Origin of the sequence: Polaribacter gangjinensis (assembly GCF_038024125.1) — a bacterium.
GTDB classification, from domain to species: Bacteria; Bacteroidota; Bacteroidia; order Flavobacteriales; family Flavobacteriaceae; genus Polaribacter; species Polaribacter gangjinensis.
Genome location: NZ_CP150662.1, coordinates 2,652,501 through 2,767,843, shown reverse-complemented (window position 1 = coordinate 2,767,843; position 115,343 = coordinate 2,652,501). Strand labels below are relative to the sequence as shown.

The window sequence follows — 115,343 nt, the reverse complement described above, 5'->3', positions numbered from 1 at the left end:
TTTCCACGAGCAAATCAATACGATATCCGTGATCTAATTTTACTTCTTTATAAATAATTGGCATTGGTTTTTCTTTAATTACTTCCAAACCTTTGTTCTTTAATTCAAAATATAAACATTCTTGATAAGCTGATTCAAGTAAACCAGGACCTAATTGTTTGTGAACTTCAATCGCACAACCTATAATGATATTTGACAACTCATTCTCATTCATACTTAATTATTTTTAGCTATTCCACGAAGTTACACAAAGAAGACTCAAAGTTTCACAAAGAGTTTTTCTTTAAAACCAAAATAACTTTGTGTTTTTTGTGCCTTCTTTGTGTTCTTTGTGTCATAGTTATTTCTAAAGTATTAAAGATCAATGTTGTTTAAAAAATTCAACTTGGTTACTTTTTATTTACAATTACTGATTTTGGAACTAATTTGGTATAATCGCCATTATTTCGAATCACGTCTCTTACAATTGACGAAGAAATATAAGAGGTTCTTGCAGCCGTTAATAAAAATACGGTTTCAATAGATGATAAATGCCTGTTGGTATGTGCAATGGCTTTTTCAAACTCAAAATCTGCAGGATTTCGCAAACCTCTTAAAATGTAATCAACATCATTTTCTTTGCAAAAATCGATAGTCAACCCTGAATACGTCACCACTTTAATTTTAGGATTGTCTTTAAAAGCCTCTTCAATAAACTGCTTGCGTTGTTCCAGTGAAAACATGTATTTTTTATCAGCATTGATTCCAATTGCAATGATGAGTTCATCAAAAAGTTTAGATCCACGTTCAATAATATCAGAGTGACCTAACGTAATTGGATCAAAAGATCCTGGAAAAACAGCTCTATTCATATGTTTAATTTAAAGCCATTTGAATGGCATTATCAAATAATTCTTTCAAGGAAATTCCTGCAGCAGCAGCTTGTTGTGGCAAAATGCTTTCTTCTGTCATTCCAGGAACTGTATTCATTTCTAAGAAAAAAGGCTCGTCATTAACCAAAATATATTCTGAACGCGAAAAACCTTTCATATTCAATACTTTATAGACTTTTTTAGCAACCTCTTCTACTCTTTCTTGAACTTTTGATGAAATTCTGGCAGGTGTAATTTCTTGAGATTTTCCTTCGTATTTTGCTTCGTAATCAAAAAAATCATTTTCGGAAACAATCTCAGTAATTGGTAAAACTTTCAATGCATTTTGATATTGAATTACTCCAACTGAAACTTCTGTTCCGTCTAAAAAAGATTCAATCAAAATTTCAGCATCTTCTTTGTACGCTTTTTCAAGTGCTGCCAACATTGCTGTTTTTTCATACACTTTTGAAATTCCGTAACTTGAACCAGCATTGTTGGGTTTTACAAAACAAGGCAAGCCAACTTTATCAATAATTTCATCAATATTAATGACATCTCCTTTGTTTAAAAAAACTGATTTTGCAGTTTGAATACCATATTGTTTCAAAACACTCAACGTATCTCGTTTGTTAAAAGTCAATGCCATTTGATAAAAAGGTGCTGAAGTGTAACGGATTCCTAACAAATCAAAATAGGCTAATAAAACCCCATTTTCTCCAGGATTTCCATGAATTGCATTGAAAACAACATCGAATTTTATCAATTTTACATCCATCAAAAATGAAAAATCGTTTTTATCAATTGGATATTCGTTGTTTGCATCATCCAAAGCAACCCATTTTTCTTTTAAAATATGTACCCGAAAAGGCATATATTTTTCTCTATCTAAATGTTTGTAAACCACATTTCCACTTTTTAAAGAAATGTTTACTTCGGATGAATAACCACCCATTACAATGGCAATATTTTTTTTCATTTATGTAACGATATATGTAACAAATTTATCAAAATATAAATAGATTTCACGACGTTTAGTTTTTATATCTTTGTAAATTATCAAAAAAGCCAGTTATGAGTATCGTTCAGTTCGTAAAGAGTAAACTTTTTTTCAAACAAATCCTTATTGCTTTTGTTGGATTGATAGTTTTTGTATTTGTAATCAAAGTCGTTTTAAGATTTTCTACAAATCACAATCAAAAAATTGAAGTTCCGAATTTGAGTAAACTTTCCATTGAAGAAGCTGCTTTGAAATTGAATGACTTGGACTTAGATTATATTGTAATTGATAGCGCTAGTTACAATCCTGAGTATCCAAAATTTTCGGTGATTGAGCAAAATCCGGAAGCTGGAGAATTTGTAAAAGAAAAACGAAAAATTTACTTGACATTAAACCCGTCAAGATATAGAGATGTTACGATTCCGAATTTAAACGGACGAACCAAAAGACAAGCAATTTCTGAGTTACGTGCAATTGGATTTAAAGTTAGCCAAGATTTTATTTATATAAATGACATTGGAAAAGATGTAGTAAGAGGAATGCGTCACAATGGAAAAATCTTAAATCCGAATGAAAAATTGCAAAAAAACTCAGAAATAACATTGGTTTTGGGTGATGGTGGTATGGGGCAAAATTCTGCTCAAACAGATAGTATTAATGACGATGTTGATTTTTAATTAGTTAAAAATAGCAACCATATTTTGATAGAAAACGAGAATTTAGAGATTGAAAATGATGATCTGTATGAACATTACAGATTTGTAGCGAGTGTTGGACAAGTGCCTTTGCGAGTGGACAAATTTTTGATGAATTTCATCGAAAACGCTACAAGAAATAAAGTACAACAAGCTGCAAAAGCAGGTAATATTTTAGTAAATGATGTTGTTGTAAAACAAAACTACAAAGTTAAACCTCATGATGTAGTTCGTGTTGTTTTGAGTCATCCTCCTCATGAAAATTTATTGGTTGCAGAAAATATCTCTTTGGATATTGTCTATGAAGATGAAACCGTGATTGTAGTAAACAAACCTGCAGGAATGGTGGTGCATCCAGGACATGGCAATTATTCAGGAACGTTGGTAAATGGTTTGATTCATCATATTGAAAATTTACCTACAAACTCTAATGAAAGGCCAGGTTTGGTGCATAGAATTGATAAAGACACCAGTGGTTTACTGGTGATTGCCAAAACCGAATTTGCAATGGCAAATTTATCCAAACAATTTTTTGACAGAACAACAGAAAGATTTTATTATGCTATAGTTTGGGGAACAATTGATGAAGATGAAGGGACTATTGAAGGCAATATTGGACGTAGTTTTAAAAACAGATTGCAAATGGATGTTTTTCCTGAGGGAGATTTTGGAAAACCAGCTATCACACATTACAAAGTTTTAGAAAGATTAACGTATGTCACTTTGGTGCAATGCAAATTAGAAACTGGAAGAACGCATCAAATTAGAGCACATTTCAAACATATTGGTCATACACTTTTTAATGACGAACGTTATGGAGGTAATGAAATTTTAAAAGGAACAACGTTTACCAAATACAAACAGTTTGTTCAAAATTGTTTCAATGTGTTGCCAAGACAAGCTTTGCATGCTAAAACATTAGGATTTACGCATCCAATTACAGGAAAATTTTTACAATTTGATTCTGAAATTCCTGAAGATATGACAGCTTGCTTGGAAAAATGGCGCACCTATGCTGAGCATTCTAAATACGAAGAGTAATTATTTCTTTTTAGACAAATCAAACAAATATCCTACAGAAAATCCGAAAAAACTCGTGTTTTTCAGGTTAGTTTCATCTGCAACTGCATTTGGTAAATTCAAATAATAACCCAATTCAACATCCCAAGATTTTTTTGAAAACGAAATTGGAAAACCCAATTGTGTGTTTAACAAATCAAACACTTCTGTGCTTGAATATACAAAAACTCTTCTGCCATTTATAATCCGTAACGTATATTTTCCAAACGTCTGATTGGCAACAACAAAACTAAGAGTAGGTCTGAATCTCAAAGCAAAATGAGTAGTTCTGTACAAATTGAAACTTACAAAACTATTAGAAACCAATTGATACGAATTGTCTGTTCCGTAAATATATGAACCTGACAATGTGGTTCCTAAAGTTCGTTTTTTGTTTCTAATTCCCAAACTGATGTCAATAGAATTGGTAAAATCATCAAAATCATCAGCATAGAAATATTTGGTGTATCCTAAATTATAAATGATGTTTCTTGACTTTCCAAGCGAATTGAAATATCCTACTGAAACACTTGTAAAATCCCAACTTGGCGCAAAATTTTGATAATAAATTCCAGAAATACTCGCATTAAATCCTGAAGAATGATAATAAGATATTTGGGGAATTACATTGAATTGATCTATTCCTGAATCTCGTCCTGAGAAAAAAGTGTTGCTGTTATAGGATAAAGATGTGTATAAAAAATTGTACGAAAAGTTGGTTTCTAAGACTTCATCAATAAATTGTTGGTCATTAAAAAATAATTCATCAATCAAAGCATCAATGGTAGCATCATCTTTTTCTTGACTGTAAGCACAAAAAGAGGTTGCTATTGAAAACAATAGCAACCCCAAAAATCTCATTTTCTTATTCATTATTTCGAGAATGTTTCTCATAGAAATTACATGCTAATTCCCTCTATTTCGAATATTTCTTCCATCAGAATTTCTATTTCTTGGCCCGTCTTTAAGTTCTCCTCTATCTCTGGCATTTCTTATCTTATCAATGCGTTCCTTAAGCATTTTTCGTTGTTCATTTGTCAATGATTTTCGAAATGTTTCTCTAGTCATTTGCAAACGCATTTGCTGATTTCGAACCATATTTTTTTGTTCTTTAGAAAACGTTGCCATCAATCGATTTTTGATTTCATCTTTCGATAAATTTTTATCTTCTAAAATCAATAATTGTTCTTTGGTTAAGGACGCTTTGAATGCTTCGCGATTCGCTTTCAAAATTTCTTGTTCTTTTTCAAGCAATTCATTTTGTTCTTTCGTGAGCTCTTTTTTAATCAACTCATAATTAGATTCTTGAGAAAAAACACTGATATTCTGAAACATAATCAAAAATAAGATGGTTTTAAAAAGGATGTTCTTTGAATTCATTTTTGTTGTTTTACTCAGTGAAATAGGGTTACTAAGATATAAATTAATTTCTACAAGCAACTTTTGCTGCAATCAAAGCTGCTTCGTCTGTAATAATTGCTGTTGAAGCATCTTTGTAAATAATAGTTACTGGAAAATTCAAACTCGCTTTTTCTGTAACTGTTGGATTTGCAATATGCCATTGTCTTATCAAACGAAAATCAGCTCTTTCATTAACTGTAATTTCGCTAGCATCAGGCATTGTAAAAGTCACTGGCAATTCAAATTTAAAACATTTTCTTTTATCTCTGTTCATTTTACAAGCATCTTTTACAGCCATCAATTCTGATCTATCCAATAAAGTTTGAATTGTTCCATCTTCTAACTGAATATCTACTGGAAATAGCAATTCAGGACGCACTTTTACACCAGGATTTGCTTGATACCATTCTCTAATCAACACCCAATCAGCTTTGGTTTCAAGTGTAATTGCAGAATCATCAGGCATGATAAAATCAACTGGAAAAACAAATTCAAAACATTTATTTCTTCTAAAACCTCGTTTTTGGTCTTGATCATTCAATTGTTTTCCTGACATTGAAAAAAACACTGTACTGGTAGCTTCTACTCTTGATTCGTTGTCTGTATATAGTGAAACTTTATAGCCTAAACCTTTAGCGAGTTGCACATTTTGAATAAAACTATCAGCCAATTCATCATTAAAAGTTGCTTTGGTGGCTGTTGGTAGAGCAGCTGCATCTACTGTAATTTTTGATGCACTTTCAATTTTTTCGATTAAAACAGCATCTTCAAGGCCTAATTCTTCTATAGTTGCTTGCTCTGAACAAGCTGTAAATGCAACAATAGTTACTAAAATTGTTGCGAAAGATTGGATACGTCTCGTAAAAAATCTTTTTGATGTGATGATTGTTTTCATGATTTTGATTATTTAAAGTTGTTTCTGATTACTTAGAACTGAGTTTTAAAAATTAGTTTGAAATTAATTTCATTTTTTTTATAAAATAATAGATTCTATAAAGTTTTTTTCTGTGTAATTATTTAATAATGAATCTTCTACAAATAATGAATTCAAAAGCATGTCTTCCATTTTTTGTTCAGAAAGTTCCGCTTTTATCACAATTTCATTCATCAAAGTGATGTTTGAATAAGCATCCATTTGATCATCTTCTAACAAAACTGCACTCAATAAAACATCTTCTGAAAATGTTAACAGTTCAAAATCAGAGGTATTATTTTTTGTTGGTTGATGAATGTTTTGAAACCAAACTGATAGTCCAAATAATAAAACTAAAGAAGCTGCAACTGCATATTTAAAGCGAGGTTGTAACCAAAAAACAGTTTTCTTTTTTGATTTTTGAGCCTCATTTTCAAGATTGATTTTCTCTAAAATAGCCATTTTTGAAGCCGCAAAATATCCTTCAGGAATTGTTGTTCCCAAATAGGTTTCATGATTTTTGGAAACATTTTTAGAATACTTGCCTTCTAAAAATGATTTTTGGTTCGGAGTTTTCTTATTGTTTTTCATATCACTACTTTGACCCAAGTTTTTTTATATAGTTTGTTTTATAAAAATATTTTTTCTTCTATAACTTTTACGGCAGTATAATAAGCTGATTTTAAAGTACTTTCAGATACATTAATGATTTCTGAAATCTCTTTAAAACTCAAATCATCAAAATATTTCATTTGAAAAACTCGCTTTTGTTTTTCGGTAAATCCATCAATAATTTGATGCAATTTTTGCTGAATTTCATCGGGATGAAAAAATGCATCTTCAGCAACAGATGATGTGCTCTTAGGAGAAAAATCATCTAAAATTTCATACCCTTTTTTGTTATTTTTCTCTAAAAAACGAAGCGATTCATTATACGCAATTCGAAACATCCACGTATGCAAACTACTTTTTCCTTCAAAATTTTGAATACTTTTATACACTCTGATAAAAGTATTTTGTAACACATCATCTGCATTTTCATGAGTAATCACAATTTTTCTGATATGCCAATACAATCGTTCTTGATAGGTATCAAGCAATTCATTAAAAGCACTGTCTTTCAATGCCGGATTTCGAAGTTTTGCCAATAGCTGCTCTTCTTTACTCAAAGAAAAATAGATTAGTTTGAAGCTTAGACCTTTAAAAAGTGAAAAAGTTTGAAGCCATCAATAAATATAATCAAAAAAGAATTGATCTATCAATTTTATAAATAGAAATATCAAAGATACCTTTCAAAATCCTAACACTTTTTAAAATTTGGTTTGTATTTTTACATTCAGATTTTAAATATTAAACGCATTTTATGAAAATCATTATTTCTCCAGCAAAATCGTTAGATTTTGAAAGTAAGGTTCCAACAAGTTTGCACACAATGCCCCGTTTTTTAGAGCAATCAGCCAAACTGAATCAAAAATTAAAAACACTTTCAAAAAATAAATTAGCAGATTTAATGTCAATTTCTGATGATTTAGCAGCGTTGAATTACGAAAGAAACCAAACTTGGCAACCGCCTTTTTCACCAGAAAACTCCAAACAAGCAATTTATGCATTTACAGGTGAAGTTTTTAGAGGTATAGATGTAAATACTTTACCTATTGAAAAATTGCCCTTATTGCAAGAAAACTTGCGAATTTTATCTGGTTTATACGGAATCTTAAAACCTTTGGATTTAATGCAACCTTATCGTTTAGAAATGGGGACAAAACTAAAAGTAGGCACCAAAGAAAATTTGTACAAATTTTGGGGAGATACAATCGCAAATGCTTTGAACGAAGAATTGTTAGATGATGAATTGCTGATCAACTTAGCAAGTTCAGAATATTTTAAAGTCATCAATCAAAAAGTGTTAAAAGTACCTATGATTACTCCTGTTTTCAAGGATTTTAAAAACGGTCAGTACAAAACCATCATGACTTTTGCCAAAAAAGCACGAGGATTAATGGTGCGTTATATCATTGAAAACAATGTGAAAACTATTGATGAGTTGAAACATTTTGATACTGAAAACTATCGCTTTGACGAAAATATGTCGTCAAAAAACGAATTGGTTTTTACAAGATAAATTAACAATCTGCCAAACGAACAGTAACAGCCAAACCACCTTCAGAGGTTTCTTTGTAATTTTTATTCATGTCTTTGGCAGTTTCCCACATAGTATCAATTACATTATCTAAATGAACTAAAGATTCTTTTGGATTGGTTTCTAAAGCAATCTCTGCAGCATGAATTGCTTTGATAGCTCCCATAGAATTTCGTTCAATACAAGGAACTTGTACCAAACCTCCAATAGGATCGCAGGTCATTCCTAGATGATGTTCCATGGCTATTTCTGCTGCTGACAAACATTGTGCTGGGGTTCCTCCCATCAATTCTGCTAAAGCTGCTGCTGCCATTGCAGATGAAACTCCGATTTCAGCCTGACAACCTCCCATTGCTGCAGAAATGGTAGCATTTTTCTTAAAAATACTTCCAATTTCACCTGCCGTTAATAAAAATCTTTTGATGTGACTAAAATCTGCTTGATGATTTTCAATGACCAAATAATACATCAACACAGCAGGAATTACACCTGCACTTCCATTGGTTGGCGCAGTTACAACACGACCTAAAGCCGCATTTACTTCATTAACAGAAAGCGCCAAACAACTTACCCATTTTAAAATTTCTCTGAATTTTACTTCAGTACTTCTAATGGCAGTTATCCATTCTTTTGGATTGGAATAAATTGCATCTTTGATCAATTTTTGATGGGTTTCAAAAGCACGTCTTTTTACATTGAGTCCACCTGGAAGTTTTCCTTCTGTATGACAACCTAAATACATAGATTCGAGCATGGTATCCCAAATTCGATGCAATTCAAAATCGATCTCTTCTGAAGTTCGTAAAACCAATTCGTTTTGTAAAACAACTTCCGAAATCAATAAATGATGACTTTCACAATACGTTTCCAATTGAATAGCTCTATTTATAGGAAAGGGAAAGTTTTTTTTATTTATTTCAATTTCTTCTTCCAGAGAATCATGTTCTTGCACAATAAATCCTCCTCCAATTGAAAAATAAGTTTCAGTTGAAATTTCCTTTTCTCCTGAAAAACCTCGAAAAGTAATACCATTCGCATGAAAAGGTAAAAATTCTCTATTAAATTTTATGGCACTTTTGGGAAAAGGAATTGTTTTTCCGCCTTTAAAAATAAGTTCTTCTTGGGTATTGATTCTTTCTACGATGATAAAAATATCTTCAATAGGAATGTATTCAGGGTCAGCTTCGCTCAAGCCCAATAAAATAGCCAAATCAGTAGCATGTCCTTTTCCTGTAAGTGATAAAGAACCGTATAAATCTACTTGAACACGATCTAGTGTGTCAAACAAGTATTGTTCTTTTAATTTTAAAATCCATTGTTGCGCAGCTCTCCAAGGTCCTAGTGTATGAGAACTTGAAGGACCTACTCCTATTTTGAGCATATCAAAAACACTGATAAATTGTGACATTCGTAATATTTAAATTTTAAAATGCCGTAAATGTAAAAAATCCAACTGAATGAGTTGGATTTTTAGGATAAATAAAATAATATTTAAATTACATTCCGTAAACGGATTCTTTGTCAAATTTTTTCACCAGCATATAATACACAACTGCTCTGTATTTTTTTCGTTCAGAGGTTCCTATTCGTTCCATAACTTCTTCAATTTTCTCATCCAATTCAGGTCCATCTGGCAACCCTAATTTTTTAATCAAAAAGTTATTTTTGATAGTTTCTAACTCTTTTGGGTCAGATCCTGCAACAGTTTCTGAATCTGCATTGTAAATAGAAGGTCCCAAACCTTTGGTAACTGCGGCTAATAATTCTGTGTTTGAACGAATATCTCTATCGTCCATAAACTTTTTGTACAAAGCTACTTTTTCGTCAAATTTACTCATGATTTTATAATTTTAGTTAATATTTTATCTTGTAGAAAATTGAATTTTTCAAATATAAGAAAAATTTCTAGCGAAATACTCTCAATTTTTAGATCAATTTTTGACGCTTTTGTGTCAATCTGTCATATTTTCTAATAAATTAAATTCAAAATATGTCATTTTTCAACTAAAAAAACGGTTGGCATACACTTTGACTATTTGGTAAACGTAAAATTGAATTAAAAATTAAATATCAATAAAGTTATGAGTAAAATAATAGGAATCGATTTAGGAACTACAAACTCGTGTGTTTCTGTAATGGAAGGAAATGAGCCTGTTGTAATCCCTAATGCAGAAGGAAAAAGAACAACCCCTTCAATTGTAGCATTTGTAGAAGGTGGTGAGCGCAAAATTGGTGATCCAGCAAAAAGACAAGCTGTTACAAATCCAACTAAAACCGTGTATTCTATCAAACGTTTTATGGGAAATAAATTTTCTGAATCTCACAAAGAAGCAGAAAGAGTTCCTTATAAAGTAGTGAAAGGAGATAATGATACCCCAAGAGTTGAAATCGATGGTCGTTTGTATACACCACAAGAAATTTCAGCTATGGTATTACAAAAAATGAAAAAAACAGCAGAAGATTACTTAGGTCAAGATGTTTCTGAAGCAGTAATTACAGTGCCTGCATATTTTAACGACGCACAAAGACAAGCCACTAAAGAAGCTGGAGAAATTGCGGGTTTAAAAGTTCGTAGAATCATCAACGAACCTACTGCTGCTGCTTTGGCGTATGGTTTAGACAAATCTAATGACGATAAAAAAATTGTGGTTTTTGACTTTGGAGGTGGAACACATGACGTTTCTATCTTAGAATTAGGTGATGGCGTTTTTGAAGTGTTAGCTACTGATGGTGACACTCACTTAGGTGGTGATGACGTAGATCAAAAAATTATTGATTGGTTAGCAAACGAATTCAAAGCGGAAGAAGGTATGGATTTAACCAAAGATCCAATGGCTTTACAACGTTTGAAAGAAGCTGCTGAAAAAGCAAAAATCGAGTTGTCAAGTTCTGCTTCAACAGAAGTTAACTTACCTTACATTACTGCAACTGCTTCTGGTCCAAAACACTTGGTAAGAACGTTGTCAAGATCTAAATTTGAGCAATTGATTGATGATTTGGTAAAAAGAACCATTCAACCTTGTGAAACTGCCCTGAAAAATGCAGGTTTATCAAAATCGGATATTGATGAAATTGTATTGGTAGGTGGTTCTACTAGAATTCCTGCTGTACAAGAAGCGGTTGAAAAATTCTTCGGAAAAGCACCAAGTAAAGGAGTAAATCCTGATGAAGTAGTGGCCTTAGGTGCTGCAATTCAAGGGGGAGTTTTATCTGGTGATGTAAAAGACGTATTGTTATTAGACGTAACGCCATTATCACTCGGAATTGAAACAATGGGGAATGTATTCACCAAATTAATTGAAGCAAACACAACCATTCCAACCAAAAAATCACAAGTGTTTTCAACGGCTGTTGACAATCAACCTTCTGTAGAAATCCATGTGTTGCAAGGAGAAAGAGCCATGGCTGCTGACAATAAAACGATTGGACGTTTCCACTTAGATGGCATTCCACCAGCTGGAAGAGGCGTACCTCAAATTGAAGTAACTTTTGATATCGATGCAAACGGAATCATCAAAGTTTCTGCAACAGACAAAGCAACAAACAAAACACAAGACATTCGTATTGAGGCTTCTTCTGGATTGAGTCAAGAAGAAATTGAAAAAATGCGTAGAGAAGCTGAAGCAAATGCAGATGCTGATAAAAAAGCAAGAGAAACTGCTGAAAAAATCAATGCTGCTGATTCTATGATTTTCCAAACTGAAAAACAGTTGAAAGAATTTGGTGATAAATTGTCTGCAGATAAAAAAGCGCCTATCGAAACTGCTTTAGAAGATTTGAAAAAAGCATATGAATCAAAAGATTTGGCTCAAATTGATACTGCAATGGACAAAATCAATGAGGCTTGGAAAGCTGCTTCTGAAGAAATGTATGCTGCACAACAGGCAAATGCTGGAGGTGCAAATACAAATGCAAACCAAGGTGCTTCAAACGCAAATCAAGGGGATAGCGTAGAAGATGTTGATTTTGAAGAAGTAAAATAAATAAAGAGCCAAAATTTCATTTGAAATTTTACGTGAATTACTAATCTCGTTGAAAACGGGATCTCAAAATAAATAAGTATAAAACGCAGTTAAGAAATTGATTGCGTTTTTTTTTATCAAATGAATTGAAAATTGTTGAAATTCGTGGCGTAAAATCCAAAGTAATAAATAACTTCTTTTTGAAAAACTACAATCACACCAATTTTTTCAAACATACTTTTTGTGAATTTCAAGAAGTTGAAAATTTTGACTTCCCTAAAGATTCTCATTTCAAAAGCAACGCTAACAGTCTTTATTTTTACACTAAAGAAGGGGTTTACAGAAAATCAAATCACTGGGGAAGAGTTGCCAATTGTCATTGGAAAATCATTGGAAAAAAACATACTAAAAACCAGCAAAGGATTACTGGTTTTGCTACCTGGGATGCTTTTTTTCCCATAAATTCCTCAGAAAAAAACTTTGTGATAGTGGTTGATTTTTATCAAAATTCTGCAACTATTCAATCTAAAAAAACCTCAAACAATGCACCCATATTTTCTTTTGTAGAGGCGCAACAAAGACTAAAAAAAATTCGTGAATTGTTACAGAATGATGCTTGGACAAGCTACTTCAGCCAAGATTCAAAAGAAATCAAACAGCTTGTGGTGGATGCTTTTTTAAATTCGTCAAAAAGCCTTCAACAAATAAAACTTGATTTTAAAAAATAATTTCTATAAAATTTAACAATTCTAAATACCAAAAAACAAGTTTCTTCGAGGGAAGTTTGTCTCATTTATCCGTAAATTTGCAACACTAAAAATTTTACCTCATCAGGATGAAAAAATTACTGAATTTTCTTTACTCAACTCGTTTAATGGCTGTGTTATTTGTGGTTTTTGCTGCTGCTATGGGCGTTGCCACTTTTATAGAAAATGATTTCGGAACTCAAACTTCAAAAGCATTGGTTTATAATAGTTGGTGGTTTGAAGCCATCATGGTGTTTTTTGTGATTAATTTTTTCGGAAATATTTTTCGATATCAATTATACAAAAAAGAAAAATGGCCTGTAATGATGTTTCATGTGGCATTTCTTTTCATCATCATTGGTGCCGCTATTACTCGTTATATTGGTTATGAGGGAATCATGCTAATCAATGAAGGAGAAACTACCAATCGTTTTTTGTCGGAAACAACTTATGTGAATTATGTGGTAGATGATGGCGAAGTTCAAAAAAATGAAGTTAACAAACCTATTTTATTAAGCGCTTGGGGAAAAAATTCTTGGTCTCACGAAGACAATTTTAAAGACAAAAATTTTCGTATTGCCTTAGCAGATTATATTCCATGGGCTGAAAAAAAATTAGTAGCAGATGAAAATGGCGAAGAACACATTTTATTCGTAGAATCTTCTAGTGGATCAAGACACGAACATTATATCAAATCTGGTACGATTCAAAATATTCACAATGTTTTAGTCGGATTCAATACCACTAGCAACGAAGCCAATATCAATATTTTCAAACGAAATGATTCATTGAAAATCTTGGCTAAAGAAGCTGGAGTGTTTCAAGTAATGGCAACTCAACAATCAGGAAATCTTGCTAAAGACAGTATTCAAGATTTTAAATTGCGTGCTTTATACAACGTTGCTGGATTGCCTTTTGTAGTACCTCAATATCCTGAAAAAGGAAAAATGCAAACCGTTCGTGGCGCAAAAGATGACAAAAAATTAGATGTGATTGTGCTGGATGTTTCTACGGATGAAAAAACACAAAGAATTGAATTGACTGGTGGAAAATTCAACAGCGATAATTTAGAGCAATTTTCAGTTGGAAATTTAAATTTTAGAATGTGGTATGGCGCAAAAACTTTAGAAACTCCTTTTAGTGTAAAACTGAATGATTTTCAATTGGAAAAATATCCTGGTTCAGAAAGTGCAGCTTCGTATGCAAGTGAAGTAACGGTTATTGCCAAAGACGAAACTTTTGATTACCGCATTTTCATGAATCATATTTTGGATTATGGAGGTTATAAATTCTTTCAATCGAGTTACGATTTGTCGGGTGAATTTGAACAAACACATCTTTCTGTAAATCATGATTTTTGGGGAACGTTCATCACATATTTAGGATATTCATTATTATACACAGGAATGATTAGCCTCTTTTTTGCAAAATATACACGATTTGATAGCTTGAAAAAATCACTTCAAAACATCCGAAAAAAGAAACAAATCTCTGCAGTTATCGCCTTTTTATTGGTGTCAACCATGGGTTTTAGCCAGCAAAATTCTCCTCATGCATTCCGAATTACAGATCAGCAAGTGGATTCTATTTTACAAGCGAATTTAGTTTCTTTAAACCATGCTGAAAGTTTCAACAAATTGGTAATTCAAGATGCTGGAGGACGCATGAAACCTGCACATACTTTTGCCTCTGAATTGGTACGAAAAGTGAGTCAGACTGAGCAATTACGTGGCATGAAACCAAGTCAGGTGTTGTTATCTATTATCGAAAATCCGAGACTTTGGTATGAGGTTCCTGCAATTTATCTAGAAAAGCAAAACCTTGAAATTAGAAAACAATTGGGCATTGCAGATACAACAAGATTTGCACGTTTATCCGACTTTTTTACAGACAGAGGCGATTATAAAATCCGTGAACAAGTTGCTGAGGCTCAGAAAAAGAAAGTTCAAAATAAATTTGAGCAAGACCTCATCAAAATTGACAGAAGAGTTGGATTGTTATACAGCGCTATTGGAGGTGGAATTTTAAAAATTTATCCGATTCCAAATGACGAAAATAACAAATGGGTTTCTCAACCAGAAACCTTTGCTGAAACGGGTTTTAAAGCATCTGACTCAGTTTTTGTTCGTAAATCGTTGCCTTTGTATGTGCAGTTATTGCAATCAGCAAAAAAGACAAATGATTATACTAAAGCCAATCAAATTTTAGACGGAATTAAAAAATATCAACAACAATTTGGAGCTGCCATTTATCCTTCTGACAAGAAAATTGAACTAGAAATTGCCTATAACAAATACAATATTTTCAAAAAATTGGTGCGTTATTACGGATTGGCGAGTTTGTTTTTAATTGTTTTTGTCATCATACAAATTTTCAACGCGAAAAAATGGGTTTCGTATGCGGTAAAGTTTTTCATTGGAGTGGTCTTATTGCTCTTTTTGATGCACACCTTAGGATTGCTCAGCAGATGGTATATCAGTGGAAATGCGCCTTGGAGTAACGCCTACGAATCCATCATTTATGTGGGTTGGGCTACCATGGCTTTCGGACTTTTCTTAGGCAGAAAATCTTCATTAACTATTGCTGCAACAACCTTTGTTACTTCCATCATTTTGTTTACAGCCAGTTTAAATTGGCTAGATCCTGAAATTGCAAACCTACAACCTGTGTTGAATTCTTGGTGGTTGATGGTGCATGTATCAATCATTGTAGCGAGTTATGGACCTTTAACATTGGGAATGATATTGGGAGTTTTTGCATTGTTCTTGATAATTTTTACACGTGAAAAAAACAAGAAAAATATGGAAATTCACATCAAAGAAATTACCATTATCAATGAAATGGCATTGACTGTTGGTGTGGTAATGCTAACGATTGGAAACTTTTTAGGCGGTATGTGGGCAAATGAAAGTTGGGGACGTTACTGGGGTTGGGATCCAAAAGAAACTTGGGCACTAATTTCAATCATGATTTATGCTTTTGTATTGCACATGCGTTTGATTCCTGGTTTACGAGGAAGATATACATTTAATTTATGGTCAATTATTGCATATGCATCCATCATGATGACGTATTTTGGAGTGAATTTTTACCTATCAGGATTGCATTCTTATGCAAGTGGTGATAAAGTAATTACACCAAGTGCGGTGTATTATTCTGTGGGATTTGTAACCATTCTCGGAATCATTGCTTGGTTTCAGTATCAGAAATTTTATGGAAAAAAGAACCTTTAGATATTAGATATTAGATATTAGATATTAGAAAGCTATAAATTTGTAACAATAGAAACTTTTAAACAATAGAAACTTTTAAACGTTTCAATTTCTAAAAATGTACTAACAAATTTTAAGTGTCTTTCAATAAGAAAATGTATTTTTGCGCGGTAAAATTATAATAGACAACAACCATGTTTCATAAAAATATAAAATTAGCTTTAGCCGTTTTAATCACAATTTGGGCAATTTACGAATTCAGTCAAGTGCACATCATGAATGGAATTTCTATCCTATTATTGGCTGGTATTTTTGTGTTATTTTATTTCAAAAATGAATTCATTCTGTTAGCTTTTTTACAGTTGAGAAAACAAAATTTTCCTGGAGCACAAAAATGGTTGGCGTATATCAAAAATCCTGAGGCTGCTTTGACACAAAAGCAACATGGATATTATAATTTTTTACAAGGCTTAATGGTAAGTCAAACCAACATTTCTTTAGCAGAAAAATACTTTAAAACAGCCATCAAACTAGGCTTGTCTATGAATCATGATTTGGCGTTGGCAAAAATGCAATTGGCAGGAATTGCCATGACAAAAAGACGCAAAAGAGAAGCTACCATGTTATTAGCAGAAGCTAAAAAACTAGACAAACAAGGCATGTTCAAAGAACAAATGAATCAGTTGAAGCAACAAATGAAAAAAATATAATTGAATTATCTTTTTCAAAAGAATTCAATTATAGGTGGTTTATCTCAATTTGGTAACGCTTAAATCTTTGTTGATCTGAAGGATAAATACTCCTTCATTTTCAAAAGTTTCGTTGTTTTTATACTCGAATTTGGTATCCACTCTCACTGTAGCTCCTTCTCTAAACGTAGCTTGCAAACGCTTTCCCGAAGACAATCTTACCAAAATATCATAGGTAATATCAAAACCTTTGGTAGCGTAAAATGAAGGTAAGGTATTGTTTTTTTCTTGATATAATTTGGTAAAACTTCGTGACGATTCAGATGTTCCATCAACAAATTCTTCACTCACATACGTAAATCCGATTTTACCCAATTTCAAATTGTCTATTTTATCATACACACTTCCTTTATCGAAACTAAACACGTTTACGTTGGTATCATTTGGCAAACTGATCAAACTATTCACAACATCCGAAATAATGACTTCGTTGTTAGAAGCTATAATAACCCAGTTTTTAGTATTAGGTCTTAAAATTTCCAAAAAGCGCCCTTTCTGAACCATTCCATTTTGTGGAGTTAAAATTCGAAGAGTCCCATTCTTTATATTCAATTCATTTTTAATACTTTGGGTAGCAGTTGGTTCTCCCACCAGAATCAAATTGCCTTGATCAAAAACATCATTGACATAGTCAATCAGTGCTTTTTTGAATATTTTTTTATCAGGAGCTGCTTTGATAATGTTTGCATTTTTAAATTCTGATTGATTGGCTGAATACATTGGAAAAACCACTGGAATGCTCACAGCAGAGGCCACCATTTGCGCCTCTTCTGAATAAAAAGGACCGATAATTACATCATTCGAATTCAAATTCTGATTGGATATTATAGACGAAATGCGGTTGCTTTTTCTAGCTCCTGTATCCATCACACTCAAATCGATGTCAACACCACTTTTACGAAGAGAATCAACAGCGATTTCTGCTCCTAGATAAAAATCAGTTGCGATATTTACAAGACTTCCGTTTTTATAAAATATTTCTCTCGGCGAAATAGAGTCATACCCAAATGCATCACTTCGTAAAGGCAATAGCAAAGCTACTTTTACGGCTGAATTGGTTCGGATTTCATCTCTAAAAGTCGATTTCTTGATGGCTGATTCTTTAATAATCTCTTTGATTTTTAGAATGCTATTTTCTTTCAAACCTTCTTTCAATTCTGGGTTCAACAACAGCAATTCACCTCTTGTAACATTGAATTTTTTCTCTAAACTGTAAAAAGTATCGCCTTTTTTTACTTCATAAATTAGATAACTTTCTTTTAAAGTCGCTATCAACTTTTCTCTATCTGATAGGGGTTTGTTGATAGAATTGGTATCAACCTCTTCTATAACTACGCCATTTTTGACTTGCTGATTTCTAAAAAGTTCGTACTTGTTTTCTGGAACAATGATGAACGAATTGGGTTTGGGTGTCTCCGTAAAATCCGGATTCAAACGCAACAAGTCTTTCGTTTTCATATTCAACTTTTCGGCGATTGTACTCATGGTTTCACCAGCTTTTACTTTATACTGAATGAACCTGTTTTGCTGACCACAAGAAACTGAAAAAGACAATAAGCCAAGAACCAACCAAATTTTTAAATATTTCATAGTAACATCTTTTTTGGGGTTACCTCTCAAACTATAGAGAGTAATGTTAAAATCATTTTACTGAACAAGGGTTGTAAACACAAACCTCTTTGCAAATTAATACTGCAATACTTATTCCCATTCTATAGTGGCTGGTGGTTTTGAGCTGATGTCATACACTACTCTATTCACACCTTTCACTTGATTGATAATGGTATTCGATGTTTTCTGCAAAAATTGATACGGCAAATCTACCCAATCTGCAGTCATTCCATCCGTACTTTCTACCGCTCTTAAAGCAACTACTTTTTCGTAGGTACGCTCATCACCCATCACTCCTACTGAATTGACAGGCAACAAAATAGCGCCTGCTTGCCACACTTTGTCGTACAATCCATCTGCTTTTAACCCGTTGATAAAAATAGCATCTACTTCTTGCAAAATACGTACTTTTTCAGCAGTGATGTCTCCCAAAATTCGGATTGCCAACCCTGGTCCCGGAAATGGATGACGTCCTAACAATTCTGGATCAATGCCCAAAGTTGCGCCTACTCTTCGTACTTCGTCTTTAAAAATCATTCGCAAAGGTTCTACAATTTTCAACTTCATAAAATCGGGCAATCCACCCACATTATGATGACTTTTGATGGTTGCAGAAGGACCTCCATTTACAGAAACTGATTCAATGACATCTGGATAAATCGTTCCTTGTGCCAACCATTTTACATCGGTAATTTGATGAGCCTCATCATCAAAAACATCGATAAACGTGTTTCCAATGGCTTTTCTTTTGGCTTCAGGATCTGACAATCCCGCTAACTTCTCTAAAAATCGTTGCGAAGCATCTACTCCTTTAACGTTCAATCCCATGCCTTCGTATTGCGCCAATACACTTTCAAACTCATTTTTACGCAACAAACCATTGTTTACAAAAATACAATAGAGATTTTTTCCAATGGCTTTGTGCAACAAAACTGCGGCAACAGTTGAATCTACGCCTCCTGAAAGTCCTAAAACGACTTTGTCATTTCCTACTTTTTCTTGAAGTGCAGCAACTGTACTTTCCACAAACGAATCTGGTGTCCAGGTTTGTGCAACTTGGGCAATTCTTACCAAAAAGTTTGCCAACAATTGTTTTCCATCCGTAGAATGGTATACTTCTGGATGAAATTGAATGGCATATGTTTGCTCCCCTTCAATTTTATAGGCTGCATTTTCAACATCTTTGGTACTTGCCAACAATACAGCATTGGTAGGTAAATCAGTAATGGTATCAGAATGACTCATCCAAACTTGACTCCCTTCATGGATATTTTCAAAGAATTCCTCATCTTTTTTAACGAATGATAAATTGGCTCTTCCATATTCTCGGGTATTGGAAGGTGCTACTTTTCCTCCTGAAAAATGGGCTAAGTATTGGGCTCCATAACAAACTGCCAACAATGGTTTTTTACCTCTAATGGCTGATAAATCAGGATGTAAAACGGTAGTTCCTCTTACGGAATTTGGACTTCCAGAAAGGATGACTGCTTTGAAATTTTCAATATTGTTTGGTAAGTGATTGAACGGGTGGATTTCACAATAGATGTTCAATTCTCTTACTCTTCTCGCAATTAACTGAGTGTATTGCGATCCGAAATCTAAAATAAGTACGTTGTCTTGTTGCATGTGCAAAAATACTATTTCAGATGAAATTTCAATAGTGATTTTGATTTTTTTAAGACAGGAATGTCAAGAATTAATTCGTTTTTTAAAAATCAGAATAGTATTGTGGTGGAATAGGTATGAAACGGCGCTTTTAATATTTCAAACGCAAAGAACGCAGAGGCATTTCACAAAGGTCGCAATGTTTCTGTAAGATTTATTTTGCGCGCTTAGCGTATTACTTTGTGTCTTTGCGGTTAATTTTAATAACTAAAGGATAAAATGATTTAAAAAAATCTTTGTGAAACTCTGTGTCAACTTTGTGAAACTTTTTTTTAAAAACACAAATTGAACCTATTTCCACGAATCTTGAGAGTTTTTAGAATTCAATCAAAATTAAGTCAAGTTCGTGAATTTTAGAAAAAGCTTTATCAGCAGTAACAAGGGGAATTTCATAGATCAAAGAAGTTGATGCTATAATGGCATCTGGCAATTTAACAGTATATTTCTTTCTTAATTCAATTGTTTTTTCTTTGATTTTTGAGTTCCATTCAACACTAAAGCAATCATCAAGTAAGTTTCTTAATTTTACTTCTTCTTGGGTAGAAATTCCTTTAAAACCCGGCAATTCAACCTCAGAAATAAACGAAACCCCAAAGTTATAATTCAAAAAAGGAAGCACCTTTTTATCTCCTTCATGAACATATATTAAAAAATTAGTATCAGCTAAAAAATCAATCTTCATTTTTTCTTACTTCAATTTGATAATTCAACCCATCAATATTTCTTTTGAGCTTACCAAAATGTTTTGATATATTTCCTTTTTTGGGTTTTCTCTTCAGTTTTTCTTTTAAAAGTTGAGATATATTTTCAGGATTTGAAGAATCAATAACTAAAGTCATTTTTTTTAAGATTTTAAATTAAACAAATTTACATAATTATTTATCAAGATATGTATGAAACGGTGCTTTTAATATTTCAAACTCTAAGAACGCAGAGACATTTCGCAAAGGTCGCAATGTTTTCTGTAAGATTTTTTTTTGCATGCTTAGCGTATTACTTTGTGTCTTTGTGGTTAATTTTAATGACTAAATGACAAAATGATTTAAAAAAATCTTTGTGAAACTCTGTGTCAACTTTGTGAAACTCTGTGAAACAAGAATCAATACTTATACACAATCGCATTGATGTTCATTCCCGCACCTACAGAAGCCAATATAAAAACATCTCCCTTAACAATGTGTTGATTGGGAATCTGACCTTTGATCACTAAATCTAATAAAGTGGGTACTGTAGCTACAGAACTATTGCCCAACTCATGAATACTCATGGGCATGATTCCTTCTGGAACTCTTTTTTTGTACAATCTGTAAAAACGCTGAATGATCGCTTCATCCATTTTTTCATTGGCTTGATGTATGAAGATTTTCTTCACATCATCTATAGCAACTCCACTTTTATCCAAAGCGGCTTGCATCGCTAAAGGAACATTAGACAACGCAAATTCGTAAATTTTACGTCCCAACATTTTGATATAACGGGTATTACCCTCGCTATTTTTATTGTACGATTCTCCAAAAAACAAATAATAGGCTTCTTCTTTGGCGAAGGTTTGATCGGCAAAACTGAGTATTCCCGAAGTTTGTTCATCAGTAGCTTCTACGATACAGGCTCCTGCTCCATCACTGTAAATCATAGAATCTCTATCAAATTTATCAACCACTCTCGACAAAGTTTCAGCGCCAATCACCAAACATTTTTTGGCAATTCCTGCTTTGATAAATGCTTGTGCTTGAATCACTCCTTGAATCCAACCTGGGCAACCAAAAAGGATATCGTATGCAACACAATTGGCGTTTTCTATTCCCAATTTGAATTTTACTCTGGTTGCCAAACTTGGCAGTAGATCACTTTGGACACTGTCTTTTGCAACGTCTCCAAAATTGTGCGCAAAAATGATATAATCCAATTCCTCTGGATTGATTTGGGCATCTTCAATGGCTTTTAAAGAGGCAAGGTAAGCCAAATCAGAAGTATTGAAATCGTCTTTGGCATACCTGCGTTCTTCTATTCCTGTAATGGCTTTGAATTTTTCGATAATATCAGCATTATCAGATGCAAAATCTGAACCATCTGCATTTAAAAAAGCTGCATTGATAAAGTCGGCATTTTTCTTTTTCAAGGAAGGAATAAACTTACCTGTACCCGAAATTTTTGAATGTATCATTTTCTAAAAAAGTTGATAGGTAAAGTTACTTTAAAATTTAGAAAAAGAAAATTCGTTAAAAAATGCTCCCGATATTCAACGGATAGTTTTTTGTATACTTTTGGTATTGTGCAAGATTAATGATGCATCTTCAATTGCATCACAGTGGCAATTGACAAAGCTCTTTGTTTCATTTTAGTTGCTTGTTCACCTTCAAACAAAGCATCAATAGTGGTTGTAAAATACGATGTCCAACGTTCAAAATGAACTTTTTCAAAGGGATGTAAGGCGTTTTGTTGAAGGTGTTTTTGCATCACATTTTCATGATACAAATGGGTATCAAACAAGATATCATGCCAAAAATGAGTGATGATGTCTATGTGATGTTCCAGGTGGTTTTGCTGCACAATCGCTTCGAAAAAAGGACGCATTGCAGCATCATTCAATAATTTTTCGTAAAACTGAGTGATGATTGTATGTATGTCTTGCACATTGGCAATGTCTGAGGCCATTTATAAGTAAGAATTATCAAACGAAAACGGAAGTAATGATTTTACAGAAGGCACTTTTACGACTTCACCTAACTCACCCATAAACAAAATTTCAAAAGGCTGCTCTTGTTTGAATTCATATTCAAACAACGATTGTCTGCAAGCACCACAAGGCCCCACTGGCTTGTCAACCAAACTATGGGCAGATTTTGCTGAAATGGCTAGTTTTTGAATTGCTACACCAGGAAATCTTGCTCCTGCACTCCAAATTACTACACGCTCTGCACACATTCCTGAGGGATAGGCTGCATTTTCTTGATTACTTCCAAAAATGATTTCGCCGTTCGCCAACAACAAAGCGGCACCAACACTGAATTTTGAATACGGTGCATAGGCTTTTTCTCTCGCTAAAATGGCTTGTTGCATCAGCATTTGATCTTCAGTTGCCAATTCAGAAATATCTTTGAAAATTATTGCTGAAGTAGTTATTTCGATGTTTTTCATATGTGTAAAATCTAATTTTTAATCGGTCACATATGCGACCGCCTTTTTCTTCATTGGTGTTTGCTTGCGCAAACTCTTAATCAATGGCGGTTTCATAAAATGATGTTGTCAAAAAAAGCAGTCGTAAAGACTGCTTTTATTTTTTAAAGATATGAAAATTTGAACTATTTATTATTGATTATTATTATTTTTTATTGTTTTGTATAACTAACAATAAATCAAATAATGCGTGATTTCTATTATTTTCTTTGTGTTTTTTTTGTGATTTCTTAGTGTATTTTGTGACATAGCTATCTCACAAAGTGATAAAAAAACACGCAAGCTTCACAAAAAAAGTTGCCTAATTAATAATTATCAAAGATTTCACCCAAATCAAAGGACAATGAAAAACGCAACGAGTTTTCTAACGGATTGTTTACATCCGAAGAATTGATTAAATACGATAAATCAATATTCAACGCATTGGTTCTAAATCCAGCTCCTAAAGTAAAATATTGTCTATTTCCTTTGTTTCGACTTTCGTGAAAATACCCTGTGCGAAGAGCAAAGGCATTGTTGTATAAATATTCAGCACCAAAGGCATAAGTAAACTCTTGCAATTCTTCTTTAAATCCTCCTGGAGCATCTCCAAAAGACCCTAAAATTCCTTGAATCCATCCTGTATCTTCTTCAGAACCATCAGGTTGTGGGGTAGGTACTAATAATTTCGTGAATTCAACATTCGTAGAAATGATGTTGTAATCATCCAAAATAAAGTCAAATCCTCCACCCAATTTTAAGTTCGTCGGAATAAAATCTTCTTCTCCAGGCGTGTAAGATACTTTAGGACCTATGTTGGCAATATTGAAACCAAATCTGTAACGACCGTTAAAGCTTCCGTAATTTTCTTCAAAAGATTGATAATATCCAGAGATATCAACTGCGAATGAATTGATAGGTTGCAAGGTGTTTCCTGCAGTATTATTAAAAGCGAGGTTAGATCGAATGTATTTCAAACCAACTCCCATAGAAAAGGTTTCACTCAATTTTAAAGAATACGCTCCTGTTGCTACAAACTCATTAGGATTAATGGTTCCATTCGGATTTCCTTGGTCGTCTGTCAAATCAATCTGACCCAAAGAAAAATACTTGAAATCTGCTCCCCAAGCTGCATTTTCACTGAATCGGTTGATGTAAGCAGCACTTCCTACAAAGATATCATCGGTTAAATTTCGCAACCAAGGCGAATAAGTCAAACCTGTTTTGATCTGTCTGTCACTAAATGACATCTTTGCCGCATTGTGAAACAATGACCAAGCATCCGCAGATGTTGCTACTCCCATATCACCCATTCCTCCTGCTCTGGCATCAGGAACTATTAATAAAAAGGGGGCTGCTGTGGTGATGGCATTTTCTTGTGCACTGATTTTTAAACTTACCAAAGCACAAAGTGCCATACAAATTCCTATTTTTTTCATCGTTGTTTTTTTGTTAGTTGAGCAAATATCTAATTTTTATTGAAGAATTACTAATTTTTCATATTTCTCTGAGGCTAAATTACTCAAAGTGGATCGTACTTTTAATTTGTAAATATACACGCCTTTCCCAATTTTATTCCCAAAATCATCCAATCCATTCCATGCAATACTGCGTGATAAATTTCCTGTGGTTTGTACATTTTGATTGATGGTTTTGATCAATTTTCCTGAAACCGTAAACACTTGTACTTGTACTTCTAAGGGTTCATTAGGTTTGTTGTGGTTGAACCAAAACTCGGTGTAATTTACAAATGGATTGGGATAATTCAATACATTTTCTAAATTTAATATTGCATCACTCACCACCACAAAGTTCAACGTTGCCTCTGAAGAATTATTGTAAGTATCCCACGCTTTTAATTGCAAAGTATGGGGTCCTACTTCTAAATCTCTCAGGGTATAGGTTACTTTTCCTTTGGTAAAATCATTCAATTCCGATTGATAAAAGTCATTCAAAATGATAGGATTGGAGGTGTCTCCATCTAAAATAGCCACAATATCATGGTCAACTGCAGTAATAGAAGTGTTGATACCACTTGCATCCGAAAGTGATACAATAAGGTTTGGTGAGGCGTTGGTATTGCCACCATCAATAAATGATTCATCATTCATAAATAGTTTTATTTCAGGCCCTACCCTATCATCAGGAGCATTTTGATTGATGCCTCCAATGACAATATCGTTGTTAAAACCGCCTTTATCGATAGTGCCATCATCGGCATAAAAACTGAGTTTTCCTTTGCCAAAAGCGACTCTGATGTCTTTGGGTACAATAAAATCAAAGGTAAATCTGCCATTTTCTACAGATGATTTTCCTCTAAATAGTTTGCTTTCTTGAGATTCATAGGTCATTTTTATTCCGAAGCCATCATTGTCTAAGGTCGTCTTTTGCAACGTTTTATCAAAAATGGTAGTTGACAAGGTGCCGTTGAAATTGGTCAATGGCACATTGTTATTGTCTGTAACAATGCCTTCAAATTTTACTTTAGACAGGGCTTTGATGGTATCCAACGATTGTGTGATGTCAATATCATTCATTTTTGTAATGCGGATATTGGGTTTGGGAACTGCTAATTTTTTAGCGGGATCTCCAAAAGAATAGATAAAGAATTTTTGGGTACTGGCAAACTGATTCTTTGCACGCATCAATCCTTGTGCGATGCTCAAATCTTCGTTATTGAATCCCATTAAAATAGGAATCAACAGTTCGTTGAATTGTTGCCCAACAAATATAAATACTTCTCTGGTAGTGGTAATCATATTGGCAGCACCACCTGTCTTGCTTTTAAAGAGCAATTCGCCTGCCGTAATTCTATTCGGATTGTCAAAACGAGAGAAATCGCAGGTAACTGTAATAAACAAAGGCAAAGTATTGAGATTGTTGAAAGATTGTATTTGTGGCACGTCTAATATTCGTTCTGATGCAAAACCATCTTCTCCTCCATGTCCAAAATAATCAAACACCAAGGTTCCTTTTTCCATAGCATTGGTAATGGCTTTGTTTACCTCAGGATAACGCTCTCCTCCCGAGGCATTTTGTTGTACAAACCCATCCAAATAAATCTTATTGATATTGAAAACAGGTTGATTGATTTTGATTTGATTGGCAATTTTATCAACTCCTTGTTGCAACACCTCTTCTCCTGAGGCATCAATATCATCTGCCAATAAGGTAATGGTATTGCGCCAATCCCCCAAAGCGTTTTTACTGTAATACGAAAGTATTTTATCTACTACAGTTGTTGCTTCATCCAAGGTTGAAACGGGAATTCTACTAGAGGCGACATCAATGGTATGTGAAGAAGTCATCGTTCCTTCATTGGCATCTAGCATCACATAAAAATCATCCGTCACATACGAATTTGCCAAATTAAAACTGTCAAAAGCCAATTTTACAGGGATGATGTTATTGTTCATGGAAATTCGGTCTTTGTAATCATACGAAGCGTCTCCGAAAAAGCATACGTATTGCAATTTTTTATCAGGGGCTGAATTGGTATCGTACAATCGTTTGATAAAATCACGAATGCCCGTAATGTCTTTAGCTCCTGATGCAAACTCGTTGTAAATTTCATCAATGAGTACTACTTTTGTCGATAGATTGGAATTTTCTTCGTGATAGACTGCCAATCGTTGTGCTTGTCCTGCCAAGGTTGCGTTGGTAATGATCAAATAATTGATATCGCGCAATCCGTGTAAATTTTGATTCTGGACACGTGAATTTTGCAAACGTATGGGGGTATAAAAATCACGTTCATTTAAAACTACATATTCTTTCAATGCTCCCGCTGCATCTCTAAAAACAAAGTCACTTCCAGAGGTTTCATTGGTAATTTGCTGAGGGGTGATGGGGTTTGACACATCCCAAATTTGAAAAGCACTGGCGCCATTGGCAAGCTGGTATTGCACTGTCCCACTGGCATTGGCTTGCTGAAAGCTTCTAAATCCAAACTGAAAATTCCCAACCGTAAGCTGCTTTTTTCCGATGATTTCTATGTAGTCTAAAAAGGCATTGGCAGACGGATTGCCATTATTGTTATAAGCAATTGAAATGGCTATATTTTGTGGGGTATTGGCGGCCGTTTGCGCACGTTCTATGGCAATCGCTTTGGTTAAGGATTGCGGATTTACTCCCGGTAAATTGATGGTAAATAGCTGTTGATTGTTGAGGGTTACCTCCATTATTGAAGAAACAACGGAATTGGATACAGCTCTTACTTTTACTGTAAGGGGTTCATTGGGCGCAGCATTCGGAAAAGGAATGTTGAATGTTTGGGTATTTCGTATGTTAAAATCCGAAGCAAAAAACCATTGCATTCCGGCTGCAAATAAATTCCGTTCGTCTTTTTCTACGTAGGTAAATTCATCAAAAAGGGTTATGGGTGATGTGGTTGCTCCCGAAATGGGTGTTTTTTGCTGAATTCTTTTGCCATCAGTATCATTGATGGTAATAAAATAATAGGCAAGGTCTGTATACGGATTGTGTCTGTGGGTTGCTACAGCATTGGCGGGGTCTAATTGCCAATCATGAGGTCCTTTGGCATAGAACAAAATATAGTCGCTCGCATCAAATGAGTTGTCGCTTTCTCCTGCTATAAATAGAGCGTTTTCTTGCAAATCATCGTATCTAAAATCGCTGTTTAGTACTGGTAATTGCTGTCCTCCATTGCCATAAATATGAATCTTTTTAGGATTGAGTCCGTTCAACGGCACTCCCAATTGCTGCAAAAAACCACGATCAATTTTAAAAACTCCGGTAGTATCTACGGCAAATTTATACCAAGTACCTGTTGCCAAAACACTGTTTGAGGTTTGTGCAAAAGAAATGCTTGCTACCAAAAGACCGACAAATAAGATGTAATGTTTTCTCATATTTCAGTATCCAAATAACGGAAATAAAAGTTAGATATTTTATAGAAAACAAAGATAATAGATACTAAACACAAAAAGAAAACGTTTTCAAGGCATAGAAAAATATGGATGCGTTAAAATTTTCAAATAACTTGTTAGAAATGGATTTTATTGTAAATTGCATCACGATTACAGAAACCTATAAATTTTATATTTAGGAAATGAAAAACACCTTTAAAACCGGTCTTATCTTAGGCTTTGCGCTGATGATTTTTGGTTGTAATAAATCAACTACCAACAAATCTACGCTTACTGGCTTGTCATTTAACGACCCAAAAAATGGAAATTACGTAAAAGGAAACGCAGGCAATGATCAAAAACCTCCTTTAGGGATGGTTGCTGTAGAAGGAGGCTCTTTTACCATGGGGCAAGTGCAAGACGACGTAATGTTTGATTGGAACACCACTCCAAAAAAATTACACGTTCGTTCGTTCTTTATGGATGAAGCCGAAGTAACGAACTCCGAATACTTTTTGTATGTGCAATACACCAAAGATGTATTTCCTCCATCCGAAGAAAATTACAAACATATTTATCCATCCGTATTGCCTGATACTTTAGTATGGAGAAAAAGTTTGGGAAATACAGATATTTTATCAGAAAACTATTTCCGTCATCCAGCTTATGCAGATTATCCTGTGGTGGGGGTGAGTTGGTTGCAAGCCAATGAATACTGCAAATGGAGAACCAATGTGGTGAACTTAAAAACATTGATTGACAAAGGCTACATCAAAAACATCTTCGAAATAGATTCTATCAGCAACTTTTTTGATACGGACGTTTTCTTAGCCGATGATTCTCGTTTGTTTGAAGGAGATTCTACCGTATATAAAAGAGGAGTACCTACCAGAGTGGTTCGTAAAAGAGGCGAACCTAGACCTGAAAAAGGGGCTTTTCAAGGTAGAAAAATTACCCAAGCAGATGGTGTATTAACCCAACGTTTTCGCTTGCCAACGGAGGCTGAATGGGAGTTTGCTGCGAAAGCGAATGTAGAAAACAGAGAGTACAACAACATCCGTGGTCGTAAAAAATATGCGTGGGACGGAAAATATACCCGTGCTAAAGAAAAGCGTTACAAAGGCGATCAATTGGCGAACTTTAAACAAGGTAATGGAGAGTACAGTGGCTTATCAGGCTGGAGTTCTGACGGTTCTGACATTCCAAACAAAATAAAATCCTATCCTCCAAATGCATTCGGATTGTATGACATGTCTGGAAACGTGGCTGAATGGGTAGCGGATGTATACAGACCAATCATTGATAATGAAGCGAATGATTTCAACTATTTCAGAGGAAACTTATTCACCAAAAAACTCATTGATGCCAACGGAAATCTAGTGTATGCTGCTGGTGGAGATGCTGCCAAAGTTGATTACGATACGTTACCTAACGGTAAAATCATTCCTAAGCAATTGCCTGGTACTATCAAATACATGCCTATCACCAAAGAAGATGCTGTGATGCGTAGAAACTTTTCTATTGCCGACAATTCAAATATTGGGGATGGTGATTTGAATTCTTCTCGTTTTTTCAATGCCAATGAAGATGAATTTACTTCAAAACCAAGCATGTACAATTCCCCAAAAGGGCCTACAAGAATGCGTGATTCCATCACCGGTAAAGATATTTTAATAAACGATAACAAACCAAGAACTACCTTGATTAGCGACAATACCCGCGTTTACAAAGGAGGTTCATGGTCTGATAGAGAATACTGGTTAGACCCGGCTCAAAGAAGGTATTTGCCAGAATATATGGCAACGAATTATATCGGATTCCGATGTGTTTCTGACAAATTAGGGCCAATGTCAACCCAAAAGAAATCGGCTAGAAACCCAAGCAGATAAACATTCATAACGCATAACAACAACCTCATTGTAATTTTTTATAATGAGGTTTTTTTATAGGAATTGTGTTTAACCACATAGTATAAACATAGAAAAAATAAGCAGATACTCAAATTTAGGAATCATATTTTTACAATTTTCTACTCATTAACGAAACAACACTCTGCTATAAAAGACAACTATGATTGATTTGTAGTTTCAAAACCTCAAAATTTAAAGTGAACCCGATGTATGCATCATAGAATATAGTAAAATAGCTTCCTAAAAATTACTTCTTTGTGTTTTTTGTGTCTTCTTTGCGTATTTTGTGCTACACTTGGTTCACAAAGTCCTGAAATCCTAAATACAAAGGTTCACAAAGAAACTCTAAATATTGAATCGTCAATTTATTACATTTACAACTTAAACGAACCCACATTAATTTATGGACATTCCCAAACTTTACGAACTTTACAAAACGCACTATTTAGTTACTACAGATACCAGAGCAATCTCTCAAAACAGTTTGTTTTTTGCATTGAAAGGCGAAAACTTTAATGGCAATAATTTTGCTGAAAAAGCATTGGCTTTGGGCGCTCGTTTTGCCATTATCGACGAGGAAACCTATCAAACAGACGAACGCATGATTTTGGTTACGGACGTATTACAAACCCTACAAAAGCTTGCCAACTATCACCGCAAACAATTACAGCTGCCCATCATTGGTTTGACAGGCAGCAATGGCAAAACTACGAGTAAAGAATTGATTCATGGGGTGCTACAACAAAAATTCAAAACAGTTGCTACCAAAGGAAACCTCAACAATCATATTGGGGTACCTTTAACCCTACTTTCCATGACGCCTGATACGGAATTGGGCATTGTAGAAATGGGTGCCAATCACCAACAAGAAATTGCCTTTTTAAGCAGCATTTGCGAACCTGATTTTGGCTATATCACCAACTTTGGCAAAGCGCATTTAGAGGGCTTTGGAGGTGTTGAAGGGGTCATCAAAGGAAAAAGTGAACTGTATGATTTTATAAGAGCCAACCATAAAATGGTGTTTGTAAATCCTGCAGACCCCATTCAAATGACAAAAACTTCGGATATTTCTCGGGTATTGTTCGACTTGGAAAGAATACAGTATGTGGGGGTAAATCCTTTCATACAGCTTTCCTTAGACGGACAAAACATCCAAACGCAATTGATGGGCAACTATAATTTTCCCAACATAGCCGCTGCCATCACCATGGGCTTGCATTTTGGGGTACCTACAGATGCCATCAGCAAAGCTATTGAGGGCTATGTGCCCCAAAACAATCGTTCGCAAATTGTAAAAACAGCGCACAATACCTTGTTTTTAGATGCGTACAACGCCAACCCAAGCAGCATGAAAGTAGCCTTAGAGAATTTTGCAGCCTTGTCTGCAACTCACAAAACGGTTATTTTAGGAGACATGTTCGAATTGGGGGAAGACAGTGCTCATGAGCACCAAGCCATCGCGGATTTAGCAGCTTCTTTACATTTTGAAACCATCTTCCTAGTAGGGAAAAACTTTCATGGGGTTTCTACAAGCCATCTTAGTTTTGAAGATTTCGAAAGCCTAAAAATCCATCTTTCCAAACATCCATTTCAAAATAAAACCATTTTGATAAAAGGCTCCAGAGGTATGAGATTGGAACGGTTGGTGGAGTTGCTGTAGGTTAATGAATTAATGAGGGAATGAGGTAATGATTTATTAATTTAACAACTAAGACCAAGACGAAGACGAAGGCTAAGACTAAAACGTTTCTGTTGTTTGAACTGGTTAACTGGTTAAACAACGAAGACAAAGACTAAGACGAAGACTAAAACGTTTCTGTTGTTTGAACTGGTTAACTGGTTAAACAACGAAGACAAAGACTAAGACGAAGACTAAAAGGTTGCTGTTGATTGAATTGGTTATCTGCTTATTTGGTTAATTGATTATTTATTTTTTATTGTTATTATTTATTAATCTTATAAGACTAGTAAATTAACCTTTAACTTCTAATATCTTATATCTTATATCTAACTTCTAATCTCTAACCTCTAAACCCTAACCTCTAAACCCTAACCTCTAACCTCTAATATTTAATCGGTTGCTATTGTTTAAATTAATTCAATGTTTCATTAATTAAAATCTTCGTATCTTTGATAGTATCAAATGATAGTATCAATATATATGAAACCTCCTTACGAAATAACACCTACTATCTTACAATTAATTACTGCTATTTCAGAAAAATTAGGTGCAGTAAATGCCAATTTAGTTAGCAGACCTTCTCCGTTATTGAGAAAAGAAAATAGAATAAAAACAATCCATGCTTCTCTAAAGATTGAGGGAAATACGCTTACGGAAGAGCAAATAACAGCACTCCTAGATCACAAAAAAGTAATCGGTCCTAAAAAGGATGTGATGGAAGTTGTAAATGCCATTCATACCTACGAAAACCTACAAAAATACAATCCCACTAATGAAAAGTCTTTTTTAAAAGCACATCAAAACTTACTGAAGGGTCTTTTGGTAAATGCAGGAACCTATAGAAATCAAAATGTTGGGATTGTCAAAGGCTCAAAAGTAGCCCATGTAGCCCCCCCTGCTGCAAACGTACCCTTTTTAATGAAAGAACTTTTTGAGTATTTGAAAAGTTCGAATGAAATTGTATTGATAAAGAGTTGTGTTTTTCATTACGAAATGGAATTTATTCACCCATTTTTAGACGGGAATGGCAGAATGGGAAGGTTATGGCAAACGCTAATTTTAATGGATAAATATCCCGTTTTTGAATTTTTACCTTTAGAAACATTGATTAGCAAAAATCAAGAAGACTATTACAATGCATTAGCAAAAAGTGACCAATTAGGAAAATCAACCGTATTTATCGAATATATGTTGGGAATCATTGATGCTTCATTGCGTCAATTATTGGATTTCAACAACAGAACATTAACCGACAAAGACCGCTTAGACTATTTTGTTTCTTTACATAAGACTGACTTTACGAGAAAAGAATACATGAATATGTTTAAAGATATTTCTTCCGCAACTGCCAGTAGGGATTTAAAAAAAGGAGTTGAATTAGGTTTATTTCAAAAAATAGGAGATAAAAATAAAACGAGCTACCGTGTATTGATTGAATGAATTAATGAGGTAATGATTTATTAATTAAACAACGAAGACGAAGACGTTTCTGTGTTTATTTGGTTAACTGGTTAATTGATTATTTATTTTTTATTGTTATTATTTATTAATCTTATACGACAAATATATTAACTTCTATGTTTTCTATAACAAAGCAAAGCGTCTATCCCCATAAAGGACAACTATGTGAAATACTATGTGGTTTAAATGATGGTTGCTGATTATTTGGTAAAACAACGAAGACAAAGACCAAGACGAAGACGTTTCTGTGTTTATTTGGTTAACTGGTTAATTGATTATTTATTTTTTATTGTTATTATTTATTAATCTTATACGACAAATATATTAACTTCTATGTTTTCTATAACAAAGCAAAGCGTCTATCCCCATAAAGGACAACTATGTGAAATACTATGTGGTTAAAATGATGGTTGCTGATTATTTGGATAAACAACGAAGACAAAGACCAAGACGAAGACGAAGGCTAAGACTAAAACGTTGCTGTTGTTTGAACTGGCTATCTGCTTATTTGAATAACTGGTTAATTGATTATTTATTTTTTATTGTTATTATTTATTAATCTTATACGACAAATATATTAACTTCTATGTTTTCTATAACAAAGCAAAGCGTCTATCCCCATAAAGGACAACTATGTGAAATACTATGTGGTTAAAATGATGGTTGCTGATTATTTGGTAAAACAACGAAGACAAAGACCAAGACGAAGACGAATGCTAAGCCTAAAACGTTTCTGTTGTTTGAACTGGTTATCTGCTTATTTGAATAACTGGTTAATTGATTATTTATTTTTTATTGTTATTATTTATTAATCTTATACGACTAGTAAATTAACTTCTAATATCTAACATCTAAACCCCTAACCTCTAACTTCTAATATCTTATATCTAACTTCTAATATCTTATATCTAACTTCTAACCTCTAAACAGTTAAACTCTAACCTCTAACCTCTAACTTCTAATATTTAATCGGTTGCTATTGTTTGAATTAATTCAATAATTCAATAATTCAATAATTCAATAATTCAATAATTCATTAATTCATTGTTTCATTGTTTCATTAATCAAATATGACTTCGGTGATAAGCCAACAAATTGTCAATAGGTCTTTGGATGACGTCTGTTACTGTTAAATTATTTTTCTGAGCTACTTTTTCTAACAAGTCTCTGAAGTAATAAGCGATAGAACCTATAAAATACAGTGGAGTCTCTCTACCTTTCTCAAAAGGCAATACTCGGTATTTGAAAAACTCTTGAAATCCTTTTTTGATGATGCGCTTGATGTATTTATCCTCTTTAAATGCAAACATAAATTGGGCAAAGGTTGCCAAATACATATTCGGGTTTTGCTCTCTGTATAAATTTTTCTTTACAAAGTCGGCATCTAGATTGAATTCCGCTTCAAATTTTGTGGCAATTCTTTTGGGCATCTTCCCATAAAAATACTCCTTCAATAATATCTTTCCGAAGTGATTTCCACTGGCTTCATCCATCACAATATAGCCTAAAGAAACGGTTTTCATGTGTAGATTTTCCCCATCAAAATAACAGCTATTCGATCCCGTACCTAAAATACAAACAATGGCAGGAGCTTTCCCAGAAGCTGCATAGACTGCCGCCAACATATCTTCAGCAACAAATACCTTGGCATTGGTAAAGATGGATTCCAATACATCTTGCAAGATTTTGATGGCTACAGGAGTGCCACAGCCTGCTCCGTAAAAATAGATTTCTTCAACATCGTCTTTGATATTGATCAGTTGATACATGTGTATGATGCGATCTGTCAATTCTTTGGTAGAATTTACCTCCGGATTCAAGCCCAAAGTTCGTACTCTGAATGCTTCTGTTTTATCTTTATTGATTGCTATCCAATCTGCTTTTGTAGAGCCTCCGTCTGCAATTAAAATCATGGTTGTTAATTTTTTCCAAATATATTATAAGAAAATAGGTTGTGCAATAATTTTTGGTATTTAGTGATTAGACTGTGGTCTGTAGACGTTAGACCGTAGACTTTAGACTGCAGACTGTAAACTGTAGTCGTTAGTGTTGAGTGGTTAGGGGTTAGAGTTTAGTGTTTATTCCCAATCCCAACTTTGAATATTGAACATTGAATATTGAATATTGTACTTTGCCTCTTTGCAAGTTTATTTCTCATTGAGTAATTGCTCAACTTCCAATTGTAAAACAGGTAAATTTTTAACAACAATCCCCCAAATTACAGCATCGGATACCGTATCATACCCATGAATTATTCTATTTCTTACATCAACAATTTTTCTTGCGTTAGATATCTTAATAGGTTGGTTTCGTTTTAGTATTCGATTCATTGCTTCGCCAATAATTTCTATATTTCGTTCAACCGCTCTTTTAGTCCTTAAATCGTTTTGATAAATTTCAAACATTTTAGGCGTTTCTATAAAATAACTCTCGATTTCATTTATAGAACACAATATATCATAAAGCCAAGTTTTCAAATCATTATCCATAAATCATTTTTTTTGATTGATTCAAAGTTTCTAAAAAGTATGGATTTCGTATCGCTTTTTCTTCTAACAAATCAACATTTCTTTTAAACATCTCTTCTAAAGAGAATTTTAAATTATAGTAATTATCACCATAATCAAGAATATCTATTTGTTGAAAATCAACAATTAAGTCAATATCACTTTCAGAGTTGAATTTATCAGTAAGTACTGAACCAAAAGCGTACAAAGATTTTACCTTGTGTGATTTACAAAGTTTATTTATTTCTTTGCTATGTTTTTGGATAAAACTCATTTTAAAGTATTTATAATTTCAAAATTACATAAAATAATGCACATATTTTTAAATTGTGATTTTGAATGGTTTTTTTTATGAATTCAACAAAGTATTATTAGGGTGACAAAGTCAACTTTGTACTTTCTACTTTCTACTTTTAATATTGTACTTTGTACTTTAGACTGTAGACTGTAGACTGTAGACTGTAGTCGTTAGTGTTGAGTGGTTATGTAAGCTTCCCCAAAATTCGGCCATTTAAAAATAGAATTCGACAAGCGACGAAGGAGCGCGTTCAGTAAAAATTATTAAATTTAAAGCCGAAAACTTATGAAGACAACCCAATTTACCGAAAACCAGATTGTTGCCATGTTAAAACAACAAGAGCAAGGAGTTAAAGTTACCGATATTGCCAGAGCCAATGGTATATCCGACAAAACGTTTTATCGTTGGAAAAGCAAATATGGAGGTATGGATGCCACAGAACTAAAACGCATAAAAGAACTAGAAGCAGAGAATTCAAAGCTCAAAAGAATGTATGCCGATTTAGCACTGATGAATCAAGCATTAAAAGATGTGATTGAAAAAAAGCTTTAACGCTTTGCGAGAAAAAAGAACTAGTCACTTACATCACAAGTAATTATGCTATAAGTGAACGTAAAGCGTGTAAAATAGTCACAGTTCCTAGAAGTAGCTTCAGTTACAAGGCGGTTGTTAAGCAAGATGATGTATTTATAAAACAACTTGATTTGCTGGTACAAAAACATGTAACCATTGGTTTTTGGCAAAGTTATCATCGCATACGAAAGTCAGGAACTCTTGTTAATCACAAAAAATTATATCGCATTTATACATCCATGAAATTAAATATAAGAAGACGTTCCAAGAAAAGATTACCTGCAAGAGTCAAACAACAACTATTTCAGCCAACGCAAATGAACGAAGTTTGGAGTATTGATTTTATGAGTGATTCTCTGTGGAATGGTAGAAGAATCCGATTATTAAACGTTATAGATGATTATAATAGAGAAGTATTGATGATTGAAACAGATACCTCATTACCAACACTAAGAGTTATTAGATGCTTAGCCCAAATAGGCGAACGTAGAGGATTACCAAAAATGATTAGGGTTGATAATGGTCCCGAATTTATAAGTGCAAAACTCGATAGTTGGTGCAAAGAAAATGAGATTAAACTCATATTTATCCAACCAGGAGAACCAACACAAAATGCTTTTATTGAAAGATTAAACGGGACTTTTAGAAGAGATATACTCAATGCTTACGTGTTTAAATCTATCCAAGAAGTAAAAGATATAAGCCAAGAGTGGATAAACGATTATAATTACAATAGACCACATAAATCACTTAAAAATAAATCACCAATTGAATACAGATTAAATGAATAAAATTCTATTTTTGAATGGATCGAATTTAAGGGAAGCTTACAACTGTAGACTGTAGTCGTTAGTGTTGAGTGGTTAGGGGTTAGAGTTTAGTGTTTAGAATTATTTTGACCCGTCCTAAAAAAAGTTTACAGATTTAACTTTTATTTATTGATAGTCCTGAGACAAATTTACACTTTAAATTTAGTCCTAAAATAGTATTACATTTTTTTTGATGTACTCGTGAAGCTCGTTCAGAGTAATCTATGTTACAGTTTCGCATTTTGAGTACGTTCGATAGTAGTTTTTCCATAATCGTTTTATTTCCTTATCCGTAAAATTATCGTGTAGTTCAGAGGGAGTTGCATTCCCAATGCTCGAATGAGGACGATCCTCGTTGTATAGCTTGACAACCGATTTCAGTATTTCTTTTGCTTTTGAAAGTGATTTTATTTCGTAATCAAACAAATATTCTCCTTTGATTATTCCGTTAACACGTTCTGCTATAGCATTTTCCAATGGATCTCCATTTTCGGTCATTGATATCTTTATGCCTTTGTTCTTTAATGTTTTCACATACCCGGAGCTGCAATATTGAGAACCTCTGTCTGAATGGTGTATAAGTCCTGTCGCTTCTGGGGTCAGCGTTTTTATAGCCATTTTTAAAGCTGCAATGCTTTCTATAGCCTCCATAGTATCTGCAACATGATAACCAACGATTTTCCTTGAATATGCATCTGTGATAAAGCTTATATAATAATGACCGCCTTTTGTCTTCCAATACGTTATGTCACTTACCCATATATGGTTGGGGCCGAGTGGTTCCAGACCTTTAATCAAATTCGGATACTTCTTCATCCAATGGTTGGAGTTTGTTGTTATATGATATCTTTTACGCTGTTTTATGAGCAAATTATGCTCTCTGAGTAGGTCGAAAAACGCATCCCTACCCATTTTTATATTATGTTCATTCATAAAATCTTCTAGTTTATAAAATAATTTTCGCCCACCTAAACGCTTATGATCTTTACGAATATTACTGATTCTATCAAGCAATATCTCCTGCTCAATTAAGTCCTGTAAAACGCGTTTTTTACTTTGGTAATAAGCCTGTCTTGTTACACCAAACCAAGAGCATAAGTCGGCTAAACCTATGCCCTTGAAGTTTTCCTTCATTGTTTCTATGGCTTGGTATTGTGCTTTTTTCTAATAGGAATATTAAACTCTTTCTCAGCAATATCAACCATTGTCGAAAACGCAATAGCTTTCATCTCTGCTGTTTGAAGTTGTTTTTCTAGTTCAGCTATTCGCTTTTTGAGTTTTAGCATCTCAAAATCATCCGAACTTTCCTCTTGTTGTTTTTTTTTCTTTGACATGCTAACAAAATTAGTGTTTTTCACAAACTTATCTTCAATACCAAACTTGCGCATCCACATCCCTATTTTACCATTTTCTGTTGGATAGCCCGTATAACGCTTATAAATCGATTGTTTAGTCTCATTTCCAGACAAATAATCATCGATTATTAACTTTTTTTCATGATCTGAAAAATACAGCTTGTTGTTGCGCCATTGTCCTAAAATCACTTTGCTTTTTTCTTTCATTTTTACACTTTTTGTGTAAACCTAATTCAGGACAAGTCATTTTGTGTAATTCCCAATGCCAACTTTGTACTTTCTACTTTGTACTTTGTACTTTTAATATTGTACTTTGCACCTTTGCACCTTTGCACCTTTGCCTCTCTGCCACTTTGCACCTTTGCCTCTCTGCCACTTTGCACCTTTGCACCTTTGCACCTTTGCATCTTTGCCACTTTGCCACTTTGCCCCTCTGCCTCTCTAAATATTAATTCCCAATATCTCATTCAAAACACTAAATTTGTAGTAAATTAAATGATATGTTTTTTTTTAAGAAGAAAGAGATTCCCTTGACCGAGTTTTTTCCAAACGGAATGGTGGACATTCATTCGCACTTACTTCCGGGTATTGATGATGGTGCTAAAAGCCTAGAAGATAGTATTGCCCTTATCGAGCGCATGGCCTCTTATGGCATTACTCGTTTTGTAACCACTCCGCATATTTTAGGGGATGTGTACCCCAATACACCTGCAATCATCCAAGAAAAACTGACTTTGGTGCAAGAAGCGTTGACAGCAAAGGGATTGGGTCATATCCACTTCAGTGCTGCAGCGGAATATATGTTGGACGAACAGTTTGCCCTGTTGCTAGAGCAAGGAGATTTATTGACGCTGAAAGACAATTTGGTTTTAGTGGAAATGTCGTATTTCAGTCCGCCTTTGAATGTCTATGAATTGCTTTTTCAATTGCAATTGAAAGGATACAAACCGGTTTTGGCACATCCGGAGCGTTATTTTACCTACCACACTCATTTTAATTCGTATTACAAATTGAAAAAAGCAGGCTGTTTGTTTCAATTGAACTTGCTTTCTTTAACCGAAAACTATGGCAAGCCGGTTCAAAAAACAGCGCAACGCTTGCTAAAAGAAAATCTATATGATTTTGTAGGTACCGACACGCACCATCAGCAGCATTTAGATGCACTGCAAAAAATCAGTACCAAAGAAAACTTGAAATTATTGGAGGGAATTATAGATCGTAATTTGGGGTTTGTGTAGGGGCTGCTGTTGGTTAAATAACGAAGACAAAAGACTAAGACGAAGACGAAAGACTAAATAACTAGCATCCACCGCTTGAACCACATAGCATTTCACATAGTCTTTCTTTATTTTAATAGACGCTTTGCTCAATTAAAGTAACTCATAACTATGTGTAAACCCAAAGCTTGGACTATGTAACCCTTTTCTATTATTTTCTATGTGGTTAAAAGAAAAATGCAGTGAACCAGTTTGCAGTAAGCCTGTTAGAAGAGAGTTTATGATTTAGGATCATTGAAAGTCTACAACTAAGCATCTTTGCCTCTTTGCCTCTTTGAAACTAAAGTATATCCCTAATCCCAACTTTGAATTTTGTACATTGAACATTGAATATGCTACTTTGTACTTTGTACTTTTAATATTGTACTTTGTACTGCAAACTTCCCTCCCCCTTTCCTTGGGAAAGGGGGTCAGGGGGATAGGACCCTTCTACCTCCCCATCAAGCGTGCAAACCACGATTTTTTCTTCACCTCCAGATAGCCAGCTCCATAGCCATAGCCGTAGCCATACCCATAGCCGTAACCGTAGCCATAGCCGCGTTTCATGTCGGTATCGTTTAAAATCATCGCCATATTCGGCAATTTTTTCTCTTTGTAAAGGGTTTCGGGTACTACCAACATACGCTTGTCTAAGTAGTTTGCTCTTGTAACATATAAGAACATGTCTGCCAATTTAGACACTAGCAAGGTATCGGTTACCAAATTCACAGGGGCTGTATCTACAATGACAAAGTCGTAGTCTTTTTTAACGGCCTCAAAGAGTGCTGATACTTTTTTGTGCAACAACAATTCTGCTGGGTTGGGCGGAATCACCCCCGATGCAATAAAATCTACGTTCTTGATCTCCGGAAAGGTAAACTTTAGTTCGTCTATGGTCAATCGGTCGTCTAAGATGTAGTTGGTAACTCCCTTACGGTCTGGGAGGCCCAAGTATTGGGTAATTTTAGGGGCTCTCAAATCCAAGCCCAACAACAATACCTTTTTATCTGCTAAGGCCAACGAAGCCGCTAGGTTCATGGATACGAAAGACTTCCCTTCGCCACTCGTGGTAGAGGTAATAAAAATAACCTTTCCTAACCCTTCGTTGCTTTTGGGCAACATAAACTCTAAATTGGTACGCAATAGCCTAAAGGCTTCCGCACTACTGGTACGGGCATCTTTGGTGATCACAATTTTTTCTTCGGTCTCTGAATGGGGTACATCGCCTAAAAAGGGCACCTTGACCAATTGCTCCAATTCTTTACGAGAATGCACTTTGGTATCCAATAAGTTATTGACATAAATAACGGCAAAGGGCACGATCAATCCCAACAGGAGCGCTGCTAAGTAAATGATGTTACCTTTGGGAGATACGGGTTTATCATTGCTATACGCTTTGTCTATGATTTTGGCATTGGGTACGGTAATCGCCAAAGAAATAGCGGTTTCTTCTTTTTTCTTTAACAAATACGAATACAACTCCGAGTAAATGATTTTTTGGCGTTCAATATCAATGATGCCACGTTCTATCAAAGGCAGCATAGACACCTTTCCTTGCACACGGTTGGCCTCGTTAGCGACCTTGTTCAATTGGATTTCAATAGACTTTTTCAAGTTGGCAAGGTTCGATTGCAAATTTTGTTTCAGGATGGCAATTTCGTTGTTCAGCGCAATGAGGTTGGGGTTGCGTTTCCCGGCAATGGGCTCTAAACGGTATTTTTCCAAGACCAATTCGTTGTATTTGGTGATGGACTCCGAGGTGATGGCATCCGAAAAGCCCAAGTTGGCAGGCAATACCTCCGTTTTGGTAGCTTGTTTGATTTCTTGCTGTACCCACTCCGCCAAACTGAGTTGGGTACGCAGCTCTACCATTTTGGCATTACTTTCTGATACTTCTGTCAATGCCAAAGCCCCCTCTTCTGTAAGTCCCGAGATACCGAATTTGGCTTTGTAATCTTTAAAATTGTCTTGTATCGCTGCCAACTCCAAACCTACGGTTTGCAAGCGGTCTTCGATAAAATCCTTGGTTTTATTCGACACCATATTTTTATCGGCAATGGCATCGCGGTTGTACTGCTGTACCAATTCGTCTAAGATGTCTTCGGCTTTTTGTTTGATGGGGTCGGTCAAACTCAAGGTCAGTACCGATGAGAGTTTATCTACGGGATTGACAGCTATATTTTTTTGATAGGCATCAATCACCCTGCTTTTGGGTCTGATGACAATGGTAACTGTTTCTAAGTCTGTTGCCTCTGCTGAGGGGTGCAAATTACGGATAAGAAAACTTCCCAATTTTTTACTACTCATCACTTGATTAAAATCGCCTTTCAGGATAAAATCATCCTCAGTACTCAGAATTTCAAACTGAGTTGTACTGATTTGACGCACCACAAAAGCCGTATCAATTTTATGGAATAACGAATCGGTCTTTAAAAATTGGATACGAATGGCTTTGTCTTGGTAAGCTTCTGAGGTTTTGATTCTGCCTTCTCTAAAATAAGTGATGTTCAAGTTCAAAGAATCCACTACCCTGCCAATGATTTTACGAGATTTGATGACGTGGATTTCATTGTCGGTATTGTTCGCAGAGCCCGTCCCCACAATCCCCAAATCGGCTACGGCTTTCAACTCATCCGAAATGCCCGACTTTTGGTTGTCTTTGATCATGATGGTAGCGGTGGCGGTATATTGGGGCGTGGCATAGCGCAAATAAAAATAAGCGGTTCCTAGAGCGACCACAGCAGCCAATACAAACCAACGCCAATGCGCTAGGTATTTTTCGAGTTCTTGACGGATGTTGATCGTATCCTGGTTTTCATTGATGTCGTTAAAACTTTCCATACTATCTGCCTAAAATCGAAATTGTGGTTAATAATGAGATCAAAACACTGGTAATGGAGATGAACAATCCAGTATTGGAGTTAGACGAAGCGGATTGAATGCGGGCATAATTGGGCTCTACATACACCACATCGTTTTGCTGCAAATAATAGATAGGGGAGGTAAACAATTGTTTAGACAATACGTCTACTTTGTAGTGCACTTTTTTGCCCCCTTCTTCGCGAATCACCAAAATATTCTGTCTTTCGGCAGAAATGTTCAAGTCGCCTGCCAAGGCAATCGCTTCTAAGATGGTGATGCGTTCGTTGGGAATGGTATAACTCCCTGGCAACCGTACATCGCCCAATACGCTGATCTTAAAATTTGCCAAGCGCACGTTGATATTGGGGTTTTTGATATAATCTGGGTCTAGCCTGTCTTTTAGCATGGCAATAAACTCTTCTCTCGACAAACCCCCAATTTTCAGTTTGCCAATCACCGGGAAATCAATTTCCCCGTTGCTATCCACCAAATAACTCTGTTGCTGTGCCACCCCAATCGCCGAATTGGAAGAGGTGGAATAAGTTACCGCCGCCAAGTTGAACGGGCGAACCGCTTCGGTATCTAAGGCGGTGATGGTGATTTGCAACAAATCATCGGGTTTGATGATGGTTTTGTAGCTATTGGATACCTTAGATTGGTCGATTTCGTCGTTTTGAAAATAGATGATGTCTTTTTTGGAGACACAAGAGGTTGCCAGTACGAAAAGGGTGGTAAATAGGGTTATCTTTTTTATGTTCATTGAATTTTTTTTGGTTAACTGCTTTTTTTGGTTAACTGGTTATTTGCTTATTTGGTTATTTGCTTATTTGGTTATTTGGTTATTTGCTTAACTGCTTAACTGTTTACTAAACTAAAAACTAAAAACTAACCTCTAATATTTAACTTCTAACTTCTAACTTCTACTATTTAATTGTTTTAATAATTACCTACTTTTTTATTCGTTAAATCATTACCTCATTCAATCATTAATTCATTGTAAACTAAAAACTAAAAACTAAAAACTAACCTCTAATATTTAACTTCTAATATTTAACTTCTAACTTCTACTATTTAATTGTTTTAATAATTACCAACTTATTTTATTCATTACCTCATTCAATCATTAATTCATTAATTCATTAATTCATTGGATACTTCATGATCCAATTCCTCAAATTCCGAGTTTTTAGAAATGTACTCAGGGACGATTTCTTTCATCAAGCTCACCAATTTTTTGTTATTGACACTGGGGAGTTCCAAAAGGATGTCTTCAATTTTTCCTTTGGTAACTACAAAGTCAATTTGATTGGTTTTGGCAATGAGTATTTTTTCGTGGTAGGTTTTGGTGGTATTTTCACCATCCGCCAACAATTCTTCGTACAATTTTTCTCCGGGGCGCAATCCGGTGATTTTAATGTCAATATCCCCAGGGTACTTGAGACCCGACAAATAAATCATTCTTTTGGCAATGTCAAAAATCTTTACCGATTTTCCCATGTCAAAAATATAAATTTCGCCTCCTTTTCCCATGGTCCCTGCCTCGAGTACCAAGCTACAGGCTTCGGGAATCGTCATAAAATAGCGGGTTATTTCTTTGTGAGTCACCGTAAGCGGCCCTCCTTTTTCAATTTGTTTTTTAAAGAGCGGAATGACCGAGCCGTTAGAGCCCAACACATTGCCAAAACGCGTGATGGTAAATTTGGTATTGGACTGCGCATGGCTCAAACAACTGATGTACAACTCAGCAATGCGTTTCGTTGCCCCCATCACATTGGTAGGGTTTACGGCCTTGTCGGTAGAGACCATCACAAAGCGCTCTATACCGAACTGTATCGACAAGTCGGCCATGTGTTTGGTACCCATGATGTTGATTTTGATGGCCTCGTAAGGGGTTTTTTCCATCAAGGGAACGTGTTTGTAGGCTGCCGCATGAAACACCTGCTCTGGCTGGTATTTTATAAAAATACGCTCCATTCTTTTAAGGTCTCGCACATCCGAAACCAATGCCACAAAATTAGACAAGCCCAATTGTACAAATTCTTGCTGCAAATCGTACAAGGCCGATTCTGATTGATCTACCAAAATCAGTTTTTTAGGGTTGTAAGCGGTCAATTGCCTCGCTATTTCACTACCAATAGAGCCTGCTGCACCGGTAACAAGCAATACCTTGCCACTGACCTTGCTCATTACGATGGGGTTGACAATTTCTATTTGATCGCGGTCTAACAAATCGTCGATGTTGACGTTTTTAATTTGATTGGCTTGCAAATCGCCCTCAATCCATTTGGTCAAGGTGGGTACTGTTTTTACTTTTACGTTGAGCTCTAAAAACTTATCCGTCAACTCAAGCAACCTCCCAGACCGAAGTCGGGGCATCGAAAAAATCACCTCTTTGATGTCGTGTTTTTCAATGAATTCAGCATCAATCTTATCAGGGTTGTAAATTTTAATCCGGTCTATCTTTTTGTTGACTTTGTTAGGGTTATCGTCTAAAAAACCAATGATTTCGTAGTTATTTTTTCGGTCTCTGTTGATAGCGGCATAGGTTATCATCCCCGAATCCCCTGCCCCGTAAATCAAAATATTGGTGATGGTTTTTACTTGGGTATTGACCAGCTCGAACATGGCTTTGAATATGAAACGGCTGATGATCATCATAAAATTCGCCAATAAAAAATGGATGATGATGATGGAAATGGGAATGCTAAAAGTAGGAAAAATCGCTAACAAACCATTGACTAAGAGGGCAAAGCCTATAAAAATAGTGTGTATAGAAATGCCTAAAAATACATTGAAGGCATCTTTGGTGCCGGTATGTCGAACAATGCCTTTGTAAGAGCCTACCAGCGCAAAGGCAATGCATGCCAACACCAGTACAAAAGGAATTTGGAGGAGCAAATGCTGCAAGTCAAATTCAAAACTAGCATTATAGCGTATAGCGTAAGCAAAGAAAAAAGAAACACACACTAAAAAAAGGTCAATGGCAAGTACCAACCATTTGGAGGCGTACTTATTGACTGTCCTTAGAAAGAGTATTCGTAACATTTTTATTTTCACAGTGTGTGCAAACTTAAGTATTTTTTTTAGTTTTTAGATTGCTGGATTGTGAGATTTTTTAAAATTGTTGGTTTTTGGGAGGGGTACTATCTCGAATGGAGAAAATTTAGAGAGTTCAAAGTCCAAAATCTAAAGGCAACCTAAACCACATCTTAGGTTTCAACCACAGGGGTTCGTGTTTAGTTTTGAGTTGTTTAACCAAAGAAAGGTTTAAAAGTTTAAGAGTTTCTATTGTTTAAGCGTTTAAAGATAAATTGTCTATCCAAACAACTTGAAGAAACCACAAAAACCATAGAAACAACAGAAACTTTTTAGTCTTAGTCTTAGCCTTAGTCTTAGCCTTAGTCTTAGCCTTAGTCTTAGTCTTAGTCTTAGTCTTAGTCTTAGCCTTAGTCTTAGCCTTAGCCTTAGTCTTAGCCTTAGCCTTAGTCTTAGTCTTAGTCTTAGTCTTAGTAGTAGTCTTAGCCTTAGCCTTAGTCTTAGCCTTAGCCTTAGTCTTAGCCTTAGCCTTAGCCTTAGTCTTAGTCTTAGCCTTAGCCTTAGCCTTAGTCTTAGTCTTAGCCTTAGTCTTAGTCTTAGCCTTAGCCTTAGTCATAGTCTTAGCCTTAGTCATAGTCTTAGCCTTAGTCATAGTCTTAGTCTTAGTCTTAGTCTTAGCCTTAGTCATAGTCTTAGTCTTAGTCTTAGTCTTAGCCTTAGTCATAGTCTTAGTCTTAGCCTTAGTCTTAGTCATAGTCTTAGCCTTAGTCTTAGCCTTAGTCTTAGTCATAGTAATAGTCTTACTGATCAAGGTCTTAAAGCTTTTGATCTTGAAGAGTTTGAAAATACAGATTGCTTTCCCGAAGTCCCGAAGACTCGGGAGGGACAAGCTACTCCTACGTCGTTCATCCCGAAGTTTCGGGAACGTGGCAGGCAGCAACAAGTACGTGACAGGCCGTTATGAAGTCTCGGGAACGAGGGATTTTTTAATATACAGATTGCTTCGCTCATTCCTCGCTCGCAATGACAGGGAGTTTAAATTACGGTGCCATCCCGAATGCTCGAGATAAACTAAAACAACTTTAAATCACTTGCCACCATTTCTTTTACCAGTCCTGCTAGATCGTATTGAGGTTGCCAACCCAGTTGTGTTTTGGATTTGGTTGGGTCTCCAATCAATACATCTACTTCTGTAGGACGATAATATTCGGGGTCTACGCGCACCACTACTTTTCCAATAGAAAGGCCTCCCCCAGCCTCTCCAAAGGAGGAGAGTAATACACCTGTTGCAGTTTGGTATTTCCTTTCGTCAATACTTTCGATAATGGCTACTTCATTCTCATTTTCCCCTTCAAATCGCAAAGTAATCCCTACCTCTAAGAAAGACAATCGTACAAAATCACGTATATAGGTGGTAATCCCCGTTGCAATTACATAATCTTCAGCCACTTCTTGCTGTAGTATTCGCCACATTGCCTCTACATAGTCTTTGGCATGTCCCCAATCTCTCTGAGAATTTAGATTGCCCAAATACAAACAATCTTGTTTTCCTTTTGCAATGGCTGCGGTTGCCATGGTAATTTTACGAGTCACAAAAGTTTCACCTCTGCGTGGAGATTCGTGGTTGAATAAAATTCCGTTACACGCAAACATCTTATAAGCCTCGCGATAGTTTTTGGTAATCCAAAACCCATAAATTTTTGCCACACCATAGGGTGAGCGTGGGTAAAAGGGTGATTGTTCGTCATAAAATCCGCGTTCGTTTTTATTTTCAGTCATACCTCCATAGAGCTCTGAAGTGGAGGCTTGATAAATACGTGTTTTCTTTTCCAATCCTAATATTCGAACCGCTTCTAAGATACGTAGGGTTCCCAATCCATCTACATTGGCTACATATTCAGGCGAATCAAAAGACACCTTTACATGACTCATCGCACCCAAATTGTAAATTTCATCGGGTTGCACCTCTTGTATGATTCTGATAATGTTGGTGGAATCTGTTAAATCCCCGTAATGCAATTTAAAATTCACATGGCCTTCATGCTGATCTACATACAGGTGGTCAATGCGCTGGGTATTGAACGAAGATGCACGACGTTTTACGCCATGTACCATATATCCCTTCTCTAATAATAGTTCTGCTAAATAAGATCCATCTTGGCCTGTGATGCCGGTGATGAGGGCTACTTTTTGGTTTGTATTCATATGTTTATTTTACTAAGGCACAAGACTAAAACTAAGGCTTGGGCGTTTTTATAAATTGATATTTATTTTTTGTTCAAAACTTTTTTTCTAAAGGCATGTATCCTTTTTTGGAGACTAATAACCTTTTTAATGATCTCATCTGAATTGTTTTCTGCTATATACTTTCTTTTGCTAGCTATTATTACTTGTGTTTCTAATTCAAATGCTGAACCAAGTGCTATTTCTAAAAACCTTGCAAAATCTTTTTCAGATTCTCTCGACGCTCCCTCCGCTATATTTGACGGAATTGATATAACTGACCTTACTATTTGGGAACTCAAAGAAAACTTTTCATTAGATGGGAAATGATCAACTAATTCGTAAATATCCATCACTAACTGCATTCCATCAATCCAAACATTGTATTCTCTGAAATTTCTCATTCTTTTTTTTTACAAAGGCTGTTGACTAAGACTAAAGCTGTTGACAAAGGCTTTGGTTCGGTTTTTAATTTAATTTAAAATTCATTTATTGAATCAATATTCTCATTAATTTTTCTAGTCTTAGTCTTCGTCTTAGTCATAGCCTTAGTCTTCGTCTTTGTCTTCGTCTTTGTCTTCGTCTAAGTCTTTGTCTTCGTCTTAGTCTTAATCCATCTTCACTTCCTTAATCCGCTCCACATTCTCCAAAAACCACTGATAGGTCTTTGCAATCCCTGCATCCAACTCCGTAGTATAACGCCAACCCACTCCCTTCATCTTAGAAACATCCATCAATTTACGAGGTGTACCATCAGGTTTGGTGGCGTCCCAAACAATGTCTCCCTGATGTCCTACCGCTTTTTGGATGGTTGCTGCCAAGTGTTTGATGGTGACATCTGTTCCTGAACCCACATTGTACAAATGCTCAGGCAAGGTATTTTCTAAGGCATATACCACGGCTTCCGCCATATCATCCACAAATAAAAACTCACGCATGGGCGTTCCTGAACCCCATAAAGTAACAGGAGCATGGTTATTATTTTTCGCTTCGTGAAACTTACGAATCATGGCAGGCAATACATGCGAAGTATTAAAATCGAAATTATCGTAATACCCATACAAATTAGTGGGCATCAAGCTTAAATAGTCTTTGCCAAACTGTTTGCGAATGGCTTGACAGGCTTTTACCCCGGTAATTTTAGCAATCGCATACCATTCATTGGTAGGCTCTAAAGAATCTGTTAATAAGTATTCCTCTTTCAAGGGTTGAGGCGCAAACTTAGGGTAGATACAAGAGCTTCCTAAAAAAATAAACTTGTCGATACCTGCTTTGAAAGCCCCATCAATCAAGTTATTTTGAATCTGCATATTTTCCATTAAAAATTGGTAAGGAAAATCGTTGTTGGCTAAAATTCCACCAACTCTGGCTGCCGCATCAATCACCGCTTCCGGTCGTTCAGTAGCATAAAAATCGGTAACGGCTTGTTGGTTGCGCAAATCCAGCTCTTTACTCGATTTGCCAATCAGGTTGGTATAGCCTTTTTGCGTTAATGCCCTCCATACGGCAGAGCCTACCATTCCTTTATGCCCTGCAATGTAAATCTTAGTGTTTTTGTTCATACTTTTTCTCTTAAAAAAGCAAACTTTGTATGTTTAAAGATTCAAAAATACTATTTTTTCTTAGTAAGTTGCACGGATTCCTTGTGATAATTTTGTGTAGTACATCAATAAGCAATTGAAGTGAGAATTGACATCTTTCGTTTCAACCACATAATATTTCACATAGTTTTACTACCCTGAACTTGACTTGTCACCCTGAACTCGTCTTGCCCCGAATTTATTTCGGGGTCAGGGTCTTTAGGGTCTTTTCAGGGTCGTTTCAAGGATCAGGGTCCATTCAAGGCCTCCGCTCTCAAGGTCTTAGTCATAGTCTTAGTCTTAGCCTTAGTCTTAGTCTTAGCCTTAGTCTTAGTCTTAGCAATAGTCTTAGCAATAGTCTTACCGATCAAGGTCTTAAAGCTTTTGATCTTGGGGAGTTTGAATATACAGATTGCTTCGTGCCTCGCAATGACGTGATAGGTAGCAACAAGTACGGGACAGGCTTTCCCGAAGTGTCGGGAACGGACTGGTTGCAATGAGGTTAAAAAAAACTGCTTTCATATTTTTAAATTTGCTATTTTTGAGAATTGGAAGTTTAATCCGATACACCCAATGACATACAAAGAAACCCTGTTTTTTGTTGGTAAATGCTTAACGATTTCGCATGAAGTGGAAAATCGGAATGCCATTGAAAAAATACTGAAAACTGAGACTGTTGACTGGGACGCTGTGGTAAAAGTAAGCACCGCGCATTATGTATTCCCAGCCTTGTATGTGAATTTGCAACGTGCCCATTTTTTACCCTATGTACCCGAAGATTTAGTGGAGTATATGCAACACATCACCAACTTAAATCGGGAACGTAATGAACAAATCATTACACAAGCTAAAGAGCTCAATACGCTGTTGTTGGCAAATGGGATTACCCCCATCTTTTTAAAAGGGACGGGGAATTTGTTGGAGGGATTGTATGCTGATTTGGGGGAGCGTATGGTGGGGGATATTGATTTTATTGTTGAGAAAGAAGACTATCCAAAAGCGATTGCCCTATTGACCGATTTTGGTTATGAACCTGTAACAAAATATAAATATTATTTTCCTTCTTTCAAACATTATCCGCGAATCCAAAAAGAAGGATGCATTGCTGCCGTTGAAATACATAAAGAATTGTTGATTGAAAAATATGCCATGGAATTCAACTATGAGTTCATTAAAAATAATACCCAACAATTTGGTAATATCACAGTAATGAGTTACGCCCACCAATTGTGTTTGAGTATCATTGCCAAACAAATCAATGACAATGGAAGGTTTTATAATGACATCGCATTGCGCAATGCCTATGATGTTTTTTTATTATCAAAAAAAACAGCAGTTTCCGAAGCGTTTAAGGGACTCCAAAAGTTGAATGAACCGCTGCTGAATTATATAGCTTTGTGTTTTGAGGTTTTTGATAAGCCTGACTCTTTACAATACCAAAAAACAGCAACAACTAAGCAATATGTTGCTGATTTTTATCAATTACTGGAAAATGAAACTTTGAGAGTTGCATTTCATAAAAAGATACAGAGAAAACTTTTCATACAAATGCGTTTACAAATTATCTACAAATCTATTTTTGATGCAGCGCATCGTTCGTGGTTGTTGAAAAGGATTAGTGATGGTAATTGGTATCGGGAGAAGTATCAACAGTTGAAGCTTATCCCTCTCCTGAAGTTTCGAGACCTTTCCAATAAATCCCGAAGTCTCGGGAGGAACTAGATATAAAAGTATTTCAAATTGTTTATTTGAAATTTTTCTTTTTGTACTCGGTCATACTCGAACATTATTTATCATCCCAGCTTATACTGATAATTCGGAGACGCAGGAGGAACCTTTTACTGTGTTAAATGGGAGTTCACTCCTAACTTAGGGAAGAAAAGTTTGGGATGAAATATTCGTTAGATTTATAATTAATTTTACCACTGCCTACTGACAACTGTCTACCGTCAACTGTCTACCGTCAACTGACAACTGTCTAAAGTTCCCTCTCCAACTTTTTAAACAATACTATATATCCAGTAATAAATACTATTATAAAGCCCACTAATACCAATAGTTGAGTTGTCATTGGCAATTGATAGGTAAAAAACAACACTATATTCAATACCAATTGAATGCCTGCATAGATAACAGAAACTGTTAGATGGGGTATTTTTTTGACATGTACCAGTTTTTGATAGATATGATGTCTGTGGGGTGCAAAAATACTTTCGTTGGTAAAAAATTTACGATACAATAGTGTACACCCTGCATCTGCCCCATATACAAATATGGCAAGAAACATGAGGGGTGCTTGTAAACGGACAGCCAAATAAACCCCTACAAAATAAATCAACATCCCAATGCTGATGCTGCCAATATCCCCTGCAAAAAAGAGGGCTTTTTTTCGGAAGTTGTAAAAGCCAAAGACACCAATCGCGATGAAAGTATAGAATATGATTTCGTTGTTAACGATGTTTTCTTGTGCATTGATGGCATAAAACCCCACTAAAGAGGCAAAACTATACATCCCCGTTATACCATTGATGCCATCCATAAAATTGAACATATTGACAACACCAATGCCTAACAATAGGAATGATAGGTAGGGTGCAATAGGCGAAAAAGGTAGTGCTACTTCATGCAACAGCAATGCGACTGCCAATAATTGAAAAGGAAACCGGATTTTGGAACTGAGGGTATAGATGTCGTCTAAAAAACTGATGATTGCCAGGGCAATGGTGCCCGCAATGAAATAAGGATATTGAAAATTGTTGCCCAAAAAGAATAAGCCTAAGGCGAACACAAAGACGATACCCCCTCCACGTATGGTAAAGTTGGTATGAGAACTACGTTCGTTGGGTTTGTCAATAATTTGATACTTTTTAGCGAGTTTTAAATAAATACTTCCTAAAAAAAACAAAAGTATAAAAATAAGAGTGTGCTCATATTGAAACAATTTCATAAATAGCTCTTTTATATTTATCTATAATAATATTTTGATCAAAAACATCAATAGCTCTTTTTCTCGCTTCAATTCCCATTTCTAATCTTTTTTCAACATTCATATTTAATAATAATTTCATCTTTTCAGCTAAACTTTTGCTATCTTTTACTTTACAAAGTAAACCTGTGACTCCATCTACTACAACATCTCTACAACCGGGAACATCTGTTGTTATAATAGGTATTGCAACACTAGAGGCTTCAATTAACACTTTAGAAAGACCTTCTCTATAAGAAGGCAAAACTAAACAATCTGCATCTTGAATGTATGGCAAAACATTTTCAGTCTCCCCTAAATATTTTACAATACCATCATTAATCCATTCATTTAAAACTTTTTCAGATACTGCTGTATGATTTAATTTGTAAATTGGCCCTAAAATTAAACCTTCAAAATTTTTATACTCAAGGTTTAAAATTTTTAATGCCTCTATAAATTCTAATATACCTTTATCAAAGATTAATCTTCCTATAAAAATGAATTTAAATTTTAAATTATTGACTTTTTTCTTAGGTATAAATTTTTTTGTATCGACTCCTGACCCACTTATAACTTCACATTTCTTTTCATTTATTAATTTATTTTTAATAAACTCGTTAAGGTCATCTCTATTTTGAAAAAAAATTTTGTCTGCATTTTTCTGAGAAAATTTATAAAGTAATTTAGCTATTCTAGTTGAAAAACTTTTCTTTATAAATAGGGTACCTAGCCCTGAAATGTTATTCACAACAGGTATATTTAGAAACTTTGCTGCTAAAGTACCGTAGATATTAGGTTTAATTGCATTGTGACAAATTATATCAGGTTTGATTTTTTTATATAAAATATAATATTTATAAATTAGAAAAATATCTTTAATTGGATTTTTACTATTATTATTTATATTAATGTTCTCAAAAATAAAATTCTCATTTTCTAAATTAGAAACATATTTATCATTATTTGCAACGGCATAAATAATATGACCATCATTTTGAAGGGATTTTAAGAGGGGTAGTCTGAAGTTGTAAATACTCCATGCTAAATTCGAAGAAAAAACAATTTTCATAAATAATTTAATTTTGCCAAACTGTTCTCTTAATATAATCCGTATAACTTAATATAATTCTAACCATTTTCTCGGAAACATTTGGCATGGAATAATCGGCTACAGAGCGAAAATTTCTTTCTTTACCAATTTTTTGATATTGCAATTGTGTTAATCCTTGTATAATGCGTTCAGGATTTAAACCAACCATCATAACTGATGCTTCTTCCATTGCCTCTGGACGTTCATGTGCATCTCTAATATTTAAGGCTCTAAAATTTAATATTGAAGATTCTTCAGAAATGGTTCCTGAATCTGATAAAACGGCACAGGAACGCATTTGCAAGGCATTGTAATCATTAAAGCCTAATGGTTTTAAAAATTGTACATTTCTATGCATTTGAATTTTTTTTTTATCAATCATATTGCGTGTTCTTGGATGTGTACTTACAATAATCGGATAATCGTATTTTTCAGCAATCAAGTTCAAACTGTTCATCAAACCGTGAAAGTTTTTTTCGCTATTGATATTTTCTTCTCTATGTGACGAAACCACAAAGAATTTTCCTTCTTCTAATCCTAATCTTGTTAAAACATTTGAAGATTCAATGGATGGCAAATAATGATTCAACACCTCAAACATCGGCGAACCTGTTTTAATAATTCTATCGGCAGGCAAACCTTCACGTAATAAATATTCTCGAGCAATGTCGCTGTAAGTCAAATTAATATCGGATACGTGGTCTACTATTTTACGATTGGTTTCTTCAGGTACTCTTTGGTCAAAACATCGGTTTCCTGCTTCCATGTGAAAAATTGGAATATGACGTTTTTTTGCGGGAATGGCACATAAACAACTGTTAGTATCCCCTAACACTAAGAACGCATCGGGCTGTTGCGATTCTAATAATGGATCGATTTTTATTAAAATTTGGCCTACTGTTTCCGTAGCGGTTTTACCAGCTGCATCAAGAAAAAAGTCTGGTTTGCGAATGCCTAAATCATCAAAAAAGATTTGATTTAATTCGTAATCATAATTTTGTCCTGTATGAACTATTATATGTTCTATTGCTGCTGAATGATCTAAAGCCGCCATTACTCGGGATAATCTGATGATTTCTGGACGAGTGCCTACAACGGTCATTACTTTTAATTGTGCTTTCATATTTTATTATATTAAGAACCAAGGCAAAAGTTTTAAAGAGCCAAGGCTAAAGTAGTCAATGTTCTTAGTTCATTTTGTTTATTATTGCTGCTAATATATTTTTAATTTCTTTACTTTCTTGTGTTAAACGATTCAATTCAGTATTATCTGTTTCTCCAATAGCGATTATGATTCTCAACCAATAATTAGATTCTCGAGCTTCTTTCAATGCAATTCGGACCTTATTTTTAAAATCTGCTTTTGAAGAACCAGCTTGAGATTCTTCATAATTCGCACCAACTGATGTTGCCGATTTTCCCAATTGATGTCTAATAATAGAATATTCAGAGTCCTTCGGCAAAGTTTTTATTAATTTTAAAACATCCACACCAAAGTTGAATGTTCTATCCAATAAATCATTTGACTTCATAATTCTCTTTTTTACTTCCACTTGGTACTTTTGACTTTTGCCTTGGCTCTTCTAACTACACATTTTCAAAATAAGTATCTGGATCATTGGAGTCATAAAACTCATTAATCCAAAAATTGGTATATAAAACTTCTTCGCCAATATTTTTTATATTATGGGTGTACCAAATGGGCATATCTACATAAGCAGGTTCCGCACCGTCCAAATAAAAATCCAAAACTTCATCCGTTCCAATTTTTCGCAACTGGATTAAGGCTTTTCCTTTAATAACTGCAAAGCGTTCTATTTTTCTTGTATGATAATGGTTTCCTCTTGTAATTCCTGGAACTGTGGTTGAAAAAGATACTTGTCCACCAACTCCTAAACGAATTACCTCTACAAACGTACCTCTTGGATCTGTATGTTGTGTAAATTTTACTGGGAAATGATTTTTGATATCCATATAACATCGAAATGTATTGAATAAATTCAGCTCGAAAGTAGATGCTATTGTGGGTATTTGTCCTTGGTCTACATAAGTTGTTTTGTAATCTTGAAGCAAAGCTAATAATTCAGAAACTTTGGCTTCGCTTGTATGATTTATGGTATATTTTGATTCATTAATTTTGTCTTGAATCGCTTTGATGATTTCTGAAACTAATTCTCCTACATAAATGAGCTTTAATTGACCGTCTACTTCAATTTTTGGAGTTTCTCCATTCGCAATTTGGTGCGAAAAAGTAGCCACAACTGAGTTGTAATACGGATGTCCGAAAGGTCCAAAAACATTTGGTATTATCATTCCTGTAAAAATTGCACTAGTTTTTTTAGCCCAATTTGCTAATAACTCACGACCTTCTTTTTTAGATTTTCCATACAAATTGTCTCGCTCTTCTTGTAAAGAAGATGAAATCAATACGTGGGCTTTGCTATTGGTGCGTTCTAAAGAAGCAAGAAGCAGTTTTACTAAATGAAGGTTCGTTTTATAAATAACTTCTTGCTCGTTGTGACGATTTAAGGCAGCCAAATGCACAATTACATCACATTTTGAAACAAATGAATCTAATTTTGCCTCATCATCAAAAAAAGAACGCTCAAAAGAGATTCGTTCAAAAACTTCGGGTTGCAACCCTAGCGTATTAAATAAATGCGTTCCTACAAATCCTTTTTGTCCCGTAATTCCAACTTTTAACATACTCTTTCATTTTATATTTTAAAATAATCCGCATCAAAACGGTACTCGTCTTTAATTTCTCCCAACAAATAATCCGCCATAACTAATAATTTCGATTCTGAATCTAGGGACTGGATACTGCTTATGTATCCTTGTGGTATATGCAAAACATCTAGCTGGGCAGCATTCAATATAAAGGTATGAACAATCAAATCCTTCGATGGGCTTTCCCAATCGTCAACCTCGATCAATTTTATTTCAAATCCTCCTTCTACTGCCGAAAACCATCGTTGTTCAATTCTATGTCCTTGCCAGGCACGAACTGTTTCGGAATCTTTATTTTGAATAAAATAAACTCGTTTTACAGGCGAAGCATCAAACTCGTTATTGTAATAGAGCGAACCTCTGAAATCAGAATAAACATTACCTTTTATAACTGCTGGTTTCATTATACTAATAATTGAGTGACATTTTCACCGAAAATTTCTTTTCTAATTAAAGGAAGTGTTGAAATCAATTTCTTCAAGCCTTCAACATCTTGTTGGTCAGAATTATGTGAATGATAATCTTCAATTTGAGCAATTTCTTCCTCTCCTTCAGAAAAATACGCGGCATAATTCAAGTCTCGATTATCTGCTGGAACTCTATAAAAATTGCCCATATCTTCAGCTTTCAACATTTCTTCACGTGTACATAAGGTTTCGTACAATTTTTCACCATGTCGGGTTCCAATAATTTTTATCGGCACCTCTTTACCAGTCAACTCAATTAAAGCTTGCGCTAAATCACCAATGGTACCCGCTGGTGCTTTGTTGACAAATAAATCACCCGGATTGGCATTTTCAAAAGCAAAAAGTACTAAATCTACCGCATCATCAAGTGACATGAAAAAGCGAGACATTTTTGGGTCTGTAATGGTTATAGGTTCCCCTTTTTGAATTTGATTTAAAAATAAAGGAATTACTGAACCCCGAGATGCCATTACATTTCCATAACGAGTGAGACAAACAACAGTATTTTTTAAATTTCTAGCTTCAGCTACAGCTACTTTTTCCATCATTGCTTTTGAAATTCCCATCGCATTGATTGGATAGGCAGCTTTATCGGTTGATAAACAAATTACTTTTTTAACACCATTACTTGCCGCAGCACGAATGACATTTTGGGTTCCTTCGACATTTGTTTTAACAGCTTGCATTGGGAAAAATTCGCAAGAGGGCACTTGCTTTAAAGCAGCTGCATGAAATACATAATCTACCCCACGGGTTGCTGGTTCTACGGAATCATAATCTCTAACATCGCCAATATAATATTTTATTTTATCGGTTTTATATAAGTTCCGCATATCATCTTGTTTTTTTTCATCACGCGAAAAAATACGTATTTCACTAAAAAGCTGTGAATTTAAAAATCGATGTAATACCGCTGTTCCAAAAGAACCTGTTCCTCCTGTTATTAATAATGTTTTGTTTTTAAACATAATTATTTTTATTTGTGTGTAAATTATTAATTAACGAATTTAATACTGTAGGAAAAATAAAAAAGACAGCAAAACCGATAGAGGGTGTGGCATTATTTACAGTAATAACGGTAAAAAATATTAAAAGAATTGAAAGTGAAAAGCCACTAATTACATATTTTGATTCTTTCAAATATCTCTTAATTGGGTAAAAGTATATATATATTTGAAGTAACCCAATAAATAGACCAAACAAAGCAAAAGTATCTAAAATTTGAGAATGTTGTCCAAATCCAGTTATATTTCCATCTAAATTTTTTGTTAATGGACTAGAAATTTTACCAAAAATTGGGTTTTGATAAAAAACATTTAAGCTTTGTTGAAAGACTTCGGTTCTACCTTCAATTGAAACACCTTCATCTCCTGTTAAAAGAAAGGCTTTAATTTCATTTAAGCGATATGATCCCATACTATCTCCCAACAATTCAATCATAAAATCTAAGAAAAATAAAGAAAATGCATTATAAGTAAACGACAAGATGACAAAAAATCCTAAGTATATCAAAAAATAAGAAGACTTAATTTTTTTCACAAAAAAACCCATAAAAAGGCCTAAAAGTAAAAGTAATAAAGCAGTTGAAAAATTGGATAATACAATATTAAATGAGAATAAAATAATCATTATAATAAAAACAAATCTTGATGTTTTTTTTTTAGTTTTTCCTAATACAAAAATTAAGATTGGAATTAATAATACTAAAAAATAAATAAAATCATAACCTCCAATACCTTTTCTTAAATTTTCGACGCCTAAACCTTGACTTACCTTTAATGATCTTGAAATATAAGGATTTACTCTGTAAGCATTTAATGTAATGATACTTGTTAAAAGCACAAAAGGAATTAATAGTTTAATAATAAATAAATTGTCATTGTTTCTTCCTAATAATTTGTTTTTTTCAAAAGCCATAAAAAAAATTGGTATTTGAGATAATTCAAAAAATCTATTACCAATTGTACCATTACCAGATAAATAAGCAATTATAATTGTATAGAAAATGTAGAAATAAATAGCTAAAATATGTTTCGATGGTAATAATAAATAAGTTGGATTTTCAAGAAAAGTAAAAACAAACCATCCTATTATACATAATGCCCAAATAACATTGAAAAAAGATAATGATTTAATAGGCGAAAAAATAGATGAAAGTGCTAGAATAAAAATCATTAGCAAACCTAAAAAGTAAAATATCGATTTTTTGTTTTTATTTATTAAAACTTTTGGCAATTTTTTGAAATTTTGTGATTATTTTTTTAACAAACTTGTGTAAACCAAATCTAACTTTTGCTCAATTTCCATTGACGAAAATTTTTTACCTACCTTATATTTTGCATTTTCACCAAAATATTTCCTTAATGTTTCGTCCGAATAAAGCTTTTCAATTGCACTAATTAATTCATCAACCGAACCTGGTGCAACTAAAATACCATTATAATTATCTTCAACTATTTCTGGGACACCACCTGTATTAGATGCAATGAGAGCTAAACCAGCTTGTGAAGCCTCTAGTAAAGCAACTGATAAAGTTTCATGTAATGTAGGCAATACAAAAATATCACAAGCACTTAAAATTTTATTAATATCTTTTCTAAAACCTAAAAAAATAACACTTTTTTGCTTAGTTTGGGTATGTAGTTTTTTCTTCATAGTTTCGATATAATCTCCATCACCAACTATTAAAAATTTTAAATTACTATGTTCTTTAAAATGCAAAATGGCTTCATCTAATACATTATAGCCTTTATCTGTAGTTATTCTTGCAACTGAAACTATTAGAATATCATTTTCACTAATCTCTAGTTCATTTCTTACATCATTTTTAATAAAAACTTCAGTTGAATTTGGTGGAAAATTATAAATTTGTATACTTTTATTCTTTGCTAGTAACTTAATAACATTTCTTGAGACAACATATTCACTTACTCCAATAACTTTTTTTGACAAAACTAACGTTATTGGCTCTAATAAGTATTTCAACAAAACTTTTTTAAAAAAATTAAAATTTATTGCATCTCCTGAAAAACCTCTAACTGTAACTACAGTATTTTTTACACCAGCAATTTTACAAGCTACTGCCATATGAAATCCTGATAATTGCAATCCTGTATAATGAACAATATCTGGGTTAATTCTTTTAATTTGAGTAATTAAATCTCTAATCCGTGTGATACTAATACCAGTACCCATTTCCGTTTTATAATTAATAGTTCTAAATTCATATTTATCTACAAGATTTGATTGAATTGTTCTTGTAGTACTAGTATATGGCCCCCCACCAACACCTGTTGTTGACAAATCCATTGAAATTATCGGTTTACTTTTTACCATTATTTTTGTTCAATTGAAATTTGAAATCACTTTTTATAATTGAAATACTTTTTAAGTTCTCTATCTTTAAACTTCCCTTTTAAATGGCCTAAATGAATAGAATTCTTTTGAATTTGTTCAAAATATTCTTCTGTTGTCTTAATTACTTTTGCAGGAACACCTCCTACAATTACCTTTGATGGCACATCTTTTGTTACAATTGAACCTGCAGCTATGATGGAGTTTTCGCCAATAGTTACACCAGGTAAAATAACACTTCTTACTCCGATATAAACATTATCTGAAACCACTATTGGGGCTGTAATTTCAAGATTAGGTACTTTGTCTCTGAACAATAATGTACCTCCATCATGGGTTATGAATAACACATCAGTGGTTATATGAACATTATTACCTAAAGTAATAAGCCAAGGTTCACTACCAAACATTTTGCTTGGATTTCCGTAGATTTGGATTTTTTCACCCATGTTTACACCAATCCATCTAGCATACCCAACATGGCTAATCATTGCGTAGATACCTCCAAATGTTTTCATAAATATCTTAGAACAAATTCTCTCTAAAGTGTAATAAAAATTCATTTTTTAAATTTAAATATTTAATGTAAACTATTTAATAATTTCTGAATCTCAAAAATATAATTTTCGTAATGAAATTTTTTATCATTAAAACACTTTTCTTTCATTTTATTTATTCTTTCAAAAGGAAAAGATAAAACCTCAAATAAAGTTTCTTCAAAATTAATTTGATTATTTAAATTTATTATTCTACCATAATTTTCATTAACAAAGTACTCTGATAAATTACTTGAATCATTCGTTATAACTGGTGTACCGCTAGTTATTGCCTCTACAAACTTTGTAGGAAATCCAGCTTTATTTATTATATTATCTTCCCTTAAAAAAATTGAAAAACAAGCTTTTTGGACTCTACAAACTGCTTCTAAATGGGGTACTCTTCCAAGAAAAATAATATCATCTTTAATATTTTCGGGAATTTTATAAGATTTAAAGTTTGTCTTAAACTGATCATAAGAAATACCAATTATTATTAATTGAAACTTTCTATTCAACCGATTTTTGACAATAGAAAGAACATCAATAATGCTGTCTAATTTATCTTTATTACCATTACCTGGTGATCCTGCATAGACTATTTCTAATTCTTTAGCATTTATTAAATTACCCCATTTTTTATCTTTACAATCCACAAGTGGAGGTAGAAAAATCACATTCTCCATCTTAGAATTATAATAATCAAATAAAAACCTACTAATTGCTATTAAACCATCCAATTTATTATGTATATGTTTCATTCTATAAAAAGTATCAACATATTTTAATATGGATCGAAGTGAAAAATTATTCAAGTCTAATGCCCACTCTGTACAATCACTAACTATATTTATATCTTTACTTTTGGTGTAATTCAATAATCTTTGAAGTGCAAAAGATGGATAATTATAAGCAATTATTGAATGTATATTTTTTGAACCTAATTTTTCAATTAGTTTTTTAACATTCCGGATTGAAGTTAAATGATAAATCCAACTACTTAATCCTTTAGGATAAGTTTCTTCATATATCTTAAAACCTTGAAACTCTTTGGCTTCTTGCTTATCAATTTTTTTAACAGATTCATAAGATTTACCTAAAAAAACAACATCGAAACCAACTTCTCTAATTGCTTTTGCATTAGAAACAACGCGTTGAGCTGCAGCATTTCTATCTGGTAAAATAAACCCACCAACATATAAAATTATTTTTCTATTCAAAATAAAATTATTAGAAAGGATTATATCCATTATCAGTATATTTTATTTTACTCCAAAAACAAAAATGTATTATGGCAAGAGTATGTGCTTTTAATATTGTAAAATTTTCTTTTCTTTTAAAAAAATAAAGAATTCTTTTTATTGTCATCCTTAACAACCATTGCCTAAAGAATTTTTTTGATTCATTTTTAGTAAAATGAAGTTTTGCAATTTTAAGTGTTGCAAAAGTAGTCCAATATATAATTCTTGCAGATTTTTTATTGCCATTAGTTGTTGTGATACCACCTTTATGCCAAATTTTAGCTTTAGGGGAATAGATGAGTCTATATCCTTTTTTCTGAGCTTTAATAGCATAATCTGTTTGCTCTCCATAAAGATAAAAGTAATCAGAATAGTAACCAATATCTTTAAAAATCTTTCTTGGGATAACCCACATAATATCATCTGTCATTGCCATTTCCATTTCTGTATCAAATTGACCTACATCTTTCTCTCTTCGATTCTTTATAGGCGATTTGTAATCTAGAATTCCTTTCCTATCGCTATAAACATTTCCAATATATTGTAAGGTATCTTTTTCATCATAATTATAAACTTTACCAGATACAATAGCATTACCATTATGCTTTTCAGCGGTAATAATTAATTCTTTAATTGCATTTTCATCAATCAAAGTATCATTATTCATAATTAAAAAATATTCAAAATCTTTTTCACTTGCTTTTAAAAGACCATGATTTATACCACCTACATACCCTATATTTTCTTCTAATCGAGAAATAATAAGTCGATTATCATTTGGAAGTTCATTTTCTAATTTTGTAAAATTTTCTTGTGAAGACCCATTATCAACTAATAAAACTTCGAAGTTTAAGTAAGTTGATTTTAAAAGAGAATTAATACAATCTTTAGTGTAATCTTTTTGATTGTAATTCAATGTTATTACACATACTTTGGGAACAGATAAATTTATTTTCATTATTTAGTTTTTATTTTTTTTACACTTAATTTTTTTTTTATAAATAATTGTTCCTCTTTCTTTAAAACGAAGTATGAGCAAATCAATAATAAAGGACCTAAAAGAGTATTAATCTCAAAGTTTTCAAAAGATATATTCATTAACATTATTAGAATTACTGAACTTACTAATGTGAATAACATCAAAATTATATTTTCTCTAGTAATTCTATATTCCATTTTAATATTTGCATAAACAATATAAATCCAAAAGAAAACAAAAGGACTTATTATATGTTTAAGCATCCAGCCATAAAGTCCAAAATTTGTTACAAAATAATAAGTAACTAACATGTCTAAAGAAAAGTATAAAATTTGAAAAAAACCGTGTTGCTTAATTCTCCCTGTTGGAGTCATTGCTTGTGTAAATCCATACCACCAAACATAAAACAAAAGACCCAAAAAATGGTATGGTAAAAATTTAGCAGCTAATACAAACTCTTTAGTGTAAAATATTGAGATTATAAATTCTTTATATGGAATACCAATAAACAATAAAGGAATTATAACCAATGTACCTAACCTAAGTGCATCATTTAAAAGACCTGTTATTTGAGCATTATTCTTTAATTCACAAAATCTTGGGTATAAATAAGTTGATAATGCAGGTAATAAAAATCCTGTAATCATGCTTCCCCACATTATTATGGGTGCGTATAATCCTAATTTATCAATTCCTAACTGAGAAACAACAATAGATCGACAAATAAATTCACTAAAAATAGCATATGTACCAACAATTATTCCAAAACCAGAAAAATAAAATAATTCTTTTACAAAATCAGTTCTAAAGGATGCTTTAAAAATACTATTTAAGTTAATACCCAGTTTATTAAAATATAGTTTGTTAGCAATAAATAAATGTAATATTAAATCAACTATATATGATATTGGTATATAAGCAACAGCACCATCTAATTTGTAAAAATAAATTAATGGAACTGCAATTACTAAATTTGTAAAAACAATAGTTATTCTTATTCTAGAAATTAACTTAATATCACGAAAACCTTTTAATATTGCAAAAGGGATACTTGTAATTATTAAAAATGGAAAGGTAAAAATTGCAATAAAAAAATAAGAGATAAATTCTTTTTCACCAAATACATGAATTGTTAAATCAGATGAAAATATTGACAAAAAAGTAATACTAATTAAAGAAAATGAAGAAACTAATATGATATAAGATTTAAATGCTGATGAAATGATTTCTTTTACATCCTTTTCATACTTATTTTCCGCTATTTGTTTTACAACAGCTTCTACCATGCTTAAAGTTGTAAACTGTGACATTTTTTGGGTTAAAAAAGTTAATTGATTAATAATACCAATTCCTGTAGTACCCAGTAATAACGCACTAATTTTAGTAGTTACCATACCTGCTGAAAATTGTGCAAATCTAGTAACCATCATAAAACTTGTACCTTTTAATAACTCTCTAAATTCCATTTATTTTTTTAATTTCTTTGGCAGGTATTCCACCAACAATTGTAAATGATTTTACATTTTTATTTATTAACGCGTTTGAAGCAATAAAAGCAGAGTCTTCAATTATTACACCCATTAAAATTGTACAATTTGCACCTATATAAACATTATCGTTAATTATAATAGGTAATTTCTTAGCTGGGTAATAATAACTCAAAGATGAATTAGTCATATCAAGATGTGTTATAAATGTATTTTGCATACCAATTACTACATTATTTCCTATTAAAACTTCTTCTCTTAGATCAAAAAAACAATTTTTACCTATATGACAATTATTACCAATTTTTAAATTTGAAAAATTTTTTGCATTATGTAGCGTAATACCTGATTGAATAACACTATTTTTACCTATGGTAGCGCCTTTGATTTTTAAAATAAAAATAATAGATGATTGTGAAATAATCTTCAAATAGTTATTTGAATTTTCAGAACCAAAAAAAAGTTCTCGAAACAAAAAAATAAATAAACAGAAAGAAATATTTATAGGTAGAAATATATACTTTCTTAATCTCCTCCAACCACCAAAAAAAATTCTTTTTAAGAGCATTGTTTATCTTAAGTAGTTTATTATTTTACTTGTGATAAAAAGGATATCTTCTTGCTTGAGATCTGGATGTAATGGCAAAGTAATTAATTCATGTTGAAGTTTTTCAGTTACTTTGAGAGAAATATTATCAATTTTAAATTTTGTCAATAGATGGTTTGGGTAATAATGGAAGCCAGTTGGTATATTTTCTTCTTCTAAAATTTTTTTTAGGTCATTTCTTTTACTTTCAACTACTTGAATTGTAAATATGTGTGGTACAATATCATCATAATTATGATTCAAAATTTTAATATTTGGATTATCTTTAAATTGTTTTTGATATAATTTTGCAATATTTTGTCTTTTTTCTTTAAAATATTGAAACTTTTTAAGCTGTTCCACCCCTATAGCTGCCATAATATTACTCATATGAAATCTCCAACCTTGAAATTCAACATCAAATTCCCAACTTCTTTTTCCAGCAAATCTGTTTTCAGTATCTTTTTTAACACCAAGTAACCTAGCATCTTTAATTTTTTTAATAACATTAATATCATTTGTTAAAATAGCGCCTCCCTCTCCACTTGTAATATTTTTAATACCATCGAAACTAAAGCAACAAATATCACCAAATGAACCTATCAATTTATTTTTGTAAATTGTGCCAAATGCATGAGCCGCATCTTCTATTACCCTAATATTATGAAATTTAGCAAATTCATAAACAGCATTTAAATCCCCTACACCACCTCCATAATGGACTGGTAAAATAGCTTTCGTTTTAGAAGTAATCTTACTTTTTGCATCTTCCAAATCTATGGTAATTGAATTAGGATAAACATCACAAGAAATTGGAATAGCACCAGTAGCTGAAATTGCCTGAAAAGTTGCAACATATGTTAGTGACTGTACTAAAATCTCATCGCCATAACCCACACCAATAGCTTGTAGGGCTAAATGAATTGCAGAGGTACCAGTATTCACACAAATAGCAGGTGTATTAAAATGAGCCGATAATAAATCTTCAAACTCTTTAACATTCTCACCCATTCCTAAATACTCATTTTCTAAAACTTTTGTTACAGCATTAATTTCTTCAATGCCAATGACAGATTTTGATAGTTTTAACATTTTATTTACCAAGATATATTATTAAAAGTATTGATTGGGATATTTTCTTGTTCATTTGGATCGTGTTCTATATCTGAAATATTATTTAATAAATTAACATCTTCAGACAAACCTTTAAACCCATACCAAATTCCTGGCGGTATAGTAATCCTTTTATAATTATTAGAACCCAAAATAATTGTAAATTTTTCTCCCTTTGTTGAAGAATTATCTCTAAAATCAATTAAAATAAACTTTACCATACCAATCGGAACGACAATATTACAAACCATTTTTAGGTGCCTTTTCCAAGCTTTTATTTCATTAAATTTAATGAACGAAAAATAACTTTCTCCAAAGCCTTGAAAACTAAACTCGCTTCTTTTCATGAAATGATAAATATCTCCTTTCTCATGGTAAATTTGCTTTAAATCTGATACAATAACCCCTTGAATATTTGAAATCATATTTTAAAAAAGATTTTTTTTAAATATTTCTTCATATTCTTGAATTTGATTCATAGTAAACTCTAGAATGTCAATATTATTCCTATAAAAGTTAAAATACCATTCACCTGTAAAACGAATGGTTTCCTGATACTGTAAGCTAGACTGCCATTTTAGATAAGCTAATGCTTTATCGCAATTTAGTTTTAGCAGACTTGCTTCATGAAAAGGAATATTTTCAGTAATATTAAAAGTTTCAGTAACCATTGGAGCCCATAACTTACTTAAGTCTTCTATAAGTTCTTGCACAGTTCTATTCTGCTCTGACTTTGGTCCAAAATTAAAACTTTCTCCATTTAAAGTGTCATTCTTATAAAGGGTCATTCCTAATTTCAAATAGCCACTCAATGGTTCTAAGACGTGTTGCCAAGGTCTTGTTGAATTTGGACTTCTAATCTCAACAGACTTTCCTTCACTCCAAGCTAACATGCAATCTACAACAATTCTGTCTTTTGCCCAGTCTCCACCTCCAATGACATTCCCCGCTCTTCCTATCCCTAACTTAACATTACAACTATCCTTATTAAAAAATGAATTAAAATAAGATTTAATTATTAATTCTGCTGCTCCTTTTGATCCACTATAAATATCTTTTCCCCCCATGAAATCGTTTTCCTTATATCCCCAAATTTGCTCTATATTATCATAAGCCTTATCACTAGTAATAATTATAGCTGTACATTTATGATTAGAAATACGTAAAGCTTCAAGTATATTTGCGGTACCCATAACATTAGATGAAATAGTTTCTAATGGATTCAAATATGATAGTGAAACTATCGGTTGAGCAGCAAGGTGAAACACAAAATCAGGACGTTCAGCTTTTATAACCTCTATCAAAGCTGATAAATCTCTTACGTCTTTTAAATAATGAGTGATTTTACTCTGTAAATCTAATTCACGAAACATTGATGGATTCGTAGGTATATCTTTTGAAAAACCTATAACCTCAGCGCCTAGTTTTAAAAGCCAACATACTAACCAACTACCTTTAAAACCTGTATGTCCAGTAACAAGGACTTTTTTTCTATAATATATATTTTCAAACATCTATTCCCAAATTTTCCATGGAGCGCTGTTATTATGCCACATGTCGTTTAACTTTATTTTATCTCTTAATGTATCCATTGGCATCCAAAAACTATTGTGCTTATATGTATACAATTGTCCGCTATTTGCTAAATTTTTTAAAGGAGATTGTTCAAAAATAGTTTCATCTCCTTCATTAATAAAATCAAAAACCTCAGGCTCACACACAAAAAAACCAGCATTAATCCAGCTTCCATCTCCTTTTGGTTTTTCTTTAAAATCAATAATCTTATTATTTTTTGCAATTTCTAAAGCTCCAAATCTTCCATCTGGCTGAGAAGAGGTCATAGTAATTATTTTACCATGTGATTTGTGGAAATTAATTAGTTCATTGATATTAATATTCGATACACCATCTCCGTATGTTAACAAAAAAGGTTCTCCATTTAAAAACCTTTCAACCCTTTTAATTCGCCCACCAGTCATTGTATTTAAACCTGTATCTAATAATGTAACTTTCCACGGTTCACTGGTATTATTTAAAATTTCAATTTTATTATTTTTTAAATCAATAGTAACATCACTTTGATGCATAAAATAATTCGCAAAATATTCTTTTATATAATATCCCTTATAACCAAGCAAAATTACAAAATCATTAAAACCATAGTAGGAATAAATTTTCATAATATGCCATAAGATTGGTTTCCCTCCAATTTCAACCATTGGCTTAGGTTTTAAATCTGTTTCTTCACTTAGTCGGGTTCCATAACCTCCAGCTAAAATTAATACTTTCATATCCAAAAATTTAATTTAAAGTTTACCATCAACATTATTTTTTAACATACCTTTAATATCATAGATTACACTTTTTTGATTTATGAGTGAATCAAATTTAAAGTTAAAAAACTCTTTATGAGCTACACCAATTATTATACTATCAAATTTAATAATTGTGAGAGACTTAGAGTCTAATTTATTATGACATATTAGACCATATTCGTCCATTACTTCCTTGGGATTAGCCCAAGGATCATAAATGGTTACATTAATACCATAATCATCTAAAGCTGATACCACATCCACAATTTTGGTATTGCGTACATCAGGACAATTTTCTTTAAAGGTGATGCCCAACATTAATAAATTGGCACCATTTACTGTAATGCCTTTTTTGATCATCAATTTCACTACTTGCGAGGCTACATATTCTCCCATAGAATCATTCATACGTCTTCCTGCCAAAATAATTTCGGGATGGTAGCCTAATTCTTGAGCTTTTTGTGCCAAATAATAAGGATCAACCCCTATACAATGGCCACCAACCAAGCCTGGTTTAAAGGGTAAAAAATTCCATTTGGTACCAGCAGCTTCCAAGACAGCATGGGTATCAATATCCATCAAATTGAAAATCTTCGCCAATTCGTTTACAAAGGCAATGTTGATGTCGCGTTGTGAATTTTCGATTACTTTTGCCGCTTCTGCCACTTTAATCGTAGGTGCCAAATGCGTTCCTGCTATAATGATACTTTTGTATAAAGTATCTACTTTTTTCCCTATTTCAGTTGTTGAGCCTGCGGTAACTTTGAGTATTTTTTCCACCGTATGCTCTTTGTCGCCTGGGTTGATGCGTTCTGGTGAATACCCCGCAAAAAAATCTACATTGAATTGTAATCCAGAAACTTTTTCTAGTACTGGAATACATTCTTCCTCTGTTGCACCCGGATACACCGTAGATTCATAAATAACAATATCTCCTTTTTTTAAAACTTTCCCAACCGTTTCACTAGCCTTGTACAATGGCGTTAAATCGGGACGGTTGTTTTTATCAACGGGTGTCGGTACAGTTACTATATATATGTTGGCTTCTTGAATGTCTGATAAATCAGAAGAGCAATAGAGACCATTTTGAGATCCTGAAACGAGTTCAGGATGACAAAGAAATGGATTCTCATTTACCAAAACCGCTTGTAAAATATCGTCTGCAACCTCCAATGTAAGGTCTTTACCTTGATTTAGCTCTTCAATTCGTTTTTTGTTGATATCAAAACCAACTACGGGATATTTGGTAGCAAAAAGTCTTGCTAAAGGAAGGCCTACATAGCCGAGACCTATAATGGCAATTTTGTTCATGTTTTTGTTGTTTGTTATTCGTTTTTCGTTTTTCATTGAACGATAAACGGTTTTATTATTTTAAATTCTCCCAATACCAAGAGACAGCTTCTTTGATTCCTTGAGCTATGGAAAATTTTGGATTGTAACCCAAATTCGCTTTGGCTTTTTGAATACTGGCTAAAGAATGAGGGATGTCTCCTGCTCTGTTAGGACCATGTACTACTTTTACCTCAGCAATTTTAGGATCAAAATGTGCTAAATTGTCTTTTAGTAATTGTACTAATTGTTTAAGCGTTGTTCTGTCGCCATAAGCTGTATTATACACTGTATTTACAGCACCTGGATTTCTAGTTGATATAGCCAATTCATTCATTTGAATGACATTGTCTATATAGGTAAAATCTCGGGAGTAATTTCCATCACCATTGATTACAGGTGATTCGTGATTCATGAATTTTTTTACAAATAAAGGAATAACCGCAGCATAGGCTCCGTTAGGGTCTTGTCTTCGTCCAAAGACATTGAAATACCGCAAACCTATTGTTTCTATCCCATAGCTTTTGCTAAAAATATCGGCATACAATTCGTTCACATATTTGGTAATGGCATAAGGCGATAAGGGTTTTCCTATGACTTCTTCTACTTTTGGTAAATTTTCTGAATCCCCATAGGTAGAGGAGCTTGCCGCATAAATGAATCTTTTTACATTAGCATCTTTAGCTGCTACCAACATGTTTAAAAAACCCGATACATTAACTTCATTTGAGGTTATGGGGTCTTTTAAGGAACGTGGTACTGACCCTAAGGCTGCTTGATGCAATACATAGTCAACCCCATTTACTGCAAGCTTACAAGTTTCCAAATTTCTGATATCGCCTTCGATGAATGTAAAATTTGAATTTTCTAAAAATGGGGCGATATTATGTTTATGCCCTGTAGCAAAATTATCTAAACATACTATTTGATGTCCTTTCGCCAAAAAATGCTCACATAAATTGGAGCCTATAAAGCCAGCACCACCTGTTATCAGTATTTTATAGTTGTTATTCATTTTTACAAGTGAATTAAAAAAATAGAATTATTTGTAACTAAAGTTCTTTGTATTAAAAGATTGCTTATATTTTATTATTTTTTCTTTTGATTTTCTATTAAAACACCACTATTTGATAGCCTTTTTATTTGTGTACAACTAATTTAAACCCTAAGCTATCTAATATCAACACAATTTTATTTGCTTGTTGTTCTTGAAAGGTTGCTAGTTGACCTTTAAAAACACCTTGTTCTATAGTTATTTTACTTCCTGGCACCAAACTGCTTACCCTAATTTCTTGGTACTCCTGTTGCAACAATTCTCTGATGGCCGTTATTTCAGCTTCTTTTATAACAGCTGGCTTTCCCAACCAAAATAAGTACCTTACAACTCCGGGAATGGCAAAAACAAGTGGTCTGTCTTTTTCATTTAACTTTACAAAAACATAGGAATTGAAGAGCGGTTGGGTTACTTTTTTTTTACGGTCACTCCATTGCTTAACTACTGTTATGGTGGGGCAGTAGGCTTCTATTCCTATTGCCTGCAGTTTTTGGGCTACTTTTATTTCGTTAAGAGGTTTTGTATATATTGCGAACCAGTTCAATGTTTTATTTTTTTTAACCGCTAATTTTAACGCTTTGCTTACCGCTACGTTTACCGCAGAGGGTTCGCAAAGGGGTCAAAGTTTACTTATTTCTTTGCGTTTCTTGGTGTCTTTGCGGTTTTATTTTTTTACGGCTTCGCCTTGTGAGTCCCATGTTGATGGGTCACAGCGAATACCTCGCGAGAGCTAATCTGTACTATTTTTGAAATACTAACAAACCTTTACCTTCAAATAAAAAGGTTGTATGTATCACTATTTTTTTATTCAATTCAGAAGCAACTTTTCGCTCTAAATTATCGAGATACGCTTCGTTTAAATTGACACCTTCCACAACCACCTCTATGATTCCACTATCTATACCATTGGCATAATCACCAATTAGGTATATTTTGCTTACTGCACCGAGACGTTCAAATACGCGCTCAACAATTACATCTATGCCTACATGCTTTCGAACCATTTGCTGTAGAATATGAAATAACGGGTGGACTGTATTGGCTTTGTATATAATTTTGGATGCTATTTCTTCTTTTTGTAAAAAACCTGCTTCGGTTAAATTATTCAATTCCTTTCTAATCGCATTGGTGTTTTCTTCCATTTCTGCTGCCAAACCTCTCAAATACCCAGTATTGGCTACATTGATAAAAAACTTTATCAACAACCTTAATCGTGTCTTGGATGTAATTATTGTATTTAGCATTTTTTTAATTGAGTAACAAAAGTACTCAATAATTTTATATTAACCCAAAAAATCTTCTTGACTTTTGATTTTATTACCAACACTTACTCTACAGTTACTGATTTCGCCAAATTACGAGGCTGATCTACGTTTTTCCCCAACAATACCGCCATATGATAGGACAGGAGTTGTAAAGGAATGGTGGTTAGTAATGGCGTTAACCATTCCAAGGTTTCAGGAACTTCAATCACATGGTCGGCCATTTCTTTAACCACTACATCTCCTTTGGTAACAATGGCGATGATTTTTCCTTTGCGGGATTTGATTTCTTGGATATTGCTCACAGTCTTCTCATAATGCCCTTTGTTGATGGCAATGACAATAACCGGCATGTTTTCATCGATGAGGGCAATGGGCCCGTGTTTCATTTCTGCAGCGGGATAGCCCTCGGCGTGAATGTACGAAATTTCTTTCAATTTCAGAGCGCCTTCTAGCGCTACTGGGAAATTAACCCCTCGACCCAAAAACAAACAGTTGGTGGCGTGGGCATAGGATTGAGCGATTTCTTTGATAGCATCACTTACTTGTAATACCTCCACAACTTTTTCAGGAATGCGTTCTAATTCGTGCACCAACTCGTTGAATTCTGTCTTCGTCAAACTTCCTTTTTCTTTGGCCAAATGCAAAGCAACTAGCGTAAGAATGGTAATTTGTGTGGTAAATGCTTTGGTAGAGGCCACCCCAATTTCGGGTCCTGCGTGGGTATAGGCTCCCGCATGGGTTTCGCGTGCAATGGAAGAGCCCACCACATTACACACACCATATACCAAAGCGCCTTGTTCTTTTGCCAATTTGATGGCGGCTAAGGTATCGGCCGTTTCGCCGGATTGAGAAATGGCAATTACCACATCTTTGGGGGTGATGATGGGATTGCGGTATTTGAATTCCGAGGCATATTCAACCTCTACAGGAATGCGTGTCAACTCTTCAATGATGTATTCTGCTACTAAGCCCGCATGCCACGAAGTGCCACAAGCTACAATGATGATGCGTTTTGCCTCTAAAAATTGGGATAGGTTGTTTTGCACCCCTTCCATTTTGATCATTTCGAGCGCCGGTAATAAACGGCCACGAAAAGCATTAGTAATGGCGTTCGGCTGCTCAAAAATTTCTTTGAGCATAAAATGTTCATAGCCTCCTTTTTCAATTTGCTCTAAACTTAGTTCCAATTCATGAATGTCGTATTCAGAAACAGCATCGTCCTTGATCCAACGCAACCTTGGTGCTTCTCCTTTGATTAAAATCGCCATTTGATGGTCTTCTAAATAAATGGCTTGGTTGGTATATTCGATAAAGGGAGAGGCATCACTCGCTACAAAAAACTCGTTGTCTCCGATACCAATTGCCAACGGACTCCCCAGCTTGGCAGCAACCAATTCATCTTGGCGTTTTTTATCAATTACGGCAATGGCAAAGGCACCCACAACTTGGGTGAGGGCAATTTGAACGGCTTTACCCAATTTGCATTGCTGAGTTTTTTGTACATCTTCAATCAAGTTGACCAATACTTCGGTATCGGTATCCGATATAAAATGATAGCCTTTGGCAAGCAATACTTTTTTAATAGACTCGTAATTTTCAATGATGCCATTGTGTATCAATGCCAACTCCCCCGAATTGGAATAATGCGGATGGGCATTGGCATCGGAAGGCACTCCATGGGTTGCCCAACGGGTATGGCCTAGCCCTATGGTTTGGGTAGTGGCATCAAAATTAGTTAGCTGTCTAAGGTCGTGTACCTTACCCTGGGTTTTGAACATTTGAAAATGGGCATTGTCATACAATACCAACCCTGCACTGTCATAGCCACGGTATTCTAAGCGTTGCAATCCTTTTAAAATAATGGATGCCGCTTGCTGTGTTCCTAAGTATCCTACGATTCCACACATATTATTTTTCTAGCTTTTTTTGTTTTCGATTTTCGATGTTCGATTTTCGATGTTCGATGTTCGATGGTCGGTTTTCGATTTTAGGTTATTCTTTTCTTGTTTTTAATGATTTTATCAATGTAAACAACATCATTTTTATTCGAGTACAAATCTCATATAATTCATTATAGGAATCATTAGAAATATAATTTAACTCTTTTGCTAAATATAAATGATAGTTAGTCTCTTCTGGTGATCCTTTAGCAACATATAAAAATTGTATATATTCTTTTTCATACTGTCTCCCTTGACCTTCAATAATATTCGTTGGAATACTACTAGCACTCCTTCTTAATTGACTTGTTAATCCATACATCTCAGAAGAAGGAAAATTTTTTGAAATTTTGTACACATTCAATGTTAGTTGATGTGCTAATTTCCAAAATTCTAATTTACATTCCATTTTATATTCGTTTTTCTATAGTCGATTCTCGTGGGTCGATTCTCGATGGTCGATTCTTCAACTTACTTTCCAATCTGATAATACTCAAACCCCTGCTCCTCTAAATTAAAGGCATTGTACTGATTGCGCCCGTCAAAAATAATGGGGTGTACCAATTGCTGTTTGATTTCGTCGAAATCAGGTGATCGGAATTCTTTCCACTCGGTCAATAACAACAAAGCGGCAGCCTCTTTCAATACCTCGTATTTCGAAGTTACATAATGTACATTCTCTAAATCCTTTAAATAAAAACTTTGGGCTTCGTGCATGGCTTTGGGGTCGTATGCTTGTATGGTTGCCCCTCTTTGTACCAATGCCTTGATGGTATAGATAGCAGGTGCCTCGCGCATGTCGTCGGTACCCGGCTTGAATGCCAAGCCCCACAACCCAAAAGTAAGCCCCGTTAAATCTTCGCCAAAACGGGCAATCACTTTTTCGGCAATACGCAATTTTTGGTGGTTGTTTACCTCTTCTACGGCAGCAATCAATTGGGCATGATAGCCATGCGCCTCAGCAATCTTTTTCAAGGCACTCACATCCTTCGGAAAGCAAGAGCCTCCATAGCCCGCACCAGGATAGATAAAACTATAACCAATACGCGTGTCCGAACCAATACCGATACGTACCTTGTTAGCATCAGCCCCTACGCGTTCGCAAATATTGGCAATCTCGTTCATAAACGAAATTTTGGTCGCCAACATGGTATTGGCAGCATATTTGGTCATTTCCGCAGAACGGATGTCCATGGTAATAAAACGATCGTGGGTTCTAAAAAAAGGCGAATACAATTCTTTCATTTTTTGAAAGGCATAGTCGCTATCCGCACCAATCACCACCCGATCGGGTTTCATAAAATCGTCAATAGCTGCCCCTTCTTTTAAAAACTCTGGGTTAGACACCACGTGAAATTCAATATTCTCTCCACGTTGGTCGAGCGCTGCTTGGATGGTTGCTTGTACTTGATCAGCTGTACCAATCGGCACCGTCGATTTGTCTACCACAATCAGTTTGTGTGTCATCGTTTCTCCAATCGCTTTGGCAACTGCCAACACATTGGAGACATCTGCTGCACCATCTTTACCCATTGGTGTGCCCACAGTTATAAAAAGTATTGCTGCATTTTTTATAGCAGCTGCGAGGTCTGTGGTAAAATGTAGGTTTTTTTGTTGCTTGTTTTTAATCACCAACTGCTCTAATCCGGGCTCAAAAATGGGCAACACTCCCTTTGAAAGTTGCTCAATTTTTTGCGTATTGTTTTCTACACAAACAACATGATTGCCCATTTCAGCAAAACAAACGCCTGCTGTCAATCCCACATACCCACAACCTACAATGACGATATTCAACCTACTTATCTTTTGATTTTAAATTTTCTTTTTCTTGCACTTCTTTGCGCAAACCAGTACTTGAAAAACGGTGTTCGCGCTTGTTAAAATAGAGTTCAATACCTTTTTCTTCGCAATATTTACGCCCCGTAAACTGTTTGCTTGCGTACTCTTCGCCAATGATGCGAACATCTATTTTAAAGGCACGCAAAATATCTTCCAAGTCTTGCTCAGTAGCATAGGGTACAATTTCATCCACAAATTTGCAGCCTTTCAGTTGTATATAACGCTCTACCACACTTTGCACCGGGCGGTTTTTTTCAGGACGATCTAAGGTAGGGTCGGTTTGCAATCCACAAATCAAATAATCGCAGTGACGCTTAGCATCTTCCAACATGGTGATGTGCCCTGCATGGAGCAAATCAAACGAACTAAAGGTGATTCCTATTTTCATAATTAGCCTGTAAGCCTATCCCCAACCCTTTCCAAAGGAAAGGGAGCTGGATTCTGATAGTTTTTAATATTTGTTAGTTATAATTAACTTTTTTAACTTTATAATTGTAAGCTTTTTTGATGTAAAAGTTTTCAATTACCTGCTGAACTTCTAATATCTAATATCGTACTTCTAATATCAAACTTTAAACCTTAAACTCATTTCCCCTTCAGCAACCACGACGAAGACTGAATCTTATCTCCCAAACCATCAATCAACTCAATGCCCAATTCGGTGCAAATCGGTGCCTCTGGAATGGAATTGTTATTCTGATCTCCCCCATTGGCAAAACCCAAATCATAAACATCACCGTATGTTTTGTGAATATGCGCAATGCTGGCACACACAGTACGGTCTTGGTCAATAGACAAAAATGCCTTATCAACCGCTTTGATATTTTGTACGATAAACAAACGTTCGTCTTCTTGTTGAAATTCTTTGGAGCCTTTCAAGGCACGTTGGTGGTCACTATTTACGATGACAAATAATTCATCAGCAAGTGCTTTGGCATTGTTAAAGTATTCGATATGCCCTTTGTGAATAGGATTGAAGTATCCCGAGACAATGATTGCCTTTTTCTTCATCTTCTTTTTTTCTTTTGTGCAAATATAGGTTTATTTGTACAAATACAAAATTAAAGACCATTTTAACCCTACTTTTTTACGCGAACGTTTTAGTAGTTTGGTAACCAGTTATGCATTTATGAAGACACTTATGTAGCTAAAATGCATAGTTATTCTTTTAATTACCAGTTTGTTTTGGGTGTTTTTGGTTGGTGGGTTAATTGGTTAAACAACTAAGGCTAAAGACGAAGACTAAAAGGCTCCTGTTGATTGAACTGGTTATCTGGTTAACTGGTTATTTGGTTAAACAACTTAAAACTAAACACTAACCTCTAACCTCTAACTTCTAATATCTAACTTCTAACCTCTAACCTCTAACTTCTAATATCTAACTTCTAACCCCAAAACCCTTAAACAATACAAACTCTTAAACTTTTAAACGTTTCTGTGGTTTCTATGGTTTATGTTGTTTAGTTGGTTAGATGATTATTTATTTTTTATTGTTAATATTTATTGATTCCACTAAGGAGTTAACTGAACTTCTAATATCTAACTTCTAATATCTAACTTCTAATATCTAACTTCTAATATCTAACCTCTAATATCTAACCTCTAACTTCTAACCCCAAAACCCTTAAACAATACAAACTCTTAAACTTTTAAACGTTTCTGTTGTTTCTATGGTTTGTGTTGTTTAGTTGGTTATCTGGTTATTTGGTTAAACAACCTCTAATTTCGTCATTGCGAGGCACAGCTCGTCCCGAACATTCTTAAAATCGTTCCCGAGACTTCGGGATTTCGAGAAAGCAATCTGTAAGTTAAATCGTCATTGCGAGCGAGGCACGAGCGTGGCAATCTCATCATTAAAACTCCCCTCTTTCCCGTTCCCGACACTTCGGGACAGCCAATCCCGTCATTGAGAGGTACAGCCCGTCCCAAACATTCTTAAAATCGTCATTGCGAGCGAGGCACGAGCGCGGCAATCTGCTAATTCAAACTCCCCTCTTTCCCGTTCCCGAGACTTCGGGATTTCGAGAAAGCAATCTGTAAGTTAAATCGTCATTGCGAGCGAGGCACGAGCGTGGCAATCTGCTAATTCAAACTCCCCTCTTTCCCGTTCCCGACACCTCGGGACAGCCAATCCCGTCATTGAGAGGTACAGCCCGTCCCGAACATTCTTAAAATCGTCATTGCGAACGACGAAGGAGTAGCTTGTCCCGACACCTCGGGAAAGCAACCTGTAAGTTAAAACGTCATTGCGAAGGAGGAACGACTGAAGCAATCTGTAAGTTAAAAATTCCCTAATACTCAAAATGCACTAAATTTCAACAAACAGATTGCTTTCCCGCATTCTCGGGACAAGCTGTCCTAGCGTCCTCGCAAAGACGTTGTGAATCCAAACCAAAATCACTACATTTAAAAAATGAAAAAGTCCTACATCTACTTCCTAACCAACAAAAACAAAACGGTAATCTACATCGGAGTAACCAGTAACCTATTAAAAAGAATATACCAACACAAAAGCAAACAATACAAAGGCTTCACAACAAAATACAACTGTGACCAATTGGTATATTATGAAGAATTCGACGATATCACACAAGCAATAGCCAGAGAAAAACAACTAAAGGCAGGAAATAGAAAAAGAAAAGAATCATTAATAAACCTCGAAAACCCAAATTGGAATGACCTCTCAGAGGGCTGGCTTTTCAACATTTAAATTATCCCATCACTAAACCCCGTCCGTCATCGCACCCAGTCCCGAACATTCTTAAAATCGTTCCCGAGACTTCGGGACAGCCTGTCCCGAACTTGTTTCGGGAAGCGACGCAGGAGAAGCTTGTCCCGACACCTCGGGAAAGCAACCTGTAAGTTAAAACGTCATTGCGAAGGAGGAACGACTGAAGCAAACTGTAAGTTAAAAATTCCCTAATACTCAAAATGCACTAAATTTCAACAAACAGATTGCTTCGTCCTAGCGTCCTCGCAAAGACGTTGTGAATCCAAACCAAAATCACTACATTTAAAAAATGAAAAAGTCCTACATCTACTTCCTAACCAACAAAAACAAAACGGTAATCTACATCGGAGTAACCAGTAACCTATTAAAAAGAATATACCAACACAAAAGCAAACAATACAAAGGCTTCACAACAAAATACAACTGTGACCAATTGGTATATTATGAAGAATTCGACGATATCACACAAGCAATAGCCAGAGAAAAACAACTAAAGGCAGGAAATAGAAAAAGAAAAGAATCATTAATAAACCTCGAAAACCCAAATTGGAATGACCTCTCAGAGGGCTGGCTTTTCAACATTTAAATTATCCCATCACTAAACCCCGTCCGTCATCGCACCCAGTCCCGAACATTCTTAAAATCGTTCCCGAGACTTCGGGACAGCCTGTCCCGAACTTGTTTCGGGAAAAGACGCACGAGAAGCTTGTCCCGACACTTCGAGAAAGCAATCTGTAAGTTAAAACGTCATTGCGAAGGAGGAACGACTGAAGCAATCTGTAAGTTAAAAATTCCCTAATACTCAAAATGCACTAAATTTCAACAAACAGATTGCTTCGTCCTAACGTCCTCGCAAAGACGTCGTAAATATAAAATAATTGTAGTTAATATTACCCCCGTTCTAGTCATTACGAAGGAGGAATGACTGAAGTAATCTGTAACTTCAAGCTCCCCAAGTTTCCGATATATCTTAGCAACCTCATCATTAAAACTCCCCCCGTTCCCGAGACTTCGGGACAGCCCATCCCGTCATTGCGAGGCACAGCTCGTCCCGAGAACTCGGGAACATCATAAATACAAACCAATTACAGTTACCCCCCTTTCCCAGATACAAACTCAAACCGTTCCCAAAACAAGGCAACATCCTTTTCAAGAGGGTCATAATAATGTATCAAATCCCGATAAGTCAAAAAACGCACTTTACGTTCATAAAAATCCAAGATAAGCTTATACTCCTTACGTGCTGTCTCATAGCAAACCTCGCGATACAGAGCAATATCGTGAGGAGTAATTTGAGACAACAAGTGAGGTCGCTTTTTCATGGGTGATGCTTATCGTTCAAAAGCGTATAGGTCTTCAACAGACAATTGATAATAATCCGCAACCTCTTGCAAGCTCAACAAAGCCCAAGGTGCTTTGCCATAAAAAGTCAAAATTTGTTGGTAATACTTCTTACCCGTTTTTCGATGACAGTGTAAAAAAAGAGTCAAATCCTTTTCAAAGACAACAGAGCTAGTAAATACATTCATAATCAAGGTGTTTTAGAATACACCACAAAAATAAAACGCATCAAAAAAAAAGGCAGAAGAAGCCGAATGAGTTTTTACGAAAATAAGCGGAGTTTACTCAGGTAATTTTCTAATCGTTAAAAATCAAAGAGTTACACCAAGCAAGGAAGCTACAATAGCCACAAATTGTTCCCGTTCTGAACTCTTAGAATTCGCAAGCGTTTCTGTTGCCGTAGACAAAGTAAGCGGATACGATTGCAGATTATACCATTCTCTAAAGGGAGCATCTTTAACAAGAATCAACCCCTTTTCGTGCAACAAACGGTACACAAAACTCACACTAACTTTTATACGAAGCCCCTGAGCCAAGGTATTAAACAAATGATAGACTTCATAAGTAGCAAAAATATGGGTGGGATAAGACTTTTCGGCAACTACTTTTTTTTCTGCAAAAGAAAAATAATTTGAAAATTTATCTATAAATGGTTGAAAAATAAAATCACCTTTATTATTGATGTTGTAACGTATGTTTTTAAGAATTGAAAACGATTTAAAAAGCTGTAAAATCCAACGCTTTGAATACAAAACCAATTGAGCTTGTTCATTTTCTTCAAGTAAATCAAACTTCATGGCAACATAAATGTCTCTTAAAATAATTTCACTTTCCCAATCCGTAATATCATTTTCATCAAAACTATTGATATAAGATCTGCATAAGTTTTTACAAACAACAACAAAATATTGATCTAATAGACTGGCAATTAGTTCAATATTTATGTGGGGTAAAATTAAACCATAATTATTTAAGTACCCTAAAAAGTCATCCCCTTTTGTAGGTTCAAATTCAAAATCTACCAATGTATCAATACGTCGAAAAACATTGTAGTATTTCCGTATAAATTGAATATAAAGTTCCGATTCTATTGAATTAAATCTCTCAAATATCTGAAATTCATGAACACAAAAATCAATGATTGGTGATGCAAAAGAATTAACATTTAAACCTGTTTTTAAATTCCCTATAAAATATTTTCTTAATAAAATTTGTAGCGAGACATCCTTTAAATTACCGTAATAATCAATAAAATCAGAAGCCTGATGATAAACATTAGTTTGATAATAAACATATGAAATCATATTTTTTAAAAAAACCTCATAGAGTTGCGTTTCCTGAGAATCTGCTGTAATCCCCTGTAATCGAAATGAAGCCTCTTTCTCAAAAGGATTTTTGGTATAAAAATCAATTTCTATTTTCATAGTTTTTTAATAGCATTTTAAAGACCACAATATAAAAAAATACTTGATTGTAAAAACACCTATTTTTTACTAAAATTCCCCTCCATTGGAGGGGTGGACCGAGATATCGGGACGGGGTGGTATGTTGTAAAGCTGTAATTAGGATGTAAATAAACATAACTGACAACCCAAATTTCCAATGCCAATCCCAAACTTTGAACTTTAAACTTTAAACTTTCAACCTCGTACTTCTAATATTGTACTTTCAACCTCGTACTTCTAACATCGTACTTCTAACCTCGTACTTCTAACATCGTACTTCTAACCTCGTACTTCTAATATTGTACTTTCAACCTCGTACTTCTAACCTCATACTTTCAACCTCGTACTTCTAACATCGTACTTCTAACATCGTACTTCTAATATTGTACTTTCAACCTCGTACTTCTAACATCGTACTTCTAACATCGTACTTCTAACCTCGTACTTCTAACCTCGTACTTCTAATATTGTACTTTCAACCTCGTACTTCTAACCTCGTACTTCTAATATTGTACTTTCAACCTCGTACTTCTAACCTCGTACTTCTAATATTGTACTTCTAATATTGTACTTTCAACCTCGTACTTCTAACCTCGTACTTCTAATATTGTACTTCTAATATTGTACTTTCAACCTCGAACTTCTAACCTCATACTTTCAACCTCGTACTTCTAACATCGTACTTCTAACATCGTACTTCTAATATTGTACTTTCAACCTCGTACTTCTAATATTGTACTTTCAACCTCGTACTTCTAACCTCGTACTTCTAATATTGTACTTTCAACCTCGTACTTCTAACCTCGTACTTCTAATATTGTACTTTCAACCTCGTACTTCTAACCTCGTACTTCTAATATTGTACTTCTAATATTGTACTTTCAACCTCGTACTTCTAACCTCGTACTTCTAATATTGTACTTCTAATATTGTACTTTCAACCTCGAACTTCTAACCTCATACTTTCAACCTCGTACTTCTAACATCGTACTTCTAACATCGTACTTCTAATATTGTACTTTCAACCTCGTACTTCTAATATTGTACTTTCAACCTCGTACTTCTAACCTCGTACTTCTAATATTGTACTTTCAACCTCGTACTTCTAACCTCGTACTTCAAACCAAACCCATCCCCGATACAAAGCCAATACAAAGCCAATGCAAAGCCGATACAAAGTCGATATATTCACTATTGATAAATAAGGAAAAAACGGAAAAAACAGCACAAAAAAGAATACATACCAAAAAGAACACAAGGTTCAAACCCAATACCAAAGAATACACGTTCCAAAAAACAAGCAGCAGTAATATTGCTTCATCATTCGGATTCAATCTTTGCATTCACCAATGCCTTGCTGCAGAAAAGCATCAGAATCAAGACCAGCCCAAATGTGTAAATGAATTAATATTTTAAAATTAAAGTAAAATGGCAGTATTAAAATCGCTATTAAAAATTGAAGGAACCCTAGATGGGATGTCCTTCTACAAGAAGGCTGACGGTGAATATCACGTCAGAGCAAAAAAGGGAATTGATAAAGGCAGAATTCAAAAAGACGATGCCTTTCAAAGAACTCGTGAGAACAATCAGGAATTTGCGGATGTATCCAAAAGCGGCAAGTTACTAAGACGCTCCTTGATTGAAATGCTAGCGGATGTGAAAGACAGATCCAAAAGCACACGCATGTCAAGCGTACTATTCAAAGTCAAAAGTTTTGATATGGGCTCAATTAGGGGCGAGCGCAAAGTGAGTATTGGAATCTTAACAGCAGAGGGCAAAACAGCCTTGTCTAACTTCGAATTCAATAAGAATGCTCCTTTAGACGCAGTATTATTAGCAAAGTATGCATTGAATACGACGACAAATGAAATTACGATCACGGGGTTCAATCCCTACAAGATGTTGGCAGCTCCCGAAGGCGCAACGCATGTAAGATTGGTGGCTGCCCATGCAAAACTCGATTTTGCAACGGAAGAGAGTGATTTGGTATTCAGCAATGAAGAAACACTGCCAATCAATCAAACGGTTACAGACGTTACTTTGAGTTTCACGACACCGGCTGCAGGATCGGGCACTGAAATGCATCTGTTAAAAGTAGAGTTTCTACAAGAATTCAATGCATCACTGTATCCATTAAAGAATGGTACATTCAATGCATTAAAATTGATGAGCGTGCAATAACAAAAAGCACCCAATCACGAAAAGGTCCTCAATCGAGGGCCTTTTTTTTATCAATGAGGTACAACAAAAGCCAACAATGCTTTGTAAAAAAATACTCTTATAAATACGAACAGATGAATCATGCTAATGAACGATTCCCTTGGTCTGGTTTATAAAAAGCTAAGCTGAATCAAAAACCTGTCATTAGGGCTTTATTACAGAGAATGAGTGATGTAGTAACAAGAAGCAGGTCAGAGCTCATCATACAAATAAGAATTGACATCAAAATGAGTTACCTCTAAAAATGGCACTTGGTTTTTATCTTTTTGAGAAAGTATCAACTCCGCAGCAGGTAATTTCCAGTCGATTCCTAAAAAAGGATCATCAAAAGCAATACCTGTATCACATTGCGGCTTAAAGTAATTATCTACTTTGTAGGCAAGCGTTGCCGTTTCACTGAGTGCTACAAATCCGTGTGCAAACCCCTTAGGCACAAATAGCTGTCTCCTGTTTTCACTAGAGAGCTCTACCGCTACATGGTGTCCAAAAGTGGGTGACCCCTTTCGTGCATCTACGGCGACATCCAATACTTTTCCTTGCAATACCCGAACCAACTTGGTTTGCGGAAAAGGGATGCTTTGATAATGCAACCCTCTGAGCACTCCGTAATTGGATTTAGATTCGTTATCTTGGCAAAAATTCACTTTAAACCCTAGGAATTTTTCCAATTGATCTTGCCTAAAAGTTTCCGACAAATACCCTCTTTCGTCATAATGTACCGTTGGTTCAATAATAACCAGATCGTGAATGTTAGTACGTATAAAATTCATATCATCGTATTTTTTTAGCAGCTATTTGCAAAAGGTATTGACCATAGGCATTCTTAGCCAAAGGCGCTGCATGCGCTAATAGCTTCTCTTTGGTAATATAGCCCATAGTGTAGGCAATTTCTTCAATACAAGCCACTTTTAACCCTTGTCTATGCTCTATGGTTTGAATAAAATTGGATGCCTCTAATAAGGATTCGTGCGTACCCGTGTCTAACCAGGCATACCCCCTACCCATCAGTGCCACTTGCAAATTGTGTTGAGCTAAATAGGTTTGATTAACGGTGGTTATTTCCAATTCTCCTCTTTGAGAAGGGGTTACATTTTTGGCAATTTGTACTACAGAATTTGGATAAAAATACAATCCTATCACTGCATAGTTACTTTTAGGCACCCTAGGTTTTTCATCAATACTTATGGCGTTTCCTGCTTCATCAAAATCCACTACCCCATACCTTTCTGGGTCTTGTACATAATACCCAAAAACAGTGGCTTTGCCATTTTTCTCAACATTTTTCTTTGCTTCTCGCAACAAATCAACCAATCCATGTCCATAAAAAATATTGTCTCCCAAAACCAAACAAACAGCATCGTCTCCTATAAAATCTTCGCCTAATATAAAAGCTTGTGCCAATCCATCAGGTGAAGGTTGTACCACATATTCAAAACGCATTCCTAAATCCTCACCAGTACCTAATAATTCTTTAAATCGAGGCAAATCAGTAGGTGTTGAAATGATCAATACCTCACGAATTCCCGCCAACATCAATACCGATAAGGGATAATAAATCATAGGTTTGTCATAGATGGGCAATAATTGTTTGGAAGTTGCTTTTGTTAAAGGGTATAAGCGCGTTCCTGAGCCTCCTGCTAAAATGATTCCTTTCATACTTCCTGATTATATTGTTTTTGGTAATAATGTTGATATGCTCCGTTGATGATATTATGTAACCATGCTTGATTTGCCAAATACCAATCAATCGTCTTTGAAAGTCCTTCTTGGAAGGTAACCGAGGGTTTCCATCCCAATTCTTGACTCAATTTGGTGGCGTCTATGGCATAGCGTAAGTCGTGCCCTGGTCGATCTTTTACATAAGTAATCAATTGTTCGCTTGTTCCTTTTCCGCTGCCTAACTTTTCATCCATTTGTTGGCATAATAATTTTATTAAATCGATGTTTTGCCATTCATTGAATCCGCCAATATTGTAGGTTTCTCTGATTTTTCCTTTATGAAAAATAGTATCAATAGCATTGGCATGATCTATCACATACAACCAATCTCGGGTATATTTGCCATCACCATACACAGGCAACGATTTGTTATGGACGATGTTATTGATGAATAATGGAATGAGTTTTTCAGGAAATTGATTAGGTCCGTAATTATTAGAACAGTTACTAATAACATACGGTAAATTGTATGTTTCTCCGTAAGCCCTCACAAAATGATCGGAACTTGCTTTGCTCGCTGAATAAGGAGAATTAGGGGCATAAGGAGTAGTCTCCGTAAACAGCCCAGTTTCACCTAAAGCACCAAACACCTCATCAGTACTGATGTGATAAAAAAGCTTATGTTGCCAATTGTCCTTCCAGATTACTTTGAATGCGTTTAACAAATTCATTGTCCCTAGAATGTTTGTTTTTGCAAATGCTAAGGGATCAGTAATGGAGCGATCTACATGCGATTCTGCTGCCAAATGAATTACTGCATCAAATTGGTATTTTTTAAATAAGTTTACAACAAACACCTCATCTACAATATCTCCTTTGATAAAAGTATAATTGTGGGCACTTTCAATGTCTTTGATGTTTTCTAAATTGCCTGCATAGGTCAATGCATCCAAATTAAAAATTTGATAATTGGGATACTTTTGTACAAACAATCGGACTACATGAGAGCCTATAAATCCTGCGCCTCCTGTAATTAGTATTTTCATCATTTTAATTTATAAACGCTGTTACAAAACGAAAGCATGCAACGCTAATCCAATTCATTTTTGTTCTTAAGATTTTTCAGCGATTAAAGATATAGCTGTTTTTGATATATGCAATATTCGCCATCCATAGATCTTACAAACTTATCAAAATCTTTCTTATTTGCGACTGCTTGGCTATCTTATTTAGTGGCTATTGGTTATTTGGTTAAACAACTAAGGCCAAAGACGAAGACGAAGACTTAAACGTTTCTATGGTTTCTTTTGTTTCTGTTGTTTAGTTGGTTAGATGATTATTTATTTTTTATTGTTAATATTTATTGATTCCACTAAGGAGTTAACTGAACTTCTAATATCTAACTTCTAATATCTAACTTCTAATATCTAACCCCTAAACAGTTAACCTCTTAAACTCTTAAACTTTTAAAAAACTCCTCAAATCAATAACTTCAATGCCTTGGTATGAAGCTCCCTGATACCTATCGAGTGTGATGACTGTTTTTCTGAAATTGTCTTTAATCCTCATGAGATTTCCAAATTCTCTCTCTATTGTTTTGAGATCATTGATAGTAAGTGCTACTTGCAGATACCATTTTTCACCTCCTTTAGAAGCTACAAAATCAACTTCATGAGAACCTATTACACCGACTTGTACTTGATATCCTAAAAATAGGAGTTGATTATAAACAACATTTTCTATGATTTTCCCACGATCTTCTAAACGATACCCCCAAAGGGCATTTCGTATGCCCAAATTTTCAAAATAATATTTTTCACCTACTTCAAATAATCGTTTTCCAACAATGTCGTAACGAGGAACTCTATGCAGTAAAAAAGCATCGGAAAGGTGCTGTACATATAACTGGACTTGATTAGGAGGCATGTTTGTTTTTTGCGATTTTAAAAAATCACTGATTTTTTTTATCGAAAATATACTCCCAATATTACTGCTTAAAAAAAGTACTAACTGCTCTAAAAAGACTGTGTTTCTGATGGCAAATCGATTGATAATATCTCTGTAAACAATGGTACTATAGATATTTTTTAAGTATTCAAAAGCAATTATTTCCTCTAGTGGCAAATGCTTTAAATAAGGTAACCCTCCGAATTTTAGAAATTTTTCTAGGGTTTCTTGTGTATCCTCGAGGGAATGAAACACTAAAAATTCGGTATAAGACAAACTATACACAGTGATCTCTATAAATCGTCCGCTTAAATTTCCGGCAATGTCTTGAGACAACATATTAGCGTTGCTTCCTGTACAATAGATATCTAAAGTTTCATCGAGCAATAACGAACGTAATGCGCTGTTAAAGTCTGCAATATCTTGAATTTCATCTATAAATACATAAGTTTTACCTGTTTTAGATTGATGCTTTTTTACATAATCATTTAAATCATTCGCCGTTTTAATTGCTGAAAATACTAAATCTTCTTTATTGATGTATAGGATGGTCGCATTTTTTTGTTCAGTATTGATTTGTTGTATCAATTGAAATAGCAGGTAACTTTTACCTACTCTACGTTGACCTGTAAATACCTTAATAATGTTTTTTCCTATGAATGGCAATACCTTATTGATGTAATGTTGCCTTGTAATTAGGTATTTGGGGAAGTTAGTTATTTTAATCATACCTTAAACTTTTTACAAATATATAGTTTATTTTAGATATAACTACAATATCTTTATTTGGTAAAATAACTGAGGCTAAGACTAAAGGCGAAGACGAAAACTAAAAAATAAGGATATATTTTTTATTGTTATTATTTATTAATCCTCCTAGGGAAGGATGGCAGTTAACTGAACTTCTAATATCTAACCTCTAACTTCTATGATTTACTAAAACAAAGCAAAGCGTCTTTCCATAGAAAGGAAAACTATGTGAAATACTATGTGGTTTAAATGTTGGAAACTGATTATTTGGTAAAACAATTATGACGAAGACGAAAACCAAAACAATGACAAAGACGAATACTAAAGAGTAAGGACTCTCAATACACTTCAGAATCTAACTCCCTCCCGAGGCTTCGGGACCAAGGAAAGGGCTGGGGATAGGATTAAACGTGCAAAAACCCATGCTTCTCCCCCAACGAAGTGATGGCTTGATTTCGGATGGCATGTACAATGGCAACTGAGCTCTTGGCTTCGTTTAGACCAAAGCCATTGCCTTTTAAGATTTCTTGATAACTTACCGTGTGCAAATCGGTAAAGCCATTGCTAAACTCTATTTCTTCGCCATTAACAGTGATAGAGCGATAGGTACGTTGCTTTTTTTCTTGAATGTGGGTGGGCAAATCGTTTTCATCAATAGACAAAAACCAGCGAACACGTGCTTTTTCAAATTCTAAATACCCAGCTGCTTTGTGAGGGGCTCTAAGGTGTACCTTATTGTCTTGTACTTCCCCAAATATCCAGGTTAGCATGTCGTAGAAATGCACCCCAATATTGGTGGCAATGCCTCCTGATTTGCTTTCATCGCCTTTCCAAGAAATATCGTACCATTTTCCGCGAGAGGTAATGTAGGTTAAATCTACTTCGTATTTGGTTTGAGTGGGGTTGTTTTGTACCCGCTCTTTCAAAGCAATGATGCTAGGATGCAGGCGCAATTGCAGAATGGTATTGATTTTATTTCCAGTTTCGTTTTCGATGTCTTGCAGCGCATCTACATTCCAAGGATTTAGTACCAACGGTTTTTCGCAGATGGCATCAGCACCACTGCGCAACGCCATTCGGATATGGGCATCGTGCAAATAATTGGGTGTACAAATACTTACATAATCAAGTAAAATACCATTTCTTTTGAGCTTTTCGATGTGACGGTCAAAGCGTTCAAACTCGGTAAAGAAATCGGCATTCGGAAAATAGCTGTCCATAATACCCACACTATCAAATTTATCAAGCGCCGCTAATACGGTATTTTGGGTTTCTTTGATGGCCTGTAAATGTCTGGGGGCTATGTATCCTGCAGCACCTATGATTGCGAAGTTTTTCATTTGTTAATTGATTCGATGTTCGTTTTCCGATGGTCGATGTTTGTTTGTGTTTTATTTTGTTTCTGTGGTTTCTGTTGTTGAAATTCTAAAAATTTAAAACTTTTGTCTTTAGACGGTAGACTGTAGACAGTGGACTGTAGACTGTAGACGGTAGACGGTAGACTGTAGACGGTAGACGGTAGACTGTAGACAGTGGACTGTAGACGGTAGACAGTGGACTGTAGACAGTGGACAGTGGACTGTAGACGGTAGACTGTAGACTGTAGACTGTAGACTTTAAACATTGAACTTTAAACTTTAAACCTTAAACTTTTAACCTTGTACTTTTAACCTTGTACTTTTAACCTTGTACTTTTAACCTTGTACTTTTAACCTTGTACTTTTAACCTTGTACTTTTAACCTTGTACTTTTAACCTTGTACTTTTAACCTCGTACTTTTAACCTTGTACTTTTAACCTCGTACTTTTAACTTTGTACTTTTAACCTCGTACTTTAAACTTTGTACTTTCAACTAAAGACTCTTATCCTTTTCATCCAAAAAATCTTTGATATCATACACCACAGCCTTTTTCTTTTTCAACTTATCCAAATCAATAGTTTTGAATTCATCGTGTGACACTGCCAATACAATGGCATCGTATTTATGAGAGTACAATTCTTTGGTTAAGTCCAATCCGTATTCTTGTTTGACCTCTTTTCGTTTTGCCCACGGGTCATATACCGCAGTTTTTGTTCCGAAACTTTGCAATGCCAACACCATATCAATCACTTTGGTATTGCGGATATCCGGACAATTCTCTTTAAAGGTAAACCCTAAAATGAGCACTTTTGCCCCTTTTACTTTGAGCTCTTTGTCGATCATCAATTTAATCACTTCAGATGCCACGTGTGTTCCCATGCTGTCATTGACCCTTCTGCCAGATAAAATAATCTCAGGATAATACCCAAATTGCTGGGCTTTTTGTGCCAAATAAAATGGATCTACCCCAATGCAATGCCCACCTACCAATCCTGGTTTGAACGGTAAGAAATTCCATTTGGTACCTGCCGCTTCCAAAACATCCGAAGTATTGATGTTCATCAAACTGAATATTTTAGCCAACTCATTCACAAAGGCAATGTTGATATCTCGTTGGCAATTTTCAATGATTTTAGCTGCTTCCGCAACTTTGATCGAAGGTGCCAAATGAGTACCTGTGGTGAGGACAGATTTGTATAACTTATCAACTTTCTGAGCAATTTCGGGGGTAGAACCTGAAGTTACTTTCAAGATGTTTTCTACGGTTTTTACCTTATCTCCAGGACTGATGCGTTCTGGGGAATAGCCTACAAAAAAGTCTTTATTGAATGTAAAGCCCGATTCTTTTTCTAAAACGGGAATGCAGTCTTCTTCTGTTGCCCCCGGATACACCGTAGATTCGTAGATGACAATGTCTCCTTTTTTCAGATACTTGGCAATCTTTTTACTTGCCGATATCAAGGGCTCTAAAACAGGTTGGTTGTTTTTATCTACCGAAGTCGGAACGGTTACAATATAATGATTGCACTCTTTCAACGCCTCTTCATCATGAGAAATGTATAAGCCTTTGGCCGCTTTTGGGTCGGATGTCAATACGGCTTGTAATAAATCACTGGCCACTTCAAGGGTAGTATCTTCTCCGTTTTTCAGCTCGTTGATGCGCTTCTTTTTGATGTCATATCCAACAACCGGATATTGGGTTGCAAAGAGTCGTGCTAGTGGCAAACCTACATACCCTAATCCGATGATTGCTATTTTTACAGTACTCATGTATTCCTTCTACTTATGGGTTGCGAATTTACGAAAAAATATTGTTGGAAGTTAGGAGTTGGATATTAGAAGTTAGATATTAGATATTAGAAGTTAGAAGTTTGAGGTTAGGGGTTAGGGGTTTTAACATTTATGAATAAAAAAACCTCAACATTTCTGTTGAGATTTCTTTGGTGGGCAATAGCTTGTTCCGAATGAAATTCGGAAAGGGATTGCCTGTCCCTTATTAAAACCGCTGCTGCAAATACAATCCTCATGAGCTTCGCTCCTGTAGTCTTTTTTGTTTTCAAAAAATCATGAAGCAAGCCTCTAACAATTATAAAAAAGTAATATAAGTGTAGAGGGATTGGATATCCCCTATTGAAACCACTCCTACAAATACAATCCTCATGAGCTTCGCTCCTGTAGTCTTTTTTGTTTTCAAAAAATCATGAAGCAAGCTTCTAACAATTATAAAAAAGTAATATAAGTGTAGAGGGATTGGATATCCCCTATTGAAACCGCTACTGCAAATACAATCCTCATGAGCTTCGCTCCTGTAGTCTTTTTTGTTTTCAAAAAATCATGAAGCAAGCTTCTGGTTTTTTGAAAACAAAAAATCCTGTCGAAATTCGACAGGATTGTGAGTGATGTGGGCAATGAGGGATTCGAACCCCCGACCCTCTCGGTGTAAACGAGATGCTCTGAACCAACTGAGCTAATTGCCCTAAGCGGATGCAAATATAATACAGATTTTAATTCTACCAAAAGAAAAAGTAATTTTATTTTACACTACTTCTGCCACAACAAATGTACTGCCACCCACATAAATGATATCTTGCTGATTTGCAGATTTTAAGGCACTTTTCAATGCCTTCGCTACAGATGTAAAAGTTTTTCCTTGCAAACCAAATTCGGCGGCTTGTTGTTGCAAAATGATTGCAGAAAGTCCTCTTGGGATGTTGGGTTTGCAAAAATAATATTGCGCATTCTTAGGGAAAAAGGGAAATACATCCGCAAGTTTTTTATCAGCAACCACCCCTAATACTATATGCAGTTTTTGATAGTCTTGTCGCATGAGTTGATTCATAGCCAATTGCAATCCTTCTTTGTTGTGCGCAGTATCACAAATTACCGTTGGATGTTGTTGTAAAATTTGCCATCGCCCTTTGAGTTGGGTATTTTGTACCACTTTTTGTAATCCGTCTAGTATATTTTTTTCTGAAATATGAAAACCCTGCAATTTTTTAATGGCAGCCACCGCCGTTTTGGTATTCGATTTTTGATAATCCCCCAACAAATCGGTTGTGTAATTGGTGGTGTCTTCTGATGCGAAATGTATGCTCGTATTTTTTTCAGCAGCTTTTGTATTAAAAACAGACGCAACTTCTGCTTGGTATTCTCCAATAATTACAGGAACACCTTCTTTGATAATCCCTGCTTTTTCTCCTGCAATTTCGGGCAAGGTTTCGCCTAAAAACTGCATGTGATCGTATCCAATATTTGTGATTACGGATACTAAAGGGGTTATGATATTTGTGGAATCTAATCGTCCGCCCAAACCTACTTCTATGACAGCAATATCAACCTTTTCATTGGCAAAATAATCAAATGCCATGCCTACCGTCATTTCAAAAAAAGAGAGCTGTTGCTTTTCTAAAAAATCTTTGTTTTTATTGATGAAAGCAGTTACCTTTCTTTTCGGAATTTCCTTACCATTGATGCGAATGCGTTCTGTAAAATTCTTTAAATGTGGAGAGGTATACAAACCTACCTTGTACCCTGCTTCTTGTAAAATAGATGCCAACATATGACTGGTAGAGCCTTTGCCATTAGTGCCACCTACGTGAATGGATTTGAATTTTTTCTCTGGAAAACCCAATTCTTTTGAAAACGCTAAGGTATTCGTGAGGTCTTTTTTAAAAGCACTCTCTCCCACTCTTTGAAACATGGGCAATTGGGCAAACATCCACTGTAAGGTTTCCTGATAATTCATATAATAATATAAGTTTGAATTAACTTTCGTTGTGTTTAATTGGTAATTTCTATTTTAGAATTTCATTGTGAGGCTCTGCGTATTGTATAACTGCTGATAGGTTTGTATAACTTCTATGTTATGGCTATTACACAAAATACTCAAAGAAGACGCAAAAAACACAAAGTTGTGAATTACATATATCTGTTTTACTGCTATTCAATAATTTTTAGATTGTACTGACATAAATTTGATTGTAAATTTGGGAATTTACCGCAAAGATAAGAGATTATTTAGACAAGGTAAATACGTAAATAATCGTACCTACTTGTTTGATGGGCGCATTGCTGTCTGCATTCCAAGTAGTCTTTAAAGCAGCCTCTTTGGCTGGTTTTAATAAGCAAGGCTTTGTATTGGTAGACCCTTTTACCCCTGGAATCGCATTGATTACTTTTCCGTTTTTATCTACTTCAATTTGCACCACTACAGTTCCTTCTTCCTGACAATCGGGTTTTTCTATGGGTTTTGACAAGGCTTTTCTGCCAGACAAATTATAATTTCCTCCATCAGAATTGTTATTTCCATAATATTTATTGGAATTGGGGTCGCCTTTATCAGTTCCTTTTACTCCGATTTTGGTATCATCTCCTTCACCTTTTTGCTTGCCATCTGTGGTATTGTTGTTCAACAAGCTATTGAGAGCATCTTGTGCTTCTTTGGATGGTTTTTTTGGCTCTTCTTTTTGCACTTCCTTTTTAACTACCTCTTTTACAGGTTCTTTTTTGGTTTCGTTTTTATCAACCACCATCACTTCTTTTGAAGTTTCATCTGAAATGATGTCCTCTTTTACATCCTCTTTAGTTGTTTCTGTAACCTCCTCCTGAACTTTATCAGTGGTTTCATTTGTTGTAGGATTTTGTTCCGCCTCTTCAATAGGCTCTCCAAAACCTACGTTGCTATCGCCAAAATTAATCGCCAACCCATATTCTTGTGGGGGGTCAAAATAACGCATGCCAAAATTAAACACTACAAAAAGCAAGGCGATCACCAAAATTGCGGTGATGACTGCTGATTTTCGTTGATGTTGGGTTGTTAAAAATGCCATTATTGTGCTTTTACTGCTAAAATCATTTTTAGCTTGTTTTTATTGGCGATATCAATGACTTTCATCACATTTTCATAGGCTACCTCTTTGTCACCACGGATGATGATGGTTTTCTTTTTATCTGCCCCTACACTTTTTAGAATTTCGGTTTCTAACTCTGTTTCTAACACATTCGTTTTGTCGATATAAAACAAGGCATCACTTGAAATGGATACAGCCACAGACGCATTGTTTTCAGTTTTTCCACCCGCTTTTGGGAGCAACACATCAATCGCATTTACCGTAACTAGCGTTGATGTTAGCATGAAAAAGATCAACAATAGAAAAACAATATCTGTCATGGACGACATGCTGAAAGAAGGATCTATTTTATTTCTACCTCTTAAGTTCATTTTTTATTATTATTTTATTCTATCCCCCAACCCCTTTCCAAAGGAAAGGGGAGTAAGACGCAGATACTATTTAAAATTTCAATTTTATGTAATTATGAAACTATTTTGTAGTTAAATTTCCACATTGTTTCTATTTTTTCTATTGTTTTGATAATTAAATCATTGATTCATTAAATCATTAACTCATTACATCATTACATCATTCATCAAACTGGTTCATTCAATAAATCTAAAAACTCTACTGATTTTGCTTCCATTTGATACACCACTTTATTGGTTCTTACGACCAGGTGATTGTAGGTCACATAGGCAATAATACCGACTATCAAACCTGCAACTGTGGTAGTCATGGCTGTATACAATCCGTCAGAAAGCATTTTGATGTCTATTTGTCCACCTGCATTGGCAATTTCATGAATGGCAAGAATCATACCAATTACGGTTCCTAAAAATCCGATCATCGGAGCTGCTCCAGAAATGGTGGCCAATACACTTACATTTTTTTCTAATTGGTAAATCTCTAATTTACCAGCTGTTTCAATAGCGGTATTGATATCATCTAGAGGTTTTCCAATTCTCGAAATTCCTTTGTCAATCAAGCGCGCTGTAGGCGTATTTTTGCTTTTGCACAAATCTCTAGCAGCTTCTAATTTTCCTTTTAGAATGGCTTCTTTGATTTGATTCATGAAGTTTTTATCTTCTTTGGATGCTGCTTTGATGGCAAAAAAGCGTTCGAAATAAATGTATAATGCCACTATTAATAAAACGAAAAGAATACCAATAATGATTTGTCCGCCCAAACCGCCACTTACAATAAGCTCGTAGATAGAAAGTGTTTTCTCTTTGGAAATAGGTTCAGTGATTTCTTGTAAGTTATCTTGAAAAAATGAGTTCATGAATTTTTTAATTTATGTATTGTACTAACGATAGGTTATCTTTTAAATTGTGTTAAAAACAGTTTTTAGTTTTGAGTCTTTAGTTTGTAAATTTAGGTATTAAAATGATTTGATTTCCGATTTCCGACCAACGATTATCGATGTACGAATATCATACCTCGCACTTTGTCCTTTGTACCTTGTACTTTATACTTTGCAGCTTTGCCACTTAAAACAATAGTCTCGTAATCATAAAAGAAGCTGACCCTACTACAAATCCGATCATGGCTAACCAGCCTATGTTTTTCAAATACCAGAAAAAGTCTATTTTTTCCATTCCCATAGCAACGACTCCTGCAGCTGAACCAATGATCAACATACTTCCTCCTGTGCCTGCAGCAAAGGCAATGAAATGCCACAATTCATTGTCTAAAGGTTCAGAAAACATTCCTAAACTAGCGGCTACCAAAGGTACGTTATCAATAACTGCTGAACCAACTCCAATCAACATCACCACCAAATCAGAAACTCCAGTACCATGAAATTCAGTGCCCAACATAGGAACTGTTTCTTTGAGACTGCTGGCAAAATGAAATAAAATTCCCAATGATTCTAAAGCGGCAACCGTCATTAAAATCCCTAAGAAAAATAAAATACTGGGCATTTCAATTTTTGATAATGAGTAATGAACAGGACCATGAGATGCATGTTGGTTAGATTCCCCTTTCGTATTATAATCTGTTAACGAAATTTTTCGTCTACTAAAAATTTCAGCAAAGGTCGCTACAACTCCCAAAGACAACATCATTCCCACATACGGAGGTAAATGGGTAATGGTTTTAAAAAAGGGCACAAAAACAATGGCTCCCAAACCTATTGCAAGCATAACGCCACTATAGCTGTTTTTGGGCTTGTCTATATCATTTTTATCAAATTGTATTTCACCTTTAAATGCGGGCATAAAAGAGGCGATAAATACAGGAACAAGAATGCATAATAGAGATGGAATGAATAAATATTGAATCAGTTTTGCTGCACTTACTTTATTGGCAATCCACAACATAGTCGTTGTAACATCGCCAATAGGAGACCAAGCTCCTCCTGCATTTGCGGCAATAATAATGAGTCCTGCAAACCAAATACGTTCCTCCCTGCTTTTTACAATTTTTTGTAAGATAGAAATCAAGACAATGGTGGCAGTTAGGTTATCAATAATTGATGATAATAAGAACGCCAATCCAGCAAACATCCACAGTAATTTCTTTTTACTTTTAAAGCCCACATAATTTTTGATGGTTGAAAATCCATCAAAATAATCGATGATTTCAACAATAGTCATAGCACCCAATAAAAACACTAAAATTTCGGCTGTTTTTCCTAAATGATGCAACAAGGTCTCTTCTACCAAATGCACTTTTTCGTCGTGCAATAATGCTCCAAAACCATCCACAATACGATGATTGTTGGTGTCAAACCACGTAGAAAAAGAGTCAATACCTAGCGAAACTATAGCCCAGCAGATAGCCATCATGATTAATGCCGGAATTAGTTTGTCTAATTTTAAATTGTGCTCGAGCGTAATTGCCAAATAGCCAATTACAAATACTCCAATAATTAGAGACTCCATCGTATTTATACGTAAAATTGAGTCAACTCTTTTGATGCATTTTTATAAGTAGTATTACAAATACAAGCTTTTGAAACGCTTTTTTGATTGGTTTGGGATTGCGAAATCATAGATATTTAATTATGGATTTGAAAACTTGAGTGTTGATTAATGACCAATAAAAAGATTCAATAATTATAGCAATCATTGAATCTTTATTTTTTTTATTTATTAAAATTGATTTTTTAAAACATTGTTCTGGTAATCATAAAGGTAGCAGAACCTACTACAAAGCCGATCAGTGCCAACCAAGCAATATTTTTCAAATACCAGAAAAAGTCTATTTTTTCCATTCCCATAGCAACTACTCCTGCAGCTGAACCAATGATGAGCATACTTCCACCTGTACCTGCTGCAAAGGCGATGAAGTGCCACAATTCATTGTCTAAAGGTTCTGAAAACATCCCTAAACTCGCAGCTACCAAAGGCACATTGTCTATGACAGCAGAGCCAACTCCTAGCAACATCACTACCAAGTCTGAAACTCCTTCACCATGCAATTCTGTTCCTAACATTGGTACAGTTTCTTTCAAGCTATCTGCAAAATTGAATAAAATACCCAATGATTCAAGAGCTGCTACAGCCATTAAAATTCCTAAGAAAAATAAGATACTAGGCATTTCAATTTTTGATAACGAATGATGAACAGGACCGTGAGCTGCATGCTGATTAGATTCTTCCATAGAATTAAAATCAGTCAATGAGAACTTTCTTCTACTAAAAATTTCAGCAAAAGTCGCTACAACTCCCAAAGACAACATCATTCCAACATAGGGAGGTAAATGGGTAATGGTTTTAAAAATTGGGACAAAAACGATTGCTAGCAAACCTATGAGCAACATGATGCCACTGTACTTACTGGTTGGTTTGTCTTCATTGGCATCATCAATTTCAATTTCACCTTTAAAAGCAGGCATAAAAGAAGCTATCAAAGCAGGAACTGCCATACATAACAACGAAGGCAAAAATAAATATTCTACCAATTTTAACGTACTTACTTTATTACCAATCCACAACATGGTGGTAGTTACATCACCTATTGGAGACCAAGCACCTCCTGCATTTGCCGCAATAATGATCAACCCTGCAAACCAAATTCGCTCTTCTCTGGTGCTCACAATTTTTTGTAAAATAGAAATCAATACGATGGTTGCTGTTAAATTATCGATAATAGCAGATAATACAAATGCTAGCCCCGAAAACATCCACAGTAATTTCTTTTTGCTTTTAAAACCCACATAATTTTTGATGGTAGAAAAGCCATCAAAATAATCGATGATTTCTACAATGGTCATGGCACCTAACAAAAACACTAAAATTTCGGCTGTTTTACCCAAATGATGCAACAAGGTCTCTTCTACCAAATGCACTTTTTCATCGTGCATTAAAGCACCAAAACCTTCTACTAGACTATGGTTGCTCGAATCAAACCAGTTTGAAAATGAATCAATTCCGAGTGAAACAACTGCCCAAATAACAGCCATCATCACCAAAGCAGGAATTAATTTGTCTAATTTTAAATTGTGTTCGAGGGTAATTGCTAAATATCCAATTACAAAAACTCCGATAATTAATGATTCCATAGGTACGTATTTATAGTTAAATCAATTCTTTTAATGCGATTTCAAAAGCAGTTTCGCTGATGCTTGTTTTTGATGCGCTTCTTGTAAAGGTTTTTTGCAGCGCTTTTTTTATAGTTTTAGAAGTATCGTCAAAAATAGCTTTGTCGGTCATTTCCACTTTTCGTTCCATAAAATAGGCAAAGACTCTAGCCATGCCACAATTGGAGATAAAATCAGGAATCAAACTCACTTTTTTATCCGTGTCTTCCATGATAGGACCAAAGAAAATTTCTTTGTCTGCAAATGGCACATTTGCCCCACAAGAAACCACTTCTAATCCTGATGCAATCATCTGATTGATTTGTGATTGGGTAATTAATCTTGAGGCGGCACATGGAGCAAAAATCTCGCAAGGAATTTGCCAAATTTTTTCATTGATCTCTTGAAAAGGCATCATATTTTCTGCAACCAAAGTATTTCCTTTTTTAGCTAAAAAGAGGGCTTGAATCTCCTCAAAAGAAAATCCTTCTTCTTTGATCAATCCCCCATCTCTGTCAATAATTCCCACAATTTTAGCACCCATTTGAGACAAATAGAACGCTGCTGCAGAACCAACATTTCCAAATCCTTGCACTACCGCTCTTTTTCCTTGAACAGTTCCTCCATAAATAGCATAGTAATGACGCACAGCCTCAGCAACACCAAAACCAGTTATCATATCAGCAACTGTATATTTTCTGGTAACATTCGGAGACAATTTTGTATCTTCTATCACTTTGATTACCCCATGACGCAACTGACCAATTCTATTGATTTTGTCTGCTTCTGTAGGTTTAAAATGACCGTTGAAAACACCTTCTTGCGGATGCCAAACACCACTTTCTTCGGTAATTGGAATTACTTCGTGAATTTCATCAACATTCAAATCACCTCCAGTACCATAATAACTTTTTAGCAAAGGTGCTACTGCTTTGTACCAACGTTCTAAAACACCTTTTTTTCTTGGATCGTGAGGATTGAAATTGATGCCCGATTTCGCACCCCCTATAGCAGGACCTGAAACCGTAAATTTAACTTCCATAGTTTTGGCTAGTGATAACACTTCGTTCATGTCTAAGCCTTCGCGCATGCGGGTTCCACCACCTGCTGCACCTCCTCTGAGTGAGTTGATGACTGTCCAACCTTCAGCTTCTGTTTCAGGGTCTTTCCAGTGAAAAACGATTTCAGGTTGTTTATTTTCGTATATTTTTAATAAATCTTTCATGTTGCCATTTCTAAAATTCCATTTTGCATTGTTTCTTTTTCTGAATCCATTTATTTATTACTGAAAAAGCTAACGTTGGTTCATCGTCTTTGTTTAAAAAATTTATTAATAATCCACTTTACGTACAAACTTACAGTAAAAAAAATGATTGCTAAAATTTTTTATTTAAGGGTTTGGATAAAATAGTACGCCCGAAGAATGATTTTTTTGAGCCCCTGTAACCGAGCTCAAACAATTAATCTGATTTTCAATACGTAACAATCCTAAGAAAGCAAAAATGAGTGCTTCTTTGAATTCTATCAAATTTTTATCCGGAATGATCAAGTCGCAATTTTTAAAAAAAATTAACTTTTCAAGTAGGTATGTATTGTAGGTTCCCCCTCCTGTACACAAAACTTTTTTTCCTTCGGAAATGGTATTAGCAATTTGGTAAGCAATATGATCTGAAAAGGTCCTTAAAATGGTTTGAGGTGTCGCTTTTGAAGCTTCTAAAATAGGAAAAATCGTTTTTTGTACCCACTCTATTCCTAATGATTTTGGCGGATTTTTCGAATAATAGTCCAAGGTATTTAATTGATGAAACAGCGCCTTATCAAAAGTTGCGGATTTGGCAATATCGCCATTGGCATCGAAGTCAAATCCCAATTTATTGGCGTAAAAATTCAATACTACGTTTACAGGGCAAATATCAAACGCAATTCTTCGTCCATTTTCGTTGGATGAAACATTGGCAAATCCACCCAAATTCATACAATAATCGTATTGCGCAAACAACAACTCATCTCCTATTGGCACCAATGGCGCTCCTTGACCACCCAAAGCCACGTCTTGCGTTCGAAAATCACACACTACTTTTTGTTGTGTTTTGTTCGCTATAGTTTGACCATCACCAATTTGCAATGTAATTCCTTTTTCAGGTTGATGCAAAATAGTATGACCATGAGAGGCCACAAAATCAATTGCCTCAATATCATATTTTTTTATAAAACGATTGATTTCTTCCCCCAAATAATTTGCGTATTCAATAGAAAGCTCCTGCAATTTTTCATGACTTTCATAAAGAGCATTTTGTAAAATTGTTCTCCATTTTTTAGGATAAGGAATCGTCTCTGCATGCAGTATTTGAAAATTTTGATAAGCATCTCGCTGAAAAGTAACATGAGCAAGATCAATTCCGTCTAAAGATGTGCCCGACATCAACCCAAGTATAGAAAACGTGTTTTTATTCATAAATGTAAAAATAACAAAAATTTATTAAAAATATCTTACGAAATCGATATCTTTGAGGACTTAAATTACGAATATAACAACAAATATACAATGGATTTTAGTTTAACAGAAGAACACTTACTAATTCGTGATGCCGCAAGAGAATTTGCACAAACCGAATTATTACCTGGCGTTATTGAAAGAGATAACAAGCAAGAATTTCCACAAGAATTGGTGCGTAAAATGGGCGAATTGGGTTTTATGGGCATTATGGTTGACCCTAAATACGGAGGAAGTGGCATGGACACCATATCCTATGTATTGATTATGGAAGAATTGTCTAAAATTGACGCTTCTGCATCTGTGATGGTTTCTGTAAACAATTCGTTGGTTTGCTATGGATTAGAAGCATATGGCTCAGAAGTGCAAAAGCAAAAATACTTAACCAAACTTGCTACAGGCGAATATTTAGGCGCATTTTGTTTGAGTGAACCAGAAGCAGGCTCTGACGCAACTTCGCAAGCAACAACTGCTATTGACATGGGCGATCATTATATTATCAATGGAACCAAAAATTGGATTACCAATGGTGGACGCTCGGATGTATATTTGGTAATAGCACAAACAGACAGAGCTAAAGGCCACAGAGGTATCAATGCATTTATTGTTGAAAGAGGCATGGAAGGTTTTCATATTGGACCTAAAGAAGACAAATTAGGAATCCGTGGCTCAGATACACATACGTTGCAATTCAACGAAGTGAAAGTTCCGAAAGAAAATAGAATTGGTGAAGACGGATTTGGATTTAAGTTTGCGATGAAAACGCTTTCTGGAGGAAGAATTGGTATTGCAGCACAAGCCCTAGGAATTGCTTCTGGCGCTTATGAATTGGCATTGAAATACTCAAAAGAGCGCAAAGCATTTGGTACTGAAATTTGCAATCATCAAGCAATTGCATTCAAATTGGCAGATATGTATACTGAAATTGAAGCTGCCAGAATGTTGGTAATGAAAGCAGCGTGGCTAAAAGATCAAAAAGAAAATTATGACATGGCTTCTGCAATGGCAAAATTATACGCTTCAAAAGTAGCGATGGAACAAACTGTAGAAGCTGTTCAAATTCACGGCGGCAATGGTTTTGTAAAAGACTACCATGTAGAGCGTTTGATGCGTGATGCAAAAATTACTCAAATTTATGAGGGCACTTCTGAAATTCAAAAAATAGTAATTTCAAGAGGACTAATTAACGGATAAGACTCCGATATTCCTTTTTTTTATAAAAATCCACCTAAAAAGGTGGATTTTTTTTTGTTATCCACTCTTCGCATCATTCTTTATAGGATACATCGCTCGCATTCCCTTTTGCTTCTTGGATTTCAACAAAATCAAAATCAACAAAAACACAAATAAACTCCCATTTTATTGAATTATTCACAAGTAAAAGATTCTAATTATTGCATTATTTTTTAGAAACCCCTCATTTTTATGAATATCTTAAAATAATATACTGATTTTTTACAAACATCCTATTTTTTACCCTTTGGTAATAAAAAAATACATTTATCTTAATTTAACCCCTATTTTTTTGAGGGGTAGTTTTAAATTTACAACGTTTTCGAAAATTACCCCCCTTGTTTTTTAGGATTTACTATATATCTTTGACCCGTTCAAATAATTAAATCAATTAAAAACTAAAAAGAACAATCATTATGAAGAAAATTATTTTTACTTTATTATTAACAGGAAGTTTAATAGTAACTGGACAAGAAAAAGACGACAAAGGAACATTTACATTGAGTGGTAGTGTGGATGTATATCACACAAGTAATTTAAAAAGTGGTTCACCAGGATCTGTAGGAGTACTTTATGGAGGAAGTGGTGCTGCCAACGGATTTGGATTGGGTATGGTGAATACCATTTTTGCTTATGAAAAAGGGAAAGCTGGAGTAGTCGCTGATTTAGCTTACGGACCAAGAGCTGTAGCTGCTAACATGTATGAAGGAGCTATCAACCAATTGTACGCATACTACAAAGCTTCAGACAAAGTAACCTTAACATTGGGTCAGTTCAATACCTTTTTAGGATTTGAAGTAATTTCTCCAACAGGAAATTATCATTATTCGGTATCGTATTTATTCAATGCAGGGCCTTTCTCTCACACAGGTTTAAAAGTAAATTATGCAGCTACTGAAGATTTATCATTCTTATTTGCATTGACAAATCCACATGGATTGACATCAGGTGCTAACCCAGGCAACGACTACCAATTAGGTTTCCAAACTGGTTACAAAGGGCAATACTTTAACTTAGCTTACGGAGCTGACGGATTTGGATTTACAGATGTATTGTATTTAGACTATACAGGAGGATTTGATTTGTCAGAAACTTTCTATGCAGGAATCAATGCAGCCTATTCAAAATCTAAAGATGCTGATGCAGGTTACCAAGGTTTTGCATTGTATTTACAAAACACATTTTCTGATACATTCTCTTTAGGATTTAGACCAGAGTTCTTTACAAGAACTTCAGGAGCTGGCGACACTAACGTATCTGCTTTCACATTGTCTGCAAACCTTTCTTTAACAGAGAGTTTAAAAATCATACCTGAGGTAAGAATTGATTCATCAAAAGACATGATCATTCCAGGTTTCCCAGGTGACAAAACAATGACGGGAGCTACATTGGCTGCAGTGTATTCTTTCTAAAAAATAGTACCAAAAAACAAACACTAACTAAAAATTTACACAATGAGTTTATTATTATCAATGATTCAAGAAACAACTGCAACAGTGGATATTGCTGCTGAGGTTGAGAAAATAAACGGAGACATGGGAATGCTTTGGATGCTTTTAGCAGGTATATTAGTATTCTTTATGCAAGCAGGATTCTTCTTAGTAGAATCTGGAATGACAGATTCGAAAAATGCAGTTAATATTGCTATGAAAAACTTCTTAGACATTGCTGTAGGATCTTTAGCGTTTTGGTTTGTAGGATACTCTTTAATGTACGGTTCTGATGCTTTTATGGGAGTTTTCCATTGGAGTGGATTTACCTTCTCTCAAGGAGCAGCAGATTTATTTTTCCAAACGGTATTTGCTGCAACAGCTGCAACCATCGTTTCTGGTGCCATTGCAGGTAGAACTAAATATACTACCTACGCTATTTTTAGTATTGTAGTAACTGCTATCATTTATCCAATAGCTGGTGGATGGGAATGGAATGGCGGATGGTTAAACAATACTGATGGTATCATGCCAGCAGAATTCATTGACTTCGCAGGATCATCAATTGTTCACTCTGTAGGTGGCTGGGCTGCATTGGTTGCTGCTTGGATGGTAGGTCCAAGAATTGGTAAATACTTAGATGGCAAACCTGTAGAAATGCACGGACACAACCAAATGTATGCAACTTTAGGGGTATTTATCCTTTGGTTAGGATGGTTTGGATTCAATGGTGGATCACAATTAGCTTGGGGTGGTGATGATGCAGTTGCTGCTTCACAAGTAGTATTGGTTACCAATTTAGCTGCATCTGCAGGAGCAATTGCTGCTTTAGTATTTACTTGGATTAAAAATGGAAAGCCAAACTTAGGAATGACCTTAAATGGTGCTTTAGCAGGTTTGGTAAGTATCACTGCAGGTTGTGGAAACATGACAGAAAGTGGATCTGTTTTAGCAGGTTTGATTGGTGGAATCTTGGTTGTATTGTCAATAGGTTTTATTGAAAAAACCTTAAAAATTGATGATGCTGTAGGTGCTATCTCTGTTCATGGAGTTGCAGGTGCTTGGGGTACTTTAGCAATAGGACTTTGGGGAGTTGATGGAGACAAAGGAATTGGAATTTTTAATGGTGGTGGCGCTGCACAATTAGGAGCGCAAGCTATCGGAGTTGTTGCCTATGCTGTTTGGGCGATTGTATTATCATTTGTGTTCTTATACATTATCAAAGTCATTTTTGGCGGATTGAGAGTAACAGAAGAAGAAGAAATACAAGGTTTAGATATTTCAGAACACGGGTCAATTGCGTATCCAGGAAAAAGAGTTAGAGAAATTGAATAGAAATTAGTTTCGTTATTATTTTTATGCAAATCACATGGCTTTCATTGCCATGTGATTTTTGATGAAAAAATAATTTGACAACATCGTTTAAAATTAATTAATAGTAAAAATGAAGAAAATTGAAGCAATTATTAGAAAATCAAAGTATCGTGAGGTAAAAGAAGCATTGCACGAAGTAGGTGTAAATTTTTTCTCTTATTGGGATGTTACTGGTTTGGGCAATGAGAAAGAAGGACACGTTTACAGAGGGGTAAGCTATAGTACGAGCGATATTCAAAGACGTTATTTATCAATTGTTGTAAATGACGATTTTGAAGAAGTTACCATCAAAGCAATCATACAATCTGGAGCAACTGGTGAGGTTGGTGATGGAAAAATTTTTGTGAGCGATATTAAAGAAGCCTATAGAATAAGAACTGGCGAAAAAGGAGGACAAACTTTAAACTAAAAAAATCAATGGAATTACTTACAACAAATAACGTATGGATGATGATCTGTACAGCACTCGTTTTCTTTATGCACCTTGGATTTGCATTTTTAGAAATTGGATTAACAAGACAGAAAAACACCATCAATATTTTATTCAAAAATATTTTTATCATCACAATTGGACTGCTATTGTATTGTATAGTAGGCTTCAATTTAATGTACCCTGGATTCGCAGAGGGTTCTTCAGGAATTTTTGGATTTTCAGGATTTGGTCTTTCAGCACCACTGACAGAAGCTGGAGCGTTAGATTTAACTTACAACAGCGGCTATACTTATTGGACAGATTTCTTATTTCAAGGAATGTTTGCAGCCACTGCTGCAACTATTGTATCTGGTGCTGTAGCTGAAAGAATGAAGATACTTCCTTTTTTAATTTTCACGATCTTTTATGTAGGATTGGTTTACCCAATTGCAGGTTCTTGGAAATGGGGTGGTGGATTTTTACAACAATTAGAAACTCCTTTTTATGACTTTGCAGGCTCTACCTTAGTACATTCTGTTGGTGGTTGGGCTGCTGTAGTTGCGGTTTGTTTATTAGGAGCAAGAATCGGAAAATTCAAAAACGGGAAAATTCAAGCTATTCCTGGTCACAACATTCCATTAGCAACAGCAGGTGTATTGATTTTATGGTTAGGTTGGTTTGGGTTTAATGGTGGATCAGTACTTTCTGCTGACCCAGGGTTAACATCGCTAACTTTAGTAACAACCTGTTTGGCTGCTGCTGCAGGTGGAGTGGTAGCTTCGTTAGTTTCAACCATTTTATATAAAAATTTAGATTTAACTATGTTTTTGAATGGTATTCTTGGAGGATTGGTAGGAATCACAGCTGGTGCAGATCAAATGTCTCCTACAGATGCCATCATTATTGGAGCTATTGCAGGAACCATTATTGTATTTGCTGTTAGTTTGATTGACAAATTGAAACTTGATGACCCTGTTGGTGCCATTGCAGTTCACTTAGTTTGCGGAATTTGGGGAACCTTAGCAGTAGGCCTTTTTGGTAATTTAGCCGGTGTTGATCAGTTCATCAGTCAATTAATTGGGGTTGGATCTTACGCAGTGTTTTGCATAACAACTTCATTTATCATCATATTTACCCTAAAGAAAACAATGGGTATAAGAGTTAGTGAAAAAGAAGAATTAGAAGGGTTAGATGCTCATGAACACGGAATGGATGCGTATCCAGACTTCCGTTTGAACGAACATTAAACCAACATCTTACCATTTTTAAACATCCTTAAAAGTATTTTTTAAGGATGTTTCCTTGTTTTTGTGAATTTGATAATTAAAGGCAATTAAAATATAAATTATACATTTTTAATAGTATAATTTTATTTTCATTGTAAAAGTTATATCAAAGAATCTAAAAGACTACATTTTATTTAATTAAATATATATTTTTGTGCAAATAATTTAATAAATAAATGGAGAAACAAGGCTTATATTCACCTGAATTTGAACACGAAAATTGCGGTGCAGGATTCATTTGTAACCTTAATGGAGATCGAACTAATCAAATCATTCATGATGCTTTAGAAATTCTTGTTAAACTTGAACATAGAGGTGGCGTTAGTGCAGATGGAAAAACAGGAGATGGTGCTGGATTATTAATCGATATTCCGCATGATTATTTTAAACGCGTTTGTAATTTTCCCATTCCAAATCCGAGAGAATATGCAGTAGGAATGGTATTTTTACCTAAAATTCCAAATCAACATAGCTTTTGTAAAAGTGTTTTTGAAAACGAAATCAAAGCACAAGGTCTCACTATTTTAGGTTGGAGAAAAGTTCCAGTTGATTCCTCACAATTAGGTGAAATCGCCTTAGCCTCAGAGCCAATTATAGAACAAATTTTTGTTGCAAAAACTGCTGATATTTCTGAAGCTATTTTCAAAGCAAAATTGTATGCAGCAAGAAAAATTGCTGAACATACCATCATCAATTCTAAAATTTCGGAAAGTCATTATTTTTATATCCCAAGTTTTTCTATTACAACTATCATATATAAAGGGATCATCATGCCCGAAGATATTGGCCCGTATTATTTAGACCTTCAAGAAAAAGATTTGGTAACAAGGCTTGCGTTGGTTCATCAGCGTTTTTCTACCAATACCATGCCTACTTGGGAGTTGGCGCAACCTTTCCGTTTGCTTTGTCAAAACGGAGAAATCAACACCTTAAAAGGAAATGTAAGTAGAATGCGTGTGCGCGAAGAAATCATGAAAAGTGAGGTTTTTGGAGCTCAAATTGAAAAATTATTTCCAATTATTTTACCAGGAAAATCAGATTCAGCTTCTATGGATATGGTGGTTGAATTACTGACTCACACAGGACGTTCTTTACCAGAAATCATGATGATGATGATTCCTGAAGCTTGGGAAAAACATCAAACCATGTCTCCAGAAAAAAAAGCATTTTATGAATACAATGCCTGTATCATGGAACCTTGGGACGGTCCTGCATCAGTACCTTTTACAGACGGAGATTACGTAGGCGCACTATTAGATAGAAATGGTTTACGACCCTCAAGATATACTGTTACTAAAAGTGGAAAACTCATCATGTCCTCAGAAATTGGTGTGGTAGATATTGAACCATCAGACATTTTAAAACATGGGCGTTTAGAGCCAGGAAAAATGTTTTTGGTGGATATGAATGAAGGAAGAATTATTGAAGATGAAGAAATTAAAAACAAAATTGTTACTGAAAGACCTTATAAAGAATGGTTAGATAAAACTCGTTTGCATTTGCGTGATGTACCTTACACCAATGAAACTTGCCCAATAGAAACCATTGATATCAAAACCAGACAACGTTTATTCAATTATACATTTGAAGATATTCAAGAGGTAATTACACCTATGGCTCAAAAAGGAAATGAAGCTTTAGGTTCTATGGGAACAGATACTCCTTTGGCGGTATTGTCTGACAGACCTCAATTGATTTACAATTATTTCAAACAGTTATTTGCACAGGTAACAAATCCTCCTTTGGATGGAATTCGTGAACAAATTGTAACCGATATTAGTTTGAATTTAGGAAAAGATCGTAATATTTTTAGCATTACACAAAGACAATGTAGAAAATTACGCATTCAAAATCCGGTAATTTCCAATGCCGATTTAGAAAAAATACGCACCATTCAAATTGAAAGTTTCAAAGCAGAAACGATTCAAATGTTGTATCCAAAAGCAGAAGGATTGAATGGTTTAGAGGATGCATTAGACAACATCATCACTCAAGTTGAAAAAGCTTTAGAACGAAAAACAAACATCATCATTCTTTCTGATAGAGGAGTTTGCCAAGAATTCGCGCCAATTCCAGCTTTATTAGCGTGTTCTTATGTAAATCATCAACTGAATCGTTTGAGAAAACGTTCGTATTTTGATATCATTATTGAGTCTGCTGAACCACGTGAACCACATCATTTTGCTACCTTATTTGGCTATGGCGCAAGTGCCATCAACCCTTATATGGTGAATGAAATCATCAGAATGCAAGTGACAGAAGGATTTATCACAGGTATTGATGAACAAAAAGCAGTTGATAATTTCAATAAAGCAATTGGAAAAGGAATTCTGAAAATCATGAATAAAATCGGAATTTCAACATTGCATTCTTACAGAGGTTCTCAAATTTTTGAAATTGTAGGATTCAACTCACAATTTGTTGAAAAATACTTTCCTTATACCACATCAAGAATTGAAGGAATTGGCTTGTATGAAATTGAAAAAGAAATTCACGAACGCTACAAACAAGCGTATCCAAACAATACAATTGATAAAAAATTAGGATTAAATATTGGAGGTGATTACAGATGGAGACGAAATGGCGAGCGTCATTTATTCAATCCAACCACCATTTCTAAATTACAACAAGCTGTAAGATTGAGTGATCAAGCAAGTTATGATGTCTATGCGAAAGCCATCAACGAGCAAGCAGAAAACTTAATGACTATAAGAGGTTTATTTGAATTCACCAATTTAGATCCTATTTCAATAGATGAAGTAGAACCTTGGACAGAAATTGTAAAACGTTTCAAAACAGGAGCCATGTCTTATGGATCTATTTCCAAAGAAGCACATGAAAATTTAGCCATTGCCATGAACAGAATTGGTGGAAAATCCAACTCTGGTGAAGGTGGAGAACACAGAGAACGATTTCAAAAAGATGCGAATGGAGATAGTAGAAATTCTGCCATCAAACAAGTAGCTTCTGGGCGTTTTGGTGTGACTTCACATTATTTAGCAAATGCTAGAGAAATTCAGATAAAAATGGCTCAAGGTGCAAAACCTGGTGAAGGAGGACAATTGCCTGGAGAAAAAGTATTACCATGGATTGCAAAAGCACGAAATTCAACTCCTTTTGTAGGATTGATTTCTCCTCCTCCACACCATGATATTTATTCTATTGAAGATTTAGCACAGCTTATTTTCGATTTAAAAAATGCCAATCGTGAAGCAAGAATCAATGTAAAATTGGTTTCTGAAGTTGGGGTTGGAACCATTGCTGCTGGTGTTGCCAAAGCAAAAGCAGATGTCGTTTTGATTTCTGGTTATGATGGTGGTACAGGAGCTTCTCCTCTAACTTCTTTAAAACATGCAGGCTTGCCTTGGGAACTTGGATTGGCAGAAGCACAACAAACTTTAGTGTTGAATAATTTAAGAAGTAGAATTGTTGTAGAATGTGATGGACAATTAAAAACGGGACGTGATGTTGCCATTGCTGCATTATTAGGTGCAGAAGAGTTTGGTTTTGCAACTGCTCCTTTGGTTGCTTCAGGCTGTATCATGATGCGAAAATGTCATCTCAATACTTGTCCAGTTGGAATTGCCACTCAAGATAAAGAATTGCGTAAAAATTTCAAAGGAACTCCAGAGCATGTCATCAATTTCTTCTATTATATTGCTGAAGAATTGCGTGGAATTATGGCGCAATTAGGCTTTAGAACTCTAGAAGAAATGGTGGGACAAACGCATAAAATCAATGCCAATAAAGCCATTAAACACTATAAAGCAAAAGGACTGGATTTGTCGAGTATTTTACACAGGCCTTCTTCATACAGAACAAGAATTGTAAGAAATACAGAACAACAAAACCATAATTTAGACAATGTATTGGATTTTACCATTCTAAAAGATTCTCACAGAGCATTGTATAGAAAAGAAAAAACAGAATTGTCTTACCCAATTAAAAACATCAATCGTGCAGTTGGAGCTATTGTAAGTAATGAAATCTCTAAAATTTACGGTTATCAAGGATTGCCAGAAGACACCTTAAATGTTCATTTTACTGGTTCTGCAGGTCAAAGTTTTGGGGCTTTTAGTGCATTCGGATTGACATTTACTCTTGAAGGAAATACCAATGATTACCTTGGCAAAGGATTATCAGGAGCCAAGTTAATTATTAAAAAACCAGCAACTGCCGATTTTGTTGCAGAAGAAAATATCATCGTCGGAAACGTATGTTTATTTGGAGCAGTAAATGGCCAAGCGTATATTAATGGAATTGCAGGCGAACGTTTTGCAGTTAGAAACTCTGGTGCAATTGCAGTTGTAGAAGGAGTTGGAGATCATTGCTGCGAATACATGACTGGCGGAAAAGTAGTCGTTTTAGGAAAAACAGGCAGAAATTTTGCTGCAGGAATGAGTGGAGGAATTGCCTATGTATTTGATCCTGAAAATAAATTTGTAAACGGACTTTGTAATACAGAAAGTATCGAGTTTGAAACAATTTCAGCAGAAGATGAAAACGATTTAAAAATGTTGATTCACAAACACTATGGATATACCAATAGTCAAAGAGCCAAATATCTTTTGGACAATTGGAACGAAAACATTTCTAAATTCGTAAAAGTAATGCCAACAGAGTATAAAAAAGCTTTGAAACGATTGGAAACAGAAGAAGAACTATTTGAAGAATTAACAATAGCATAATGTCATGGGAAAAGTAACCGGATTTAAGGAATTTGAAAGACAAGATGAAGCCAACTTTCCAGTTGAAGAACGCATCAAACATTATAAAGAATTTACCATACCACTAGCTGAAGAGCAAATAAAAAAGCAAGGCTCTCGTTGTATGGACTGTGGCATCCCGTTTTGTCATAGTGGTTGTCCATTAGGAAATTTAATTCCAGATTTCAATCATATGGTACATCAGGGTGAATGGCAAAAAGCCTCATGGATATTACATTCTACCAATAATTTTCCGGAATTTACAGGAAGATTATGCCCTGCACCTTGCGAAAAATCGTGTGTCTTGGGATTGATTGAAGATCCAGTTTCTATCGAGAATATTGAAAAAAATATCGTAGAGCAAGCTTTTAAAGAAGGATGGATCAAACCACAGCAACCTAAAACTAGAACAGGTAAAACAATTGCAGTTATTGGTTCAGGGCCTGCAGGATTAGCAGCAGCCCAACAATTGAATAGAGCTGGACATTTAGTCACTGTTTTTGAAAGAGATGATGAAGTGGGCGGATTGTTACGCTATGGAATTCCGAATTTTAAAATGGAAAAAGAAATCATTGACAGACGTATTGAAATTTTAAAATTAGAGGGCATTGTTTTTAAAACAAATGTAAATGTAGGTGTAAACTATAATATTAAAGAATTAAAATCCTTTGATGCTATTGTGTTGTGTGGAGGTGCCACTGAAAGACGTAGTTTACCAACACCTGGAATTGATGCGGATGGAGTTGTACAAGCTATGGATTTTTTAACACAACAAACCAAAGTTTTGTTTGGTAAAAAAGTAGAAAATCAAATTTTAGCAACAGATAAACATGTAATTGTAATTGGTGGTGGAGATACAGGATCAGATTGTATTGGAACATCGAATAGACAAGGAGCAAAGTCTGTAGTAAATTTTGAGATTATGCCAAAACCACCTGGACATCGTTCACCAACAACTCCTTGGCCATTTTGGCCATTACAATTAAAAACATCATCATCACACGAAGAAGGTGTTGAACGTAATTGGCTCATCAATACTAAAGAATTTATTAAAGATAAAAACAATAAACTTACCGCATTAAAAACGGTGAATGTAGAGTGGAAAATGGTACCTGGAGAACGTCCACAATTAATAGAGATTGAAGGAACTGAAAAAATATGGCCATGCGATTTAGCTTTATTAGCCTTAGGATTCACAGGACCAGAAAAAACATTGGCTGAAAAATTAGGAATTGAATTCGATAGCAGATCTAATTACAAAGCTGATTATGGTAAATACCAAACCAATATTCCGAATATATTTACAGCAGGTGACATGAGAAGAGGCCAATCATTGATTGTTTGGGCAATCTCAGAAGGAAGAGAAGCTGCAAGACAAGTAGACATTTTTTTAATGGGTAAATCTGAATTACCATCGAAAGATATTGCTGGAGATTTAGTAGCCATGTAGTTTACATTAAAATAAAAAGGCTGTCTAAATTGACAGCCTTTTTTTTTATTAAAAATTATATAAAACCAAAAAACCTCATATCGATTGATATGAGGTTTTAAGATTTAAGAAAGGCAGCGACCTACTCTCCCACAATAATGCAGTACCATCGGCGCAATTGGGCTTAACTTCTCTGTTCGGGATGGGAAGAGGTGAGCCCCAATGCTATAACCACCCTAAGTTGTTAGTTATGAGTTTTGAGTTTTAAATTTTGAGTTGTTTGACAACGTATTTTTTAACACTCATAACTTATAACGCTCCACGTTAGTGGAGTAATAAGTTAACATATGGTAAAACAATACAATAAGAATTCTAGATAGCTACTCAAACAAGTTGAGCATTTAAAAAAAAGAGTTTCTCCCGAGCCGAAGCTCGGGAAGCGTACATAAGTCTATGGGTTATTAGTACTACTTGGCTATGACATTACTGCCTTTACACCTATAGCCTATCAACGTGGTCATCTCCCACGACCCTTTAAAGAAATCTCATCTTGTGGTGGGTTTCGCGCTTATATGCTTTCAGCGCTTATCCCTTCCCGACGTAGCTACTCTGCAATGCTCCTGGCGGAACAACAGATACACTAGAGGTCAGTCCAACTCGGTCCTCTCGTACTAGAGTCAGATCCACTCAAATTTCTAACGCCCGCTACAGATAGAGACCGAACTGTCTCACGACGTTCTGAACCCAGCTCGCGTGCCACTTTAATGGGCGAACAGCCCAACCCTTGGGACCTTCTCCAGCCCCAGGATGTGACGAGCCGACATCGAGGTGCCAAACCCCCCCGTCGATATGAGCTCTTGGGGGAGATCAGCCTGTTATCCCCGGCGTACCTTTTATCCTTTGAGCGATGGCCCTTCCATGCGGAACCACCGGATCACTATGCTCTTGTTTCCAACCTGATCGACCTGTATGTCTCTCAGTCAAGCACCCTTATGCCATTGCACTCTACGCACGGTTACCAAGCGTGCTGAGGGTACCTTTAGAAGCCTCCGTTACTCTTTTGGAGGCGACCACCCCAGTCAAACTACCCACCAAGCACTGTCCTCATCTCTGAGTTAGAATCTAGATAAGCAAAGGGTGGTATTTCAAGGATGACTCCACAACTCCTAGCGAAGCCGCTTCGTAGTCTCCCACCTATCCTACACATTACTTATCCAAACCCAATACTAAGCTATAGTAAAGGTGCACGGGGTCTTTTCGTCCCGTAGCGGGTAATCGGCATCTTCACCGATACTACAATTTCACCGAGCTCATGGCTGAGACAGTGTCCAGATCGTTACACCATTCGTGCAGGTCGGAACTTACCCGACAAGGAATTTCGCTACCTTAGGACCGTTATAGTTACGGCCGCCGTTTACTGGGGCTTCATTTCAGACCTTCGCTTACGCTAAGCCCTCCACTTAACCTTCCAGCACCGGGCAGGTGTCAGGCCATATACATCATCTTTCAATTTAGCATAGCCCTGTGTTTTTGATAAACAGTCGCCTGGACCTTTTCACTGCGGCCCCGATTGCTCGGGGCGACCCTTCTCCCGAAGTTACGGGTCTATTTTGCCTAGTTCCTTAGCCATGAATCTCTCGAGCACCTTAGAATTCTCATCCCAACTACCTGTGTCGGTTTACGGTACGGGTTCTTATAATCTGAAGCTTAGAGGTTTTTCTTGGAAGCTTTTAGGCACACTATCCATTTGTCCGAAGACTCATGGTACTATCAGACTTTAGCTAGTTCTGCGGATTTGCCTACAAAACTAATACCTACATCCTTCAACGAACTATTCCGTCAGTTCGCGGTGCTTTCAATACTCCGTCACCCCATCGCAATTATAAGAAGTACAGGAATATTAACCTGTTGTCCATCGACTACTCCTTTCGGATTCGCCTTAGGCCCCGACTAACCCTCAGCTGATTAGCATCGCTGAGGAAACCTTAGTCTTTCGGTGTGCGGGTTTCTCGCCCGCATTATCGTTACTTATGCCTACATTTTCTTTTGTAACCACTCCAGCATGTCTTACAACACACCTTCTACGCAGGTTACAATGCTCCCCTACCTCCCGACTTGACGTCGGGACCATAGCTTCGGTAATATACTTATGCCCGATTATTATCCATGCTCGATCGCTCGACTAGTGAGCTGTTACGCACTCTTTAAATGAATGGCTGCTTCCAAGCCAACATCCTAGCTGTCTGTGCAATCGAACCTCGTTAGTTCAACTTAGTATATATTTGGGGACC

At 35.0% G+C, this 115,343-nt stretch carries 96 protein-coding genes, 1 tRNA gene and 2 rRNA genes (2 of these 99 cut by a window edge); 23 read left to right on the top strand and 76 right to left on the bottom strand.

The annotated features are described in order from the left end of the window. From WHA43_RS12135 to WHA43_RS12125, 3 genes are all read right to left on the bottom strand, one after another. Window positions 1-214, bottom strand: partial view of a GxxExxY protein gene (locus WHA43_RS12135; protein ID WP_105045000.1) — the 5' portion only. The gene continues 158 nt to the left of window position 1, outside the view; the window shows 214 of its 372 coding nt (coding positions 1-214); the start codon lies at window positions 212-214; the stop codon falls past the left edge of the window. Window positions 215-389: 175 nt separating this feature from the next. Further along, a complete protein-coding gene (gene coaD, locus WHA43_RS12130) occupies window positions 390-851 on the bottom strand; it encodes a pantetheine-phosphate adenylyltransferase (RefSeq protein ID WP_105044999.1) in 462 nt (153 codons plus the stop codon). A gap of 4 nt (window positions 852-855) precedes the next feature. After that, a complete protein-coding gene (locus tag WHA43_RS12125) occupies window positions 856-1,830 on the bottom strand; it encodes a D-alanine--D-alanine ligase (RefSeq protein WP_105044998.1) in 975 nt (324 codons plus the stop codon). Between the two features lie 95 nt (window positions 1,831-1,925). Between WHA43_RS12125 and WHA43_RS12120 the strand changes: the two genes are divergently transcribed. Together WHA43_RS12120 and WHA43_RS12115 are read left to right on the top strand one after the other, a co-directional pair. Next, entirely contained in the window at window positions 1,926-2,528 is a 603-nt protein-coding gene (locus WHA43_RS12120; RefSeq protein WP_105044997.1) for a PASTA domain-containing protein, read from the top strand. 24 nt (window positions 2,529-2,552) lie between these two features. Then, on the top strand, window positions 2,553-3,587 hold the full coding sequence (locus tag WHA43_RS12115; RefSeq protein ID WP_105044996.1) for an RluA family pseudouridine synthase: 1,035 nt from the start codon (window positions 2,553-2,555) through the stop codon (window positions 3,585-3,587). Here WHA43_RS12115 and WHA43_RS12110 read toward each other — a convergent pair whose 3' ends face one another. The 5 genes from WHA43_RS12110 to WHA43_RS12090 form a co-directional block, all read right to left on the bottom strand. Further along, the gene (locus tag WHA43_RS12110) at window positions 3,588-4,499 is read right to left on the bottom strand and encodes a hypothetical protein (protein WP_146104869.1); all 912 of its coding nucleotides are present in this window, start codon (window positions 4,497-4,499) and stop codon (window positions 3,588-3,590) included. A 12-nt stretch (window positions 4,500-4,511) separates the two neighbouring features. Then, complete coding sequence (locus tag WHA43_RS12105) at window positions 4,512-4,985, bottom strand: hypothetical protein (protein ID WP_146104868.1); 474 nt, start codon at window positions 4,983-4,985, stop codon at window positions 4,512-4,514. Window positions 4,986-5,028: 43 nt separating this feature from the next. Beyond that, window positions 5,029-5,901, bottom strand: coding sequence for a hypothetical protein (locus WHA43_RS12100; protein ID WP_105044993.1), 873 nt, complete (start codon window positions 5,899-5,901; stop codon window positions 5,029-5,031). A 78-nt stretch (window positions 5,902-5,979) separates the two neighbouring features. Next, entirely contained in the window at window positions 5,980-6,510 is a 531-nt protein-coding gene (locus WHA43_RS12095; RefSeq protein ID WP_146104867.1) for a hypothetical protein, read from the bottom strand. A 38-nt stretch (window positions 6,511-6,548) separates the two neighbouring features. Next, complete coding sequence (locus WHA43_RS12090; protein WP_105044991.1) at window positions 6,549-7,088, bottom strand: RNA polymerase sigma factor; 540 nt, start codon at window positions 7,086-7,088, stop codon at window positions 6,549-6,551. 194 nt (window positions 7,089-7,282) lie between these two features. On the opposite strand from WHA43_RS12090, the gene yaaA reads away from it, so the two are divergent. Further along, a complete protein-coding gene (gene yaaA, locus WHA43_RS12085) occupies window positions 7,283-8,041 on the top strand; it encodes a peroxide stress protein YaaA (protein WP_105044990.1) in 759 nt (252 codons plus the stop codon). 1 nt (window position 8,042) lies between these two features. Here the strand turns inward: yaaA and WHA43_RS12080 are convergent, their stop codons facing one another. Together WHA43_RS12080 and WHA43_RS12075 are read right to left on the bottom strand one after the other, a co-directional pair. Next, on the bottom strand, window positions 8,043-9,467 hold the full coding sequence (locus WHA43_RS12080) for an L-serine ammonia-lyase (protein ID WP_105044989.1): 1,425 nt from the start codon (window positions 9,465-9,467) through the stop codon (window positions 8,043-8,045). 88 nt (window positions 9,468-9,555) lie between these two features. Next, a complete protein-coding gene (locus WHA43_RS12075; RefSeq protein WP_105044988.1) occupies window positions 9,556-9,897 on the bottom strand; it encodes a DUF2853 family protein in 342 nt (113 codons plus the stop codon). A 243-nt stretch (window positions 9,898-10,140) separates the two neighbouring features. Here WHA43_RS12075 and dnaK point away from each other — a divergent pair, with 243 nt between their 5' ends. The 4 genes from dnaK (at window position 10,141) to WHA43_RS12055 (ending at window position 16,689) form a co-directional block, all read left to right on the top strand. Next, window positions 10,141-12,042, top strand: a complete 1,902-nt coding sequence (dnaK, locus tag WHA43_RS12070) for a molecular chaperone DnaK (protein ID WP_226742825.1) — start codon at window positions 10,141-10,143, stop codon at window positions 12,040-12,042. 125 nt (window positions 12,043-12,167) lie between these two features. Beyond that, a complete protein-coding gene (locus tag WHA43_RS12065) occupies window positions 12,168-12,749 on the top strand; it encodes a hypothetical protein (RefSeq protein ID WP_244904420.1) in 582 nt (193 codons plus the stop codon). A 107-nt stretch (window positions 12,750-12,856) separates the two neighbouring features. Further along, complete coding sequence (gene ccsA / locus WHA43_RS12060; RefSeq protein ID WP_105044985.1) at window positions 12,857-16,000, top strand: cytochrome c biogenesis protein CcsA; 3,144 nt, start codon at window positions 12,857-12,859, stop codon at window positions 15,998-16,000. A 173-nt stretch (window positions 16,001-16,173) separates the two neighbouring features. After that, a complete protein-coding gene (locus WHA43_RS12055; RefSeq protein WP_105044984.1) occupies window positions 16,174-16,689 on the top strand; it encodes a hypothetical protein in 516 nt (171 codons plus the stop codon). A gap of 39 nt (window positions 16,690-16,728) precedes the next feature. Here WHA43_RS12055 and WHA43_RS12050 read toward each other — a convergent pair whose 3' ends face one another. From WHA43_RS12050 to porU, 9 genes are all read right to left on the bottom strand, one after another. After that, window positions 16,729-18,318: a LysM peptidoglycan-binding domain-containing protein gene (locus tag WHA43_RS12050; protein WP_105044983.1), complete on the bottom strand. Its 1,590-nt coding sequence runs from the start codon at window positions 18,316-18,318 to the stop codon at window positions 16,729-16,731. Between the two features lie 111 nt (window positions 18,319-18,429). Next, entirely contained in the window at window positions 18,430-19,965 is a 1,536-nt protein-coding gene (gene guaA / locus WHA43_RS12045) for a glutamine-hydrolyzing GMP synthase (RefSeq protein ID WP_105044982.1), read from the bottom strand. Window positions 19,966-20,320: 355 nt separating this feature from the next. Further along, window positions 20,321-20,686, bottom strand: coding sequence for a PIN domain-containing protein (locus WHA43_RS12040; RefSeq protein WP_105044981.1), 366 nt, complete (start codon window positions 20,684-20,686; stop codon window positions 20,321-20,323). After that, window positions 20,676-20,843, bottom strand: coding sequence for a hypothetical protein (locus WHA43_RS12035; RefSeq protein ID WP_170039462.1), 168 nt, complete (start codon window positions 20,841-20,843; stop codon window positions 20,676-20,678). Before WHA43_RS12035 ends, WHA43_RS12040 begins: the two co-directional genes overlap by 11 nt. 260 nt (window positions 20,844-21,103) lie before the next feature. Further along, window positions 21,104-22,168, bottom strand: coding sequence for a 3-oxoacyl-ACP synthase III family protein (locus WHA43_RS12030; RefSeq protein ID WP_105044980.1), 1,065 nt, complete (start codon window positions 22,166-22,168; stop codon window positions 21,104-21,106). 116 nt (window positions 22,169-22,284) lie between these two features. Next, window positions 22,285-22,659, bottom strand: coding sequence for a group III truncated hemoglobin (locus tag WHA43_RS12025; RefSeq protein WP_105044979.1), 375 nt, complete (start codon window positions 22,657-22,659; stop codon window positions 22,285-22,287). Continuing rightward, window positions 22,660-23,142 carry a cytidine deaminase gene (gene cdd, locus WHA43_RS12020; protein ID WP_105044978.1) on the bottom strand — a complete coding sequence of 161 codons (483 nt, stop codon included), beginning with the start codon at window positions 23,140-23,142 and terminating at the stop codon, window positions 22,660-22,662. It lies immediately after the preceding gene. 344 nt (window positions 23,143-23,486) lie between these two features. After that, a complete protein-coding gene (gene porV / locus WHA43_RS12015; RefSeq protein ID WP_105044977.1) occupies window positions 23,487-24,599 on the bottom strand; it encodes a type IX secretion system outer membrane channel protein PorV in 1,113 nt (370 codons plus the stop codon). Window positions 24,600-24,635: 36 nt separating this feature from the next. After that, a complete protein-coding gene (gene porU, locus WHA43_RS12010) occupies window positions 24,636-28,031 on the bottom strand; it encodes a type IX secretion system sortase PorU (RefSeq protein ID WP_105044976.1) in 3,396 nt (1,131 codons plus the stop codon). Window positions 28,032-28,231: 200 nt separating this feature from the next. On the opposite strand from porU, the gene gldJ reads away from it, so the two are divergent. The 3 genes from gldJ (at window position 28,232) to WHA43_RS11995 (ending at window position 33,059) form a co-directional block, all read left to right on the top strand. Continuing rightward, window positions 28,232-29,917 (top strand): gliding motility lipoprotein GldJ, encoded by a 1,686-nt coding sequence (gldJ, locus tag WHA43_RS12005; protein ID WP_105044975.1) that lies wholly within the window; start codon window positions 28,232-28,234, stop codon window positions 29,915-29,917. Window positions 29,918-30,341: 424 nt separating this feature from the next. Further along, a complete protein-coding gene (locus WHA43_RS12000; protein ID WP_105044974.1) occupies window positions 30,342-31,598 on the top strand; it encodes a UDP-N-acetylmuramoyl-tripeptide--D-alanyl-D-alanine ligase in 1,257 nt (418 codons plus the stop codon). 501 nt (window positions 31,599-32,099) lie between these two features. Further along, the gene (locus WHA43_RS11995; protein ID WP_105044973.1) at window positions 32,100-33,059 is read left to right on the top strand and encodes a Fic family protein; all 960 of its coding nucleotides are present in this window, start codon (window positions 32,100-32,102) and stop codon (window positions 33,057-33,059) included. A gap of 1,085 nt (window positions 33,060-34,144) precedes the next feature. On the opposite strand, the gene WHA43_RS11990 is transcribed toward WHA43_RS11995, so the two are convergent. From WHA43_RS11990 to WHA43_RS11980, 3 genes are all read right to left on the bottom strand, one after another. After that, window positions 34,145-34,993 carry an N-acetylglucosamine kinase gene (locus WHA43_RS11990; RefSeq protein ID WP_105044972.1) on the bottom strand — a complete coding sequence of 283 codons (849 nt, stop codon included), beginning with the start codon at window positions 34,991-34,993 and terminating at the stop codon, window positions 34,145-34,147. Window positions 34,994-35,227: 234 nt separating this feature from the next. Beyond that, a complete protein-coding gene (locus WHA43_RS11985; RefSeq protein WP_105044971.1) occupies window positions 35,228-35,569 on the bottom strand; it encodes a DUF86 domain-containing protein in 342 nt (113 codons plus the stop codon). Then, on the bottom strand, window positions 35,562-35,861 hold the full coding sequence (locus tag WHA43_RS11980; RefSeq protein WP_105044970.1) for a nucleotidyltransferase family protein: 300 nt from the start codon (window positions 35,859-35,861) through the stop codon (window positions 35,562-35,564). Before WHA43_RS11980 ends, WHA43_RS11985 begins: the two co-directional genes overlap by 8 nt. A gap of 309 nt (window positions 35,862-36,170) precedes the next feature. Between WHA43_RS11980 and WHA43_RS11975 the strand changes: the two genes are divergently transcribed. After that, a protein-coding gene (locus WHA43_RS11975) for an IS3 family transposase (protein WP_226742795.1) occupies window positions 36,171-37,249 on the top strand; the annotation gives its coding sequence in 2 pieces (ribosomal slippage) (window positions 36,171-36,432 and window positions 36,432-37,249; 1,080 coding nt in all). A 240-nt stretch (window positions 37,250-37,489) separates the two neighbouring features. Here WHA43_RS11975 and WHA43_RS11970 read toward each other — a convergent pair. Together WHA43_RS11970 and WHA43_RS11965 are read right to left on the bottom strand one after the other, a co-directional pair. After that, window positions 37,490-38,401, bottom strand: coding sequence for an IS3 family transposase (locus tag WHA43_RS11970; RefSeq protein WP_226742833.1), 912 nt, complete (start codon window positions 38,399-38,401; stop codon window positions 37,490-37,492). A 5-nt stretch (window positions 38,402-38,406) separates the two neighbouring features. Beyond that, window positions 38,407-38,829, bottom strand: coding sequence for a hypothetical protein (locus WHA43_RS11965; RefSeq protein ID WP_226742834.1), 423 nt, complete (start codon window positions 38,827-38,829; stop codon window positions 38,407-38,409). A gap of 293 nt (window positions 38,830-39,122) precedes the next feature. On the opposite strand from WHA43_RS11965, the gene WHA43_RS11960 reads away from it, so the two are divergent. Continuing rightward, window positions 39,123-39,860 carry a tyrosine-protein phosphatase gene (locus WHA43_RS11960; RefSeq protein ID WP_105044969.1) on the top strand — a complete coding sequence of 246 codons (738 nt, stop codon included), beginning with the start codon at window positions 39,123-39,125 and terminating at the stop codon, window positions 39,858-39,860. 468 nt (window positions 39,861-40,328) lie between these two features. Here WHA43_RS11960 and WHA43_RS11955 read toward each other — a convergent pair whose 3' ends face one another. From WHA43_RS11955 to WHA43_RS11930, 6 genes are all read right to left on the bottom strand, one after another. Then, a complete protein-coding gene (locus WHA43_RS11955; protein WP_105044968.1) occupies window positions 40,329-42,719 on the bottom strand; it encodes a GumC family protein in 2,391 nt (796 codons plus the stop codon). A gap of 1 nt (window position 42,720) precedes the next feature. Beyond that, entirely contained in the window at window positions 42,721-43,500 is a 780-nt protein-coding gene (locus WHA43_RS11950; protein WP_105044967.1) for a polysaccharide biosynthesis/export family protein, read from the bottom strand. A gap of 371 nt (window positions 43,501-43,871) precedes the next feature. Further along, window positions 43,872-45,785 carry a polysaccharide biosynthesis protein gene (locus tag WHA43_RS11945; RefSeq protein WP_105044966.1) on the bottom strand — a complete coding sequence of 638 codons (1,914 nt, stop codon included), beginning with the start codon at window positions 45,783-45,785 and terminating at the stop codon, window positions 43,872-43,874. 1,062 nt (window positions 45,786-46,847) lie between these two features. After that, a complete protein-coding gene (gene gmd, locus WHA43_RS11940; RefSeq protein WP_105044964.1) occupies window positions 46,848-47,981 on the bottom strand; it encodes a GDP-mannose 4,6-dehydratase in 1,134 nt (377 codons plus the stop codon). Window positions 47,982-48,043: 62 nt separating this feature from the next. Continuing rightward, the gene (locus tag WHA43_RS11935) at window positions 48,044-48,403 is read right to left on the bottom strand and encodes a four helix bundle protein (RefSeq protein WP_105044963.1); all 360 of its coding nucleotides are present in this window, start codon (window positions 48,401-48,403) and stop codon (window positions 48,044-48,046) included. A gap of 204 nt (window positions 48,404-48,607) precedes the next feature. Further along, complete coding sequence (locus WHA43_RS11930; RefSeq protein WP_105044962.1) at window positions 48,608-49,561, bottom strand: GDP-L-fucose synthase family protein; 954 nt, start codon at window positions 49,559-49,561, stop codon at window positions 48,608-48,610. A 591-nt stretch (window positions 49,562-50,152) separates the two neighbouring features. On the opposite strand from WHA43_RS11930, the gene WHA43_RS11925 reads away from it, so the two are divergent. Further along, a complete protein-coding gene (locus WHA43_RS11925) occupies window positions 50,153-51,301 on the top strand; it encodes a nucleotidyltransferase domain-containing protein (RefSeq protein ID WP_105044960.1) in 1,149 nt (382 codons plus the stop codon). A gap of 256 nt (window positions 51,302-51,557) precedes the next feature. Here the strand turns inward: WHA43_RS11925 and WHA43_RS11920 are convergent, their stop codons facing one another. The 27 genes from WHA43_RS11920 to WHA43_RS11790 form a co-directional block, all read right to left on the bottom strand. Continuing rightward, window positions 51,558-52,526 carry a UDP-GlcNAc--UDP-phosphate GlcNAc-1-phosphate transferase gene (locus tag WHA43_RS11920; protein WP_105044959.1) on the bottom strand — a complete coding sequence of 323 codons (969 nt, stop codon included), beginning with the start codon at window positions 52,524-52,526 and terminating at the stop codon, window positions 51,558-51,560. Continuing rightward, window positions 52,507-53,616 carry a glycosyltransferase family 4 protein gene (locus WHA43_RS11915; RefSeq protein ID WP_105044958.1) on the bottom strand — a complete coding sequence of 370 codons (1,110 nt, stop codon included), beginning with the start codon at window positions 53,614-53,616 and terminating at the stop codon, window positions 52,507-52,509. Before WHA43_RS11915 ends, WHA43_RS11920 begins: the two co-directional genes overlap by 20 nt. A gap of 7 nt (window positions 53,617-53,623) precedes the next feature. Beyond that, window positions 53,624-54,760 carry a non-hydrolyzing UDP-N-acetylglucosamine 2-epimerase gene (gene wecB / locus WHA43_RS11910; RefSeq protein ID WP_105044957.1) on the bottom strand — a complete coding sequence of 379 codons (1,137 nt, stop codon included), beginning with the start codon at window positions 54,758-54,760 and terminating at the stop codon, window positions 53,624-53,626. Window positions 54,761-54,824: 64 nt separating this feature from the next. Beyond that, the gene (locus WHA43_RS11905; protein ID WP_105047210.1) at window positions 54,825-55,169 is read right to left on the bottom strand and encodes a four helix bundle protein; all 345 of its coding nucleotides are present in this window, start codon (window positions 55,167-55,169) and stop codon (window positions 54,825-54,827) included. 55 nt (window positions 55,170-55,224) lie between these two features. Further along, a complete protein-coding gene (locus WHA43_RS11900; RefSeq protein ID WP_105044956.1) occupies window positions 55,225-56,343 on the bottom strand; it encodes an NAD-dependent epimerase/dehydratase family protein in 1,119 nt (372 codons plus the stop codon). Between the two features lie 11 nt (window positions 56,344-56,354). Next, window positions 56,355-56,771 (bottom strand): WxcM-like domain-containing protein, encoded by a 417-nt coding sequence (locus WHA43_RS11895; protein WP_105044955.1) that lies wholly within the window; start codon window positions 56,769-56,771, stop codon window positions 56,355-56,357. Further along, window positions 56,771-57,802, bottom strand: coding sequence for a polysaccharide biosynthesis protein (locus WHA43_RS11890; RefSeq protein ID WP_105044954.1), 1,032 nt, complete (start codon window positions 57,800-57,802; stop codon window positions 56,771-56,773). Before WHA43_RS11890 ends, WHA43_RS11895 begins: the two co-directional genes overlap by 1 nt. Then, window positions 57,795-59,009: a hypothetical protein gene (locus tag WHA43_RS11885; protein WP_226742862.1), complete on the bottom strand. Its 1,215-nt coding sequence runs from the start codon at window positions 59,007-59,009 to the stop codon at window positions 57,795-57,797. Before WHA43_RS11885 ends, WHA43_RS11890 begins: the two co-directional genes overlap by 8 nt. A gap of 78 nt (window positions 59,010-59,087) precedes the next feature. Further along, window positions 59,088-60,143 carry a glycosyltransferase gene (locus tag WHA43_RS11880; protein ID WP_170039459.1) on the bottom strand — a complete coding sequence of 352 codons (1,056 nt, stop codon included), beginning with the start codon at window positions 60,141-60,143 and terminating at the stop codon, window positions 59,088-59,090. Between the two features lie 53 nt (window positions 60,144-60,196). Continuing rightward, on the bottom strand, window positions 60,197-60,751 hold the full coding sequence (locus WHA43_RS11875) for an acyltransferase (protein WP_226742863.1): 555 nt from the start codon (window positions 60,749-60,751) through the stop codon (window positions 60,197-60,199). Window positions 60,752-60,768: 17 nt separating this feature from the next. Continuing rightward, the gene (locus WHA43_RS11870) at window positions 60,769-61,974 is read right to left on the bottom strand and encodes a glycosyltransferase (protein ID WP_105044950.1); all 1,206 of its coding nucleotides are present in this window, start codon (window positions 61,972-61,974) and stop codon (window positions 60,769-60,771) included. Then, a complete protein-coding gene (locus tag WHA43_RS11865; RefSeq protein ID WP_105044949.1) occupies window positions 61,955-62,923 on the bottom strand; it encodes a glycosyltransferase family 2 protein in 969 nt (322 codons plus the stop codon). Before WHA43_RS11865 ends, WHA43_RS11870 begins: the two co-directional genes overlap by 20 nt. After that, window positions 62,923-64,410 (bottom strand): oligosaccharide flippase family protein, encoded by a 1,488-nt coding sequence (locus tag WHA43_RS11860; RefSeq protein ID WP_105044948.1) that lies wholly within the window; start codon window positions 64,408-64,410, stop codon window positions 62,923-62,925. The genes WHA43_RS11865 and WHA43_RS11860 overlap by 1 nt, the downstream gene beginning before the upstream one ends. Beyond that, on the bottom strand, window positions 64,400-64,999 hold the full coding sequence (locus tag WHA43_RS11855; protein ID WP_105044947.1) for an acyltransferase: 600 nt from the start codon (window positions 64,997-64,999) through the stop codon (window positions 64,400-64,402). Before WHA43_RS11855 ends, WHA43_RS11860 begins: the two co-directional genes overlap by 11 nt. A 3-nt stretch (window positions 65,000-65,002) precedes the next feature. Then, on the bottom strand, window positions 65,003-66,109 hold the full coding sequence (locus WHA43_RS11850; protein ID WP_105044946.1) for a DegT/DnrJ/EryC1/StrS family aminotransferase: 1,107 nt from the start codon (window positions 66,107-66,109) through the stop codon (window positions 65,003-65,005). A 5-nt stretch (window positions 66,110-66,114) separates the two neighbouring features. Continuing rightward, window positions 66,115-66,555, bottom strand: a complete 441-nt coding sequence (locus WHA43_RS11845) for a dTDP-4-dehydrorhamnose 3,5-epimerase family protein (protein ID WP_211290280.1) — start codon at window positions 66,553-66,555, stop codon at window positions 66,115-66,117. A 3-nt stretch (window positions 66,556-66,558) separates the two neighbouring features. After that, window positions 66,559-67,644, bottom strand: coding sequence for a CDP-glucose 4,6-dehydratase (rfbG, locus tag WHA43_RS11840; RefSeq protein WP_105044945.1), 1,086 nt, complete (start codon window positions 67,642-67,644; stop codon window positions 66,559-66,561). After that, window positions 67,645-68,421 carry a glucose-1-phosphate cytidylyltransferase gene (gene rfbF, locus WHA43_RS11835; protein WP_105044944.1) on the bottom strand — a complete coding sequence of 259 codons (777 nt, stop codon included), beginning with the start codon at window positions 68,419-68,421 and terminating at the stop codon, window positions 67,645-67,647. A 15-nt stretch (window positions 68,422-68,436) separates the two neighbouring features. Continuing rightward, window positions 68,437-69,756 carry a nucleotide sugar dehydrogenase gene (locus WHA43_RS11830; protein WP_105047208.1) on the bottom strand — a complete coding sequence of 440 codons (1,320 nt, stop codon included), beginning with the start codon at window positions 69,754-69,756 and terminating at the stop codon, window positions 68,437-68,439. Between the two features lie 55 nt (window positions 69,757-69,811). Beyond that, window positions 69,812-70,789 carry an SDR family oxidoreductase gene (locus WHA43_RS11825; RefSeq protein WP_105044943.1) on the bottom strand — a complete coding sequence of 326 codons (978 nt, stop codon included), beginning with the start codon at window positions 70,787-70,789 and terminating at the stop codon, window positions 69,812-69,814. A gap of 124 nt (window positions 70,790-70,913) precedes the next feature. Next, window positions 70,914-71,372 (bottom strand): UpxY family transcription antiterminator, encoded by a 459-nt coding sequence (locus tag WHA43_RS11820; RefSeq protein WP_105044942.1) that lies wholly within the window; start codon window positions 71,370-71,372, stop codon window positions 70,914-70,916. A gap of 196 nt (window positions 71,373-71,568) precedes the next feature. Next, the gene (locus WHA43_RS11815) at window positions 71,569-72,072 is read right to left on the bottom strand and encodes a transcriptional regulator (protein WP_105044941.1); all 504 of its coding nucleotides are present in this window, start codon (window positions 72,070-72,072) and stop codon (window positions 71,569-71,571) included. 83 nt (window positions 72,073-72,155) lie between these two features. Further along, the gene (gene glmS / locus WHA43_RS11810; RefSeq protein WP_105044940.1) at window positions 72,156-74,000 is read right to left on the bottom strand and encodes a glutamine--fructose-6-phosphate transaminase (isomerizing); all 1,845 of its coding nucleotides are present in this window, start codon (window positions 73,998-74,000) and stop codon (window positions 72,156-72,158) included. Window positions 74,001-74,085: 85 nt separating this feature from the next. Then, window positions 74,086-74,442, bottom strand: a complete 357-nt coding sequence (locus tag WHA43_RS11805; protein WP_105044939.1) for a four helix bundle protein — start codon at window positions 74,440-74,442, stop codon at window positions 74,086-74,088. Between the two features lie 62 nt (window positions 74,443-74,504). Further along, complete coding sequence (locus WHA43_RS11800; protein ID WP_105044938.1) at window positions 74,505-75,827, bottom strand: UDP-glucose dehydrogenase family protein; 1,323 nt, start codon at window positions 75,825-75,827, stop codon at window positions 74,505-74,507. Between the two features lies 1 nt (window position 75,828). Continuing rightward, window positions 75,829-76,260 carry an adenylyltransferase/cytidyltransferase family protein gene (locus tag WHA43_RS11795; protein ID WP_105044937.1) on the bottom strand — a complete coding sequence of 144 codons (432 nt, stop codon included), beginning with the start codon at window positions 76,258-76,260 and terminating at the stop codon, window positions 75,829-75,831. 197 nt (window positions 76,261-76,457) lie between these two features. Continuing rightward, a complete protein-coding gene (locus tag WHA43_RS11790; protein ID WP_105044936.1) occupies window positions 76,458-76,883 on the bottom strand; it encodes an adenylyltransferase/cytidyltransferase family protein in 426 nt (141 codons plus the stop codon). A 1,402-nt stretch (window positions 76,884-78,285) separates the two neighbouring features. Between WHA43_RS11790 and WHA43_RS11785 the strand changes: the two genes are divergently transcribed. Next, window positions 78,286-78,582, top strand: a complete 297-nt coding sequence (locus WHA43_RS11785; protein WP_226742864.1) for a GIY-YIG nuclease family protein — start codon at window positions 78,286-78,288, stop codon at window positions 78,580-78,582. A 310-nt stretch (window positions 78,583-78,892) separates the two neighbouring features. Then, complete coding sequence (locus WHA43_RS11780; RefSeq protein ID WP_226742864.1) at window positions 78,893-79,189, top strand: GIY-YIG nuclease family protein; 297 nt, start codon at window positions 78,893-78,895, stop codon at window positions 79,187-79,189. Window positions 79,190-79,934: 745 nt separating this feature from the next. Here WHA43_RS11780 and WHA43_RS11775 read toward each other — a convergent pair. Further along, window positions 79,935-80,132, bottom strand: coding sequence for a hypothetical protein (locus tag WHA43_RS11775; protein ID WP_146104865.1), 198 nt, complete (start codon window positions 80,130-80,132; stop codon window positions 79,935-79,937). Between the two features lie 123 nt (window positions 80,133-80,255). After that, window positions 80,256-81,368 (bottom strand): hypothetical protein, encoded by a 1,113-nt coding sequence (locus WHA43_RS11770; RefSeq protein ID WP_105044933.1) that lies wholly within the window; start codon window positions 81,366-81,368, stop codon window positions 80,256-80,258. Between the two features lie 1,449 nt (window positions 81,369-82,817). Here WHA43_RS11770 and WHA43_RS11765 point away from each other — a divergent pair. Then, on the top strand, window positions 82,818-83,570 hold the full coding sequence (locus tag WHA43_RS11765) for a hypothetical protein (protein WP_105044932.1): 753 nt from the start codon (window positions 82,818-82,820) through the stop codon (window positions 83,568-83,570). A gap of 230 nt (window positions 83,571-83,800) precedes the next feature. Here WHA43_RS11765 and rfbC read toward each other — a convergent pair whose 3' ends face one another. The 15 genes from rfbC to WHA43_RS11690 all read right to left on the bottom strand — a co-directional run bounded on the left by rfbC (window position 83,801) and on the right by WHA43_RS11690 (window position 101,143). Beyond that, entirely contained in the window at window positions 83,801-84,379 is a 579-nt protein-coding gene (gene rfbC, locus WHA43_RS11760; protein WP_105044931.1) for a dTDP-4-dehydrorhamnose 3,5-epimerase, read from the bottom strand. A gap of 1 nt (window position 84,380) precedes the next feature. Beyond that, window positions 84,381-85,265, bottom strand: coding sequence for a glucose-1-phosphate thymidylyltransferase RfbA (rfbA, locus tag WHA43_RS11755; protein ID WP_105044930.1), 885 nt, complete (start codon window positions 85,263-85,265; stop codon window positions 84,381-84,383). Next, window positions 85,262-86,317 (bottom strand): dTDP-glucose 4,6-dehydratase, encoded by a 1,056-nt coding sequence (gene rfbB, locus WHA43_RS11750; RefSeq protein ID WP_105044929.1) that lies wholly within the window; start codon window positions 86,315-86,317, stop codon window positions 85,262-85,264. The genes rfbA and rfbB overlap by 4 nt, the downstream gene beginning before the upstream one ends. 409 nt (window positions 86,318-86,726) lie before the next feature. Then, entirely contained in the window at window positions 86,727-87,944 is a 1,218-nt protein-coding gene (locus tag WHA43_RS11745) for an ATP-binding protein (RefSeq protein ID WP_105044928.1), read from the bottom strand. 425 nt (window positions 87,945-88,369) lie between these two features. After that, window positions 88,370-89,305, bottom strand: a complete 936-nt coding sequence (locus WHA43_RS11740) for a Gfo/Idh/MocA family oxidoreductase (protein ID WP_105044927.1) — start codon at window positions 89,303-89,305, stop codon at window positions 88,370-88,372. Between the two features lie 512 nt (window positions 89,306-89,817). Further along, the gene (locus WHA43_RS11735) at window positions 89,818-91,095 is read right to left on the bottom strand and encodes a nucleotide sugar dehydrogenase (protein WP_105044926.1); all 1,278 of its coding nucleotides are present in this window, start codon (window positions 91,093-91,095) and stop codon (window positions 89,818-89,820) included. A gap of 632 nt (window positions 91,096-91,727) precedes the next feature. After that, window positions 91,728-91,802: transfer RNA gene (locus tag WHA43_RS11730), tRNA-Val, on the bottom strand. Between the two features lie 59 nt (window positions 91,803-91,861). Further along, complete coding sequence (locus WHA43_RS11725) at window positions 91,862-93,070, bottom strand: bifunctional folylpolyglutamate synthase/dihydrofolate synthase (RefSeq protein WP_105044924.1); 1,209 nt, start codon at window positions 93,068-93,070, stop codon at window positions 91,862-91,864. Window positions 93,071-93,338: 268 nt separating this feature from the next. Beyond that, complete coding sequence (locus WHA43_RS11720; protein ID WP_105044923.1) at window positions 93,339-94,154, bottom strand: energy transducer TonB; 816 nt, start codon at window positions 94,152-94,154, stop codon at window positions 93,339-93,341. Then, window positions 94,154-94,546 carry an ExbD/TolR family protein gene (locus WHA43_RS11715; protein ID WP_105044922.1) on the bottom strand — a complete coding sequence of 131 codons (393 nt, stop codon included), beginning with the start codon at window positions 94,544-94,546 and terminating at the stop codon, window positions 94,154-94,156. Before WHA43_RS11715 ends, WHA43_RS11720 begins: the two co-directional genes overlap by 1 nt. 206 nt (window positions 94,547-94,752) lie before the next feature. Next, window positions 94,753-95,442 carry a MotA/TolQ/ExbB proton channel family protein gene (locus WHA43_RS11710; RefSeq protein WP_105044921.1) on the bottom strand — a complete coding sequence of 230 codons (690 nt, stop codon included), beginning with the start codon at window positions 95,440-95,442 and terminating at the stop codon, window positions 94,753-94,755. A gap of 208 nt (window positions 95,443-95,650) precedes the next feature. After that, window positions 95,651-97,048, bottom strand: coding sequence for a sodium:proton antiporter NhaD (nhaD, locus tag WHA43_RS11705; protein ID WP_105044920.1), 1,398 nt, complete (start codon window positions 97,046-97,048; stop codon window positions 95,651-95,653). 224 nt (window positions 97,049-97,272) lie between these two features. Further along, window positions 97,273-98,670 carry a sodium:proton antiporter NhaD gene (nhaD, locus tag WHA43_RS11700; protein ID WP_105044919.1) on the bottom strand — a complete coding sequence of 466 codons (1,398 nt, stop codon included), beginning with the start codon at window positions 98,668-98,670 and terminating at the stop codon, window positions 97,273-97,275. A 16-nt stretch (window positions 98,671-98,686) separates the two neighbouring features. After that, a complete protein-coding gene (locus WHA43_RS11695) occupies window positions 98,687-99,913 on the bottom strand; it encodes a Glu/Leu/Phe/Val dehydrogenase dimerization domain-containing protein (RefSeq protein ID WP_105044918.1) in 1,227 nt (408 codons plus the stop codon). Between the two features lie 165 nt (window positions 99,914-100,078). Beyond that, window positions 100,079-101,143, bottom strand: coding sequence for an anhydro-N-acetylmuramic acid kinase (locus WHA43_RS11690; protein WP_105044917.1), 1,065 nt, complete (start codon window positions 101,141-101,143; stop codon window positions 100,079-100,081). Window positions 101,144-101,233: 90 nt separating this feature from the next. Between WHA43_RS11690 and WHA43_RS11685 the strand changes: the two genes are divergently transcribed. The 7 genes from WHA43_RS11685 (at window position 101,234) to WHA43_RS11655 (ending at window position 113,073) form a co-directional block, all read left to right on the top strand. Further along, complete coding sequence (locus tag WHA43_RS11685; RefSeq protein ID WP_105044916.1) at window positions 101,234-102,376, top strand: acyl-CoA dehydrogenase; 1,143 nt, start codon at window positions 101,234-101,236, stop codon at window positions 102,374-102,376. Window positions 102,377-102,831: 455 nt separating this feature from the next. Further along, window positions 102,832-103,827 carry an outer membrane beta-barrel protein gene (locus WHA43_RS11680; protein WP_105044915.1) on the top strand — a complete coding sequence of 332 codons (996 nt, stop codon included), beginning with the start codon at window positions 102,832-102,834 and terminating at the stop codon, window positions 103,825-103,827. A 42-nt stretch (window positions 103,828-103,869) separates the two neighbouring features. Further along, window positions 103,870-105,180 carry an ammonium transporter gene (locus WHA43_RS11675; RefSeq protein WP_105044914.1) on the top strand — a complete coding sequence of 437 codons (1,311 nt, stop codon included), beginning with the start codon at window positions 103,870-103,872 and terminating at the stop codon, window positions 105,178-105,180. 109 nt (window positions 105,181-105,289) lie between these two features. Continuing rightward, on the top strand, window positions 105,290-105,628 hold the full coding sequence (locus WHA43_RS11670; RefSeq protein WP_105044913.1) for a P-II family nitrogen regulator: 339 nt from the start codon (window positions 105,290-105,292) through the stop codon (window positions 105,626-105,628). Between the two features lie 8 nt (window positions 105,629-105,636). Continuing rightward, the gene (locus tag WHA43_RS11665; protein WP_105044912.1) at window positions 105,637-106,878 is read left to right on the top strand and encodes an ammonium transporter; all 1,242 of its coding nucleotides are present in this window, start codon (window positions 105,637-105,639) and stop codon (window positions 106,876-106,878) included. 215 nt (window positions 106,879-107,093) lie between these two features. After that, a complete protein-coding gene (gltB, locus tag WHA43_RS11660; protein WP_105044911.1) occupies window positions 107,094-111,605 on the top strand; it encodes a glutamate synthase large subunit in 4,512 nt (1,503 codons plus the stop codon). 4 nt (window positions 111,606-111,609) lie between these two features. Further along, window positions 111,610-113,073: a glutamate synthase subunit beta gene (locus WHA43_RS11655; RefSeq protein WP_105044910.1), complete on the top strand. Its 1,464-nt coding sequence runs from the start codon at window positions 111,610-111,612 to the stop codon at window positions 113,071-113,073. 108 nt (window positions 113,074-113,181) lie between these two features. On the opposite strand, the gene rrf is transcribed toward WHA43_RS11655, so the two are convergent. Further along, window positions 113,182-113,291: ribosomal RNA gene (gene rrf / locus WHA43_RS11650) — 5S ribosomal RNA — on the bottom strand. 202 nt (window positions 113,292-113,493) lie between these two features. Next, a 23S ribosomal RNA gene (locus WHA43_RS11645) occupies window positions 113,494-115,343 on the bottom strand (it continues 1,031 nt past the right edge of the window).

Bases quoted from the DNA above. Each gene is read 5' to 3' on its own strand.
- rfbA (WP_105044930.1), bottom strand. From the start codon at position 85,265: ATGAAAGGAATCATTTTAGCAGGAGGCTCAGGAACGCGCTTATACCCT.
- WHA43_RS12105 (WP_146104868.1), bottom strand. From the start codon at position 4,985: ATGAATTCAAAGAACATCCTTTTTAAAACCATCTTATTTTTGATTATG.
- WHA43_RS11920 (WP_105044959.1), bottom strand. From the start codon at position 52,526: ATGAAATTGTTTCAATATGAGCACACTCTTATTTTTATACTTTTGTTT.
- WHA43_RS11945 (WP_105044966.1), bottom strand. From the start codon at position 45,785: ATGTTACGAATACTCTTTCTAAGGACAGTCAATAAGTACGCCTCCAAA.
- WHA43_RS11825 (WP_105044943.1), bottom strand. From the start codon at position 70,789: ATGAATAACAACTATAAAATACTGATAACAGGTGGTGCTGGCTTTATA.
- WHA43_RS11905 (WP_105047210.1), bottom strand. From the start codon at position 55,169: ATGAAGTCAAATGATTTATTGGATAGAACATTCAACTTTGGTGTGGAT.
- WHA43_RS11790 (WP_105044936.1), bottom strand. From the start codon at position 76,883: ATGAAGAAAAAGGCAATCATTGTCTCGGGATACTTCAATCCTATTCAC.
- WHA43_RS11795 (WP_105044937.1), bottom strand. From the start codon at position 76,260: ATGAAAATAGGAATCACCTTTAGTTCGTTTGATTTGCTCCATGCAGGG.
- WHA43_RS11960 (WP_105044969.1), top strand. From the start codon at position 39,123: ATGTTTTTTTTTAAGAAGAAAGAGATTCCCTTGACCGAGTTTTTTCCA.
- WHA43_RS11860 (WP_105044948.1), bottom strand. From the start codon at position 64,410: ATGGAATTTAGAGAGTTATTAAAAGGTACAAGTTTTATGATGGTTACT.
- WHA43_RS12095 (WP_146104867.1), bottom strand. From the start codon at position 6,510: ATGAAAAACAATAAGAAAACTCCGAACCAAAAATCATTTTTAGAAGGC.
- gmd (WP_105044964.1), bottom strand. From the start codon at position 47,981: ATGAATACAAACCAAAAAGTAGCCCTCATCACCGGCATCACAGGCCAA.
- WHA43_RS11710 (WP_105044921.1), bottom strand. From the start codon at position 95,442: ATGAACTCATTTTTTCAAGATAACTTACAAGAAATCACTGAACCTATT.
- gldJ (WP_105044975.1), top strand. From the start codon at position 28,232: ATGAAAAACACCTTTAAAACCGGTCTTATCTTAGGCTTTGCGCTGATG.
- nhaD (WP_105044920.1), bottom strand. From the start codon at position 97,048: ATGGAGTCTCTAATTATTGGAGTATTTGTAATTGGCTATTTGGCAATT.
- WHA43_RS11965 (WP_226742834.1), bottom strand. From the start codon at position 38,829: ATGAAAGAAAAAAGCAAAGTGATTTTAGGACAATGGCGCAACAACAAG.
- WHA43_RS11695 (WP_105044918.1), bottom strand. From the start codon at position 99,913: ATGAAAGATTTATTAAAAATATACGAAAATAAACAACCTGAAATCGTT.
- porU (WP_105044976.1), bottom strand. From the start codon at position 28,031: ATGAGAAAACATTACATCTTATTTGTCGGTCTTTTGGTAGCAAGCATT.
- WHA43_RS11990 (WP_105044972.1), bottom strand. From the start codon at position 34,993: ATGATTTTAATTGCAGACGGAGGCTCTACAAAAGCAGATTGGATAGCA.
- WHA43_RS11890 (WP_105044954.1), bottom strand. From the start codon at position 57,802: ATGTTTAAAAACAAAACATTATTAATAACAGGAGGAACAGGTTCTTTT.
- WHA43_RS11690 (WP_105044917.1), bottom strand. From the start codon at position 101,143: ATGAATAAAAACACGTTTTCTATACTTGGGTTGATGTCGGGCACATCT.
- WHA43_RS11970 (WP_226742833.1), bottom strand. From the start codon at position 38,401: ATGAAGGAAAACTTCAAGGGCATAGGTTTAGCCGACTTATGCTCTTGG.
- WHA43_RS11775 (WP_146104865.1), bottom strand. From the start codon at position 80,132: ATGAATGTATTTACTAGCTCTGTTGTCTTTGAAAAGGATTTGACTCTT.
- WHA43_RS11955 (WP_105044968.1), bottom strand. From the start codon at position 42,719: ATGGAAAGTTTTAACGACATCAATGAAAACCAGGATACGATCAACATC.
- WHA43_RS12035 (WP_170039462.1), bottom strand. From the start codon at position 20,843: ATGACTTTAGTTATTGATTCTTCAAATCCTGAAAATATATCTCAACTT.
- WHA43_RS11880 (WP_170039459.1), bottom strand. From the start codon at position 60,143: ATGGATTTGTCAACAACAGGTGTTGGTGGGGGGCCATATACTAGTACT.
- WHA43_RS11770 (WP_105044933.1), bottom strand. From the start codon at position 81,368: ATGAAAATAGAAATTGATTTTTATACCAAAAATCCTTTTGAGAAAGAG.
- WHA43_RS12025 (WP_105044979.1), bottom strand. From the start codon at position 22,659: ATGGCCTCAGACATTGCCAATGTGCAAGACATACATACAATCATCACT.
- WHA43_RS12030 (WP_105044980.1), bottom strand. From the start codon at position 22,168: ATGATACATTCAAAAATTTCGGGTACAGGTAAGTTTATTCCTTCCTTG.
- WHA43_RS11815 (WP_105044941.1), bottom strand. From the start codon at position 72,072: ATGCTAAATACAATAATTACATCCAAGACACGATTAAGGTTGTTGATA.
- porV (WP_105044977.1), bottom strand. From the start codon at position 24,599: ATGAAAAAAATAGGAATTTGTATGGCACTTTGTGCTTTGGTAAGTTTA.
- WHA43_RS11675 (WP_105044914.1), top strand. From the start codon at position 103,870: ATGAGTTTATTATTATCAATGATTCAAGAAACAACTGCAACAGTGGAT.
- WHA43_RS12075 (WP_105044988.1), bottom strand. From the start codon at position 9,897: ATGAGTAAATTTGACGAAAAAGTAGCTTTGTACAAAAAGTTTATGGAC.
- WHA43_RS11995 (WP_105044973.1), top strand. From the start codon at position 32,100: ATGAAACCTCCTTACGAAATAACACCTACTATCTTACAATTAATTACT.
- WHA43_RS11785 (WP_226742864.1), top strand. From the start codon at position 78,286: ATGAAAAAGTCCTACATCTACTTCCTAACCAACAAAAACAAAACGGTA.
- WHA43_RS12110 (WP_146104869.1), bottom strand. From the start codon at position 4,499: ATGAGAAACATTCTCGAAATAATGAATAAGAAAATGAGATTTTTGGGG.
- rfbB (WP_105044929.1), bottom strand. From the start codon at position 86,317: ATGATGAAAATACTAATTACAGGAGGCGCAGGATTTATAGGCTCTCAT.
- WHA43_RS12055 (WP_105044984.1), top strand. From the start codon at position 16,174: ATGTTTCATAAAAATATAAAATTAGCTTTAGCCGTTTTAATCACAATT.
- WHA43_RS11715 (WP_105044922.1), bottom strand. From the start codon at position 94,546: ATGAACTTAAGAGGTAGAAATAAAATAGATCCTTCTTTCAGCATGTCG.
- WHA43_RS11780 (WP_226742864.1), top strand. From the start codon at position 78,893: ATGAAAAAGTCCTACATCTACTTCCTAACCAACAAAAACAAAACGGTA.
- gltB (WP_105044911.1), top strand. From the start codon at position 107,094: ATGGAGAAACAAGGCTTATATTCACCTGAATTTGAACACGAAAATTGC.
- coaD (WP_105044999.1), bottom strand. From the start codon at position 851: ATGAATAGAGCTGTTTTTCCAGGATCTTTTGATCCAATTACGTTAGGT.
- guaA (WP_105044982.1), bottom strand. From the start codon at position 19,965: ATGCAACAAGACAACGTACTTATTTTAGATTTCGGATCGCAATACACT.
- rfbC (WP_105044931.1), bottom strand. From the start codon at position 84,379: ATGAATTTTATACGTACTAACATTCACGATCTGGTTATTATTGAACCA.
- WHA43_RS11805 (WP_105044939.1), bottom strand. From the start codon at position 74,442: ATGGAATGTAAATTAGAATTTTGGAAATTAGCACATCAACTAACATTG.
- WHA43_RS12120 (WP_105044997.1), top strand. From the start codon at position 1,926: ATGAGTATCGTTCAGTTCGTAAAGAGTAAACTTTTTTTCAAACAAATC.
- WHA43_RS12125 (WP_105044998.1), bottom strand. From the start codon at position 1,830: ATGAAAAAAAATATTGCCATTGTAATGGGTGGTTATTCATCCGAAGTA.
- WHA43_RS12100 (WP_105044993.1), bottom strand. From the start codon at position 5,901: ATGAAAACAATCATCACATCAAAAAGATTTTTTACGAGACGTATCCAA.
- WHA43_RS11665 (WP_105044912.1), top strand. From the start codon at position 105,637: ATGGAATTACTTACAACAAATAACGTATGGATGATGATCTGTACAGCA.
- WHA43_RS11865 (WP_105044949.1), bottom strand. From the start codon at position 62,923: ATGAAAATAAATTTATCTGTTCCCAAAGTATGTGTAATAACATTGAAT.
- WHA43_RS11745 (WP_105044928.1), bottom strand. From the start codon at position 87,944: ATGATTAAAATAACTAACTTCCCCAAATACCTAATTACAAGGCAACAT.
- WHA43_RS11740 (WP_105044927.1), bottom strand. From the start codon at position 89,305: ATGAAAAACTTCGCAATCATAGGTGCTGCAGGATACATAGCCCCCAGA.
- WHA43_RS12040 (WP_105044981.1), bottom strand. From the start codon at position 20,686: ATGAAGATTGATTTTTTAGCTGATACTAATTTTTTAATATATGTTCAT.
- WHA43_RS11655 (WP_105044910.1), top strand. From the start codon at position 111,610: ATGGGAAAAGTAACCGGATTTAAGGAATTTGAAAGACAAGATGAAGCC.
- WHA43_RS11985 (WP_105044971.1), bottom strand. From the start codon at position 35,569: ATGGATAATGATTTGAAAACTTGGCTTTATGATATATTGTGTTCTATA.
- cdd (WP_105044978.1), bottom strand. From the start codon at position 23,142: ATGAAAAACATCGAAATAACTACTTCAGCAATAATTTTCAAAGATATT.
- WHA43_RS11980 (WP_105044970.1), bottom strand. From the start codon at position 35,861: ATGAGTTTTATCCAAAAACATAGCAAAGAAATAAATAAACTTTGTAAA.
- WHA43_RS11725 (WP_105044924.1), bottom strand. From the start codon at position 93,070: ATGAATTATCAGGAAACCTTACAGTGGATGTTTGCCCAATTGCCCATG.
- WHA43_RS11895 (WP_105044955.1), bottom strand. From the start codon at position 56,771: ATGAAACCAGCAGTTATAAAAGGTAATGTTTATTCTGATTTCAGAGGT.
- WHA43_RS11855 (WP_105044947.1), bottom strand. From the start codon at position 64,999: ATGCTCTTAAAAAGAATTTTTTTTGGTGGTTGGAGGAGATTAAGAAAG.
- WHA43_RS11850 (WP_105044946.1), bottom strand. From the start codon at position 66,109: ATGTTAAAACTATCAAAATCTGTCATTGGCATTGAAGAAATTAATGCT.
- WHA43_RS11685 (WP_105044916.1), top strand. From the start codon at position 101,234: ATGGATTTTAGTTTAACAGAAGAACACTTACTAATTCGTGATGCCGCA.
- WHA43_RS11885 (WP_226742862.1), bottom strand. From the start codon at position 59,009: ATGATTTTTATTCTAGCACTTTCATCTATTTTTTCGCCTATTAAATCA.
- WHA43_RS11915 (WP_105044958.1), bottom strand. From the start codon at position 53,616: ATGAAAATTGTTTTTTCTTCGAATTTAGCATGGAGTATTTACAACTTC.
- WHA43_RS11935 (WP_105044963.1), bottom strand. From the start codon at position 48,403: ATGAGAAATTTCAGAGAATACAATGTTTGGATTGATGGAATGCAGTTA.
- WHA43_RS11680 (WP_105044915.1), top strand. From the start codon at position 102,832: ATGAAGAAAATTATTTTTACTTTATTATTAACAGGAAGTTTAATAGTA.
- WHA43_RS11720 (WP_105044923.1), bottom strand. From the start codon at position 94,154: ATGGCATTTTTAACAACCCAACATCAACGAAAATCAGCAGTCATCACC.
- WHA43_RS12080 (WP_105044989.1), bottom strand. From the start codon at position 9,467: ATGTCACAATTTATCAGTGTTTTTGATATGCTCAAAATAGGAGTAGGT.
- WHA43_RS11925 (WP_105044960.1), top strand. From the start codon at position 50,153: ATGACATACAAAGAAACCCTGTTTTTTGTTGGTAAATGCTTAACGATT.
- WHA43_RS11900 (WP_105044956.1), bottom strand. From the start codon at position 56,343: ATGTTAAAAGTTGGAATTACGGGACAAAAAGGATTTGTAGGAACGCAT.
- yaaA (WP_105044990.1), top strand. From the start codon at position 7,283: ATGAAAATCATTATTTCTCCAGCAAAATCGTTAGATTTTGAAAGTAAG.
- WHA43_RS12000 (WP_105044974.1), top strand. From the start codon at position 30,342: ATGGACATTCCCAAACTTTACGAACTTTACAAAACGCACTATTTAGTT.
- rfbG (WP_105044945.1), bottom strand. From the start codon at position 67,644: ATGTTTGAAAATATATATTATAGAAAAAAAGTCCTTGTTACTGGACAT.
- WHA43_RS12050 (WP_105044983.1), bottom strand. From the start codon at position 18,318: ATGAAATATTTAAAAATTTGGTTGGTTCTTGGCTTATTGTCTTTTTCA.
- rfbF (WP_105044944.1), bottom strand. From the start codon at position 68,421: ATGAAAGTATTAATTTTAGCTGGAGGTTATGGAACCCGACTAAGTGAA.
- WHA43_RS11875 (WP_226742863.1), bottom strand. From the start codon at position 60,751: ATGAATTTTTATTACACTTTAGAGAGAATTTGTTCTAAGATATTTATG.
- nhaD (WP_105044919.1), bottom strand. From the start codon at position 98,670: ATGGAATCATTAATTATCGGAGTTTTTGTAATTGGATATTTAGCAATT.
- ccsA (WP_105044985.1), top strand. From the start codon at position 12,857: ATGAAAAAATTACTGAATTTTCTTTACTCAACTCGTTTAATGGCTGTG.
- WHA43_RS11765 (WP_105044932.1), top strand. From the start codon at position 82,818: ATGGCAGTATTAAAATCGCTATTAAAAATTGAAGGAACCCTAGATGGG.
- WHA43_RS11735 (WP_105044926.1), bottom strand. From the start codon at position 91,095: ATGAGTACTGTAAAAATAGCAATCATCGGATTAGGGTATGTAGGTTTG.
- dnaK (WP_226742825.1), top strand. From the start codon at position 10,141: ATGAGTAAAATAATAGGAATCGATTTAGGAACTACAAACTCGTGTGTT.
- WHA43_RS11870 (WP_105044950.1), bottom strand. From the start codon at position 61,974: ATGGATATAATCCTTTCTAATAATTTTATTTTGAATAGAAAAATAATT.
- WHA43_RS11845 (WP_211290280.1), bottom strand. From the start codon at position 66,555: ATGATTTCAAATATTCAAGGGGTTATTGTATCAGATTTAAAGCAAATT.
- glmS (WP_105044940.1), bottom strand. From the start codon at position 74,000: ATGTGTGGAATCGTAGGATACTTAGGAACACAGCAAGCGGCATCCATT.
- WHA43_RS11950 (WP_105044967.1), bottom strand. From the start codon at position 43,500: ATGAACATAAAAAAGATAACCCTATTTACCACCCTTTTCGTACTGGCA.
- wecB (WP_105044957.1), bottom strand. From the start codon at position 54,760: ATGAAAGCACAATTAAAAGTAATGACCGTTGTAGGCACTCGTCCAGAA.
- WHA43_RS11670 (WP_105044913.1), top strand. From the start codon at position 105,290: ATGAAGAAAATTGAAGCAATTATTAGAAAATCAAAGTATCGTGAGGTA.
- WHA43_RS11830 (WP_105047208.1), bottom strand. From the start codon at position 69,756: ATGAACAAAATTGCCATTATAGGTCTCGGCTATGTAGGCCTTCCTTTA.
- WHA43_RS11930 (WP_105044962.1), bottom strand. From the start codon at position 49,561: ATGAACAAAAACACTAAGATTTACATTGCAGGGCATAAAGGAATGGTA.